The 112,134-nt window shown below is 71.0% G+C and carries 101 protein-coding genes and 4 pseudogenes (1 of these 105 only partly in view); 60 read left to right on the plus strand and 45 right to left on the minus strand.

All coding sequences use genetic code 11. The annotated features are described in order from the left end of the window. The first annotated feature begins 259 nt into the window (after nucleotides 1-259). Both ACIREO_RS31655 and ACIREO_RS31660 read left to right on the plus strand, forming a co-directional pair. Nucleotides 260-1,216, plus strand: coding sequence for a pirin family protein (locus ACIREO_RS31655; RefSeq protein WP_404116416.1), 957 nt, complete (start codon nucleotides 260-262; stop codon nucleotides 1,214-1,216). A 99-nt stretch (nucleotides 1,217-1,315) separates the two neighbouring features. Further along, nucleotides 1,316-2,392: an AI-2E family transporter gene (locus tag ACIREO_RS31660; RefSeq protein ID WP_404116418.1), complete on the plus strand. Its 1,077-nt coding sequence runs from the start codon at nucleotides 1,316-1,318 to the stop codon at nucleotides 2,390-2,392. Here the strand turns inward: ACIREO_RS31660 and ACIREO_RS31665 are convergent. Then, nucleotides 2,387-4,510, minus strand: coding sequence for a SpoIIE family protein phosphatase (locus tag ACIREO_RS31665; RefSeq protein WP_404116420.1), 2,124 nt, complete (start codon nucleotides 4,508-4,510; stop codon nucleotides 2,387-2,389). The genes ACIREO_RS31660 and ACIREO_RS31665 overlap by 6 nt on opposite strands. Nucleotides 4,511-4,684: 174 nt before the next feature. Here ACIREO_RS31665 and aspS point away from each other — a divergent pair, with 174 nt between their 5' ends. From aspS to ACIREO_RS31680, 3 genes are all read left to right on the plus strand, one after another. Then, nucleotides 4,685-6,502: an aspartate--tRNA ligase gene (gene aspS / locus ACIREO_RS31670; protein ID WP_404116421.1), complete on the plus strand. Its 1,818-nt coding sequence runs from the start codon at nucleotides 4,685-4,687 to the stop codon at nucleotides 6,500-6,502. A gap of 463 nt (nucleotides 6,503-6,965) precedes the next feature. Continuing rightward, nucleotides 6,966-7,727 carry a hypothetical protein gene (locus ACIREO_RS31675; protein WP_404116423.1) on the plus strand — a complete coding sequence of 254 codons (762 nt, stop codon included), beginning with the start codon at nucleotides 6,966-6,968 and terminating at the stop codon, nucleotides 7,725-7,727. A gap of 67 nt (nucleotides 7,728-7,794) precedes the next feature. Further along, nucleotides 7,795-8,376 carry a Uma2 family endonuclease gene (locus tag ACIREO_RS31680; RefSeq protein ID WP_404116425.1) on the plus strand — a complete coding sequence of 194 codons (582 nt, stop codon included), beginning with the start codon at nucleotides 7,795-7,797 and terminating at the stop codon, nucleotides 8,374-8,376. Nucleotides 8,377-8,442: 66 nt separating this feature from the next. On the opposite strand, the gene metG is transcribed toward ACIREO_RS31680, so the two are convergent. Then, on the minus strand, nucleotides 8,443-10,056 hold the full coding sequence (gene metG / locus ACIREO_RS31685) for a methionine--tRNA ligase (protein WP_404116427.1): 1,614 nt from the start codon (nucleotides 10,054-10,056) through the stop codon (nucleotides 8,443-8,445). Between the two features lie 147 nt (nucleotides 10,057-10,203). On the opposite strand from metG, the pseudogene ACIREO_RS31690 reads away from it, so the two are divergent. Continuing rightward, nucleotides 10,204-10,589, plus strand: a pseudogene (locus ACIREO_RS31690) (response regulator transcription factor); the annotation flags it as partial. 110 nt (nucleotides 10,590-10,699) lie between these two features. Here ACIREO_RS31690 and ACIREO_RS31695 read toward each other — a convergent pair. Then, nucleotides 10,700-12,244: a VWA domain-containing protein gene (locus tag ACIREO_RS31695; protein WP_404116429.1), complete on the minus strand. Its 1,545-nt coding sequence runs from the start codon at nucleotides 12,242-12,244 to the stop codon at nucleotides 10,700-10,702. A gap of 310 nt (nucleotides 12,245-12,554) precedes the next feature. On the opposite strand from ACIREO_RS31695, the gene ACIREO_RS31700 reads away from it, so the two are divergent. The 3 genes from ACIREO_RS31700 (at nucleotide 12,555) to ACIREO_RS31710 (ending at nucleotide 16,949) form a co-directional block, all read left to right on the plus strand. Then, nucleotides 12,555-14,615 (plus strand): PhoX family protein, encoded by a 2,061-nt coding sequence (locus tag ACIREO_RS31700; protein ID WP_404116431.1) that lies wholly within the window; start codon nucleotides 12,555-12,557, stop codon nucleotides 14,613-14,615. 224 nt (nucleotides 14,616-14,839) lie between these two features. Beyond that, entirely contained in the window at nucleotides 14,840-16,486 is a 1,647-nt protein-coding gene (locus tag ACIREO_RS31705) for a hypothetical protein (protein ID WP_404116433.1), read from the plus strand. Nucleotides 16,487-16,526: 40 nt separating this feature from the next. After that, nucleotides 16,527-16,949, plus strand: coding sequence for an RNA-binding S4 domain-containing protein (locus tag ACIREO_RS31710; protein ID WP_404116435.1), 423 nt, complete (start codon nucleotides 16,527-16,529; stop codon nucleotides 16,947-16,949). A 333-nt stretch (nucleotides 16,950-17,282) separates the two neighbouring features. On the opposite strand, the gene ACIREO_RS31715 is transcribed toward ACIREO_RS31710, so the two are convergent. Further along, the gene (locus ACIREO_RS31715; RefSeq protein WP_404116731.1) at nucleotides 17,283-18,140 is read right to left on the minus strand and encodes a hypothetical protein; all 858 of its coding nucleotides are present in this window, start codon (nucleotides 18,138-18,140) and stop codon (nucleotides 17,283-17,285) included. A 126-nt stretch (nucleotides 18,141-18,266) separates the two neighbouring features. On the opposite strand from ACIREO_RS31715, the gene ACIREO_RS31720 reads away from it, so the two are divergent. Then, nucleotides 18,267-18,689, plus strand: coding sequence for a hypothetical protein (locus ACIREO_RS31720; protein WP_404116437.1), 423 nt, complete (start codon nucleotides 18,267-18,269; stop codon nucleotides 18,687-18,689). A gap of 294 nt (nucleotides 18,690-18,983) precedes the next feature. Further along, complete coding sequence (locus tag ACIREO_RS31725; RefSeq protein WP_404116732.1) at nucleotides 18,984-20,117, plus strand: MerR family transcriptional regulator; 1,134 nt, start codon at nucleotides 18,984-18,986, stop codon at nucleotides 20,115-20,117. Nucleotides 20,118-20,204: 87 nt separating this feature from the next. On the opposite strand, the gene ACIREO_RS31730 is transcribed toward ACIREO_RS31725, so the two are convergent. The 3 genes from ACIREO_RS31730 to ACIREO_RS31740 form a co-directional block, all read right to left on the minus strand. Continuing rightward, complete coding sequence (locus tag ACIREO_RS31730; RefSeq protein ID WP_404116439.1) at nucleotides 20,205-20,627, minus strand: universal stress protein; 423 nt, start codon at nucleotides 20,625-20,627, stop codon at nucleotides 20,205-20,207. Nucleotides 20,628-20,719: 92 nt separating this feature from the next. Continuing rightward, on the minus strand, nucleotides 20,720-21,385 hold the full coding sequence (locus tag ACIREO_RS31735) for an FMN reductase (protein WP_404116441.1): 666 nt from the start codon (nucleotides 21,383-21,385) through the stop codon (nucleotides 20,720-20,722). Then, on the minus strand, nucleotides 21,382-22,482 hold the full coding sequence (locus tag ACIREO_RS31740) for an LLM class flavin-dependent oxidoreductase (protein ID WP_404116443.1): 1,101 nt from the start codon (nucleotides 22,480-22,482) through the stop codon (nucleotides 21,382-21,384). Before ACIREO_RS31740 ends, ACIREO_RS31735 begins: the two co-directional genes overlap by 4 nt. 175 nt (nucleotides 22,483-22,657) lie before the next feature. Here ACIREO_RS31740 and ACIREO_RS31745 point away from each other — a divergent pair, with 175 nt between their 5' ends. The 3 genes from ACIREO_RS31745 (at nucleotide 22,658) to ACIREO_RS31755 (ending at nucleotide 24,483) form a co-directional block, all read left to right on the plus strand. Then, nucleotides 22,658-22,783 carry a DUF6126 family protein gene (locus ACIREO_RS31745; RefSeq protein ID WP_404116445.1) on the plus strand — a complete coding sequence of 42 codons (126 nt, stop codon included), beginning with the start codon at nucleotides 22,658-22,660 and terminating at the stop codon, nucleotides 22,781-22,783. Between the two features lie 241 nt (nucleotides 22,784-23,024). Further along, on the plus strand, nucleotides 23,025-24,077 hold the full coding sequence (gene trpS / locus ACIREO_RS31750; RefSeq protein ID WP_404116734.1) for a tryptophan--tRNA ligase: 1,053 nt from the start codon (nucleotides 23,025-23,027) through the stop codon (nucleotides 24,075-24,077). Nucleotides 24,078-24,111: 34 nt separating this feature from the next. Continuing rightward, on the plus strand, nucleotides 24,112-24,483 hold the full coding sequence (locus tag ACIREO_RS31755) for a VOC family protein (protein ID WP_404116447.1): 372 nt from the start codon (nucleotides 24,112-24,114) through the stop codon (nucleotides 24,481-24,483). Between the two features lie 29 nt (nucleotides 24,484-24,512). Here the strand turns inward: ACIREO_RS31755 and ACIREO_RS31760 are convergent, their stop codons facing one another. From ACIREO_RS31760 to ACIREO_RS31775, 4 genes are all read right to left on the minus strand, one after another. Then, nucleotides 24,513-26,519, minus strand: a complete 2,007-nt coding sequence (locus ACIREO_RS31760; RefSeq protein WP_404116449.1) for an NAD-binding protein — start codon at nucleotides 26,517-26,519, stop codon at nucleotides 24,513-24,515. Between the two features lie 17 nt (nucleotides 26,520-26,536). Next, nucleotides 26,537-31,423, minus strand: coding sequence for a DNA repair ATPase (locus ACIREO_RS31765; RefSeq protein ID WP_404116451.1), 4,887 nt, complete (start codon nucleotides 31,421-31,423; stop codon nucleotides 26,537-26,539). A gap of 424 nt (nucleotides 31,424-31,847) precedes the next feature. Next, a complete protein-coding gene (locus ACIREO_RS31770) occupies nucleotides 31,848-33,980 on the minus strand; it encodes a flotillin family protein (RefSeq protein WP_404116453.1) in 2,133 nt (710 codons plus the stop codon). Between the two features lie 109 nt (nucleotides 33,981-34,089). After that, a complete protein-coding gene (locus tag ACIREO_RS31775; RefSeq protein ID WP_404116455.1) occupies nucleotides 34,090-34,719 on the minus strand; it encodes a hypothetical protein in 630 nt (209 codons plus the stop codon). Between the two features lie 287 nt (nucleotides 34,720-35,006). On the opposite strand from ACIREO_RS31775, the gene ACIREO_RS31780 reads away from it, so the two are divergent. Next, complete coding sequence (locus ACIREO_RS31780) at nucleotides 35,007-36,074, plus strand: PucR family transcriptional regulator (protein ID WP_404116457.1); 1,068 nt, start codon at nucleotides 35,007-35,009, stop codon at nucleotides 36,072-36,074. Between the two features lie 129 nt (nucleotides 36,075-36,203). Here the strand turns inward: ACIREO_RS31780 and ACIREO_RS31785 are convergent, their stop codons facing one another. After that, nucleotides 36,204-36,659, minus strand: coding sequence for a tellurite resistance TerB family protein (locus tag ACIREO_RS31785; RefSeq protein ID WP_404116459.1), 456 nt, complete (start codon nucleotides 36,657-36,659; stop codon nucleotides 36,204-36,206). A 135-nt stretch (nucleotides 36,660-36,794) separates the two neighbouring features. Between ACIREO_RS31785 and ACIREO_RS31790 the strand changes: the two genes are divergently transcribed. Together ACIREO_RS31790 and ACIREO_RS31795 are read left to right on the plus strand one after the other, a co-directional pair. Beyond that, a complete protein-coding gene (locus ACIREO_RS31790) occupies nucleotides 36,795-37,253 on the plus strand; it encodes a BlaI/MecI/CopY family transcriptional regulator (RefSeq protein ID WP_404116461.1) in 459 nt (152 codons plus the stop codon). Between the two features lie 8 nt (nucleotides 37,254-37,261). Further along, nucleotides 37,262-38,209 (plus strand): M56 family metallopeptidase, encoded by a 948-nt coding sequence (locus tag ACIREO_RS31795; protein ID WP_404116463.1) that lies wholly within the window; start codon nucleotides 37,262-37,264, stop codon nucleotides 38,207-38,209. Between the two features lie 18 nt (nucleotides 38,210-38,227). Here the strand turns inward: ACIREO_RS31795 and ACIREO_RS31800 are convergent, their stop codons facing one another. After that, a complete protein-coding gene (locus ACIREO_RS31800) occupies nucleotides 38,228-39,475 on the minus strand; it encodes a cation:proton antiporter (protein ID WP_404116465.1) in 1,248 nt (415 codons plus the stop codon). Nucleotides 39,476-39,477: 2 nt separating this feature from the next. Then, on the minus strand, nucleotides 39,478-39,948 hold the full coding sequence (locus ACIREO_RS31805) for a cation:proton antiporter regulatory subunit (protein WP_404116467.1): 471 nt from the start codon (nucleotides 39,946-39,948) through the stop codon (nucleotides 39,478-39,480). Between the two features lie 336 nt (nucleotides 39,949-40,284). On the opposite strand from ACIREO_RS31805, the gene ACIREO_RS31810 reads away from it, so the two are divergent. Both ACIREO_RS31810 and ACIREO_RS31815 read left to right on the plus strand, forming a co-directional pair. Next, complete coding sequence (locus ACIREO_RS31810; protein ID WP_404116468.1) at nucleotides 40,285-40,848, plus strand: Uma2 family endonuclease; 564 nt, start codon at nucleotides 40,285-40,287, stop codon at nucleotides 40,846-40,848. A gap of 95 nt (nucleotides 40,849-40,943) precedes the next feature. Then, nucleotides 40,944-42,461: an ATP-binding protein gene (locus ACIREO_RS31815; protein WP_404116470.1), complete on the plus strand. Its 1,518-nt coding sequence runs from the start codon at nucleotides 40,944-40,946 to the stop codon at nucleotides 42,459-42,461. 103 nt (nucleotides 42,462-42,564) lie between these two features. Here the strand turns inward: ACIREO_RS31815 and ACIREO_RS31820 are convergent, their stop codons facing one another. Then, nucleotides 42,565-43,299: a 5-formyltetrahydrofolate cyclo-ligase gene (locus tag ACIREO_RS31820; protein ID WP_404116472.1), complete on the minus strand. Its 735-nt coding sequence runs from the start codon at nucleotides 43,297-43,299 to the stop codon at nucleotides 42,565-42,567. A gap of 19 nt (nucleotides 43,300-43,318) precedes the next feature. Beyond that, nucleotides 43,319-43,816: a hypothetical protein gene (locus ACIREO_RS31825; protein WP_404116474.1), complete on the minus strand. Its 498-nt coding sequence runs from the start codon at nucleotides 43,814-43,816 to the stop codon at nucleotides 43,319-43,321. Between the two features lie 161 nt (nucleotides 43,817-43,977). Here ACIREO_RS31825 and ACIREO_RS31830 point away from each other — a divergent pair, with 161 nt between their 5' ends. Beyond that, a complete protein-coding gene (locus ACIREO_RS31830; RefSeq protein ID WP_404116476.1) occupies nucleotides 43,978-45,006 on the plus strand; it encodes a hypothetical protein in 1,029 nt (342 codons plus the stop codon). A gap of 32 nt (nucleotides 45,007-45,038) precedes the next feature. Here the strand turns inward: ACIREO_RS31830 and ACIREO_RS31835 are convergent, their stop codons facing one another. The 3 genes from ACIREO_RS31835 to ACIREO_RS31845 all read right to left on the minus strand — a co-directional run bounded on the left by ACIREO_RS31835 (nucleotide 45,039) and on the right by ACIREO_RS31845 (nucleotide 47,687). After that, nucleotides 45,039-46,484 carry a flotillin family protein gene (locus ACIREO_RS31835; RefSeq protein ID WP_404116477.1) on the minus strand — a complete coding sequence of 482 codons (1,446 nt, stop codon included), beginning with the start codon at nucleotides 46,482-46,484 and terminating at the stop codon, nucleotides 45,039-45,041. 92 nt (nucleotides 46,485-46,576) lie between these two features. Continuing rightward, nucleotides 46,577-47,098: a hypothetical protein gene (locus ACIREO_RS31840; protein ID WP_404116478.1), complete on the minus strand. Its 522-nt coding sequence runs from the start codon at nucleotides 47,096-47,098 to the stop codon at nucleotides 46,577-46,579. 103 nt (nucleotides 47,099-47,201) lie between these two features. Next, entirely contained in the window at nucleotides 47,202-47,687 is a 486-nt protein-coding gene (locus ACIREO_RS31845; RefSeq protein WP_404116479.1) for a peroxiredoxin, read from the minus strand. A 157-nt stretch (nucleotides 47,688-47,844) separates the two neighbouring features. Here ACIREO_RS31845 and ACIREO_RS31850 point away from each other — a divergent pair, with 157 nt between their 5' ends. The 3 genes from ACIREO_RS31850 (at nucleotide 47,845) to ACIREO_RS31860 (ending at nucleotide 50,837) form a co-directional block, all read left to right on the plus strand. Further along, on the plus strand, nucleotides 47,845-48,588 hold the full coding sequence (locus ACIREO_RS31850) for an alpha/beta hydrolase (RefSeq protein WP_404116481.1): 744 nt from the start codon (nucleotides 47,845-47,847) through the stop codon (nucleotides 48,586-48,588). 68 nt (nucleotides 48,589-48,656) lie between these two features. Then, nucleotides 48,657-50,372 (plus strand): SpoIIE family protein phosphatase, encoded by a 1,716-nt coding sequence (locus tag ACIREO_RS31855; protein ID WP_404116483.1) that lies wholly within the window; start codon nucleotides 48,657-48,659, stop codon nucleotides 50,370-50,372. A gap of 51 nt (nucleotides 50,373-50,423) precedes the next feature. After that, entirely contained in the window at nucleotides 50,424-50,837 is a 414-nt protein-coding gene (locus ACIREO_RS31860) for a hypothetical protein (RefSeq protein WP_404116485.1), read from the plus strand. Nucleotides 50,838-50,861: 24 nt separating this feature from the next. On the opposite strand, the gene ACIREO_RS31865 is transcribed toward ACIREO_RS31860, so the two are convergent. Together ACIREO_RS31865 and ACIREO_RS31870 are read right to left on the minus strand one after the other, a co-directional pair. After that, on the minus strand, nucleotides 50,862-51,080 hold the full coding sequence (locus ACIREO_RS31865; RefSeq protein WP_404116487.1) for a hypothetical protein: 219 nt from the start codon (nucleotides 51,078-51,080) through the stop codon (nucleotides 50,862-50,864). Between the two features lie 79 nt (nucleotides 51,081-51,159). Further along, nucleotides 51,160-51,771 carry a hypothetical protein gene (locus ACIREO_RS31870; RefSeq protein ID WP_404116489.1) on the minus strand — a complete coding sequence of 204 codons (612 nt, stop codon included), beginning with the start codon at nucleotides 51,769-51,771 and terminating at the stop codon, nucleotides 51,160-51,162. 333 nt (nucleotides 51,772-52,104) lie between these two features. Between ACIREO_RS31870 and ACIREO_RS31875 the strand changes: the two genes are divergently transcribed. From ACIREO_RS31875 to ACIREO_RS31895, 5 genes are all read left to right on the plus strand, one after another. Then, a complete protein-coding gene (locus tag ACIREO_RS31875) occupies nucleotides 52,105-52,449 on the plus strand; it encodes a MerR family transcriptional regulator (protein ID WP_404116491.1) in 345 nt (114 codons plus the stop codon). A 305-nt stretch (nucleotides 52,450-52,754) separates the two neighbouring features. Next, nucleotides 52,755-52,958 carry a cold-shock protein gene (locus ACIREO_RS31880; RefSeq protein WP_031090619.1) on the plus strand — a complete coding sequence of 68 codons (204 nt, stop codon included), beginning with the start codon at nucleotides 52,755-52,757 and terminating at the stop codon, nucleotides 52,956-52,958. A gap of 299 nt (nucleotides 52,959-53,257) precedes the next feature. After that, entirely contained in the window at nucleotides 53,258-54,826 is a 1,569-nt protein-coding gene (locus ACIREO_RS31885) for a DEAD/DEAH box helicase (protein ID WP_404116493.1), read from the plus strand. Nucleotides 54,827-54,890: 64 nt separating this feature from the next. Further along, on the plus strand, nucleotides 54,891-55,199 hold the full coding sequence (locus ACIREO_RS31890) for an SCO5918 family protein (protein WP_404116495.1): 309 nt from the start codon (nucleotides 54,891-54,893) through the stop codon (nucleotides 55,197-55,199). Between the two features lie 207 nt (nucleotides 55,200-55,406). Then, entirely contained in the window at nucleotides 55,407-55,607 is a 201-nt protein-coding gene (locus ACIREO_RS31895) for a hypothetical protein (protein WP_404116497.1), read from the plus strand. Between the two features lie 50 nt (nucleotides 55,608-55,657). Here the strand turns inward: ACIREO_RS31895 and ACIREO_RS31900 are convergent, their stop codons facing one another. Beyond that, nucleotides 55,658-56,566, minus strand: coding sequence for a zinc-binding alcohol dehydrogenase family protein (locus ACIREO_RS31900; protein ID WP_404116499.1), 909 nt, complete (start codon nucleotides 56,564-56,566; stop codon nucleotides 55,658-55,660). Between the two features lie 178 nt (nucleotides 56,567-56,744). Here ACIREO_RS31900 and ACIREO_RS31905 point away from each other — a divergent pair, with 178 nt between their 5' ends. Then, complete coding sequence (locus tag ACIREO_RS31905) at nucleotides 56,745-57,509, plus strand: SDR family oxidoreductase (protein WP_404116501.1); 765 nt, start codon at nucleotides 56,745-56,747, stop codon at nucleotides 57,507-57,509. A gap of 6 nt (nucleotides 57,510-57,515) precedes the next feature. Here the strand turns inward: ACIREO_RS31905 and ACIREO_RS31910 are convergent, their stop codons facing one another. Further along, the gene (locus ACIREO_RS31910) at nucleotides 57,516-58,427 is read right to left on the minus strand and encodes a ScbA/BarX family gamma-butyrolactone biosynthesis protein (protein ID WP_404116503.1); all 912 of its coding nucleotides are present in this window, start codon (nucleotides 58,425-58,427) and stop codon (nucleotides 57,516-57,518) included. A gap of 106 nt (nucleotides 58,428-58,533) precedes the next feature. Between ACIREO_RS31910 and ACIREO_RS31915 the strand changes: the two genes are divergently transcribed. After that, entirely contained in the window at nucleotides 58,534-59,181 is a 648-nt protein-coding gene (locus ACIREO_RS31915) for a ScbR family autoregulator-binding transcription factor (RefSeq protein ID WP_404116504.1), read from the plus strand. A gap of 92 nt (nucleotides 59,182-59,273) precedes the next feature. Beyond that, complete coding sequence (locus ACIREO_RS31920; RefSeq protein WP_404116505.1) at nucleotides 59,274-60,008, plus strand: peptidoglycan recognition protein; 735 nt, start codon at nucleotides 59,274-59,276, stop codon at nucleotides 60,006-60,008. 3 nt (nucleotides 60,009-60,011) lie between these two features. On the opposite strand, the gene ACIREO_RS31925 is transcribed toward ACIREO_RS31920, so the two are convergent. Beyond that, a complete protein-coding gene (locus tag ACIREO_RS31925) occupies nucleotides 60,012-60,377 on the minus strand; it encodes a PH domain-containing protein (protein ID WP_404116507.1) in 366 nt (121 codons plus the stop codon). A gap of 124 nt (nucleotides 60,378-60,501) precedes the next feature. Here ACIREO_RS31925 and ACIREO_RS31930 point away from each other — a divergent pair, with 124 nt between their 5' ends. Beyond that, complete coding sequence (locus ACIREO_RS31930; RefSeq protein WP_404116509.1) at nucleotides 60,502-61,350, plus strand: transglycosylase family protein; 849 nt, start codon at nucleotides 60,502-60,504, stop codon at nucleotides 61,348-61,350. Nucleotides 61,351-61,685: 335 nt separating this feature from the next. On the opposite strand, the gene ACIREO_RS31935 is transcribed toward ACIREO_RS31930, so the two are convergent. Then, the gene (locus ACIREO_RS31935) at nucleotides 61,686-61,904 is read right to left on the minus strand and encodes a hypothetical protein (RefSeq protein ID WP_404116511.1); all 219 of its coding nucleotides are present in this window, start codon (nucleotides 61,902-61,904) and stop codon (nucleotides 61,686-61,688) included. A 181-nt stretch (nucleotides 61,905-62,085) separates the two neighbouring features. On the opposite strand from ACIREO_RS31935, the gene ACIREO_RS31940 reads away from it, so the two are divergent. Beyond that, a complete protein-coding gene (locus ACIREO_RS31940) occupies nucleotides 62,086-62,847 on the plus strand; it encodes an HAD family hydrolase (protein ID WP_404116513.1) in 762 nt (253 codons plus the stop codon). Beyond that, nucleotides 62,847-65,276 (plus strand): glycoside hydrolase family 65 protein, encoded by a 2,430-nt coding sequence (locus tag ACIREO_RS31945; protein WP_404116515.1) that lies wholly within the window; start codon nucleotides 62,847-62,849, stop codon nucleotides 65,274-65,276. Before ACIREO_RS31940 ends, ACIREO_RS31945 begins: the two co-directional genes overlap by 1 nt. Nucleotides 65,277-65,315: 39 nt before the next feature. On the opposite strand, the gene ACIREO_RS31950 is transcribed toward ACIREO_RS31945, so the two are convergent. Together ACIREO_RS31950 and ACIREO_RS31955 are read right to left on the minus strand one after the other, a co-directional pair. Next, entirely contained in the window at nucleotides 65,316-66,023 is a 708-nt protein-coding gene (locus ACIREO_RS31950; protein ID WP_404116517.1) for a class E sortase, read from the minus strand. A gap of 79 nt (nucleotides 66,024-66,102) precedes the next feature. Continuing rightward, nucleotides 66,103-67,767 carry an ABC-F family ATP-binding cassette domain-containing protein gene (locus ACIREO_RS31955; RefSeq protein WP_404116519.1) on the minus strand — a complete coding sequence of 555 codons (1,665 nt, stop codon included), beginning with the start codon at nucleotides 67,765-67,767 and terminating at the stop codon, nucleotides 66,103-66,105. Between the two features lie 505 nt (nucleotides 67,768-68,272). On the opposite strand from ACIREO_RS31955, the gene ACIREO_RS31960 reads away from it, so the two are divergent. The 3 genes from ACIREO_RS31960 to ACIREO_RS31970 all read left to right on the plus strand — a co-directional run bounded on the left by ACIREO_RS31960 (nucleotide 68,273) and on the right by ACIREO_RS31970 (nucleotide 70,351). Further along, nucleotides 68,273-69,553: an SGNH/GDSL hydrolase family protein gene (locus ACIREO_RS31960; RefSeq protein WP_404116521.1), complete on the plus strand. Its 1,281-nt coding sequence runs from the start codon at nucleotides 68,273-68,275 to the stop codon at nucleotides 69,551-69,553. A gap of 97 nt (nucleotides 69,554-69,650) precedes the next feature. After that, entirely contained in the window at nucleotides 69,651-69,911 is a 261-nt protein-coding gene (locus ACIREO_RS31965; protein WP_404116523.1) for a CopG family transcriptional regulator, read from the plus strand. Continuing rightward, a complete protein-coding gene (locus tag ACIREO_RS31970) occupies nucleotides 69,908-70,351 on the plus strand; it encodes a PIN domain-containing protein (protein WP_404116525.1) in 444 nt (147 codons plus the stop codon). The genes ACIREO_RS31965 and ACIREO_RS31970 overlap by 4 nt, the downstream gene beginning before the upstream one ends. 31 nt (nucleotides 70,352-70,382) lie before the next feature. On the opposite strand, the gene ACIREO_RS31975 is transcribed toward ACIREO_RS31970, so the two are convergent. The 3 genes and pseudogenes from ACIREO_RS31975 to ACIREO_RS31985 form a co-directional block, all read right to left on the minus strand. Continuing rightward, nucleotides 70,383-71,501 (minus strand): NADH:flavin oxidoreductase, encoded by a 1,119-nt coding sequence (locus ACIREO_RS31975; RefSeq protein ID WP_404116527.1) that lies wholly within the window; start codon nucleotides 71,499-71,501, stop codon nucleotides 70,383-70,385. A 132-nt stretch (nucleotides 71,502-71,633) separates the two neighbouring features. After that, a pseudogene (locus tag ACIREO_RS31980) lies at nucleotides 71,634-71,979 on the minus strand (DNA glycosylase AlkZ-like family protein); the annotation flags it as partial. Nucleotides 71,980-71,989: 10 nt separating this feature from the next. Then, nucleotides 71,990-72,412, minus strand: coding sequence for a VOC family protein (locus tag ACIREO_RS31985; protein ID WP_404116528.1), 423 nt, complete (start codon nucleotides 72,410-72,412; stop codon nucleotides 71,990-71,992). Nucleotides 72,413-72,517: 105 nt separating this feature from the next. On the opposite strand from ACIREO_RS31985, the gene ACIREO_RS31990 reads away from it, so the two are divergent. Further along, complete coding sequence (locus ACIREO_RS31990) at nucleotides 72,518-73,510, plus strand: helix-turn-helix transcriptional regulator (protein WP_404116529.1); 993 nt, start codon at nucleotides 72,518-72,520, stop codon at nucleotides 73,508-73,510. On the opposite strand, the gene ACIREO_RS31995 is transcribed toward ACIREO_RS31990, so the two are convergent. Then, nucleotides 73,494-74,240 carry a DUF1838 family protein gene (locus tag ACIREO_RS31995; RefSeq protein WP_404116531.1) on the minus strand — a complete coding sequence of 249 codons (747 nt, stop codon included), beginning with the start codon at nucleotides 74,238-74,240 and terminating at the stop codon, nucleotides 73,494-73,496. The two genes, ACIREO_RS31990 and ACIREO_RS31995, sit on opposite strands and share 17 nt — an antisense overlap. Before the next feature lie 290 nt (nucleotides 74,241-74,530). Here ACIREO_RS31995 and ACIREO_RS32000 point away from each other — a divergent pair, with 290 nt between their 5' ends. Then, nucleotides 74,531-76,657, plus strand: a complete 2,127-nt coding sequence (locus tag ACIREO_RS32000) for an ATP-binding protein (protein WP_404116532.1) — start codon at nucleotides 74,531-74,533, stop codon at nucleotides 76,655-76,657. Here ACIREO_RS32000 and ACIREO_RS32005 read toward each other — a convergent pair. Both ACIREO_RS32005 and ACIREO_RS32010 read right to left on the minus strand, forming a co-directional pair. Next, complete coding sequence (locus ACIREO_RS32005; RefSeq protein ID WP_404116534.1) at nucleotides 76,628-78,403, minus strand: hypothetical protein; 1,776 nt, start codon at nucleotides 78,401-78,403, stop codon at nucleotides 76,628-76,630. The two genes, ACIREO_RS32000 and ACIREO_RS32005, sit on opposite strands and share 30 nt — an antisense overlap. A gap of 42 nt (nucleotides 78,404-78,445) precedes the next feature. Further along, nucleotides 78,446-79,366 (minus strand): LysR family transcriptional regulator, encoded by a 921-nt coding sequence (locus ACIREO_RS32010; protein ID WP_404116536.1) that lies wholly within the window; start codon nucleotides 79,364-79,366, stop codon nucleotides 78,446-78,448. A gap of 190 nt (nucleotides 79,367-79,556) precedes the next feature. Between ACIREO_RS32010 and ACIREO_RS32015 the strand changes: the two genes are divergently transcribed. The 12 genes and pseudogenes from ACIREO_RS32015 (at nucleotide 79,557) to ACIREO_RS32070 (ending at nucleotide 89,072) form a co-directional block, all read left to right on the plus strand. After that, nucleotides 79,557-80,180 (plus strand): LysE family transporter, encoded by a 624-nt coding sequence (locus ACIREO_RS32015; protein WP_404116538.1) that lies wholly within the window; start codon nucleotides 79,557-79,559, stop codon nucleotides 80,178-80,180. A gap of 80 nt (nucleotides 80,181-80,260) precedes the next feature. After that, the gene (locus tag ACIREO_RS32020; RefSeq protein WP_404116540.1) at nucleotides 80,261-80,644 is read left to right on the plus strand and encodes an MFS transporter; all 384 of its coding nucleotides are present in this window, start codon (nucleotides 80,261-80,263) and stop codon (nucleotides 80,642-80,644) included. Beyond that, entirely contained in the window at nucleotides 80,644-81,021 is a 378-nt protein-coding gene (locus tag ACIREO_RS32025; protein ID WP_404116542.1) for a hypothetical protein, read from the plus strand. The genes ACIREO_RS32020 and ACIREO_RS32025 overlap by 1 nt, the downstream gene beginning before the upstream one ends. Nucleotides 81,022-81,391: 370 nt before the next feature. After that, the gene (locus ACIREO_RS32030) at nucleotides 81,392-81,991 is read left to right on the plus strand and encodes a hypothetical protein (RefSeq protein ID WP_404116544.1); all 600 of its coding nucleotides are present in this window, start codon (nucleotides 81,392-81,394) and stop codon (nucleotides 81,989-81,991) included. 246 nt (nucleotides 81,992-82,237) lie between these two features. Beyond that, the gene (locus ACIREO_RS32035) at nucleotides 82,238-82,996 is read left to right on the plus strand and encodes a polysaccharide deacetylase family protein (RefSeq protein ID WP_404116546.1); all 759 of its coding nucleotides are present in this window, start codon (nucleotides 82,238-82,240) and stop codon (nucleotides 82,994-82,996) included. 46 nt (nucleotides 82,997-83,042) lie between these two features. Continuing rightward, the gene (locus ACIREO_RS32040) at nucleotides 83,043-83,507 is read left to right on the plus strand and encodes a hypothetical protein (protein WP_404116548.1); all 465 of its coding nucleotides are present in this window, start codon (nucleotides 83,043-83,045) and stop codon (nucleotides 83,505-83,507) included. Nucleotides 83,508-83,762: 255 nt separating this feature from the next. Further along, a complete protein-coding gene (locus ACIREO_RS32045; protein WP_404116550.1) occupies nucleotides 83,763-84,347 on the plus strand; it encodes a ricin-type beta-trefoil lectin domain protein in 585 nt (194 codons plus the stop codon). Between the two features lie 320 nt (nucleotides 84,348-84,667). Continuing rightward, nucleotides 84,668-84,802: pseudogene (locus ACIREO_RS32050) on the plus strand (IS5/IS1182 family transposase); the annotation flags it as partial. Between the two features lie 195 nt (nucleotides 84,803-84,997). Continuing rightward, nucleotides 84,998-85,933, plus strand: coding sequence for an alpha/beta fold hydrolase (locus ACIREO_RS32055; RefSeq protein WP_404116552.1), 936 nt, complete (start codon nucleotides 84,998-85,000; stop codon nucleotides 85,931-85,933). 207 nt (nucleotides 85,934-86,140) lie between these two features. Next, nucleotides 86,141-87,364 (plus strand): Clp protease N-terminal domain-containing protein, encoded by a 1,224-nt coding sequence (locus ACIREO_RS32060; RefSeq protein ID WP_404116554.1) that lies wholly within the window; start codon nucleotides 86,141-86,143, stop codon nucleotides 87,362-87,364. A gap of 69 nt (nucleotides 87,365-87,433) precedes the next feature. Then, a complete protein-coding gene (locus tag ACIREO_RS32065; RefSeq protein ID WP_404116556.1) occupies nucleotides 87,434-88,423 on the plus strand; it encodes a sensor histidine kinase in 990 nt (329 codons plus the stop codon). Nucleotides 88,424-88,427: 4 nt separating this feature from the next. Continuing rightward, the gene (locus tag ACIREO_RS32070; RefSeq protein ID WP_404116558.1) at nucleotides 88,428-89,072 is read left to right on the plus strand and encodes a response regulator; all 645 of its coding nucleotides are present in this window, start codon (nucleotides 88,428-88,430) and stop codon (nucleotides 89,070-89,072) included. A gap of 50 nt (nucleotides 89,073-89,122) precedes the next feature. Here ACIREO_RS32070 and ACIREO_RS32075 read toward each other — a convergent pair whose 3' ends face one another. The 3 genes from ACIREO_RS32075 to ACIREO_RS32085 form a co-directional block, all read right to left on the minus strand. Continuing rightward, on the minus strand, nucleotides 89,123-89,881 hold the full coding sequence (locus ACIREO_RS32075) for an SDR family NAD(P)-dependent oxidoreductase (RefSeq protein WP_404116560.1): 759 nt from the start codon (nucleotides 89,879-89,881) through the stop codon (nucleotides 89,123-89,125). 86 nt (nucleotides 89,882-89,967) lie between these two features. After that, complete coding sequence (locus ACIREO_RS32080; protein WP_404116562.1) at nucleotides 89,968-90,552, minus strand: TetR/AcrR family transcriptional regulator; 585 nt, start codon at nucleotides 90,550-90,552, stop codon at nucleotides 89,968-89,970. A gap of 85 nt (nucleotides 90,553-90,637) precedes the next feature. After that, nucleotides 90,638-91,204, minus strand: coding sequence for a TetR/AcrR family transcriptional regulator (locus ACIREO_RS32085; RefSeq protein WP_404116564.1), 567 nt, complete (start codon nucleotides 91,202-91,204; stop codon nucleotides 90,638-90,640). A 146-nt stretch (nucleotides 91,205-91,350) separates the two neighbouring features. On the opposite strand from ACIREO_RS32085, the gene ACIREO_RS32090 reads away from it, so the two are divergent. Further along, on the plus strand, nucleotides 91,351-92,244 hold the full coding sequence (locus tag ACIREO_RS32090) for an SDR family oxidoreductase (RefSeq protein WP_404116566.1): 894 nt from the start codon (nucleotides 91,351-91,353) through the stop codon (nucleotides 92,242-92,244). A 97-nt stretch (nucleotides 92,245-92,341) separates the two neighbouring features. Next, nucleotides 92,342-92,995: an O-methyltransferase gene (locus tag ACIREO_RS32095; protein ID WP_404116568.1), complete on the plus strand. Its 654-nt coding sequence runs from the start codon at nucleotides 92,342-92,344 to the stop codon at nucleotides 92,993-92,995. A gap of 58 nt (nucleotides 92,996-93,053) precedes the next feature. Here ACIREO_RS32095 and ACIREO_RS32100 read toward each other — a convergent pair whose 3' ends face one another. Beyond that, the gene (locus ACIREO_RS32100) at nucleotides 93,054-93,650 is read right to left on the minus strand and encodes a response regulator (protein WP_404116736.1); all 597 of its coding nucleotides are present in this window, start codon (nucleotides 93,648-93,650) and stop codon (nucleotides 93,054-93,056) included. On the opposite strand from ACIREO_RS32100, the gene ACIREO_RS32105 reads away from it, so the two are divergent. Next, nucleotides 93,597-93,896, plus strand: a complete 300-nt coding sequence (locus tag ACIREO_RS32105) for a hypothetical protein (RefSeq protein ID WP_404116752.1) — start codon at nucleotides 93,597-93,599, stop codon at nucleotides 93,894-93,896. The genes ACIREO_RS32100 and ACIREO_RS32105 overlap by 54 nt on opposite strands. A 50-nt stretch (nucleotides 93,897-93,946) precedes the next feature. On the opposite strand, the gene ACIREO_RS32110 is transcribed toward ACIREO_RS32105, so the two are convergent. Beyond that, on the minus strand, nucleotides 93,947-94,516 hold the full coding sequence (locus tag ACIREO_RS32110; protein ID WP_404116570.1) for an AAA family ATPase: 570 nt from the start codon (nucleotides 94,514-94,516) through the stop codon (nucleotides 93,947-93,949). A 281-nt stretch (nucleotides 94,517-94,797) separates the two neighbouring features. On the opposite strand from ACIREO_RS32110, the pseudogene ACIREO_RS32115 reads away from it, so the two are divergent. The 3 genes and pseudogenes from ACIREO_RS32115 to ACIREO_RS32125 all read left to right on the plus strand — a co-directional run. Beyond that, nucleotides 94,798-95,013, plus strand: a pseudogene (locus ACIREO_RS32115) (cupin domain-containing protein); the annotation flags it as partial. A gap of 59 nt (nucleotides 95,014-95,072) precedes the next feature. Beyond that, nucleotides 95,073-96,341 carry an MFS transporter gene (locus ACIREO_RS32120; protein ID WP_404116572.1) on the plus strand — a complete coding sequence of 423 codons (1,269 nt, stop codon included), beginning with the start codon at nucleotides 95,073-95,075 and terminating at the stop codon, nucleotides 96,339-96,341. Nucleotides 96,342-96,451: 110 nt separating this feature from the next. Then, entirely contained in the window at nucleotides 96,452-98,734 is a 2,283-nt protein-coding gene (locus ACIREO_RS32125) for an ATP-binding protein (protein WP_404116574.1), read from the plus strand. On the opposite strand, the gene ACIREO_RS32130 is transcribed toward ACIREO_RS32125, so the two are convergent. From ACIREO_RS32130 to ACIREO_RS32145, 4 genes are all read right to left on the minus strand, one after another. After that, complete coding sequence (locus ACIREO_RS32130) at nucleotides 98,719-99,183, minus strand: response regulator (protein WP_404116576.1); 465 nt, start codon at nucleotides 99,181-99,183, stop codon at nucleotides 98,719-98,721. The two genes, ACIREO_RS32125 and ACIREO_RS32130, sit on opposite strands and share 16 nt — an antisense overlap. After that, complete coding sequence (locus ACIREO_RS32135) at nucleotides 99,180-100,952, minus strand: PP2C family protein-serine/threonine phosphatase (RefSeq protein ID WP_404116578.1); 1,773 nt, start codon at nucleotides 100,950-100,952, stop codon at nucleotides 99,180-99,182. Before ACIREO_RS32135 ends, ACIREO_RS32130 begins: the two co-directional genes overlap by 4 nt. Before the next feature lie 326 nt (nucleotides 100,953-101,278). Continuing rightward, the gene (locus ACIREO_RS32140) at nucleotides 101,279-102,175 is read right to left on the minus strand and encodes an SGNH/GDSL hydrolase family protein (protein ID WP_404116580.1); all 897 of its coding nucleotides are present in this window, start codon (nucleotides 102,173-102,175) and stop codon (nucleotides 101,279-101,281) included. A 192-nt stretch (nucleotides 102,176-102,367) separates the two neighbouring features. Continuing rightward, nucleotides 102,368-102,616, minus strand: a complete 249-nt coding sequence (locus ACIREO_RS32145) for a hypothetical protein (protein WP_404116582.1) — start codon at nucleotides 102,614-102,616, stop codon at nucleotides 102,368-102,370. Nucleotides 102,617-103,194: 578 nt separating this feature from the next. Here ACIREO_RS32145 and ACIREO_RS32150 point away from each other — a divergent pair. Together ACIREO_RS32150 and ACIREO_RS32155 are read left to right on the plus strand one after the other, a co-directional pair. Next, the gene (locus tag ACIREO_RS32150) at nucleotides 103,195-104,145 is read left to right on the plus strand and encodes a hypothetical protein (RefSeq protein WP_404116584.1); all 951 of its coding nucleotides are present in this window, start codon (nucleotides 103,195-103,197) and stop codon (nucleotides 104,143-104,145) included. 311 nt (nucleotides 104,146-104,456) lie between these two features. Continuing rightward, entirely contained in the window at nucleotides 104,457-106,412 is a 1,956-nt protein-coding gene (locus ACIREO_RS32155; protein ID WP_404116586.1) for a serine/threonine-protein kinase, read from the plus strand. Between the two features lie 180 nt (nucleotides 106,413-106,592). Here the strand turns inward: ACIREO_RS32155 and ACIREO_RS32160 are convergent, their stop codons facing one another. Beyond that, entirely contained in the window at nucleotides 106,593-107,270 is a 678-nt protein-coding gene (locus ACIREO_RS32160) for a hypothetical protein (protein WP_404116738.1), read from the minus strand. Nucleotides 107,271-107,966: 696 nt separating this feature from the next. On the opposite strand from ACIREO_RS32160, the gene ACIREO_RS32165 reads away from it, so the two are divergent. Further along, nucleotides 107,967-110,237, plus strand: coding sequence for a glycoside hydrolase family 3 N-terminal domain-containing protein (locus ACIREO_RS32165; protein ID WP_404116740.1), 2,271 nt, complete (start codon nucleotides 107,967-107,969; stop codon nucleotides 110,235-110,237). On the opposite strand, the gene ACIREO_RS32170 is transcribed toward ACIREO_RS32165, so the two are convergent. Continuing rightward, on the minus strand, nucleotides 110,232-111,449 hold the full coding sequence (locus tag ACIREO_RS32170) for an MFS transporter (RefSeq protein WP_404116588.1): 1,218 nt from the start codon (nucleotides 111,447-111,449) through the stop codon (nucleotides 110,232-110,234). The two genes, ACIREO_RS32165 and ACIREO_RS32170, sit on opposite strands and share 6 nt — an antisense overlap. Then, nucleotides 111,450-112,134 carry the 3' portion of a Gfo/Idh/MocA family protein gene (locus tag ACIREO_RS32175; RefSeq protein ID WP_404116590.1) on the minus strand. It continues 509 nt past the right edge of the window, so only the last 685 of its 1,194 coding nucleotides appear in the window; its start codon lies beyond the right edge, outside the window — the gene reads right to left on this strand; its stop codon occupies nucleotides 111,450-111,452.

The raw sequence follows: 112,134 nt of genomic DNA on the forward strand, positions 1-112,134 counted from the left end.
TCACCGGCCCCTGAGCCGTGGTCCGCACCTTGCGGATCTCGAAGTCCATCGCACCCCTTGAGCTGGGGTGTTGCGACAACCACTAGAACCTAAGGTTCCGGTGTGGGCCCTCCGTGCTGTCCGGGCCCTCCGTGCTGTCCGGGCCCTCCGTGCTGTCCGGGCCCTCCGTGGTGTCCGGGCCCGCGGGAATGGATGTCGCCTTGCTAGATGTTCACCGTTCAACTAAATTGGGTGCAGAAGACTCCCGGAGGTGGCTCCCATGCCCGCAGTGACCGTCGAAAACCCGCTGACCCTGCCGAAGGTCGCGGCCCAGGCCGAGGCCGTGGCACGCCCCGTGCTGACCGTCACGACCGCGCCGAGCGGCTTCGAGGGTGAGGGGTTCCCGGTGCGGCGCGCCTTCGCCGGGATCAACTACCGGCACCTCGACCCGTTCATCATGATGGACCAGATGGGTGAGGTGGAGTACGCCGCGGGAGAGCCGAAGGGGACCCCGTGGCACCCGCACCGCGGCTTCGAGACCGTCACGTACATCATCGACGGGAGCTTCATCCACCAGGACAGCCACGGCGGCGGCGGTGCCATCGAGAACGGCGACACCCAGTGGATGACCGCCGGCAGCGGCCTCCTGCACATCGAGACGCCGCCCGAGGCGCTCGTCATGTCCGGCGGTCTCTTCCACGGCCTCCAGCTCTGGGTGAACCTGCCCAAGGCCGACAAGATGATGGCGCCGCGCTACCAGGACATCCGTGGTGGCCAGGTCCAGCTGCTCGCCTCCCCGGACGGCGGCGCGCTGCTCCGCGTCATCGCCGGCGAACTCGACGGTCACGAGGGCCCGGGCATCACGCACACCCCGATCACCATGGTCCACGCGACCATCCGGCCGGGCGCCGAGGTGACGCTGCCGTGGCGCGAGGAGTTCAACGGCCTCGCGTACGTCCTCGCCGGGCGCGGGAGCGCCGGTGCGGAGCGCCGGCCCGTCCGCACCGGGCAGACCGCGGTCTTCGGCAAGGGGTCCTCGCTGACCGTCCGCGCCGACGGGACGCAGGACGGAAACACGCCGGACCTGGAGGTCGTGCTGCTGGGCGGGCGCCCGATCCGTGAGCCGATGGCGCACTACGGGCCGTTCGTGATGAACACCCAGGACGAGCTCAAGCAGGCCTTCGAGGACTTCCAGGCCGGCCGCCTCGGCACGGTCCCGTCGGTCCACGGCATGTGACCTGCTCCGAACGGGCCCGCCGGGCGTGCGGGTGACGGGCCGTCACCCGTACGCCCGTGCGGAAGGGACACCGCTCCCGGCCCGTGATCGGGTGGGGTGGTGCCTACCCGGAAGCCCCTCCTGCCCGACGTCGCGCGGCGGACGGCCGCCTGGTGCGGCGTCCTGCTCCTGGCCGCCGGCGTCGCGGCCGTGGCCATCTGGGTGTGCGTGGCGCTCAAGACGGCGGTCACCCCGGTCCTGCTGGCACTGCTCGGCACGGCACTGCTCGGCCCCGTACACCGCTGGCTGACCGCCCACAAGGTGAACAGATCGGTGGCCGCCGGACTCACCTGCGCCGCGCTCGTCGCGGTGCTCGGCGGCGCCGGATACATCGTCGTCATGGCACTCGTGGACACCGGTGGCCAGATCGTGGCCTCGCTCAAGGAAGCCGCGCAGTGGGTCATCGACCACTTCGACATCGCGGGCGTCGCCGACGTGGACGACCTGGCGGACAACGCCAAGACGCTCGTCGAGAAGTTCGGCGCGAGTGCGGCGGGCGGACTGCTCACCGGGATCAGCCTCATCGGATCGCTCCTGACCACCGCGGTCCTGGCCCTGCTGCTGACCTTCTTCTTCCTGCGTGACTCCGACCGTGCCGTCCACCTCGCCCACACGATCGCCCCGCGCGGAACCGGCGACCTCGTGGAGGCAATGGGGCGCAGGGCCTTCGAAGCCGTCGAGGGGTTCATGCGCGGCACCACCTTCATCGCCCTGATCGACGCGCTGTGCATCACGGTGGGGCTGCTGATCCTGGGGGTGCCGGGGGCGGTGGGGCTGGGGGCGCTGGTCTTCGTCGGCGCCTACATCCCGTATCTCGGGGCCTTCATCTCCGGTGCTGTCGCCGTGCTGGTCGCGCTGGCCGACCGGGGCTTCGTGATCGCGCTCTGGGCGCTGGGAGTGGTGCTCGCCGTCCAGGTGCTGGAGGGGCACGTGCTCCAGCCCGTCATCCAGAGCCGCACGGTCCAGATGCACCCCGCCACGGTCATGATCGCGCTGACCGCGGGTGCGAGCGTCGCGGGGCTGCTGGGCATGCTGCTGGCGGTGCCGGTGTGCGCCGCGGTGTTCGGGGTGATCGGCGAGCTGCGCAAGGGGTATGAGGCCGAAGGCCGGGGAGACGCGGTTCCCGGGAGTTCATGAGCCGACGGTGGCGCCCAGCTCCGCCGGCTCCGACGACTCGTACAGCTCGAACCAGATCGACTTCCCCTCGCCCCTGGGGTCCACCCCCCAGACATCGGCCAGCATCTCCATCAGCACCAGCCCGCGGCCGCTGGACGCCATCTCCCCCGGGCGCCGCTTGTGCGGCAGCTCGTCGCTGGAGTCGGCCACCTCGACACGCAGCCGCCGCTCGCCGCGCTCACCTGTCACCTCCGCCACGAGCAGTGCGTCCCCGTCGGTGTGGACGAGCACGTTCGTCGACATCTCGGAGATCATCAGCTCCGCGGAGTCGACCTGCTCCATGTCCGCCCAGTCGTGCAGCAGCTCCCGCAGCTGCTGCCGGGCGGCCGCGACCCGCTCGGGCTCCGCCTGGGCGATGGTCATGGCCGAGCGCCGGCCCAGGGCCCTGCGAGACCGTGCGGCCTCCCGGCGCAGCACCATGACCGCGATGTCGTCCTCACGGCGGTCCACCAGCGGCCCCGTCGTGTAGTGGGAGCCGGGGCCGTGCACCGTCTGCACGAGAGCGTCCGCGAGCTCCTCCAGGTCCTCGACGGGCTTCTCCAGGACCGGTCTGAGCCTGGTCCATCCGGTGGCCATGTCGTGGCCGCCGGTCTCGATGAGCCCGTCCGTGCACAGCATGATCGTCTCGCCGGGGCCCAGGACGACGCGGGTCGTCGGGTAGTCGGCGTCCTTCTCGACGCCCAGGGGCAGCCCACCGGCGGTCTGCCGGATCACCGCAGTGCCGTCGACGCTGATCACCACCGGGTCCGGGTGGCCCGCGCGGGCGACGTCGAGGGTCCCGTTCTCGGGGTCGGCCTCCGCGTACAGGCAGGTCGCGAAGCGTGTCGCGTCGGACCGGTCCTCGCCGTCGTCGAGGTCGTACGTCTCGGTAAGTCCCGACAGGAAGCGCGAGGCACGGGAGAGCACGGCGTCGGGGCGGTGCCCCTCGGATGCGTACGCGCGCAGGGCGATCCGCAGCTGGCCCATCAGGCCCGCCGCCCGCACGTCATGGCCCTGGACGTCACCGATGACGAGGGCGATACGGCCGTTGGGGAGCGGGATCACGTCGTACCAGTCGCCGCCGACCTGGAGCCCTCCTCCTGTCGGGATGTAACGCGCCGCCACCGCCAGGCCGGGCACACCGGGGCCGAGGGACGGCCTCATCGCCCGCTGGAGGCCCAGCGAGAGCTCCCGCTCGGTCTCGGCGGCGCCCGCGCGGGTCAGCGCCTGCGCGAGCATCCTGGCCACCGTCGACAGTACGGAGCGCTCGTCCGGCGAGAAGGCCACGTTGTGGCGGAATCCCGCCATCCAGGCGCCCATGGTGTGCCCCGACGAGATCAGCGGCAGGAAGGCCCAGGACTGGCGCCCGAACTCCTGGGCGAGGGGCCAGGTGGCCGGGAAGCGATGCCGGTACTCCTCGGGGGACGCGAGGTAGATCGCCTGGCCGGTCCGCACCACCTCGGCGGCCGGGTAGTCCGTCTGCAGGGGCATGTCGGTGAACGGTTTCTCGTCGCCGACGTTGTGCCCGTGGTGCCCGATGACCGTCAGCCGCTCGCCCGAGACCCCGAACACGGCGAGTCCGTCGGGCGAGAAGCCGGGCATGGAGAGCGAGCCCGCGACCCGCAGGACCTCCTCGGTGGACACCGCCTCGGCCAGCGCCCGTCCCGCGTCCAGCAGGAACGCCTCCCGCGACCGCCGCCAGTCGCCCGTGAGCGGGGTCTTCGCCGCGGCGTCCTCCGGCGGCGGGGTGACCTCCTGGAGGATGCCCTGCAGTACGTACGTGTGGCGGCCCGGGGTGTCCAGCGGGACCGGTTTCGACCGGGTGCGCACCGTGCGTACGACCGAGCCGCTCTCGTCCACGATCCGCATCCTGGCCTCGGCCACCGTGCCCTCGGCGATCGCGAAGTTCACGATGCCGTCGATCTCGTTCCAGTCGGCCGGGTGGAACCGGGGGCGCACCTCTTCGCCGGGGCGGGTCGTGGCCTCGGCGGGCAGTCCCACCAGCCGCGCCGCCTCGGCGTCGAGCGTGACCGTGCCCGATGAGCTGTCCCAGCTCCACAGCCCGGTCCCGATCGCAGCCAGGATCTCCTCGGTGCGCATTGCCCCACTTTAGGAAGATGTTCTCCACGGTCGCCACCGAGGGAGAGCGCCCGCCGGGGGCCGTCGGGTGCGTCCCGGACAGCCGTGCGGCAACAATGGCAATGAAGCGGTGCGTCCACGGGCGGTAGCCTGGGGTGTCAATCCACCCCGACCGCGAAGACTGGATGAACGACGATGCATCGGTACAGGTCCCACACCTGCGGCGAGCTCCGCGCCTCTGACGTCGGCACCGACGTCCGGCTGAGCGGCTGGCTGCACAATCGCCGAGACCTGGGTGGCATCCTCTTCATCGATCTGCGCGACCACTACGGTCTGGTGCAGCTCGTCGCCCGCCCCGGCACCCCCGGCAACGAGGCCCTGGCGAAGCTGACCAAGGAGACCGTCGTCCGGATCGACGGCAAGGTCTCCGCGCGTGGCGCCGACAACGTCAACCCGGAGCTCCCGACCGGTGAGATCGAGATCGAGGTCACCGAGGTCGAGGTGCTGGGCGAGGCCGGCCCCCTGCCCTTCACGATCAACACCGAGGACGGGGTCAACGAGGAGCGGCGCCTGGAGTACCGCTTCCTCGACCTGCGCCGCGAGCGCATGCACCGCAACATCATGCTGCGCTCGTCCGTCATCGCCTCCATCCGCTCCAAGATGGTGGCCCTCGGCTTCAACGAGATGGCGACCCCGATCCTCACCGCGACCTCCCCCGAGGGCGCCCGTGACTTCGTGGTCCCGTCCCGGCTGAACCCGGGCAAGTTCTACGCGCTCCCGCAGGCACCGCAGCAGTTCAAGCAGCTGCTGATGATCTCCGGCTTCGACCGCTACTTCCAGATCGCGCCGTGCTTCCGCGACGAGGACGCCCGCGCCGACCGCTCGCCCGGCGAGTTCTACCAGCTCGACGTCGAGATGTCGTTCGTCGAGCAGGAGGACGTCTTCCGGCCGATCGAGAAGCTCATGACCGAGCTCTTCGAGGAGTTCGGCAACGGCCGCCACGTCACCTCGCCGTTCCCGCGCATCCCGTTCCGCGAGTCGATGCTGAAGTACGGCAACGACAAGCCGGACCTGCGGGCCAAGCTGGAGCTCGTCGACATCTCCGACGTCTTCGCGGGCTCGGAGTTCAAGGCCTTCGCCGGCAAGCACGTCCGCGCCCTCCCGGTGCCGGACACCGCGGGCCAGTCCCGGAAGTTCTTCGACGGCCTCGGCGACTACGCCGTCGAGCACGGCGCCAAGGGCCTCGCCTGGGTGCGCGTCGGTGAGGACGGCAAGCTGGCCGGCCCGATCGCCAAGTTCCTCACCGAGACGGACGTCAAGACCCTCACCGAGCGTCTGTCCCTCGTTCCCGGCCACGCCGTCTTCTTCGGCGCGGGCGAGTTCGACGAGGTCTCCAAGATCATGTCCGTCGTCCGCGTCGAGGCCGCCAAGCGCGCCGGCCACTTCGAGGAGGGCGTGTTCCGGTTCTGCTGGATCGTCGACTTCCCGATGTACGAGAAGGACGAGGACACCGGGAAGATCGACTTCTCGCACAACCCGTTCTCCATGCCCCAGGGCGGCATGAAGGACCTGGAGGAGAAGGACCCGCTCGACATCCTGGCGTGGCAGTACGACATCGTCTGCAACGGCATCGAGCTGTCCTCCGGCGCCATCCGTAACCACGAGCCCGAGGTCATGCTGAAGGCCTTCGCGATCGCCGGTTACGAGGCGGAGACCGTCGAGAGGGAGTTCGCGGGCATGCTGCGCGCGTTCCGTCTCGGTGCCCCGCCGCACGGTGGCATCGCCCCGGGCGTCGACCGCATCGTGATGCTGCTCGCCGACGAGCCCAACATCCGCGAGACGATCGCCTTCCCGCTCAACGGCAACGCCCAGGACCTGATGATGGGCGCCCCGACCGTGCTGGACGAGGTCCGGCTGCGCGAGCTGAACATCCAGCTCCGTAAGCCCGTCGCTGCTGCGAAGGACAAGGCGGACGTCACGGACGCGGTGGCGCGGGACACCGGCGCGAAGTAGGCGTCAGAGGTTCCGCTTCGGTTCCACGTGAAACAGTCCCCGGCCGCCCGGCCGGGGACTGTTTTGCGTCTTTCCGGTGGTCACGGCACGCACACAGGCACGCACAGCTGACGCCCATGTCCCTGCCGGCCGGACTGCCTGGTCTCACCGCTCATGACAGAGAAAGCGGGCACACGTGGCACGTGGCGTGACCGGCTCGATCTCGATGGGCGTCGACCCCGAGACGAGACCCATGACGGGACCGGCCTCCAGAACCTCACAGGCCCCGCTGGCGGAGGGCCCGGAACCATGACGGTTCCGGGTCCTCCGCCTGCGTACGGGTGGACCGTGCGGGACTTTCCGGATCTCGGGTACACGGAGCGGGTACATCCGGATGGCCCCGGTTCCGGTTCGGCGCCGTCGGGCCCGGCAAAGACTGGCACGGGAAGTGCTCGTCCGCCCCCCCACCGAGGAGTTCCGCACCGTGTCCGTCCCGCGTCGCCCGTACGTCCTGATCGTCGCCCTGTTTCTGCTGGTCATCGGCTGCTCCGCCGGTGCGGTGCAGACCACCGACCCCTCCGCGCCCCGCGGCGCACCCGGCCCCGGGGCCTCGGCCGCCCCGCCCCGCCCCGTGGAGAGCCTCCGCCCCCCTGCGGAGATCCCGGAGCTGGGCCCGCAGACCCGGGCGCAGATCCCGGCCACGGCCCGGCAGGCCGTCGTGGTGACCGGGCAGGGCCCCGACTCCAACCGTTCCTCGGTCGTGCTCCACAGCCTCGACGACCCCGCGCTCGGCTGGAGACCCGGGGCGGGCCCCTGGCCCGCCCACAACGGCATGGAGGGCTGGACGGACCACCATCTCGCGGATGATCTCCGGTCCCCCGTCGGGGTCTTCGGCCTCACCGACGCCGGCGGCCGGCTGCCCGACCCGGGCGCGCTGCTCCCGTACGACGAACAGCACCGTTTCAAGGTGAGCGGCGAGGGCTTCCTCGGGGAGCCTCTCGAAGGCTCCTTCGACTACGTCGTCGCCATCAACTACAACCGGACCCCGGGCACCAGCCCCCTGGACCGCACCCGGCCGCTCGGCGCGGAGCGGGGCGGTGGGATCTGGATCCACGTGGACCACGGCGGCCCGACCCAGGGCTGTGTCTCGCTGACCGAGGACCGGATGCGGGAGCTGCTGCTCACCCTGGACCCTGCCAAGCACCCGGTGATCGTGATGGGGGACGCTGCGTCGCTGGCCCGGTGAAACGCGAAACACGCGTGGATACATGCCCGTAGGCTGGATCCGTCGCCCAGTTCCCGAGGAGGCTGCCATGACCGTTGTTGAGGACTCCGTGCTGACCCAGGACGTGTTCGAGGATCTGGCCCGTCATGCCATACGCGCCGAGGAAGCGTTGCGGCTGGAGTTCGTGAACGGGAAACTGGGGGTCAAGGCTGTGCCGGACGGGGATCACGGGCGGATCATCGAGTGGTTGACGCGCCTGTGCATTCAGGCTGATCCGTCCCGGTGGCTGTATCCGGAGCAGGGGCTGCGGATCGAGACGTACCGCAAGGGCAACGCCCGCCCGGATGGGACTTTCGCACGCAGTGGCGCTTTTGCCGGCCAGGGTGAATGGGCCGACCCCGACGGCGTACTCATGGTTGTCGAGGTGACGTCGTACGACGAGGACACCGACCGTCGCGACCGCGTCGAGAAGCCACGTGCGTACGCGGAGAGCGGCATCCCTGTCTATCTGCTGATCGACCGGGACACCTGCGAGGTGAAGGTCCACTCGCAGCCCGACGGCGTGCGGTACGAGCAGGTGGTCACCGTCCCGTACGGCAAGACCGTGGCGCTTCCCGACCCGGTGGGGATCGAGCTGGACACCGAGCCGCTCAAGAACTGGACGCGCTGACGGGCACACGCAGGAGCCCGGGACCCGATGTGTTCGGGTCCCGGGCTCCTCCGCCGTGTACGCCGCTTACGCGGGCTTCTCCTCCAGGCGCGGGAACAGCACCGCGCCCTTCGTCACCGTCGCACCCACGGTCAGCTGACCCCAGCGGCCCGCGTCCTGGACCGGCTGGTCGGCGAGGGCGCCCAGGGAAGCCTCGGCGCCCAGGGACTCCCACAGCTTCTGCGAGGTCTCCGGCATGACGGCGTTCAGCAGGACCGCGACCCCGCGCAGTGCGTCGGCCGCCGTGTACAGGATCGTCGCGAGCCGTGCCTGGCCCTCCGGCGACGTGTCCTTGGCGACCTTCCAGGGCTCCTGCTCCGTGATGTAGCCGTTGACCTGCTTCACGAAGTCGAAGATCGCCAGGATGCCGCCCTGGAAGTCCAGCTCCTCGCCGATCTTCTGATCGGCGGAGGCGACGGCCTTGGCCAGGCCCTCCTGGACCGCCCGCTCCGCGTCACCGGCGGCCGTGGCCTCCGGGAGCGCACCGCCGAAGTACTTGCCGACCATGGCCGCGACGCGCGAGGCGAGGTTGCCGTAGTCGTTGGCCAGCTCGGAGGTGTATCGGGCGCTGAAGTCCTCCCAGGAGAACGATCCGTCGCTGCCGTACGCGATCGCCCGGAGGAAGTACCAGCGGTACGCGTCCACGCCGAAGTGCGAGGTCAGGTCCTGCGGCTTGATGCCCGTCAGGTTCGACTTGGACATCTTCTCGCCGCCGACCATCAGCCAGCCGTTGGCGACGACCTTGCCGGGCAGCGGCAGACCCTGCGCCATCAGCAAGGCCGGCCAGATGACCGAGTGGAAGCGCAGGATGTCCTTGCCGATCAGGTGCACGTCCGCCGGGAAGGTGCTGTCGAACTTCTCCTGGTTGGCGCCGTAGCCGACGGCCGTCGCGTAGTTGAGCAGCGCGTCGATCCAGACGTAGATGACGTGCTTCGGGTCCCACGGCACCGGGACGCCCCAGTCGAACGTGGAGCGCGAGATCGACAGGTCCTGGAGGCCCTGCTTGACGAAGTTGACGATCTCGTTGCGGGCGGACTCGGGCTGGATGAAGCCCGGGTTGGCCGCGTAGAACTCCAGGAGCTTCGGGCCGTACTCGCTGAGCTTGAAGAAGTAGTTCTCCTCCTTGAGGAGCTCCACCGGCTTCTTGTGGATCGGGCAGAGCTTCGTGCCGTCCTCGGCCTCGATCAGGTCGCCGGGGAGCTTGTACTCCTCGCAGCCGACGCAGTACGGGCCTTCGTACCCGCCCTTGTAGATCTGGTCCTTCTCGTACAGGTCCTGCACGAACTCCTGCACACGGTCGGTGTGCCGCTTCTCCGTCGTACGGATGAAGTCGTCGTTTCTGATGTTGAGGTGCTCCCAGAGGGGCTTCCAGGCCTCCTCGACGAGCTTGTCGCACCAGGCCTGGGGCGTGACGTCGTTCGCCTCGGCCGTGCGCATGATCTTCTGACCGTGCTCGTCCGTGCCGGTGAGGTACCACACCTTCTCGCCGCGCTGGCGGTGCCAGCGGGTGAGCACGTCGCCTGCGACGGTCGTATAGGCGTGCCCCAGGTGAGGAGCGTCGTTGACGTAGTAAATGGGGGTCGATACGTAGAAACTCTTCACGCCGTCGCCCCCTTGCTTCTCGGATCCAGTGGCCGCCATGGTCGAAATCCTAACGGTCCGTGGGAGATCCACTCACATCGATTACGGCCGCCCCGGCTGCGGAGAGCTGTGCGAAACATCCTTTCCCGTACCAAGGACGCACCCTGGGAGGAGCGGGCACACGTGCACGAGGCAGGGGACAACACGATGCGGGTACTGGTCGCCGAGGACGAGGAGATCCTTGCGGAGCTGGTGGCGACCGGGCTGCGGCGGGCGGGGTTCGCCGTCGACACCGTGTACAGCGGGGACGCCGCGCTCGCCTACCTCGGCTGCACGACTACGACGTCGTCGTCCTGGACCGTGATCTCCCCCGGGTGCACGGCGACGACGTGGCCCGCAGGCTCGTCTCCGCAGGCTCACGGACCAGGATCCTGATGCTCACCGTCTCCGGGACCATGGAAGACCGGCGGCGCAGCGCCCGGCCAGTGCCGCCTCAGCTGGAGAGACACGGCACCCGGCTCGACAGTGTGCGCCGTGCGGCCACCCGCGACGGGCGCGATCCGGATCTGTCACCGAAGGAGTTCACAGTGCTACTGCTGGGGTTGTCGATCGTGTGTTCTGTCGCGTTGGCCCATGGCGGTACGGTCACGGCGGTGCCCGGCCCGGAGGGCGGGCTCGCCGTGACCGTACCGCTGCCGGTGGATCAGTCCTCCGTGAGGACCCCGCGGGCGGCTGCCCAGGCGGGCAGTCCGGCGAGTACCTCCTGGTAGAACGTCGCGTCGGGCACGTCGCGCGGGGCGGGGCCCGCGTGGAAGAACCCGGCGTTCTCGACGTCCAGCCTGCGCAGGAAGTCGAAGCCCTTCGCGTCCTCGTCGCCGAACGCGACGAACTGGAAGAACAGCGGCAGCCGTGCCGCGTCCGCCAGGGCCTGCTTGGCCGCCACCTTGGCGTCCGGAGCGCCGTCCGTCTGGAAGATCACCAGGGCCGGGCCGGTGGCGCCGGACTTCTCGTAGTGTGAGACGACCTCCTCGACGGCGCGGTGGTAGTTCGTACGGCCCAGGCGCCCGAGGCCCGCGTTCAGTTCGTCGATCCGGCCCTCGTGGGCGGTGAGGCCGACCGCCCCGGTGCCGTCGATGTCGGTCGAGAAGAAGACGACGGGCACGGTGGCGTTCGCGTCCAGGTGCGCGGCGAGCGCCAGGGTGCGGTCGCCGAGGTGCTGGGCGCTGCCGTCCTTGTAGAACGGCCGCATGGAACCGGACCGGTCGAGCACCAGATACACGGTGGCCCGCAGCCCGGTCAGCCCGTGCGTCTTGAGCCCGGCCTGCGCGGCCTTGTACGGGGCGACGAGCGCGGGCGCCGCCGCCTTGACCCGGGCGAGGGTGACGGCGGGCTTGCCTGCGGGGGCGGCGGACTTGGGCTCGGCGGCGAGAGGCTCGGGCGCGGTGTCCGGGGCGGTTGCGGCGACGGGCGGGGCGTCGGCGACCTCTTCGGCGGCGGGCTCGACGGCCGCTTCGGCAGCCTTCGGCGCCTCAGGTGCGGCTTCCGGATCGGCCACAGCTTCGGCCTTCAGCGCGGGGGCGGGCACCTCGGCCTCCGCCTTGGCGGACTTTGCCTTGGCCTCCGCTTCCTTGGCCTCGGCTCCGTCATCCGGAGCGGCCTTCAACCTCGCCCCCGTCGTCCTCGCCCCGGCGGCGCGGGCACGCGCCTCAGCAGGGGAGGGCTCCTCAGCTGCCGGTGCGTCAGCAGCAGGCGCCTCAGCGGCGGAAGGCACCTCGGCCTCGGCCTCCGCCTCCGGCTCCGGGTCCATGTCGATCGTGATCGGCTCGGCGGCGGCGGCGGCCGGCTCGGTCTCGGCGGCGGCCTCCACAGCCGTGCCCTCACCGGCGTCCTTACCGGCGTCCTTACCGGCGTCCGCAGCCGGCTTCGCCTCCGGGTCCGACCCCTGGGCCGGAACCCTCGGCGAGGACGTGGAGGCAGGCGTGCCCGCCGAGCTCGCGGCCGCCTTGTCGAAGGCCGCAGCGACGAGGTCCGACGCCCGTTCGTTGTCTTTCTCGGCACCGGCGGACCGGTCCGAGGAGGAGGCCGGGGCCGGTACCGAGGCCTTCGCGGGCTCGGCCGCCGAAGTGGCGTTCTCCGGCTCCGGCTCCGTGGGCTGGGTGCGCTCGGCCTGGGGCGGGACGGTGGCCGTGGTCGGCTCGTCCTGCTCCGTGCGGCCGAACACCTTGCGCAGCAAGCTCCGAATGCCCATGGGCGAGGCCTTTCACATGAGTTGGGTGAGTTGGGTGCGATAAATGTCCGTACTGCGGGAATTGATCCCTGGCCAGGGCGGATACGTAAGGTTAGCGGCCGGATCCGGCCGTTCGACGGCGCGGCCCGCCCCTGCGTCAACCGAGCTCCAACCGAGTCGTCACCGAGTCCTGAACCAGGGGCCGGACAGCCCGGACAGCCCGGACAGCAGCAGTGTCCCGGACTTCACCCTCCGTTCACCGGCAGTCCCACGAACGGCGTGGATGCGCACCTACCGTCACGCGTGACACACAGACGGAGGGACGAAAAACGTGCGCACAATGCTGCCGCTCATCGGCTCGCACCAGGGCGGGCGCTCTGCGCTGACCTGCCGCTACCGCTGCGGTGACGCCTGCTTCCAGGAGGTCCCGAACACCAGCGACAACGAGTACGCCGGCGACATCATCGCCGGTGCCCTGTCCCGCCGGTCGATGATGCGCGCCGCCGCCGCCGTCGTGACCGTGGCCGCCGCCGGAACCACCGCTCTCGCGGGCCCGGCGGCCCCGAACGCCGAGGCCGCGCCGCTCGCCGGCCGCCCCGGCAGCAAGCCGAAGCCCACCGCGACGGGCGCCCGTGGCCTGCGCTTCGCGGCCGTCGCGCCCAACACGGACGACCAGGTGACGATCCCCGAGGGCTACGGCCAGAACGTGGTGATCCGCTGGGGAGAACCGATCCTGCGCGGCGCTCCCCGCTTCGACCCGGACGAGCAGACCGCGAAGGCACAGGCGGGCCAGTTCGGTTACAACAACGACTTCCTCTCCCTGCTCCCGCTGCACGGTGAGCGCGGCCGTCAGGTCCTCGTCGCCAACCACGAGTACACCGACGAGATCCTGATGTTCCGAGGCTACGATCCGGCCGGTCCGACCCGTGAGCAGGTCGAGATCGCCTGGGCGGCGCACGGGCTCTCCGTGGTCGTCGTCCAGGAGGAGAACCGGACCGGCAAGCTCGCGCCGGTCAACCGCCACCCGCTGAACCGCCGTCTCACCGCCACCAGCGAGTTCCGGGTCACAGGCCCGGCCGCCGGCAGCCCGCTGCTGCGCACCTCCGCCGACCGCACCGGCCGCAAGGTGCTGGGCACCCTCAACAACTGCGCGGGCGGCACCACTCCGTGGGGCACCACGCTGCACGGCGAGGAGAACTTCAACCAGTACTTCGCCAACGGTTCCAGCGACACCGACCAGCGCTACGGCATCGGGACGGCCGCCACCGAGCGCAAGTGGGAGCGGTTCGACAAGCGCTTCGACCTGGCGCAGGAGCCCAACGAGGCACACCGCTTCGGCTGGGTCGTCGAGCTCGACCCGTACGACCCCGACTCCACGCCCCGTAAGCGGACCGCGCTCGGCCGGTTCAAGCACGAGGCGGCCCAGCCCCGGCTGACGGCCGACGGCCGCCCCGTGGTCTACATGGGCGACGACGAACGGTTCGACTACTTCTACAAGTTCGTCTCCAGCAAACGGATGAAGAAGGGGAACTCGCGGGCGGCCCGGGAGCACAACCTCACCCTGCTGGACGAGGGCACCCTGTACGTCGCCAAACTGACCGGGGACTCCCCGGCCGCGGAGTTCGACGGCACGGGCAAGCTCCCCTCCGACGGCGAGTTCGACGGCAGCGGCGTCTGGATCCCGCTCGCCACTGGCACCACCTCGCACGTCCCCGGAATGACGGCCGACGAGGTGTACGTCTTCACCCGTCTGGCCGGTGACAAGGCCGACGCGACGAAGATGGACCGCCCCGAGGACGTCGAGCCCTCGCCTCGCACCGGCCGGGTCTACATCGCCCTCACCAACAACACCGACCGCGGCAAGGCCGGCAAGGCGGGCGCCGACGAGGCCAACCCGCGCAACGCCAACAAGCACGGTCAGGTCCTGGAGCTCGCGGAGAACCGGGACGACCCGGCGGGCGACGGCTTCGCCTGGCGGCTCTTCCTCGTCGCGGGCGACCCGGAGGATCCGTCGACCTACTTCGCCGGATTCCCCAAGGAGAAGGTCAGCCCCATCTCCTGCCCGGACAACGTGGCCTTCGACGACCACGGCAACCTCTGGATCTCGACGGACGGTGCCCAGCTCGGTTCGCACGACGGGCTCTTCGGCGTCGCGACCCAGGGCGAGCGGCGCGGCGAGCTCAAGCAGTTCCTGACCGTGCCGACCGGCGCGGAGACCTGCGGCCCGGTGATCCAGGACCGCCGCGTCCTCGTCGCCGTCCAGCACCCGGGCGAGGTCGACGGTGCGTCCGTCGAGAGGCCCGCGAGCACCTGGCCTGACGGCCGGGGCCGGATCGTGCGCCCCGCGGTGGTCGCCGTCTGGCGCAAGGACGGCAGCGACATCGGCGTCTGAGCGCCTCGGTGGGAGGTTACGGACAGGGGATTCGGGCATATCGACCGGATTCCCGTCCGTAACCTCCCACCAAATGTGTAGACGCGGAACAGAGTTGCGTTGCTAGCGTGACCGGGCGGTGCGGCTGATGACAGGTCAGGCACACCGGACGATCACCACGCGCACTCACGAAGGGCCCCCACATGGGACGACCATCCCGACGAACACGCCTTGCGGCCTGTGCCGTGGCAGCAGGCGCGCTGCTGACCGCGCTGGTGCCGGCGACGGGTGCCACGGCCGCCCCCGGCCCGCACGCCGCCCCCGGCCCGCACGTCGTCGCCGCGGACGATCCCGTCCCGGGCCATGAGGGCATGCCGGACGACGGCTTCGAGGAGGCCCCCGAGGGGGAGCAGGACGACCTGGCGGGAGCGGGCACCGCGCCGTCCGCGTCGGCCGGGGCCGACGCGCAGGCCGTGGTCCCCGGCCGCCCCGGCGACTTCACGCTGGAGGCCGGATCCGGGCTGACCGGGCTGGTCGACAAGCTCGACGCCGCCCTGCCCAAGCAGGGCCTCACCGAAGTCATGACACTGGCCAACCGGGACGCGGGCTGGAACGCCGCCTGCGGTGACGCGGCCATCTACGGCCCCGACCTGACCGCCGCCCCCCGGGTCTGCTGGAAGGACGACGACGCCACCTCCTCCGAGTGGATCCCGCAGGCCATCACCGGCGTCTCGGACGCCCAGCAGGACGAGGACTGGGGAACGTCGGACTCCGAGCCCATCGCGGTGGCCGGCTACGACGACCAGAACCCCGGCCGAAGCAACTACGCCTCGGGCCGGGACAACTGCGTGCAGGCGTCCGCGTCGGACGCCTGCAACGAGAAGGGCATCCGGGTCAGCTTCTTCAACCAGGCCACCAAGAAGTACCGCCATGTGCTGCTGGCCTGGCCCTACATGAACTCCAAGGACCACATCTCCTTCGACGCGCTGCACGCGAGCGAGGGCAAGTGCACCGCGGAGTCCGGTGAGACGGCCTCGTGCAAGGCACAGAACGGCATCCACGCGGGCGGCATGGTCTGGTACGGCAACTACCTGTACGTCGCCGACACGGCCAACGGCATGCGGGTCTTCGACCTGCGCAGGATCATGGACCTCAACCCGGACAACGACTCCTCGGTCCACGACCCGACGCCGGACGGCCTGGTCAGCAACGTCGTCGACAAGAAGCGGGCCGGCCGCCAGAACAACGTCTGGTACTCCTACGGCTACCGGTACGTGATGCCCCAGGTCGCCACGCTGAAGTTCAGCACGGCGAAGAACAGCGGGACCACCAGCGGTAACCAGTGCTACGCGACTGGGCGCCCGAAGGCCTCGTACATCTCGCTGGACCGGACCGACAACGACCACATGGTCCTCGGCGAGTACTGCAACACGAACAACGGCGGCACCAGCAACGGCCGCGTCGGCACCTACCCGATGACCGCGCTGACCGCCGCGGTCGAGGGCGCGTCGGGCACCACGGCCAAGGCTGACCTGGCGTACGGGCTGCCGGACACCGGCACCTTCGGGGGCGAGGACCTCTGGCACAAGATCCAGGGCGCCACGCGCTACGAGGGCAAGTGGTACTTCCACCGCAGCAACGCCTTCGACAACGGCCGGCTGTTGCAGGCCACTCCGGGGACCGTGGACGGCGCGACGCAGCTCGTCGGCAACCCGAAGATCCTGGAGAGCTCGTTCGGCCCCGAGGATCTGTATCTCGCGCACGGCCGGGGCGACGGATTCACCCCGAAGCTCTGGTCTCTGAGCGAGCACGCGCCCAGCGAGTGCGGGGTCTGCAAGCGTGAGCTGTACAGCTACGAGATGAGCGACGTCATCGGCGGCTTCGGCTCCTGACCCTCACACCGGGGCGCCTCACCGGACTACAGTCGGAGCCATGGTTTCCGGTGAGGCGCCGCAGGCGGAGGGAAGCGTCCGGATCGATGCCTGGATCTGGGCGGTCCGGCTGACGAAGACCCGGTCGCAGGCGGCTGCCGCATGCCGCGCGGGACATGTGCGGGTCAACGGCGAGCGCGCGAAGCCCGCCCAGGCCCTGCGTACGGGCGACGAGGTGCGGCTGCGGCACTCCGGCCGGGACCGGATCGTGGTCGTCTCGAAGATCGTGAAGAAGCGGGTGGGCCCGCCGGTCGCGGCGGAGTGCTTCGTCGACAACAGCCCGCCCCCGCCGCCGCGCGAGATGGCGATCCAGGTCCCGGTCCGCGACCGGGGCACGGGGCGCCCGACCAAGCGGGACCGCCGTGAGATGGAACGTCTCCAGGGCATCCAGGGCCCCCAGGACAGGGGGCCGGCCCCCGGTTAGTCAGCTCCGACAGCCCTCCACGTCGCCGGCGGGGTGTACGAGACCGCGCCCGGGACGGGCCTCTCGCCGACTGTCCCACGCATCCCACTCTCGCCCGGCGGCGTCGCCGAACTCCACGTGGGAGGTCAGGACACGCAGCTCGGCGAGGACGGGCCCGTGCGCCACCGGGCGATGCCCGAGAGCGCGAGGGCGGCGCCACCAGCACAAGGGCGGCGCCACCAGCACAAGGGTGGCGCAGGACAGGGCGAGCGCGGCGCACCCGCCGGCGGCGGTGCTTCCCCGCCCGCGCGGCCGGACCCCGCCCCTCGCGGCGCTGCTGCACACGCGGAGTCCCTACCCCCGTCGGCCCGCCACGACCCGTCCCACCACGCCCCCGACGGCCAGGACCGCCCCCACGAGCAGCACGACCCACACCGTCGTCCGCAGGGACGCGGTCAGCGCGTCGTACACCGCGGCGGCCCCGTCCCGGTCGGTGCCGGGCACCTGGTCGAGCACCCGGTCGCGGCCGACGGCGACGGCGATCCGCAGCAGGGCCGCGCCGAGGGCCAGCCCGCCGCCGGCCACGGCCGCGGTCGTGAGACCGGCCCGCCGCCCGCCGCGTACGAGCGTGAGACCCAGCACCAGGACGAGCAGCACCACCGTCGCCACGGCCGGCCAGACGCTGCAGTATCTGAGCCACTGGAACGAGGACCGCAGATCGTCGGCGCGGTCGGCGGACAGCACGGTGATGGAGGTCTCCTGCACCGGGATCCGGTCGGCGAACGGCACGCCGCTGTCGACCAGTTCCTTCTTGACATCCTCGATCATGGGCGCCAGGTCGATGGTCACCGCCTGCCCGTCGTCTCCGTGCAGCGAGGCGGTCACCGCCTGGTGCGCCGTTCGGTTCGCGCTGTCCCAGATCCGCTGGAAGGCCTCGGTCGTGGTGAAGGACAGGGCTGCCTCGTGGAGGAACTGCTCCGCGGTCTCCTGGAGCGATCCGACGTCGATCTTCTTCATCGTCTCGTCCGTGACCACCGTGGCCACGGTGTCGCGTACGTCGGTGTCGGAGGCCAGCGGGGAGACGGCGGCGAGATACCGGTCGGTGTCGTCGAGTTCGAGATCGACCCATGCCGAGAGCGCGCTCACCGGGACCAGCACGGCAAGCAGGACGAGCAGTACCGCCGACAGAGCCGCTGAGAGATAGGTCCGCACAGGCACCAGCCAATCCCGTGCGGCGGCGGGGCGCTCCGGGCCGTGGGCCATTCGAGTTGCCGGGCGGCCCCGCCGGGTGTGCGCTGGAGGAACACAGGACGGGGGCGACGGAAGGAGCTGTGCGCCATGGCCACACACGCGACGATGCCGACGCGCCGCCGTACGCAGGCCCGCGCCCCGGCCCCCGCCCGGCAGGAGCACAGACACACCGTGCTCGGCTGGGCGGTGCCCCTGGTGCTGGGCGTGATCCTCGGCTTCTGGGCGTTCTTCATCAACCGGGACGGCGGAGCGACCACCGGTGGGCAGATCTGGCTCGGAGTGGTCTCCGGCGTGGCCTTCGCCGCGCTCTGCTTCGCACTCGCACGGGTCAGGTGGGCCCTGCCGCGCGAACTGCGGGCGGCGGCCTTCGGCGTGCTGACCGGGGGCGCGGTCGGCTTCCTGTCCAGCCTGAACGGCAAAAGCGTGCTGATGTCGGGCTTCATCGGACTGGTGGTCGGCGCCGGAATGTTCTTCACGATGTTCTACGCCTACTACACGCGCGAGGAGTGACCCGGCACGTCCTGACGCGAAAGCAGGGCTCCAGGGGCGCGGTGGCCGGAGTGCCGCGCCCACCAGGGCCGACCGCGACGACCCCGAGCTCACCGCCCCGGACGCGGAGAGGCCGGCCGCCCTGCTGGGCGGCGCTGTTCGTGGTGGTCTTCGGTTCGGTGACGATGCGCCTCTGCAACCGGAAGTGACAGCGACGGGAACCGACGGCGGCGCCCTGCGGTTGACCTTCCCGGCGGGGGAAGCCCCAGCATCGGCGGGGCCGGGCGCACCCGCCCGGCACGAGGAGGGGCCGTGGTGGAACGCGAAGGCGGGGCGTGGGGGCGCGCGGGGCTGGTGACGATCGGGGAGTTCGCCCGGCTGTCCCGGCTCTCCGCGAAGGCCCTGCGCCGCTACGACGAGCTGGGGCTGCTCCGCCCCGCCCTGGTCGACCCGGTGAACGGCTACCGGTACTACGACCGTACGCAGGCGGAGACGGCACGGCTGGTGGCGTGGCTGCGCCGGATCGGGATGCCGCTGGCCCGGATCGCCGAGGTGGTGGCGCTCGACGACGGCGCGGCCGCGGCGGAGATCCGTGCCTACTGGGCGAGGGTGGAGGCCGAGACGGCCGCCCGCCGGGAGCTCGCGTCCTTCCTCGTCGGCCATCTGTCAGCGAAGGAGAACGCCGGAATGTCGAACGGCAACGGAACCGGCCACGGGCCGGCCACCTTGGGAATCCGCTACGCGGCACTGGCCCACCCGGGTGCGGTGCGCACCTCCCAGCAGAACACGGCGTACGCCGGGGCGCGGCTGCTCGCCGTGGCCGACGGATTCGGGGCGAGCGGCGCCGGGGCGAGCGCGGCGGCCGTGGACGCGCTGAAACCGGCCGCGCGCGGTGCGGTGGACGCGGCGGATCTGCTGAGTGCCCTGCACGAGGCGGCGGAGTCCTCCGCGCGGGCGGTACACGGAGCGGTGGGCGGTGACGGCGCACCGGCCGAGTCCGGGACCACGCTCACGGCCCTGGTGTGGACCGGCGGGCGGCTTGGCCTGGTGCACATCGGGGACTCCCGGGCCTATGTGCTCCGAGGGGGCGAGCTGTTCCGGATCACGCACGACCACACCCTGGTGCAGTCGATGATCGACGAGGGCTCGCTGACCGAGGAGGAGGCGGCCTCGCATCCACAGCGCGCGATGCTCCTCAGGGCCCTGACCGGCGGTCCGGGGGAGCCGTCGGCCCGCCCGGAGATCCGGCTGCACGACACGTTGCCGGGCGACCGCTATCTGCTGTGCTCGGACGGGCTGTCGGCGGTCGTCGACGAGGCGGACGTGACCCGCGTGGTCATCGCGGCGGACGGCCCGGACGCGGCGGTACGCGCCCTGGTCGGCCTGGCCGGTGACGCGGGCGCCCCGGACAACGTGTCCTGTGTCGTGGCCGACGTCGTCGCACTCTGAGGACCGGAGACGAACGGGCGGGCCTTCCCGGTGTGTCCGGGGAGGCCCGCCCGTTCGCGTGCTCTGGGCAGGGGGACGCCGGCCGGCTCAGTCCCGGACGACGGTGACCGGGCAGGTGGCGTGCTGGGTGACATGGAGGCTGACCGAGCCGAGCAGCGTCGCCCTGAAGCCGCTGTAGCCACGGGCGCCCACGACCAGCAGGTTCGCGCCCTTGGAGCGCTCCAGCAGGGACTGGGCGGGATTGCCGATCACGACGATCTTCTCGACCGCCGCCGCCCCCTCGGCGCCGAGGGCCTCCTCCAGCGCCTCGTTGAGCGCCACGGTCGCCACCGCCTGCGGGTCGAAGTCCTCCGGCATGCCCGGCGTCATGGACGCCCAGGTGGTCGCCGGGTACTCCCAGCTGTTGACCGCCTCGACGGTGTCGCCGGTCAGCTCTGCCTGGCGTACGGCCCAGTGCAGTGCCTTGATCGACGGGTCCGACCCGTCCACGCCCACGACGATCCTGCCCATGTCTGCCTCCAGTGTGTTCAACATTTACGGCATACGGGGAGCAACTGTAATCAAGCCGGGCATCGGGGGCCGGGGAGGCTCCCGATGCCGGTTCAGCCGGCCCGCAGCCCTGCGAGCTGTTCCGCGAACGGCACGACCGCGTCCTCGCCGTCGTCGAGGGTGAGGGCCCGGGAGGCGCCGGAGACGGTCCGCCCCGTGACGGCGGAGGCGAGCTCGCCTCCCGCGCGCCGGATCCGGGACGGCAGCCCCTCGGTGTACCCGTCCCCGTGGCTGCCCCAGTCCTCCGACGCCGCGTACACGGAGGTCGGCAGGGTGACGGCCCGCAGGTAGGCGAAGAGCGGGCGCATCGCGTGCTCCAGGACCAGCGAGTGCCGGGGGGTTCCGCCGGTCGCCGCGATGACGACGGGCTTCCCGGTCAGCGCGGTGTTGTCGATCAGGTCGAAGAAGGACTTGAACAGCCCGCTGTACGAGGCGGTGAAGACGGGCGTCACCGTGATCAGCCCGTCCGCCCCGGTGACCGCGTCGATCGCCGTCTTCAGGCCGGCCGGCGGGAAGCCGGTGACCAGGTGGTTGGCGATGTCGACGGCCAGATCACGCAGCTCGACGACCTGGACCTCGACGCGGCGGTCCTGCTCGTCAGCCAGCCTCTCGCGGGTGGCCTCGGCGATCCGGTCGGCCAGCAGCCGGGTGGAGGAGGGGCTGCTGAGCCCGGCCGCGACGGCGACGATCCTCAGGGGTGCGGTGGCGGGCACGGTCATCGGAGCTCCTTCGGGTCCGTGGCGGCGGCGCGGGCGGCGGTGACCGCGGGGTGGACGGGGGCGTCCGGCACGCCGGCCGGGCGCAGGCGGGCGAACTCCTCGCGCAGTACGGGCACGACCTCCTCACCCAGGATGTCGAGCTGCTCCAGGACCGTCTTCAGCGGCAGTCCCGCGTGGTCCATCAGGAACAGCTGGCGCTGGTAGTCACCGACGTCCTCGCGGAAGGACAGGGTCCGCTCGATGACCTCCTGCGGGGAGCCGACGGTCAGCGGCGTCTGCTGGGTGAAGTCCTCCAGGGAGGGCCCGTGCCCGTAGACCGGCGCGTTGTCGAAGTACGGGCGGAACTCCCGTACCGCGTCCTGCGAGTTCTTCCGCATGAACACCTGGCCGCCGAGTCCCACGATCGCCTGCTCGGCGGTGCCGTGCCCGTAGTGGGCGTAGCGCTTGCGGTAGAGGGCGACCATCTTCCTGGTGTGCTCCATGGGCCAGAAGATGTTGTTGTGGAAGAAGCCGTCGCCGTAGTAGGCGGCCTGCTCGGCGATCTCCGGCGAGCGGATGGACCCGTGCCAGACGAACGGCGGGACGCCGTCCAGCGGGCGCGGGGTCGCGGTGAAGGACTGCAACGGGGTGCGGAACTTCCCCTCCCAGTCGACGACGTCCTCGCGCCACAGCTTGTGGAGCAGCGCGTAGTTCTCGATCGCGAGCGGGATGCCCTGGCGGATGTCCTTGCCGAACCAGGGATAGACCGGCCCGGTGTTGCCGCGGCCCATCATCAGGTCGACACGGCCGTCGGCGAGGTGCTGGAGCGTGGCGTAGTCCTCGGCGATCTTCACCGGGTCGTTGGTGGTGATCAGCGTGGTGGAGGTGGAGAGGATCAGCTTCTCGGTGCGGGCGGCGATGTAGCCGAGCGTGGTCGTGGGGGAGGACGGGACGAACGGCGGATTGTGGTGCTCGCCGGTCGCGAAGACGTCCAGGCCCACTTCCTCGGCCTTCCGCGCGATCGCGATGGTCGCCTTGATCCGCTCGTTCTCGCTCGGTGTCGTACCGGTCGTGGGATCGGTGGTGACGTCCCCGACGGTGAAGATCCCGAACTGCATGGCGCCCGCCTCCAATAGTGTTGAGCGAGAGTGGTTGAACGTTGAACTATGTGAACACACCCTACAACGGGGCACCCCCTCTCTCTATTCCACCCGCTCCGGAACGCCCCGCCACCCGGCTCCGCATACCCTGGACACGGCGCCGCGAGGGCCGCCGGACCCGGAGGAGTGCCTGATGAGCGACAGCGAGGGCTGGAAGGAACGCAGCGTCGCCCTGCGCGTCTTCGTCTACATCTTCGCGACCCACCTGTTCGCCGGATTCGTCATGCTGCTGTTCCACGTGGGCGGCGGCGCCGAGTAGTCGGAGTGGGCGGCGGCGCCGAGTAGTCGGAACGAACCGGGCCCGAGGCCCGGTGCCCGCTACACTCGGGCCATGACCTCCGTACCGTGCCGGAAGTGGTGGCGCTCCTCCTAGGAGCGGCCACCTTCTCTGCGCGGAACCAGGGCCGTTCGATCTTCGGACGGCCCTCATCTCTGCCCCGGTGCCCCCTGACGGGCCGTCCTCCACGCGTACACCACCGGCGAGGAGAACCCCCGTGACCATGACCACCGACCTGTCCGTCAGCCCCTCCGTGCGCCGCAGCGCCGAACTGGAACAGCAGCTCGCGCGGGACCCCAGCGGCTTCCGGGTCCTCACCGGGGACCGGCCCACCGGCGCCCTGCACCTGGGCCACTACTTCGGCACCCTCCACAACCGTGTGCGCCTCCAGGACCTCGGCGTGGACGTCCTCGTGCTCATCGCCGACTACCAGGTCCTCACCGACCGTGACGTGGCCGAACGGCTCACCGAGCATGTGGAGGGGCTGCTCCTGGACTATCTCGCCATCGGGATCGACCCCGCCCGCACGACGGTCTTCAACCACAGCGCGGTCCCCGCCCTCAACCAGCTGCTGCTGCCGTTCCTGTCCCTGGTCTCCGTCGCCGAACTCGGCCGCAACCCCACCGTGAAGGACGAGATCGCGCACTCCCGGCAGTCCGCCGTCAGCGGCCTCATGTACACCTACCCGGTGCACCAGGCCGCCGACATCCTGTTCTGCAAGGGCAACCTCGTGCCCGTCGGCCAGGACCAGCTGCCGCACCTGGAGATCACCCGCACCGTCGCCCGGCGCTTCAACGAGCGGTACGGCGACGTCTTCCCCGAGCCCGACGCGCTCCTCTCCGCCGCGCCCCTGCTGCTCGGTACCGATGCCACCAAGATGAGCAAGAGCCGTGGTAACTCCATCGCTCTGAGCGCCGACGCCGACGAGACCGCCCGGCTGATCAGAGGCGCCACCACCGACGCCGACCGGCACATCACCTACGACCCCGGGCTGCGGCCCGGGGTGTCGAGCCTGGTGCTGCTGGCCGCGCTCTGTCTCGGCCGTGAGCCGCACGAGGTCGCCGAGGAGATCGGCAACAGCGGTGCGGCCGGTCTCAAGCGGACCGTGACAGAGGCCGTCAACTCCCGCATGGCCCCGATCCGGGCCCGGCGGGCGGAGTACGCCCAGGACCTGGGATACGTACGCGACGTGCTGCGCGCCGGAAACGAGCGGGCGAACGCCGTGGCCGAGGCGACACTCCAGGAAGTGCGGGACGCGATGGGAACAATTCGTTAGCGTCTCCCGGCGGCCGCTCGGCACACTGGCCGGCATGCCTGTCTCACTGCATCACATCGTCATCGACACCCACGACCTGCCCGCCCTCTCCCGCTTCTGGGCCGGGGTGCTGCGCTGGCGCATCCTGTCCGAGCGGGAGAGGGAGGTCGTGATCGGGCCCGACGAGAACTCCCCGGTGGGAATCTGCTTCATGCCGGTGACGGACCGCAAGGCCGTCAAGAACCGCCTGCACCTCGATCTGACGTCCGCCGCGGAGGACCGGGAGGCCGAGATCGAGCGCATCCTCGCTCTCGGCGCCCGTCACGCGGACGTCGGGCAGACCGGCGAGGAGTCCTGGACCGTGCTGGCCGATCCGGAGGGGAACGAGTTCTGCGTGGTCCGCCCGAAGGAGACCCTCATCGGCTGAGGGCTCCTCCGGGCGGCCCGTGGCTCAGCTCAGCGACGGGCCACGGAGCGCCGCCCGCGCAGCAGTTCGGCCAGACCGCGCCGGGTCGCGGCGATGACCACCCGGTCCTGGGGCTGGAGCACATAGCCCGGGTGCAGATCCCAGACCAGACCCGAGGGCCGGTCCGGGGAGCTCTGGCCGGCGGGGTCGAGGGGGTCGTACGGCGGTACGGCGGCCAGGTCCGGAAGCCGGTCGGCCGGCGGGGTGGCGTCCAGGGCCAGGACCCGCCAGGCGCCCGCCTGGAACGCCTGGTCGACGGTCCGGCCCTCCAGGTGGGGGTGGCCCGCCACCTCCAGGGCGGCGAAGAGCATCACCTTGCGCTCCACCGGGACCGCGCCCAGGATCTGACGGCCCATCATGGCGACGGCGAACGACGGCGCGGCCAGATGGGACACGGAGCGGGAGCGGGTCAGAGCCCCCGGGTGCGCGGTACGCAGGGTGCGGTAGACGGCGGTGGCGAACTCGTCGTCGTACAGGCGCAGCGCCACCCGCAGGCCCGGCTTCACCGACCGGGCGTAGAGCGCGGCCTCGAGGTTCGTGGTGTCGACGCTGGTCAGGGCGAGCAGCGCGCGGGCCCGGCGGATCTTGGCCGCCTCCAGGACGCCCTCCTGGGTCACGTCGCCGAGGACCGTCGGCACATGCAGGCTGCGGGCCAGCGGGATGCCCCGCGCGTCCGGGTCCTCCTCGACGACCACCACGGGGATGTCCAGCTCGCGGAGCCGCACCAGGACCCGCGTACCGATCTTGCCGAGGCCCAGCAGGACCACATGGCCGGAGAGGCCGCGCGGCGGCCGGCGCAGGGAGGACGCGGTGCGCAGCGAGCCGAACGCCTCCAGGACGGCGGCGACCAGCAGGGGCAGCAGCAGGAGTCCGGCCACGCCGGAGAGCAGCTGGATGGCCTGGCGGGACGTCGTGTCGGTGTCCTCGACCGCCGGGTCCCCCATCGCCAGCAGGTCGAGCATGGTCAGATATGCGGCGTGCAGGGGGCTGTCACCTGTGGTGATCACCGAGGCGACGGCCAGGGCGACGACCGCCGCCGCGACTCCCAGCGCCGACCAGCGCAACCGCCGTGAGAAGAGCTGGCCGAGCGGCGCCCCCCTGCCTCCCATGCGGGCGGGCCCCCGGTCGGGCCCGGCCTGGCTGATGGCCTCCAGGACGATCGTGCCCCGCCCCGTGGCGGCGTTCACCGTCGCCAGGTCGGGCAGGAGCTGCGGGCCCTCGTCGCCGCTGCTGTCGGACCCCTCGCTGCCGGCCGGGTCCTGGCTGGTGGAGGAGAGGAGGGCCAGGGTGCAAAGACCGGGGTCGGCGAGTTCGCCGGGGCGGGGCGGGGTGCGTTCGACGGCACGCAGGAGCAGGCCCTCGGCCTGGATGACCTTGCTGCTGCCGGTCAGTGCGGTGGCGGCCAGGGCGGGGGCCGCGGTGTCGGCGTCGGACAGGACGGTGGTGGAGGCGTCCAGCGCGGCCGGGTCGAGTCCGGGCATGGAGACGGCGGCCGCCTGGTCGAGCAGGGTCTCCAGGTGCTGGCCCAGCTTGCGGTTGTAGAGCCGGATGACGAGGCGCAGGCGCGGGTTGAGCCGACGGGCCGTCAGGGCGGCGCGTATGTTGAGCTCGTCGTCGTCGTAGACGAGCGCGAGCGCGGCGGCCCGGTCGACGCCCGCCTCCTCCAGCACGTCGTCGGAGGGCTCGTGCGCCTCCATGATGCGGACGGCCTCGACCCCGGCGTTCGTGTCGCCGTTTCCGTTCCCGCCTCCGTTGCGGTTCATGGCCGCCGACATCCGCCCGAACAGGGCGCCCGCGCGGGCCCGTTGGGTCAGCGGCTGGTCCGGTCTGCTGGGTTCCCTGCCCGGCGGTACGAGGAGCGTGACCCGCTCCCCGTACACATAGCGCAGCTCCACGGCGAGCCGGCGGGCGAGGGTGTCGTCGCCGCAGACCACCATGTGGCCGCTGCTCGGGGTGCGTTGGGGCTGTTGTGGAAGTGAGGACACATGACCCAGCATGCCTTGCTCCCTCCGGATCAGTCGGGCGTGTCGGTGATCATCGCGTGACGGGGGCGTGGGCCGGTGTCCGCGAGGCGGGGGCCGGCGGCCCGCTCGATGGCTGCCTCGACCGCCTCGATCCGGTCCGCGAGCAGTCCCAGCGCACCGACCGCCCGGGAGGCGGGGTCGCCGTCGGGGCCGCCGAGGGCCTGCGTGCGTACGTAGGCGGAGGTGACCGCCGCCCAGCGCTCGGCCTGTGCCGGGGTGAGGGTGCCCCGGAGGGCGGCCAGCTTCAGCAGGTTCGACTCGGCGCCCGTCGTGAGGGTCTGGGCCTCGCCCGCGTAGTGGTCGTCGACGACGGCCGACAGCTCGGCCTCGTTCATGACCGGCACGATCCGCTCGGCGATCTTGTTCATGTTGCGGTAGGAGCCCTGCAGCTGGAACGGCGGCTCGGTGCGCGTCGCGTCGGTCCGCGCCGCCGAGGCGATGTACGCCGCGTTCACCGCGAGGACGGTGGACCGGGCGGTGAGCAGATGGCGCAGGACGGAGACGATCCGGTCCAGCTCGGCCGGCGCGTACGCGTGCTCCAGCCGGTCGGCACGCACGGTGGCGCCGGAACCGGAAGCCATGCGCACGAGCAGGGCGAGATCGGCGCGGGAGCGGCCCGCGAGCGGGGCGAGGACCGGGTTGGCGGTGAGGGCGTTCTCCACGAAGCTCAGCGCGAAGACGTCCTCCCGGCCGCTCAGCACCTCGCCGAGATTCCATACGTCGGCCCGGTTGGCGAGCATGTCCGGAATCCTGAACCGGTCGCCGGACTCGGTGTACGGGTTGCCCGCCATGACCACCGCGAACCGCTTGCCCCGCAGGTCATAGCTGCGCGGCTCGCCGTCCCGCACCCCCTCGACACGGCGCGTGGCGTCGCAGAGCGGAATGAACTTCTGGAGCAGCTCCGGCGAGGTGTGCTGGATGTCGTCCAGGTACAGCAGCGTGTTGTTGCCCGACTCCAGCGCGAAGTTGATCTTCTCGATCTCGCGGCGTGCCGTCGCCCCGCGCGCCTGCGCGGGGTCGAGGGAGGTCACGTCGTGGCCGAGGTTCGGCCCGCTGACCTTCACCAGGACCATGCCGAGCCGGTCGGCGACGTACTCCATGAGCGTCGTCTTGCCGTAACCGGGCGGGGAGACGAGCAGCAGCAGGCCCTGCGAGTCGGTGCGGCGGTCCGCGTCGGCGGTGCCGAGCTGCTTGGCGAGGCTGTCCCCGATCAGCGGCAGATACACCTCGTCCAGCAGCTGGTTGCGGACGAACGCGGACATGACGCGCGGCCGGTGGTCGTCCAGCCGCAGCCGGGCGCGCTCGGAGTCGACCAGCGTGGTGCGCAGCCGCTGGTAGGCGCGGAACCCGGGCACGTCCTCGGCCCGGAACCCCGCGGTGCGGGCGAGGAGTTCGTCCAGCCGGACCGGCAGCGCCCCCCGGTCGACGCGGGGATGGTCGCCGAGCAGCCCGTCCACCGTCGCGGTGAGCGGGGCGCCGCAGTCGTACCGCTCCAGATCCGGGCAGAGCTCGACGGCAGCGGCCTCCGCCAGGTCCCCGGCGTCAGGCTCGGCTCCGCTCGCGGCGGCGTACGGTCCGAGCCAGCCCTCGACCAGCTGGCGCCGGGCCGGCAGGTCGTCGTGGAGCGCGGCCAGGTCGTCGTCGTACGCCGAGGTCCCGGTGGCCCGGCGGAACTTCTCCAGGAACGTGCGGGTGGCGGCGCTCGTGACGAACCCGGCCGGGCCGCTCGTCAGCTCCTCGAAGAGATACACGGCGGCGGCGTCACCCGCGCCCATGACCGTCGCCCACTCCTCCTGGAGGACGGCGATCGCCGGTGCGAGCCCGAAGGTGTCGCGGGCCCGTGCCAGCGACACGGCCCGGCGTGACCAGGACGCGCGCAGGGCGTCGTCCGCCCCGTGTGCCCAGAACAGCTGGGTGGCCGCGCGCACGGCGGGTTCGTACCGCAGCAGCCCGGCCCCGGCGTGCAGCTCCAGCAGGGCGGTCAGGATCGCGGTGGCGTCCGCGTCGTGGACGCCCCGCTGGTGGCCCTCGTCGTACGCCGCTGCTGCCGCCTCCCGGACGAAGGCGGCCAGGTCCTCCGTGCCGGCCAGGGCGTCGGCGCCGTGCTCGTCCAGCAGCCGGGCGGCCAGGTGCTCGGCGCGGTAGACGTCCCGCGACTCCGAGGGCAGCAGCCGTTCCCAGTAGGGGCGGGTCGCCGCGAACTCCGGGTCGGTGACCGGGGCCCGGTAGTCGGTGCCGGTCAGCGCGAAAGCGAGCCGGTCCCCCTGCGGGACCAGGGTCAGATCGAAGGGCTGGGTGTTCACCGCGAACCGGTGCCTGCCCAGCTTGAGCACCGTGCCGCCGTCGGCGTACAGCTCGCCCCGGTCCCGCAGCGCCCGGCCGGCCTCCTGGCGGGCCGCCTTCAGCCGCCCGTCGAGCTCCTCGGCGCGCACCGGGTCGCCGAGATCACGCAGCTCGTCGGCGGTGCGCCTGACCTTTGCGACCATCGGGTCGGAGGCGAAGTAGGTGTGGACGGCGTCCAGGTCCTCCAGCGTGGCCAGACGCCGGGTGACCGTCTCCAGCACCCGGGCGGCCGAGTCGGCGAGCCGCTCGGTCCGCCGGGCGCGGGCGTCCTGGAGGGCCTGCCGACGGGCCGAGAACGCCTCGTGGACCTCGGTCCTGCGCTCGGCCAGCCGGCCGAGGAAGTCGTCGGACTCCGCGAACCTGGACTCCAGGTTCTCCAGCTGGAGCAGCAGCCGCGCCAGCTGCTCGTCACACGCCTCGGGGGAGCCGGCGGCGGCCAGCGCCCCCGTGACGGCCTGCCCGAGCAGCGCGAACTCGGCGGCGAACTCGGCCCGGCCCTCCTTCGACAGCAGCTCACGGCGGCGGGCGTCGAGGGTGGCGCGGGCCCGGTTGGCGTCGCCCAGCACCCCGGCGATCCGCTCCAGGATCGACGTACGGACGGTGGCGTCCCCGATGTCCAGCCCGGCCACGACGTCCGTGACGGTCGCGAGACCCTCGGTGATCTCCGTCAGCCGGTCGCCGGTCTCCGAGGCGTCCGCGACGGCGGTCAGCGCCTCGGCGGCCTCGGTGAGGGAGGCGAGTTCCTCGTGATAGCCGGTGAAGGCGTCGTCGCGGGCGAGGAAGGAGACGGCCCGCCGGGCCGCCGACGCCAGGTCGTCCTCGGCCTCGGCGGACAGCGCGGCGATCCGCTCGGTGTCCGCGTACCGCATCTCGGCGAGCGTCGCGAAATGCCCGTGGACGCGCCGGAGTTCGGTGAGCTGTTCGACCCAGGCGGCGGCCGGGCGCGGGGCCTCGCCCCGGATGCGGCGGACCAGGGCGGTGAGCCGGACGGCCGTCCCTTCCAGGGCGTCGGCGGCCTGCCGGGTCAGCTCCTGCACCGTCTCGAATTCGGCGAGGACCTGGCCCGCGGTGGTCCCGATCTCCGCCAGGGGCTCGGCGAGTGCGCCCAGGCCGGGGTCGGTGAGCCAGTGGTAGCGGTCGCCGGCGCGGGCGCAGTCGGCGACGAGCCGGGCGTACACGGCGGCGGTCGGCGTCATGTCGTGGACACCGTGCGCCAGGGCGAGGCAGTCGGAGATCCCGCGCACCAGGTCGGCGTTGCCGGTCCGGGCGAGCGGGCCCGTTCCTGCCGGGCGCGAGGCGGCGTAGGTGTCGGAGACGTACGGGGTCTGCCAGCGCTGCAAGGGGTGGACGCGGGCGGGCCCGTCCTCGCCGCCCTTCAGCAGGATGAGGGTGCCGTCGTCCAGGAGCGCGTGGCCCCGGCCGAGCAGCGGGGTGGCGACCTCCTGGCGGATCAGGTTGTACGGCAGGAGCAGGGTGCGGCTCTCGTCGCGGGACCGGAAGACGTACAGCACGTCCTCGCCGTTGGGTGAGCGTACGGCGCCCTCGAAGACGGGGTCGGTGAGCTCCTCGGCGGTGTCGAAGGTCTTGGCCGCGCCGGTGGTGAGGTAGTAGCCGCCGGGGAAGATGATCCCCTGGTCCTCGGGGAGCCGGTGGCACGACGGCCCGATCGCGTCCAGCCGCTGGACCCGGCCGAGCAGCGTGTTGAAGACGAGGTGGCGCCAGGTTTCCTCCTTGTACGGGCGCACCCGCAGCAGCACCAGGGGGCCGGCCTGCGCGTACTCGACGTCGGCGTCCGCCAGGGACTGCAGGGGCTCGTCGACGGGCTCCTCGTAGATCCCGTCGGGCGTCTCGGTGTCGTCCTCGGCCTTGACGGTGAGCGTCCCGCCCAGGGTGTCGACGAACAGCGCGCCGTCGGCGACCGCGATGTGCGGGTGCCGGCCCGGCCGGTGGGCGTCCCGGCCCGCCGGGGTCCAGTCGAAGTCGTGCGAGGGCGGGAAGACGTGGTCCCGGTCGCCGCGTCCGTCCAGGAACTCCCCGGGCGTCCCGTCCGGGCCCAGCGCCCAGCGCAGGACACGGACGTCCTCGGTGCTGTCGCCGGTACGGAACACGGCGATCAGCCGGCCGTTGACCCTCCGCAGGCGCAGCAGCCGGGCGTCGCGGAAGTAGCGGTGGAGGCCCGCGAACTCCCGTACGAACGCCTCGTCGGCCAGCGGCCCTTCGCCCGTCACCTCGTCGAGGCCGGCCTCCCTCAGGACGAGGACGTCGCCGACCCCGGCCTCCCCTCCGCCCCCGGGCCCGCGCTCGAAGCCGAACAGCAGCCGGCCGCCGACCGCCACGAGGTCCCGGGCGAGCGAGGCACGCTCGGTGTGCACCTGCTCGGTGGCCAGCAGCCGCAGCCCGGCCGACCCGAACTCCTCGGTCCGCCGCGCGTTGAGCGCCTCGGCCCGCCGGACGAGTTCGTCGGCCTGCGCCCCGAGCCGCCGCCGGAGCACGTCGTAGGCACCGCCATCGGTGAGTGTGGTGTCACGGTCCATGCGTACGGCTCCCTACGGAATAACACTCGCTGACAACGCCCCGGGGCACCGGAACCCTCCCGCCATCGGGCTGGAACCCCATGGCCCGGGGCGCCAATATCAAGCCCGTCCGGCGTTTGAGGACGGAACCCTCCCGCCCGGAGGGGCTGGAGCCCCATGGACCGGGGCGCCAATATCAAGCCCGTCCGGCGTTTGAGGACGGAACTTTCCCGCCATCGGGCTGGAGCCCCATGGTTCGGGGCGCCAATATCAAGCCCGTCCGGCGTTTGAGGACGGAACTTTCCCGCCATCGGGCTGGAGCCCCACGGTCCGGGGCGCCAATATCAAGCCCGTCCGGCGATTGAGGACGGAACCCTCACGCCCGGAGGGGCGGAACCCCACAGCCCGGCCCGCCCCCCCCGGCAGCGGGACCCGCCCCCGGTGGCTACGCCACCCCCGCAGGCGCGGCCCCGTTCCGCGACGGCTCCGCCGCAACCGCCCCGCCGCCACCACCCGCGAGCGACGACACCGTCATCCCCGCGAGACCCAGCTCCTCCGCCGCGGCCAGCAACTGCCGTACCTGCCCCGTGGCCGCCCCCGACGTACCCCGCATCAGCTGCATCAGCAACGCGGACACCGTCAGGTTCTGCACGTCCCCCGAGGAGACGGACCCGAGCACCCGGGTCAGGTCGTCCGTGAACGACCCGCTGCCGTCCAGCCACGGCCCGGCCAGGGCCTGCGCGGTCTTCGAGTTCTCCACGAACCCGTCCACACTCCGCCCCAGCGAGATCGACGAGACGAGCCGGTCGAAGAAGACCGAGTCCCCGCCGACGATGTCGATGTCCGCGTTCTCAAGACCCGTCGCCAGGATCGTCGCCTGCGCCTCGGCCACCGTCCGCTGTACGTCGAACTCCGCGAGCCGGATCTCCTTCTCCGCGGCCAGCCGCAGCCGGTACTCCTCGTGCCCGCGCGACGCATCGTCCAGCGCGGCCATCGCCGCGGCCTTCTCCGTGAGCCCCGCCGCCTCGGCCTTCAGCTTCTCGCCGATCACCGCCGCGTCGGCGGACGCCTGCGCCTGCGTGCCCTCCGCGGTCGCCAGCGCCTTGAGCCGCGCGCCCTCCGCCTCTGCCCTGAGCCTGGCGCCGGTCGCCTCGGCCTCCGCGCGGCCGGCCTTCTCGGTGACCTCGGCCTCGGCGTCCCGGACCTGGACCTCCGCAAGACCCGCCGCGGCGGACTCGGCCTGGATCCCCTCCGCCAGCCGCAGCTTCGCCTGCGCGTCGAGGTCGGCCGTCTTCAGCCGGGCGTCCGCGAGCGTCAGCTGCTCGGCGGCCAGGTGGACCGCCGCAGCCTCCGCGGCCTCGGCCGCCTTGATGTCCTTGACCAGCTTCTCCTGCGCCTCCGCCTCGGCCGCGATGATCACGGACCTGCGGGTGCGCTCCGACTCCTCGACGGACCGCAGGGTCAGGATCGACTCCTCCTGCTCGGCGACCGTGCGGTCCACCGCGATCCGCTCCCGGATCACGTCCGCGACCTCACGGCGCTCGGCCTCGACCTCCTTCGTCGCGGCCATCCGGTTCAGCTCGGTCTCCCGCTCGCGCCCGATGACCTCCAGCAGCCGGTCCTTCTCGATGCGCTCGTTCTCCACCGCGATGACCCGCTCACGGTTCTTCTGCGCGACGGCGACCTCACGCGCCTGGTTCTCCCGCTGGATTCCGAGCTGCTCCTCGGTGCGGATGAACGCGCTCTGCGAACCGAGCCGCTCCTCCTCCTGCACCCGGGCCGTGGCCGACTCCTCGCGGGCCCGCAGGGTCTCGACCTCGCGGCGCTGCTTGATCTCCGCCTCCGACTGCCGGCGCTCCAGCTCCAGGATGGTCTCGCGGGCGTCGACGTCCTGCCGGGTGATCTCCTTCTGCTCGGTGCGCTGGAACTCGTTGGTCCGTACGTGCTCGATCGCCGTCAGCTCGGTGATCTTCCGGATGCCCTGCGCGTCCAGGATGTTGGCGCCGTCGAGCTGCGCCATCGGCGTCTGCTCGAGGAAGTCGATCGCGGCGTCGTCGAGGTGGTAGCCGTTGAGGTCGGTCCCGATGACCCGGATGATCCGGTCCCGGAACTCCTCACGCTTGGTGTACAGGTCGACGAAGTCGAGCTGCTTGCCGACGGTCTTGAGCGCCTCGGAGAACTTCGCGGCGAAGAACTCCTGGATGGCGGCCTTGTCGCTGGCCCGCTCCGTGCCGATGGCCTGCGCGACCTTGATGACGTCCTCGATGGTCTTGTTGACCCGGACGAAGAACGTGATGTGGATGTCGGCCCGGATGTTGTCCTGGCAGATCAGGCCCTCGCGCCCGGTGCGGCGGATCTCGATGGTCTTCACCGAGATGTCCATGGTCTCGGCCTTGTGCAGCACGGGGAGTACCACCGCACCGGTGAAGGTGACGTCGACCTTCTTGGTCTTGGAGATGATCAGCGCCTTCCCCTGCTCGACCTTGCGGAAGAGCCGGGTGATGACGAAGAGCAGAGCGACTGTGATGAGCAGGACAACGGCGACGATCACGCCGATGCCCCAGGAGATGGCATCCATGTCAGTCCTTGCGGCTGGTGGGGCGTACGAAGAAGAAGAGGGAGGGCCGGTGCCCGTGTGACGGCGCGCGGAACCACGGGCCCGGGGGCCCGGAGGACGGAAGGGCGGTTCAGCCGGCCTTGCGCGGCAGTGGGCGCGGGGCGAGCGACGCGTCGTAGGGCGAGACCCAGAAGAACTCGCCGTCGGCGTCGTAGGCGTAGAGGAGGCCCGTGCTGCCGGAGGCGAACACATCACCGGGCACGGACGGCTGCCGTACCTGCACGATCGCGGTCGACCCGTCGGCGGCGGCGACCTCGGCCTGCCCGAAGTCGGCGCTGACGGATCCCGTACGGATCGTGCAGACCTCGCCCACGAAGTCCTCACGGGACGGGGGAGGTTCCGCGGGGAAGTACCGGCGGAAGCGGCGTACGAGCATGCGGACCACCCCCCAGGCGATCAGAAGTGCACCCGCCAGTACGGCGAGGTGCAGAGTGGCCCGCAGGGTGCCGGTGGCTCCGCTTCGGAGCACCAGGACCGAGCCGGCCAGGCCGGTGAACCAGGCAACGACGACGAACAGCGACATCGACACGGAGACGGGCACCCCGCCGAAGCCGACCGCCTCGGTGTCGAGGTCGGTGTCGAAGGAGTCGGGTCCGGCCGCTCCGGCCAGCACCAGAAGCCAGAAGCAGACGACGACCACCAGGGCGCCGCCGAAGACGACGGCCGGGAACGCGATTGCCGCGGAAAGGAATTCGCTCATCCGGTCCACCCCCTGTGATGCCGTTCGGTCCGGGGACCGGGCGGCGTCGGGAGGGACCGGTGCTGCGACACCGCGAACGGCCCCGCAGCAACCGGTTTTCTTCCCCCGTGATCCCCCGTAACCCCCGTGCTTCCCCCGTGTGTTGCTGAACAGATCGTGTCAGTCGGGGCGGTCCTGGCGCATTGCCGGAATCCGGCAGCCTTCACCCAGGCTGCCTGCCGGGCACCGGCACCGGGTCCCGTGCGTTGAGGAGATGACGATGCCGGTGATGTGTGGAGGAGCGTGCGGTGGCGGAGCCCGAGATTTCCGAACGGTTCCTGGAGGGCTATGCCCAGATCCTGGCCGAGGTCGCGGACACCGGCCGCCGTCTCACCCGGGACGAGCTGGAGACGCGGCGCACGCTCGGCCGCGAGGCCGCGGAGGCCGGGCACCAGCTGCGGGCCTTGGTGCGGCTCCATCTCTCGGAGACCCGTGGAGCCTGGCCGTTCACCACGGGGGGCGCGGGCGCCACCGACGCGGTGCTGGGCGCCGTGGAGCAGGCGGTCGACGCCTTCGCGGAGGGCTTCGAGCGGGCGCAGCGCATCACGGTGCGGCGTGAGGAGGCGGCGCGGCGGGAGTTCATCGACGACCTGCTGTACGGGCGGAGCGACCTGGGCCGCCTCGCGGAGCGCGCCACCCGGTTCGGGCTGCGGCTCTCGCGGGCCCACGCCGTCGCGGTGGCGGCGGGCCCGGAGGCGTACACCGAGTCCGACGCGGTGCCCCGCAGCGTGGAGGCGGCCCTGCTCGCGCGCTTCAGCGGCCGGAAGATCCTGCTCACCACGAAGGACGGGCGCCTCGTCTGCATAGCCCCCGGCAGCCAGCCGGACGTCCTGCGGTATTTCGCGAAGCAGGCGCACGCCGCGACGGACGGTGGCCAGGTCGCCGTCGGCCGCCCGCACCGCGGCCCCGGCGGGGTGGTCCACTCCTACGACGAGGCGCTCGACGCCCTCGATCTGGCTGGGCGGATGGCCCTCGACGACCCCGTGCTGTACGCCGCGGACCTGCTGGTCTATCCGGTGCTGACCAGGGACCGGCAGGCGATGGCCGATCTGGTGCGCAGCGAGCTCGGCCCGCTCAAGGAGGCGCGGGGCGGCGCGGAACCCCTGCTGCGGACGCTGTCCGTGTATTTCGAAGCGGGCTGTGTCGCCGCGGAGACGGCGCGCCGGCTGTCGCTGAGCGTGCGCGCGCTGACGTACCGGCTGGAGCGGATACACCAGCTGACCGGCTCCGACCCGTCCGACCCGACGCACCGCTACACGCTGCAGACCGCGGTGATCGGCGCCCGGCTGCTGGACTGGCCCGCGAAGGAGCTCTGACGCCCCCGGGCGGGGCGGGCCGCGAGGCGTACGGTCCGGAGGGCCCCGGGCCGTACGCCGCGGGAGCAGGGAGTGTTCTGCAAGTCCCGCCCGCCCTCCGGGCGGACGGCGCTACTTGCAGGACTCGCCCTACAGGTCGAACTCGTGCGGCGGCAGGTCCAGCGCGAAGCACGCCTCGCGCACGACGGCCTGCTCCGACTTGTCGAAGTCGCCGTCGGCGCCGCCGATCACGATGCCGATCTGGATGACGGCACGCGCCTCGGCGGGCTTCTTCTTCGCCTTGGCGATCTCCTGGAGCACGCTGACCTTGCCGAGGGCGAAGTCCGCCGTCAGCTTGTTCACGTAGTCGTTGAACCGGCGCTGGAGGTCGTCCGCCGGGAAGTTCTGCAGCACGTCGTTGGTGGCGATCAGCGAGGCCACGCGCTGCCGCTCGGACGGGTCGATGGAACCGTCCGCCGCGGAGACCAGGGCGCACATGGCCATGCTCGCGTCCCGGAACGCCCCGCTCTTGAGGTCGTTCTTCTTCGCCTCCAGCTGCGTCTGCATCGTCGACGCGGATTCCTTGATCCGATCCCAAAGGGCCATGACGTCTCCATACGTTGCGTTGCCTGTGGTGCGGGAACCAGTGAAACTCTACAACTGTGTAGAAGAACCTCGGGTGGCCGACGGCAGCACGGCGGCCCACAAGCCGGTACCCGGTCACTCAGTAGGATGCGGCGGATGAACAGGCCCACAGGCGCGGACGAAGACTCCACCCGGGACGGCCCCCGGCTGCCCAGGCGCGGCCAGGGACAGCTGGAGTCCCAGGTGCTGACCGTGCTGCGCTCCGCGGGCGGTCCCGCTACGGCCGGCTGGGTGCAGGAGCACCTCGACGGCGACCTCGCCTACACCACGGTCATCACGATCCTCTCCCGCCTCTACGCGAAGAAGGCCGTGACCCGCACCCGCCAGGGCCGTTCCTACGTCTGGACCCCGGCATCCGACGAGGCGGGTCTCGCCGCCCTGCGGATGCGACGCGTCCTGGACGGCGAACGCGACAGGGAGGCCGTCCTCGCCCGGTTCGTCTCGGCACTGTCCCCAGGCGACGAGGCGAGGCTCCGCGCGCTGCTCTCCCGCGCGGCGGATGACCCCGACGACCCCACCGGCCCCGACGACCCCGCCGGCCCGGAAGGCCGATAGCCACCACGATGGGCGTCTTCGTCTACCTTCCACTCGTCCTGCCGCTGTCCGCCCTGCCCATGGCGCGTCTCGCCGAACAGCATCTGCATCCCCGGAGCGCCACCCTGCTGCTGGCCGTCGTGGGCTCCACGCTGGCCCTGTGCAGCACCCTCTGCCTGGCCCTGCTCATGGTGGTGGGCACCGCCCAGCTACCCGGCAATCCGCTGCCCGACGGCTGGTCGGACCCCGAGGTGCGCGCCGCCGTGCCGTACGAGGAGAAGGCGGGCCTGATCGCGATCGGCGTCCTGGGGGCGGTGCTGGCGGCCTGCTGCTCCACCCTGCTTCGGCACACCAGGATCCGGCTCCGCGCCGCCCGCGCGCTGCCGGAGTCCGGTGGCGGCTCGGCCGGGGACCTCGCGCTGGTCCCGTCCCCCGAGCCGTACGCGTACGCCCTCCCGGGACGGCGCGGGCAGGGCGGCCGGGTGGTCGTCTCCACGGCGATGATGGACTGCCTGGACGCCCGGGAACGCGCCGCGCTCGTCGCCCATGAACGCGCGCACCTGACCGGCCGCCACCACCGCTATCTGCTGGCGACGCAGCTGGCGGCCCGGGCCAACCCGTTCCTCCTGCCCCTGCGTACGGCGGTGGCGTACAGCACCGAGCGCTGGGCGGACGAGGACGCGGCGTACGCGGTCGGCAGTCGCAGGGCCGTCGCCACGGCGGTCGGCAGGGCGGCCCTGTTATCGCACCGTCCGGGGCCCGGGATGCTTCCCGCGTTCGCGGCGGCGGGCCCCGTGCCGCGCCGGGTGGCGGCGCTGCTCGACCCCGAACCCTCGGTGGGACTCTGGCCCCCGGCCTCCGCGCATCTGGCCCTTGCGGCAGTGACCGCGACGACGGGGACGGTCGCCTCGGCGCTGTCGTCGCTCAACGCGACGGTGACGCTCGTCGGCATACTCCACGCGGCCACCCCGCTCTGAACCGCCTCCGACGGGTCGTCAGTCCGAGTCGCGCCCGGCGTGCTCCGGCGTGAGGTCGTCGTGCGACGGCATCGGCTGCTCGGCCGCCACGGCCGGCTTCTTCCGCTTGCCGGCCAGCGCGGCCTGGAGCTTCGAGGCGACCGGCTCCGTCCACCGGGCGGTGAGCGGCCCGACGATCACCAGGATCAGCACGTACGCGGTCGCGATCGGCCCGATCCGGGGCTCCGTCGCCACGGCCAGACCGGCGATGACGATCGAGAACTCCCCGCGCGCGACCAGTGTGCCGCCCGCACGCCAGCGGCCCCGAGGACCGATCCCGGCCCGCCGGGACGCGTACCAGCCGGTGCCGATCTTCGTGAAGACCGTGACGATGGCCAGCAGCGCGGCCGGAAGCAGCACGGGCGGGATCTCCGCCGGGTCGGTGGACAGCCCGAAGAACACGAAGAAGACGGCGGCGAAGAGGTCCCGCAGCGGCGTCAGCAGCTTGCGCGCACCCTCGGCGACCTCGCCGGAGAGGGCGATGCCCACGAGGAAGGCACCGACGGCCGCGGACACCTGGAGCTGCTGTGCCACACCGGCCACCAGGACGGTGAGCCCGAGGACGACGAGCAGCAGCATCTCCGGGTTGTCGGAGGACACCGCACGGCTGATGAGCCGGCCGTGGCGCAGCGCGAGATAGAGCACGAACCCGACGGTCCCGAGCGCGATCAGCAGGGCGATGCTGCCGCCGGCCAGACCGACGCCGGCCAGCATCGCGGTGAGAAGCGGAAGATAGACGGCCATCGCGAGGTCCTCGATGACGAGGAGACCGAGGATGACGGGCGTCTCGCGGTTACCGAGCCGGCCCATGTCGGTCATCACCTTGGCGATCACGCCCGACGACGAGATCCAGGTGACCCCGGCGAGCGCGACGGCCCCCACGGGCCCCCACCCGAGCATCAGACCGGCGATCGCGCCGGGTGTCGCGTTGAGCACGAAGTCGACGGCCCCGGACGGGTACTGCGTCTTGAGGCTGGTGACGAGTTCCGATGCGCTGTACTCGAGCCCGAGCAGGAGCAGGAGCAGGATGACGCCGATCTCCGCCCCGATGGCGGTGAACTCCTCGCTGGCGCCGAGCGGCAGCAGGCCGCCGTCCCCGAACGCGAGTCCGGCGAGCAGATACAGCGGGATCGGCGAGAGCCCTATCCGGCCGGCGAATCTTCCGATGATGCCGAGCCCCAGAATGACGGCGCCCAGCTCCACCAGCAGTGCAGTCGTGTCGTGCATGGTCAGCCCTCCGCGATGATCTCGGAGAGCGCGTCGACGCCCTCACGCGTTCCTACGACGACGATCGTGTCCCCGATGGCCAGCCGGAAGTCCGGCCCCGGCGACGGATGCGCACTGTGCGTACGCAGCACGGCCACGATCGAGGCTCCCGTCCGCGTCCGCGCCCGGGTGTCCCCGAGCAGCCGCCCGCCGTACGGAGAACGGGTCCCGAGCGGGATGTGCTCGGTGACCAGATCGATCCCGTCGGTCCGCACGGCGTCGATCGGCGCCGCGTCGATGAGATGCGCGAGCCCGGTGGCCTCGGTGGTCGTCAGGGGCACGGAGAGCACGCACGAATCTGGGTCGTCCTTCTCGTAGAACCCCAGGAACCGCCGGCCGTCGTGATGCACGACGACGGAGATGTGCTGCCCCGACTCCGTGGTGTAGTCGTACTGGACGCCGACTCCTGGCAGCGATGTGCGGTGGGTTCCCATGGCTTCCTCCCGAGGAGCACGCGGCGGCACGGCGCGTTTTTGATCAGTTCTTTATCTGCCTATTACCCTAACCGGACCCCGCATCCGGGTGTCGGGACGCCCGAGAGGCGGGCTCCGATGCGGGGTTGTGCCGCTCGCCTGTGACTGACGAGCCGCTGGGGCGGAGGGCGGGACGGGATCGTTCATCGCACCTTCCGAGGAAGCGTAGAGATGGTGCGCAGTTTGATCACGAATGAGGGATTTTTGGCGTCTCGCTGTCGATCGCACCGGGGCGGGCGACGGCCCGGCATGATGCTGGGTAGCCATAGTCGTGGACATGGATGGAAGCGGGACCCTATGACGAGCGCGCCTGACTACAGCCAGGGTGTCGATGCCGAGCGGGCCCTCAAGTTCGCTGTTCAGCACATTCGCGGGGACCGCGTCCAGATCATCGAGGGGATCATCGAGCCGGTGTCACCGACCTGGGACCACGAGCGTGCCGCGAAGCTCGTCCGCCGGCAGATCGAGGGTCGGGTCGATGAGCTGGGCTGCGTCGAAGGCTCGGGAAACCTGGACCTGCCGGGCTCCTCCAACTGGTACGTGCCTGACATCGCGGTGGTGCCCGAAGAGCTCGCCAAGGGCGGGGGTGCGCTTCTTCCGGACCAGACTTTGCTGATCGTGGAGGTCACCTCGGAGTCGAACGCCGAGACCGACCGGGTGGTCAAGCGGCGCCGCTACGCGGAGTACCGGGCGCCTCTGTATCTCCTCGTGGACCGCATGGAGGGCAGCGTGACCCTGTTCTCGGAGCCGGGACGGCTCGGGTACACGTGCGTGGACGGACCGCATCCGTTCGGGACGGTGCTGCGCCTGCCGGAGCCGTTCGACGTGGACATCGACACGGGCGATCTGTCGGCGGTCTGATCCGGCACCTGGCGGTTTCTCACGGGCTGCTGCGATGAGCCACCGCACTTGTTAGGAGTACGCTTCTATGGGGTGTACTCCTAAGGAGCTGCCAGGTGCGACGTCACAGCCGTCCGGACAAACCGTCCCATGTCTTCGACCGAGGAGCCGAGTGGGAGAGGCTCTCGGCCTTCGCCGACCGGCCTTTGCCACACGCCATGCTCGGCATCGTCAGTGGCAGGCGACGCATGGGCAAGACGTATCTGCTGCGCGCGCTGGTCGAGCGGCATGGAGGCTTCTACTTCGGAGCCACGGCGGGAACAGAAGCCGAGTCGCTGCGTCAGTTCGCTGCGGCACTCGCCGATCACGTGGGGTCCCCGGTTCCGTTCTCGTTCGCCACATGGGACGACGCGATCTCCTACCTGTTCGGGCTGGCCGCGCCCCGGGACGGCGAAGGGCCGCTGCTCGTGGTCATCGACGAGTTTCCGTACCTGGCCAGGACCGCCCCTGAGCTCCCGTCCGTCATTCAGCGGGAGATCGACCGCTTCCAGGTCGACGAGAGCCGGATGCGGCTCCTGCTGTGCGGATCGGCGATGTCCGTCATGGGTGGGCTGCTCGCCAGCACGGCGCCCTTGCGGGGGCGTGCGCAGCTGGAACTTGTCGTGCGCCCCTTCGGCTACCGGGCGGCGGCCGATTTCTGGGGCGTCGCGGACAGTCCGGCCCTTGCGGCTCGGCTCCATGCCGTGGTCGGTGGCACACCGGCGTACCGGCGACAGTTCCTGGCCGACGACGTTCCCGGAAGCCTGGAGGAATTCGACGACTGGCTCTGTCGTACGGTCCTGTCTCCTTTCAGTCCGCTCTTCCGGGAGGCGAGGTATCTCCTTGCCGAGGAGGCGGACATCCGGGACACCGCTCTGTACCACTCGGTCCTTGCCGCTGTGGCTCAGGGCAACACCACGAGGGGTGGGATCGCGGGGTACATCGGCCGCAAGGCGGTGGACATCTCGCACCCCCTCAACGTGTTGGAGGACAGTCATCTGCTGGCGCGGGAAGCGGACATCTTCAGGGCAGGGAAGTCGCAGTACCGCATCACTGAGCCGCTGATCAATTTCTACGAGGCCGTGATGCGGCCCTCATGGGCCCGCCTGGAGGCCGGCCAGGCGTCGGACGTATGGGCGCAGTCGGCGGAGCGCTTCGCCGCCCAGGTCGCCGGGCCGCACTTCGAGGCGATGTGCCGGGAGTACGTCCTGGGGCCGGGGCGGGCCCTGCTCGGTTCCGCGGTGGGGCAGGTCGGCGGAGGTGTGGTGGCCGACCGGGCCGCACGCAGGCAGATAGAAGTAGATGTCGCAGCGGTCGAGCCCGGGTCCGGCGGCCAGAAGCCCGCGGTGCACCTGCTCGGCGAGGCGAAGTGGGGCACGGTCATGGGAATGAGCCACCTGGAGCGGCTCACCCGGGCGAGGGAACTCCTCACCGCACGATCCATGGACACCAAGCAATGCGCGCTCGCCTGCTTCAGTGCGGCAGGCTTCAGTGACGCCCTGCGAACCGAAGCGGCACGCGGCGGCGACCGGGTCCTGCTCATCGGCCTGGACGAGCTCTACGGCGGGACGGCTCCGGCCCCACGCCGCCGATGAACCGGCCTTCCCTCATGGCCTTGCCCCCACCCACGGTCAGGTGGCCTGAGTCGGGCAGAGAGGCCGCACCCCCTGGGCAACTACTGAGATCGGGCGCTCACCGCTACGGCCGACAAGCAGCGTGTCGTGCCGCCAGCGCCGGGATTGCGGCGATCTTCTCGGCTGTGAGGCTGGACCAGTGGACGCCGGTGGGCCGGTGAGGGTTCGGGCAGACGACTGTCTCGTCGGGCGTCACGATCAGGTCGACACTGACGTCGTGCTCGGCGGTGGGGATCGGGGTGTCGGTCACCTGGAGGGTGTGGACGGTTGTGACGATGACAGTCTCCGGGCTCACCAGGCCGGCCTCGGTGAGGAGGGCGAACTCGATGTCGGAGTAGCCGGCGCCCTTGCCGATGCGGGCGCCGTCGCGGTTGACGGCGACGCTGCCGAGGATGATCAGGTCCAGCGGTCGGAGGGCGTCGACCTCGACAGCAGGGGCGATCGTGCCAGCGGTACGGCTCGCGGCAGCCTCGGCGGGCGGGACAGTGAGGCTGGCCGGGTCGAGGAGGTAGAAGGGCTTGAGGGCGGCCAACTTAGGGACCGCCATGTAGACGGTTTTGCCCTCCTCCAGAGCTCTCGCCCTCACCGGGAGTTGGGCCTTGTCCGGGACGGCTTTGACGACACTCGCGCGTCGCCAGGCCGGGAGTGCCGCGAGTCGGGCCGCAGCTTCCTCTGCCCCCTTGAAATTGGGGATGCGGCCGTGAACGGAGGCGTCGTGGGCGGCGTCCGCAGTGGTCAGGGCGTCCCAGACCTGGGTGCGTACCGCGTGCTTGGCGTGGTCCAGGGAGTTGGCTGCCACCGGTGTCTCCTTCTCTCTCCTACGCTGCCGTCATCAAGCCGAACAGTCTGTCGTGGACCTCGGCGACGAGGGGCTCCTGTCGCCAGGGGCGCAGCTCACGGGCGGCTCCGAAGACGATGTTCATGCCCCCGCCCCCGCGTGTGGTCTCCAGCTCGGCGATGGCTTCGGTGAGACTGGCCACCGCCGCTTCGACATCGCGTTGACGGATACGGGCGAGCGTAAGGTTTCCCAGCACGATTGCGCGTGACTTCCGCCTGTCCCGTAGCTTCTCCGCCGTGTCGGTCAACAGGATTTCGGCCCTGCGGTGGTCGCCCAGCGAGAGGTAGCAGAAGCCTGCGAGGCGGCCGAACTGGGTGGGCGACACGAGGTCGGCGGCGTCGTCGCTGCCGTCCGCATGGCCGAGTTGGCGTTCTGCGTGGAAGAGGGCTCGTTCGCAGTCTGAGCAGCTCGCGGCCCGGTGTGCGGCCACCTCCTGGCGCCTGGTTCCGTTGACCGCGAAACAACCACTGAGCAGCACAGTCGGGAATTTCCGGTCGTGGCGCGGTAGCGGTTTCAACTGCGGTACGGTAAGCGCGTCATCACGCTCCGTGTGCACGCGCGCATGGGGCGGCGGTCCCCGGGGGTGTAACCAGCACCCGCCGAGGACCTTCACCGCCAGTGGAAAGAGAGTCCACCGGGATGCTTTGGCATGCTATCGCGCCGTCCCGCGGCTATACGAAGGCCGCGAACGAATTGGTCCGTCATCAGCGTCTGAGCAGCGACGCGAAGATCCTCCTCCTGTATGTGCAGGGGCTCCCCGCCGACCGGCGCGGTGTGGCCCTCAGCGAGCATGCGCGGGCCCTCGGGATCACCGGGCGGGCCTACCAGAAGGCCAAGAAGCTGCTGGTCATGCACGGGTTCCTGCACGAGTGGCGGGAGCAGGGCGGGCGTGGGTTCTGGACCACCGAGCAGCTCCTCGCGAATGTGACCCTTCACCCGGAAGAGGCGATGGCGGCCCGGGGCGGAAGTCCCGTGCCTTCGGCAGTGTCTCCGAGTGAGCGGAATCCGACGGTCGGACAGCCGGGGACTCGGGTTGTCGGTGGCTACACACCGGTAGACGAAGAACGGGAGAAGAACTCATCCCACCCACCCTCCGAACCGGAGCCACAGGACGCGGCGTCGGCCGGACCCGCACCGGAAGCGGCCGAGGCCGAGCGGGTCTTGCTGTCCCTGCGGCATGCGCACCGCTCGCTGCACCTGGGCGTGGCGGAGGCCCGGAAGCTGGTGAAACTCGCCGTGACGTGGCTGCGGCGCGGGGTCACCGCCGACGACATGCGGCGGGTGCTGGTCAGCGATCTGCCGGTGGGTGGGGTGCGGTCGGCCGTGGGATTCCTGCGTCACAGGCTCGTACACAAGCTGCCCGAGGAGCCCGCGCCCGTGCCACAGCCCGAACCGGCCGCGCCTGTAGCGCCGTTGGTGGCCTGCGTCGGGCCGGGGGACGAGCATCTCTTCCGGCCGGTGCCCGATGAGGACGGCGAGACGCGGTGCGGCCCGTGCCGCCGGGAGGCCGCCTGGGCGGCATGGGAGGAGGCGCGGTCGGCGCAGTTCGCCTCGGAGACCGAGGCGCAGGCGCACGACGATCCGTACGCCCATACGCCCTGGCGGGAGAAGTTCGCCGCCGTCCAGGGCGCAGGGGCGGGCCCGGTCATGGAGGCGCCCGGCCGGTAGCAGTCACCGGCCGGGCGCAGGGAGAGTGCGGATCAGTCCTTGATCTCGATCTTCTCGCCGTCGGCGGAGGCTGCGGGGGCGGGCACCGCCGGTGCGGACTCCGTGGAGCCCGCCTTGCCCTGGAGGTTGCGGAGCAGGGCTGCCAGGTCGACGCCCGTGGTGGAGTTGAGCAGCTCCACGCCCTGGGCCACGTTGTCGGCCACCGTGCGGGACAGCTGACTGGCGCCGTCCGTCGAGATGACCGTCAGCTTGTCGATGGCGCTCAGCGGCTCGGACGCCTTGGCGACGACCTGCGGCAGCACCTCGACCAGCATCTGGAGGACGGCCGCGTCGCCGTACTGCTTGAAGGCGTCGGCCTTCTTCTGCATGGCCTCGGCCTCGGCGGAGCCCCTCGCGGCGATGGCGGCCGCCTCGGACTCACCCTCGATGCGTACGGCGTCGGCGAGGGCGGAGCGGTGGAGCTTCTCGCCCTGACCGGTGAGGCGGGAGCGCTCCGCGTCTGCCTCGGCCTCCTTGACCTGGGCGATGCGGCGGGCCTCGGCCTCCTGCTCCGCCTGGTAGCGGGCGGCGTCGGCGGGCTTACGGACCTTGGTGTCGAGCTCACGGTCCGTGAGAGCGGCCTGGCGCTCGGCCACCTTCTCCTGCTCGCTGAGGACCTCCTGCTGACGGGCGGCATCGGCGAGCGGACCCGCGGCGTCGGCCTTGGCCGTGGCGGCTGCCGTCTCCGCCTTGATCTCGGCCTGCTTGAGGTAGAACGTCCGCTCGGCGATGGCGATCTCCTCGGCCGCCTTCAGCCGTGCCTGCTCCGAGGCGCGCCGGGCGATGGCCTCGGCGATGTCGGCCTCCTGCTTGGCGCGGGCGGCCTCGGGGCGGCCGAGGTCCTCCAGATAGGAGCCCTCGGTGGTGATGTCCTGGATCTGGAAGGCGTCCAGGATGAGGCCCTGGCCCGAGAGGCTGGCCTCGGCCTCCTCGGCGACCTGCCCGGCGAACGCGGCGCGGTCGCGGATGATGTCCTCGACGGACATGCGGCCGACGATGGCGCGGAGAGCTCCGGAGAGCACCTCCTGGGTGAAGCCGACGATGCCGTTCTGCTGCTGGAGGAAGCGCTGGGCCGCGGCGCGGATCGCGTCCTCGCTGCCGCCGACCTTGACGATCGCGACGCCTTCGAGGTTGGACTTCACACCGCGCAGGGTGACGGCGCCCCGTACGGCGATGGGGATGTGCCGGCTGGAGAGGTCCAGGGTGAACTTCTGCTGGACGAACGGCACGACGAAGACGCCGCCGCCGACGACGACCTTCTGGCCGCTGTTGTCGATGCTGGTGCGGCCGGTCACCGGATCGGTGGACTTCTTGCCGCGGCGGCCCGTGATGATGAAGGCCTGGCTGGGACCCGCGACCTTGTACCGGGTGATCACGGCGAGGGCCAGAAGTACGACAAGTACGACAACGCCGATGATGGCGATCAAAACTGGACTCATGAGAGGTGTCCCCCTTGCCCTCCCCACGGAGTGTCCGGTGGGACGGCGGTCTGTTCGGCTTACGAGTTTCGGACAGGCGTATGGGTCGTTGGTCAGCGTTCGACGGGGCGGACCGTGACCGAGGTGGTCGAGAGCGTGGCCTCCACCCAGATCTCGGCGCCGCGTTCGACCGGGGCGGCGCTCTTCGCGGAGAACTTCACGGTCTGGCCCGCAAGTCGCAGCAGGACCTCGCCGTATCCGTCGGCCGGGATCGGCGTGACCACGGAGCCCGAGGTGCCGATGAGGTCGTCGCCGGTGGGCGTGGCCGTGGTCTGGTCCGCCATCAGGGCCTTGCTGAACTTCCAGGTCAGCCAGGCCGCGACGACGCCCGCCGCCGCACCCCCCGCAACCGCCAGAGGAACGCCGGCCCCGGTGGTGCCGAGGACGATCGCTCCGCCGAAGCCGAGCATCGACAGGAAGCCGGCGATGACGGGCAGGGAGAGCAGGCCGTCGAAGAGGCCGTCCAGCAGCCCGCCCAGGGCGTCACCGAAAAGCCCTTCGAGGATTCCGTCGAAGATCAGGGAAAGCGTGAGAAGCACGATTCCCGCAATGCCGAGACCGAGGAAAACGGTCACATGATCACTCCCCCGCTGTTCGCTGTCCCCCGAAAGCTCCGTCGAACTGCCTGAATGATCCCATGCAGGGCCCCGCGGTCGCACTGCCGGAACCCGGCAGTTTTCACGGAGTTCCGATGCCGGAAAGCTGCTGGGCAAGCGTGTCGAGCGACTGGAACGTGGCGCCGAGCAGGGCGACGTGCTTCCACCGCAGCACGCCGTCCGGGCCGATCAGGAAGACGGAGCGGCGTACGCCGATGCCGGGCGCGGCGACCCCGTAGGCCCGCGCTGTCTCCCGCCCCGTGTCGGCCAGCAGGGGCATGCGCAGGCCGTGGCCACGGGCGAAGGACTCATGACTGTCCACACCCTGTGGACTGATTCCCCATACCTCGGCGTCGAGGCCCTCGAAGGTTTCGAGCCCCGAGGAGTAGGAGCAGAGCTGCTTGGTGCAGACCGCCGTGTTGTCGCCCGGGTAGAAGGCGAGGACGACGGACCGGCCGCGCGCGGCGGAGAGCGTGTGGTCGCGCCGTGTGAAGGTGTCGTCGGCGAGCACCCCTCCGGGGAGGGTGAAGTCCGGTGCGGGACTGCCGATTCGAGGTCCTGACGCCATGTCGGCGGCTCCTTGGGTCGCGTAGGGGAAACGGTCTGTGCGTCCCCCAGTGAACGGCACTTTCCACGCATCGACACGTTCCACCCATCCGTACGCCGCCCGGCACCGAATATGGGGTGTGCGCGGGCGCCGGCCCCGCACCGATCTGGAGGTACGTGTGGCCGAAAGACCCCCGTCGGCAGCGGTGCTCATCCTCCACGGCGGCTACGAGACGGGCATGGCGGCGCCGGCTCCGGGCGCCCTGAACCTGCCCGGCATGCGGATGCTGCCGGTCTCGCGTGTGGTGGCCCGCGCGGTGAGCGGTGACCCCGGGGTGCGCGTGCGCCGGGTCCGCTACACACACCGTGGCTGGAACGGCTCCCGCGAGGACCCGCTGCACGACGCCCTACGGGTGCTGGACGCGCTGCGCCGCGAGGCGGGCGACATCCCCGTGGTCCTTCTCGGCCACTCCATGGGAGCCCGTGCCGCCCTCCACGCCGCAGGGCACCCGCTGGTCCGCGCGGTGGTGGGCCTCGCCCCGTGGTGTCCGCCCGGCGACCCGGTGACGCAGCTCGCGGGGCGCGACGTCGTCCTGCTGCACAGCACACGGGACCGGGTGACGAGCCCCCTCGCGTCCCAGTCGCTCACGGCAAGAGCACGCAGGGCGGGTGCCCGGACCTGCCTGGTGACGATCCCGGGCAGCGACCACGCGATGATCCGCCGGGCTCCCGCCTGGCACCACCTGGCGGGCCTGCTGGTGACCGGGCTGCTGGGGCTGGCACCGGTGCCGAGCCGGGTCGAGGCGGCCTTCGGACTGCCGCGGGGGGCCGCGGCCTCGGAGGGGACCCTGTCGCTGGACGGACTCGACGCCGGTGCGCCGGGCCTGCGGAGATGCGGGACGGTGCGGGGCGGCAGACGATGAGGGACCGGGTGCTCGGGCCGAAGGCCCTGGGCGGCCCGTGAGGGCCGACCGCTCCGCATCCGCCAGGCATGATCCCTCCGGAGGCTCCGTTGCAGGCCGAAGAGCACGCCCGTACGTCGCGCTTCGACGCGACAGCGTTGGCCGCGCTGATCGGCAACAGCCCGGCAGGGGTGGCGGTCTTCGACACCGGGCTGCGTTATGTGTACGTGAACCCGTCACTCGAACGGCTCAACGGTGTGCCGGCCGCAGCGCATCTGGGCAGGTCCGTCTCCGAGGTGCTGCCGGACATGGACGTCAGGACGGACGTCATGCGCCAGGTGCTGGCCGACGGCCGGCCCCGTGAGATCACCACCAGCGGGCAGACCTGGGTGGACTCCGTCATCGAGCGGCGGTACTGGCGGGTGGCCCTCCACCGCTTCGAGGAGAACGGACGGGTGCGCGGGCTGATCGGGATCGCCCAGGAGGTCACCGCCACCCGGGACCAGCGGGAGGAGCTGCGGCGGGCCAGGAGCTATCTGACGCTCCTGGACAACGCGGCAGCCCGCATCGGTACGACGCTGGATGTGGAGACCACCTGCCAGGAACTCGCAGAGTTCGTGGTGCCCGAGATGGCCGACGTCGCCGTCGTCGAGATGATTCCGCAGGAGAGCGGGCACCCCCGGCGTGAGCTGCCGGCCGGAGTGCTGCGGCTGCGGCGGGCCGGCGTCGCCACGACCCCGGAACTCGCCGACGCCCTCGCCCAGTTCGGCGGGACGGGTGCGGACATCGACTACCAGGAGGACGCGGCCGTGGCGCGCTGCCTGGCCGCCGACCGGCCGGTGGTCGAGAACCTCGTCGGCGGCGAAGGCCTCGGCCGCGTGGGACCCACGTCCGAACGGGTCGCCGCCTACCGCGCCGTCGGTCTGCACTCGGCCGTCGTCGTGCCGCTCACCGCACGCGGGCGTCCCCTGGGAGCGCTCAGCCTGGTGCGCGCCGGGGACTCGCCTCCCTTCACGGAGGGGGTGGACGTGGTCGTCGCCCGTACGCTCGCGGGCCGCGCGGCCGTCGATGTGGACCACGCCTACCGCTACACGCGCGAGCACCGTGTCGCCCGGGAGCTCCAGCGCTCCCTGCTCTCCGAGCCCCGGGGCCCGAACCCGGGTATCGAGATCGCGTCCCTCTACCTCCCCGCGGGCGCGGGTGCGCTGGTGGGCGGGGACTGGTTCGACGCCATTCCGCTCAAGGGGGGACGGCATCTCAAGGTGATGGGCGATGTGATGGGGCACGGGGTGGAGGCCGCCGTCGCCATGAGTAACTACCGCTCGATGCTGCGCATCATGGCCGAGGACGACCAGCCGCCGCACCGCGTCCTCGAACGGCTCGACAAGGCCGTGGAGCAGTCCGGCCTCGACCGGGCGGCGACCTGCCTGATCGCGGTCGTCGACCGGAAGGAGGGGGTCTGCGAGGTGGCCAGCGCGGGACACCCGCCGCCGGTCTTCATCGACCCGGGAGCGGCCGGGGCGCGGGTGGCGCGCATCCCCGTGGGACCACCGCTGGGTACGGGCTTCGGCGGATACCGGACATCGGTGCTGCCGTGCGGTCCCGGGACGGTGCTGTTCATGTACACCGACGGCCTGGTGGAGCGCCGGGGCGAGGACATCGACGTGTCGATCGAGCGGCTCACCCGGCTGAGGGTCCCGGTGAGCGGACGGCTCGAGGACCTGCTGTCCGAGGTCGTGGACCGGTACGCGGACACGGCAGAGGACGACATCGCGGTGCTCGTCTCGCGGAGCCGGGGCTACTGAACGCTCCGCGTGGGCGGGGCGTTGTCAGTGGCGGGTGCGAGGATCCAGGGCATGGGACCTCTGCTCCTCACCGACATCGAAGCCGCCATCCGCAGCAGCTGGGACGCGGCCACGACCACACCCGTGCACCGGGCGCACTGGAATCCGGGGAATCCGGCCCGGGACCAGTGCGGGGTCACCGCTCTCGTGGTCAACGACCTGCTGGGCGGCGAGTTGATCCGGGGCGAGGTGCGGGTCGACGGCGAGCGCGTCGACTACCACTGGTGGAACAGGCTGGGCATGGGCGTGGAGATCGATCTGACGCGGGAGCAGTTCGCCCCGCACGAGATCGTGTCCGGGGGCGTGGCCGTCGAGCGTCCTGCGGAGATCGTCCGGCTCCGCGAGGAGTACGAGCTGCTGAGCGCCCGGGTGCTGGAGAGGCTGCGGGGCCGGATACGCACGGGTGCGCGGACCGGGGCGGCCTGAGCGGAGGGCGCGGGCCGGGTTCGCTCACCCGGCGTGCTGCCGGGAGCGCCCGCGCAGCCGGCGCAGGATGAGCAGGGCGGACGTGACCATGGGCAGAAGTCCCGCCACGGTGTTCGCGGTGGCCAGCTTGGACCGGGTGCCTCTAGCCCGGCGCAGCTGCTTGACGGTGCGGACGACGGCGATGGCGCTGCTGCCCAGGCTCAGAAGCAGGCCGACCTTGGAGTTCGCGGGTTTCCTGGGCATCTGCGTGCCTCCTGGTGACATCGCTGCGCGGCCCCTCCGTCCACGTAACCGGCTTCCGGGCAGGTCCGCAATCGGGGCCTCAGGCGAAGAGGAAGGCGGCCGCCGTCGCCGCGCCGGCAGCCGCCCCCGCCACCGTCTGGGCCACCGAGTGGTAGCGCAGTGCCACCCGCGACCAGCACACGGCGAGGGCCGGAACGCCCGCGCACAGCCACCACAGGGAGTGCGTGACGCTGAGAAGCGCCACCACGGCCGACGCGACAGCCGAGTCGACCGAGATCTTCCAGACCGTGTTGACCGCCAGGAGCACCGTCGTCATGACCCACAGGGAGATCATCGCGATCAGGATGCCTTGAGGGGCATGGCCCAGAACCATGATCAGTGCGCCGGTGCCGACGGAACCCAGGATCACCAGGAAGATGGGCGCCCGCTGGGTCCTGTCCACTACATGGCGGTCGCCCCAGGTGCCGCGCCCGCGCTCCCACTCGATGTAGCCGGCGGGGACGAGACCGGCACAGAGAGCGCCGAGGAAGCCCCAGAGGAGTCCGGTCCAGTCACCGGCAGTGGCCAGTCCGACGGCGAGCATGCCGGCGAGCAGTACGTTGCGGGGCTGCAGGACGTCCGTCACCGTGCGGGCGACCCTGGTGATCATGTTCCTGCGGGCCGCCGTCGCGTCCGTGTCCGTGCCGCTCATGCCGTGTCTGCTCCGGATCGCGCGGGTCGCGCGGATACCGGCCGCCGCGCGTGAAGTAGCCCTTCACGACGGGGGATGCGTGAAGGGCTACCCGTGCAGTATGACCGTTCACCGGGCTGCCGACAACTGACCGGTCGGTCAGCCTCGTTGGGGTGTTCGGACGGCTACGGAGGGCTCCCGCCGGCCGCCCTTCCGGACCGTGGTCACGCGCGAGGGCGCCGAGGAAGGAGGAAACCTGTTCCAGCCACAATAGACATGGCCTACCCCGACGCCTAGGCTTTCTTGTGCAGCCAGGTCACATCGGTGGACCGGCGCGCAGCAGAAGAGGTGCAGATGCCCCCGGAGTCCCCGTCGCACACCACGGACCGTCTCGACGACGACGACTACCCCGCGTACACGATGGGGCGCGCCGCCGAGATGATCGGTGCGACGCCCGGCTTCCTCAGGGCCATCGGCGAAGCCCGTTTGATCACGCCGCTGCGCTCCGAGGGCGGGCACCGCCGCTACTCGCGCTATCAGCTGCGTATCGCGGCCCGGGCCCGTGAGCTGGTGGACGGCGGCACGCCGGTCGAGGCTGCCTGCCGCATCGTCATCCTGGAGGACCAGCTCGAGGAGGCCCTGCGCCTCAACGAGCAACTGCGGCGGCCCGCGGCCGGCCGGGGCGGCGTCGATTCCTGACCGGCACGCGGGTGTATATCTGGTTCGGTCGGCACAGAAATACGCGCAATGAGCGGTGAGAGTTTATACCCTGCTCGGTGGAGCGACGCCGTAGTGATATGGCGTACAGCTCGCTTGTGACCGAATCGTGCTACTGTTGATCTCAGTTGCAGTTGTGGTTCCCAAAACTTCAAGTGCACTCACCGTTTTCACTCCGGTGGGCGCACTTTTGTATTTCCGGTTTTTTCCGGTCGGGGCAATCATTTGCGGCGACGTAGGACTCACACAGTGTGAGTCCACGGGCAACGCCCCGAAGGAGATATGACATGGCTACTGGCACCGTGAAGTGGTTCAACGCGGAAAAGGGTTTCGGTTTCATCGAGCAGGAGGGTGGCGGCGCTGACGTCTTCGCCCACTACTCGAACATCGCCGCCCAGGGCTTCCGCGAGCTGCAGGAAGGCCAGAAGGTGAACTTCGACGTCACGCAGGGCCAGAAGGGCCCGCAGGCGGAGAACATCACCCCCGCCTGATCACTCAGGCGTACGGCGCAGCTGGGGCCCGCACCTTGGGGTGCGGGCCCCAGCTCGTTGCGTTTTCCCGGCCGTCGCCGAGACCGGCGCACCGATGGAGTGATTCCCGGTGGGCGCGAGTCAGGCGCGGCGATTATCTGCAGTCATATGGAGTGCTGAATCCGGCTGGTTCATCCGCCGGACGGACTTCGTTTTTCGTTATTTCACCGGCTCGTTCTTGCGATTCTTGGCGCCGTACATGGCTGCAGCCGCCCGGAAAGAATCCCTCGATACGTGCCATTCGAGGGAAGGGTTCTCCATTGAACCGCGATCGCACAGCTCGCACGAACGACCGATTTTCCAGGACACGTTCCGGTGGATCCGCCGGCAGCCGCACCGCCAACGGGTTCCGCTCGGCGGGATCCGGCCGGCAGGGAGCCCCGGGAGCAGGGGGCCGCTCCGGCGGACCGAAGCGCTCCGGTGGCTACGGCCGCCGCTCCTCCTCCGTCTCGGGTGAGTTCGCCCTGCCGGTGACCATCACCCCCGCCCTCCCCGCCGCCGAGTCCTTCGGGGACCTGGACATGCCCGCGCCCCTTCTGGCGGCGCTGGTGTCCGAGGGCATGTCCGTGCCGTTCCCCATCCAGGCGGCCACCCTGCCGAACTCGCTCGCCGGACGTGACGTCCTGGGCCGAGGCCGCACCGGATCGGGCAAGACGCTCGCCTTCGGGCTGGCCCTGCTCGCCCGCACCGCGGGCAACCGTGCCGACGCGCGCCGTCCGCTGGCCCTGGTGCTCGTCCCCACCCGGGAACTGGCCCAGCAGGTCACCGACGCGCTCACCCCGTACGCCCGGTCCCTCAAGCTCAGGCTGGCCACGGTCGTCGGCGGTATGTCGATCGGCCGCCAGGCCAGCGCGCTGCGCGGCGGCGCCGAAGTCGTGGTCGCCACCCCGGGCCGTCTCAAGGACCTCATCGAGCGCGGCGACTGCCGGCTGGACCGTGTCGCCATCACCGTCCTCGACGAGGCCGACCAGATGGCCGACATGGGCTTCATGCCCCAGGTCACGGAGCTGCTGGACCAGGTGAACGCCGAAGGCCAGCGGATGCTGTTCTCGGCCACGCTGGACCGCAACGTGGACCTGCTGGTCCGCCGCTACCTGCACGACCCGGTCGTCCACTCGGTGGACCCCGCGGCCGGCGCCGTGACGACGATGGAACACCATGTGCTCTACGTCCAGGGCGCCGACAAGTACGCGACGACCACCGAGATCGCCGCACGTGAGGGCCGGGTGCTCATGTTCCTGGACACCAAGCACGCGGTGGACAAGCTCACCGACCACCTGCTGCACAGCGGTGTGCGGGCGGCCGCGCTGCACGGCGGCAAGTCGCAGCCACAGCGCACCCGCACCCTGGACCGGTTCAAGACCGGCCATGTCACGGTGCTGGTCGCCACGAACGTCGCCGCCCGCGGCATCCACGTCGACAACCTCGACCTGGTCGTCAACGTGGACCCGCCGAGCGACCACAAGGACTACCTGCACCGTGGCGGGCGTACCGCGCGCGCCGGGGAGTCCGGCAGCGTCGTCACCCTCGTGCTGCCCAACCAGCGCCGCGAGATGACCCGCCTGATGGCCGACGCCGGCATCACGCCGCAGGTCGCCCAGGTCCGCTCCGGTGAGGCCGAGCTCAACCGCATCACCGGGGCCCAGGCACCGTCGGGTGTGCCCGTGACGATCACCTCGCCGATGTCGGAGCGCGGCAAGGGCAACAGCTCGGGTCCCCGCGGCCGGCGCGGTGCGCGTCCCGGCCAGGGGCGCCGCTCCAACGCCAACACGGCGACGCCGCAGGCGCGTGCCGCAGCGTCGCAGCGCCGGTCCAACAAGGCCGCGTAGTCATCCGGCCGGAAGCCCGGCCGACCCTGTCCGGCTTTCCCACGACCACCCCTGTTGAGGCAACATGCGCTGCGTCATCGCCCGTTTCCCCTTCGACTTCTTCAAGAACGAGGTGGAGGACTTGATGAAGGGCGTCAAGCCCGAGCCCGTCACGGGTGACGCGGTGGTCATCAGCCGCCGGGTCTACCCCGTCAAGCAGGTCGGCGAGATCATCACCCGGCAGGACCGCCGGGACTTCAGTGCCGGCGAGGTGACCAGGGCGCTGTCGCGTCTCGGCTTCACCTGCCGCCCGGCGGAGGTGCCCGCGCCCGCGGCGCCCCTCACCCCGCTGGAGAACGCGTCCGCCATGCTCGGCACGCCCGGCGAGGTCTGAGCCGCCGCTCCTCCGTCCCGCCACCGCACCCCCGAGGCCCCCGGGCCCGGGGGTGCGGTGCGTCCTGGCGCCCGCCGGCCGTCCGCCGATGCCGGGAACGTCTGTAACAGTCCTCCGCCCACGGCTCGTGTCCGTGTCCGCGTCCCCGCTCCCGCCTGGAAGATCGTTGCGGTGGTGCCCGGAATGCAGGTGAGGGGACGAGACGACATGAAGAGCACACTGACGGGGCTCGGGGCGGCCGTACTGGCGTCCTTGCTTCCGGCCGGAGCGGCCCAGGCCGACGAGACCCACACCGATTCGCACAACGCGCCGCAGGTGGCGCTGATCGTGACGGGCCAGATCGACGATCCGCTGGAGGACGTCCTGGAGCACGCCACGGTCCTGGGCACGACGCACGTCACCGGCTGAGCGGCAGTCCCGGGGAGCGTGGGACCCGGCATCGCCCCGGGTCCGTCCGCTCAGGTGGTGAGGATCAGCTTTCCGGTGGTCCGGCGGGCGAGCAGGTCCTCATGGGCGCGCCGGGCGTCGGCCAGCGGATAGCTGGGGCCGGTCACGGGCCTGAGGCGGCCCTCTGCGACCAGGGCGAAGAGCTCCTTGAGCGGGCCGCTGACCCCGCCCGGAGCCGCGAGCGCTGGACGCAGCCAGAATCCGACGACGGAGGCGTTGAGGCGGCCCAGCCGGGCCGGGTCGACGGGGGTGAAGCCGCCACGGGCGGCGTTGCCGTAGGTCACCAGCCGGCCGAAGGACGCCAGGGAGTCCAGCGCCTGGTCGAAGAGCTGCCCTCCCACGGCGTCCAGGACGATGTCCGCCTTCTCCGCGAGGGGGTAGGAGACCACCGCGTCGGCCCCGAGGTCCAGGGCGAGCCGCTCCTTGTCCGGGGTGGAGGCCTGGGCGAGCACCCGGCCGGCTCCGAACTCCCTGGCCAGCTGGACGGCGAGGCTGCCGACGCCGCCCGCGGCGGAGTGCACGACGACGCTCTCGCCGCTGCGCAGCCGGGCCGCGGACCGCAACAGGTGCCAGGCCGTCAGGCCCTGCATCATGAGGGCGAGGGCCTGGGCCGCGCCCAGGTCCTCGGGGATCTCCACGACGCCCGACTCCTTGGCGGTCACCTGCTCCGCGTACCCGTGCGAGACCCGTGCCAGCACCCGCCGGCCGTCCGGGGTGCGGCCCACGACCTCACTGCCGGGGACGTACGGCAGGGCATCGGCGCCGAGGTAGGAGCCGTCCACCTGGTGGGTGTCCGCGAAGTTCACCCCGGCGGCCTCGACGGTGAGGAGCAGCTCTCCCGGACCGGGCACGGGAGAGGCCAGCTCCACGGGACGGAGCACCTCGGGACCGCCGAAGCGGTCGAACTGGATGGCGAGCATGCCGCAGAGTACCGCGAGGCCCGCCGGGCGGGCCGGAGTTCCCCTGGACCGCTGTCGGAATACGGTGGGAGGCGGGGCGAAAACGGGATAATCAGTCGGTTATGGTCGTTCCCCTGCGGGGCGAGGTCCGCGGGTACGGCCATGGCTGTGGCCCGGGGCGCCTGCCAGACTTCGGCCCATGAGCGATCTTCTTCACGACAGAGTCGTCCTGATCACCGGGGCGAGCAGCGGTATCGGTGCGGCGGCGGCACGCGTGTTCGCCGCGGAAGGCGCGACGGTCGTCCTGGCCGCGCGCAGGGAGGACCGACTGGCCTCTCTGACAGCCGAATTGAAGGACAAGGGAGCCCGAGCCTCGTACGTGGTCTGTGATGTGACGGTGGCGGAGGACGTCGCGCGTGCCGTCGGCTTCACGGTCGACACCTACGGCCGTCTGGACTCGGCCTTCAACAACGCGGGCCTCGGCGGCGACCGAACTCCCCTGCACCTCATGGGTGATGACGTCTACGACGCGGTCATGGACGCCAATGTGCGGGGCGTGTGGAACTGTCTGCGCCATGAGATCGCGGCCATGCTCCCGAACACCAGGGGCTGTTCCATCGTGAACAACAGCAGCGTGGGCGGCCTGGTGGCCATACCGACGGCCGCGCCCTACATAGCGGCCAAGCACGCCGTCGTCGGCCTCACCAGGGCAGCCGCGGACGAGTACGCCCAACAGGGCATCAGGGTCAACGCGGTGGCGCCCGGAACCACCCGGAGCGAGATCACGGCCGACTGGTTCGGACGTAACCCGGGCCTGGAGGAGATGGTCAACGGCCGTACGCCGCAAGGGCGTACGGCCGACCCTGAAGAGATCGCCAACGCGGCCGCCTGGCTGCTCAGCGACCGCTGTCCCTTCCTCACGGGCACGGTGCTGCCGGTGGACGGCGGCTTCGTCAACCAGTGAGCCGCGTCAGCCGCAGGGGCCGGTCAGCCGGCTCCGAAAGACGGTTTCTCCGTCCTGTGCCGCCGTGACCAGTACCGAGGTCTCTCCGGGGGCGGCGGGCAGAATCTCGGCGGCGATCCAGCAGGGGCGGTCGAACTCGGCGTACCGCTCGAACGTGCTGGTGACGGCGGTCGGTTCGAAGCGCGCAGGGTGAAGGGCCCCGCGTGCGGCCTGGTCGGCAGCCTCCATCAGGGCAAGCCCCGGGACGTGGTCGACGGGGTGGTCGTACAGCACGACGTTGTCCACGTCGTTGCGCAACTGCCAGCGCCCGGGGCGGTCTCCGGCTGCCAGGACCACGTCGGCCGGGGCGTCCCGGCCCACGGTGCGGGGATCGACCGGAGCGGGCAGCGGCCATGTGTTCCAGTCGACGGTGAAGTGTTCGCCGCGAAGCCGTCGGTACACGCGCGTGGAGAGCCAGCCGAACTCGGAGTCCGCGCGGACCACCACGCTGCCACCCTGGAGGACGCGGAACTCCATGTCGAGTGAAGTGACCTTTCTTCCCCGCTCCTTGGTTCCCTTGACTGTGACCTCGACAGCGAGGTCGCAGGGCCCACCGGACGGCACCTCGAACCCGGGAGCGACGGTGAAGTCGAAGTAGTTCAGCAAGGTGTGATCGGAGAGGGGTGCGCCGTACGCGGCGTGCGCGATGGTCAGGCCGCTCTGCCGGACGGTCTGTGTGAGCATCCGCGGGTCGTAAGCAAGGCCGGCAGGCGGGGCCGGCCATGTCGCGGACAGCGAGAATTCGCCATCTTCCCTGCGCCGCCAGGACGTGAGGAGGACCATGTCGGAACGTCCGAGGTGGACGAACTCGTCGCGGATGCCGTCCCGCCCCTCAGCCGCGGGGAGCGGCGGGCACTGAACAGTGGGTATGTCGGGCACGGTCCTCCCGGACATGGCGCAAAATGGGTCTTACGGCGCTGATATGATACCGGCTCACCGGTACTTTTTGAAGTAGCATCTTGCAACGTTCAAAGGGGAGTGCGAGTTGGCACGACAGCAACGGGCGATCCGCACGCGCCGAATCTTCCTGGAGGCGGCCGCCGAGGTCTTCGACGAGCACGGCTACGACGCCGCCACCATCGCCGCGATCCTCGACCGGGCAGGTCTCACGCGGGGCGCCCTCTACTTCCACTTCACGTCGAAGGAGGAGCTGGCCCGTGGCGTCCTCCTGGAGGCCGTGACGGCGGAGGGGGTCACCCCGCAGACCTTCAAGCTGCAGGAGTGGGTGGACATGGCGCTCCTGCTCGCCTACCGGCTGCCCCGGGAACCCTTGCTCAGCGCCTCGATCCGGCTGTCCGTGGACCCGCGTGCGCGTGGGCTCTTCGGCACCCGATGGCCGGACTGGATCGTTCTCGGGACAGAGATGCTGACCGAGGCCAAGGAGCGCGGCGAGCTTCTTCCGCACGTCGATCCGGAGGCCACATCCCGGCTGGTCGTCGGGGCATGGACCGGGGTGCAGCTGGTGACGGAGTCCATGGCCGAGCCCCCGGACCTGGTCGCCGAGATATCTGCGCTTTTCGAGCTCATCCTGCCCAACAACGCGGTCCCGGGTGTGCTGGCCAGGCTCGACACCTCCCCGCACCGCGCGGCACGCATCATCGAGCAGCAGCAGCAGGCGGTCCCCGTTTCCTGACCGCCCGGGCGGTGCCGCGGACCGCGTCCCAGAGCTCACCCGATCGGGTGTGGGCACCTGCGACGTGGCTGGTCAGCCCGCATGGTGGCTCTATGTGGCTTCGCCGAACCGCCGTGTGCGCCATGGTCGTGCCGCTGGCGTTCCTGGTGCTCCGGGACGCGCCGGTACGGCTCGCCGCGCCTGAGCGGACCACCGCGAAGCCGGCGACGCCGCCCGCCGCCCCGCGGCCCAGGATCGTCAGCCGGGCCGAGTGGCACGCGGACGAGAGCATGGTGAAGGAGGACGCGGTGTACACGGGGACGGTGAAGGCCGTCTTCGTCCACCACACCGGGCACACCAACAACTACGACTGTGCCGACGCCCCCAGGATGCTGCGGGCGATGGAGGAGATGCACGTCCGGGGCGAGGGCTGGGACGACATCGGCTACAACTTCGTGGTCGACCGCTGCGGGACCGTCTACGAGGGCAGGGCGGGCGGTGTCGGACGCTCCGTGCGCGGTGCCCACGCCACCGGATTCAACGCCCACAGCGTGGGGATCGCGGCTCTCGGCACCTTCGACCCCGGCGTTCCGGTGCCGAAGGCGCTCATCGAGGGGATCGCGAAGGTGGGCGCGTGGAAGCTGGACCGGGCCGTCGACCCGCGGGGCATCGTGCGGATGGTCTCGACGAACGGCGACAGCCTGTACCGGCGCGGTGAGGTGGTCTACCTCCACGCGGTGGCCGGTCACCGCGACACCTACCAGACGTACTGCCCCGGCGAGGCGCTCTATGCCCAACTGCCCGCCATCCGCGCCGAGATGGCCCGGCTCCGGAACCGTAAGCAGTAGGGCCTACCGCGCGACGTACTGGGTGAGGACCGCCTGCACCTCGTAGATGTCGACGCCCTTGGTGAACGTCTTCTGGATGGGCGTGGCGGAGCCGGAGAGCCAGATCTTGAGCTCGGCGTCCATGTCGAAGTGTCCCGCCGTTTCCACCGAGAAGTGCGTGATGCTCCGGTACGGGACGGAGTGGTACTCCACCTTCTTGCCGGTGATCCCCTGCTTGTCGATGAGGACGAGCCTGCGGTCGGTGAACAGGATCGTGTCGCGGATCAGCAGATACGCGGCGTGCACCTGCTCGCCCTGCCCGAGAAGTCGTGCGTAGTCACGCTGTGCGGCCGCCGGGTCGACGGTGTGCGCATTGCCGAACAGTGCCATGAGAGACCCCCACCTGAGTGAATGTGCGGACGTTGAACGCGTCAAAGCCCACTGAAAAGAATATCGGCGGCTTATCTGTTCGTGCCCTTGCACACCTTCCGGAGCACAGCGGAGGAATACCGTCATGCCGGCATCACCCCTCGCCAAGCGGCCCGTCGAATCGGTGCTCGCCCTTCTGCTCGTCCTCCTGAGCGTGCTCGGCCTCGCCGGCCGCAGCGTCGCGGACGCCCCCGCCAAGGTCCTGGCCCCGGCTCCCGCCCAGGCCGTTCCGGCCCAGGCCCCCGCCCGCGCCGTCATCGCGCCGACCGTCACGGCGGGTACGGACTGGGACCGCATCGCCGAGTGCGAGAGCAGCGGTCGCTGGGACACCAACACCGGAAACGGCTACCACGGCGGCCTCCAGTTCGCCCCCTCCACCTGGCGGGCCTACGGCGGCGGGCAGTACGCACCTCGCGCCGACCTCGCCAGCAGGCCCGAGCAGATCGCCGTCGGTGAACGCGTCGCCCGGTCGCAGGGAATGGGCGCCTGGCCCACGTGTGGGCGCCTCGGTGCGAGCGGTACGTCGAGTTCCTCGTCCAGCGGTGGAAGCAGCGCCGGCGGTGTCGACGGGAGTGACACGGCGCAGGCGGCCCCCGAGCGTCAGTCGACCGGCAGTTCGAACAGCGGCTCGGCGGACAACGGCAGCACGTCGTCCGGGAACACGTCGTCCGGGAACACGTCGTCCGGCAGCTCGAACGACAGCGACGACAGCGACGACAGCACCGCCGGCAGCGACAGCGGAGCGACGCACTACTCGGAGGACCTTGCCGACGCGGAGACGTACGTCGTCGAGGCCGGCGACTGCCTCTCGGTGATCGCCGAGCGTGCGGACGTGTCCGGTGGCTGGACCGCGCTGTACGAGCTGAACCGCGAGGTCCTCGACCAGGGACCGCACCTGATCTTCCCCGGTCAGCGCCTCCGGCTGAACGCCTGACCCGTGACGGCCACGATGATTCAGCTCTCGGGAGTGAGGATGCAGGCCTTGCCGATGAACAGCACACAGCACCCCCGGAAAGTGCAGGAGCCCGGCGGCCGTGCTGCTGAGGCGGAAGGCCTGGCGGGCGGCACGGCCGGAGGAGGCGTCATGGGTCATGGACGTGAAGTGCGCGGCGAGGGCGTCGAGCGTGCGCGGGTCCAGCTCGTAGCGGTGGGTCTCACACATGGAGCCGGTGACAGTGACGGTGAACGGGTTCGGCGGTGCCGACACGGATGCCGCCCCCTACGTGCCCGTCGGCCGGGCAGTCGTGTCCAGGGCCTGAGGGGCGTCCCTCACCGGCGTGCGGAGCCCGTGCCCCGGGCGGAGCCGGACGTCTCGTCCGCCTCTGCCTCGTGCCGGTGGCACTCGGAGTTCTGACACGGCCCGGCGCCCCAGTGCGGGACGAAGATGCCGAGGGTCTTGTGCCGCGCCAGCACGGTCGCGACGGGCTTCTTACAGGCCGGACACACGTACTCCGCCTGCCGGTCGGTCTGACGCTCGGTTCTGGCCATGCTTTTACGGTAGCCCCGGAGGGGACATTTAGAAACTTTTCCGACTTTTTACCACTGCTTGTGCCGGCCCTTGCCTCCGCGGCTGCCTCCGGAGCGGTCTGTCCGGATGCCACGGGGAGCGGTCCCGGCCGGAACCTGGTGCCATGGAGCGGGGGACGCCTCGACGAAGGGACCACCGGTCATGGCACGTGCACCGTCACCGGCCGCAGTCCTGCTCTCCGTGCACGCCGTCGTCTTCGACACGGACGGCGTGATCACGGACTCCGCCCCGGCGCACGCCGCGGCCTGGAAGGAGGCGTTCGACGCCTGCCTGGCCTCACACGAAGGGCAGCGGCCCTTCGACGAGGCGGACGACTACCGGCGCTACGTCGACGGCAAGGCGCGCAAGGACGGTGCTGCCGCGTTCCTCGTGTCCAGGGGCATCGACCTTCCCGAGGGCAGTCCCGACGACCCCCCGGGCACCGGGACGGTGTGGGCCGTCGCAGCCGTCAAGGACGAGGCGTTCACCCGGCGCCTGCGGTCCCGTCCGATCGCGGTCTGGCCGGGGACGGTCCGCCTCCTGCACGTGCTGCACGACGCCCGCGTCCCGTTCGCCGCCGCGTCCGCGTCCCGGCACGCGACCGAGCTGCTGGCCGGGGCCGGTCTCCTGGACCTCTTCACGGCGGTGGTCGACGGCAACGAGGCGCGCCGCCTGGAGCTGCCCGGCAAACCGGACCCCGCCCTGTTCACCGAGACAGCACGGCGCCTCGGGGTCCCGCCCGGCGAAGCCGCCGTCGTGGAGGACGCGCTGGCCGGAGTGGAGGCGGGCAGGCGGGGCGGCTTCGGGCTCGTCGTCGGGGTGGACCGGACGGACAGCCCCGAGGGCGCCGGCGACCTGCGCCGTCACGGCGCGGACCTCGTGGTGGCCGATCCGGGGGACCTGCTGATCAACGGGGAGGACTGATGGCGCGCGGCTGGACCTGGGCGTACGAGGGATACGACCCGGAGAAGGAGCGCCTGCGCGAAGCGCTCTGCACACTGGGCAACGGCTACTTCGCCACCCGGGGAGCCGCGCCCGAGACGCCGGCGGGCGAGACGCACTACCCGGGCACGTATGTGGCGGGCTGCTACAACCGGCTGACCTCCTCCGTCCAGGGGCGCCAGGTCGAGAACGAGGACATGGTCAACCTCCCCAACTGGCTGCCGCTGCGCTACCGCATCCGCCCCGCCGGCTCCCGCCCCGGCCCGTGGCTGACCCCCGACCACGCGCACCTCGCCGAGCACCGGCAGTCGCTCGACCTGCGCGGCGGGACGCTGACCCGCCACTCGGTGTACGAGGACGGGGCCGGCCGCCGCCTGACGGTGGCGCAGGAGCGCCTGGTGCACATGGGCGACCCCCATCTGGCCGCCCTGCACACGCAGTTCACCGCCGAGGGCTGGTCGGGCGAGCTGGAGGTGGAGGCCGGGATCGACGGCGACATCCGCAACAACGGTGTAGCGCGCTACCGCGAACTGGCCGACCGCCACCTCACCGGCTGGGAGACCGGCACGGAACCCGGCTCCATGGTGTGGCTGCGCTGCCGCACGGTGGAGTCGGACATCGGCATCGCCCTGGCAGCCCGCACCGTGGCCTCCTGCGGCCCGGAGAGGAACGGCGACCACCGGGCCGAACCGGAGCAGCAGCCCCGGGCGGTCCACCAGAGGCTGCTGCTGCCGCTCGCCCCGGGCTCCGGGGCCGTCGTCGACAAGACGGTCGGCCTCTACACCTCCCGCGACCCGGCCATCGGCAGTCCGTTGCGGGCCGCCGTGTCCGCGGTGGGCGACGCCCCGGCGTACGCCCGGCTGCGGGCCTCGCACCGCCGGGCCTGGGCCGACCTGTGGCAGCAGGTGAAACTGGAGGTGCCGGGCGAACCCGGACGCATCCTGCGGCTGCACCTCTTCCATGTGCTCCAGACCCTTTCCCCGCACACCGCGGAACTCGATGTCGGGGTACCGGCCAGGGGGCTCCACGGCGAGGCGTACCGGGGGCACGTCTTCTGGGACGAGCTGTTCGTGCTGCCCTTCCTGAACCTGCATCTCCCCGAGGTCTCCCGCGGGTTGCTCGACTACCGCCACCGGCGGCTCCCCGCGGCCTGCGCCGCCGCGCGTGCGGTGGGCAGAGCAGGGGCGATGTACCCGTGGCAGAGCGCCGACGAGGGGCGCGAGGAGACCCAGGAGGTCCACCTCAACCCCCGCTCGGGCCGCTGGCTGCCCGACCGCTCACGGCTGCAGCACCATGTCGGCTCGGCGGTGGCGTACAACGTGTGGCAGTACTGCCAGGCCACCGGCGACACGGAGTACCTCTACTCCAAGGGCGCCGAGATGGTGATGCAGATCGCCCGTTTCTGGGCGGACAGCGCCGAGTGGGACGACGCCGTCGGGCGGTACCGCATCAAGGGAGTCGTCGGGCCCGACGAGTACCACGACGCCTATCCGGATTCCGACGCCGCGGGGCTCGACGACAACACGTACACGAACGTGACGGCGGCCTGGGTGCTGGCACGGGCCGGCGAGCTCTGCGCCTCCCTGCCCCGGAGCCGGCGCCGGCAGCTCCTCGAACAGATCCGGCTGGACCCGGCGGAACTGGACCGCTGGGACGACATCTCCCGGCGGCTGTACGTGCCCCACCACCGGGGTGTTATCAGCCAGTTCGCGGGTTACGGAGACCTGGACGAGCTGGACTGGGACGGCTACCGGCAGCGGTACGGGGACATCCGGCGCCTCGACCGGATCCTGGAGGCGGAGGGCGACACCGTCAACCGCTACCAGGCGTCCAAGCAGGCCGATGTGCTGATGCTCGGCTACCTCTTCCAGCCCAAGGAGCTCGTCGCGCTGTTCCGGCGGCTCGGCCACACACTCGACGACGAGACCTGGCGGTCCACCGTCGACTACTACGTGGGCCGTACGAGCCATGGCTCCACCCTGAGTTCCCTCGTCCACGCCTGGGTGCTGGCCAGGGTCCACCGCGACGACGCCTGGGCGTACTGCGAGGAGGCGCTGATCGGCGACGTGGCCGACATCCAGGGCGGTACGACGGAGGAGGGCATCCACCTGGGCGCGATGGCCGGGACCCTCGACTTCGTCCAGCGCGGCATGACGGGCCTGGACACCCGCGACGACGCCCTGTGGCTCGCGCCGGCCACGCTGCCCCAGCTCTCCAAGTTCCGTATGCGGCTGCGCTTCCGCCGGCACTGGGACGTGGACCTGCGCATCCGCGCCGAGCGTCTCAGGATCGCCGTACCGGACTCGGAACGGCCGGGGGTCCGGGTGAAGGTGGACGGCAGCGCCTACATCATCGAGCCGGGCACGGCGCGCTGGCTGGAGCTGCCCGAGGACATGCCCGGCGGCTGGTGAAGGCCGCCCGGGGCACGCGCCGGTTCACAGGGGCGGGTCTCATGCGGGCCGGGAGGAGACCAGTACGCCGATCTTGTCGATGCGGTGCTCCGGATTGTGGTGGGCGTCGCGCCAGAAGTTCCCGGCCGCGTCGTCCTCCGGGGTCGCGCAGGTCGAGAGGGTGATCATCGCCCGGGTCGGCTTCTCACCCGGCTCGCCCGGCACCTCGGCCCGCTGGGCGGCGAGCGAGCGCTCGGACCGGAAGGACGTCTCCCGGGTCCCGGTGATCCGGTACTCGTAGACCGTGGAGCCCTCCGTGACCTGCACCTTGTCGCCCGTGTCCAGCGACGGCAGGTCGCGGAACGGGCCCCCGGCGGAGAGCCGGTGGGCCGTCACGAGATAGTTCCCCGTCTCGCCGGGCCCGACGCCGCCCTCCTCGCCGTACGGGCCGGCGGCCACACCACGGTCCTGGACACGGGTGCCCGGCCCGTCGTCCGTCGTCCCCTCGTACGGGACCACGCGCAGGTCCGTCACCCCGATCGCCGGGACGGTGAGCTCCGCGGTCGCCGTACGCGGGTCGGTCCGGTCGGACGGGGGCCCGGCGGACGGGTCCGCGGCGGCCGGTGCGGTGGCGCCGGCGGGTGCGGTCGCGGCGGCCGGGGGAGGCGCGGCGGCGGCCACTGCGGCAGGCCCTCCGGCCGCCAGCAGGGCCACGGCCGCGCCCGCGAGGGCCCGGGACACGCCTCGGAATCCATGGGGTCGGTGCATGACGGGATCCGGATCAGTAGCCGGTGATGCCTGGGGCGGGCCCGCGAGCACGGCCCGCACCCTTCCAGTACACCACCGGTCAGACGATCGTGTCGGGCCTGCCGAGCAGCTCGCCCACCTCCTCGGCGCTCAGCTCCGTGAGCTCCTCGCCCACGAGCAGCCAGCGGGTGATCCCGACCGACTCCAGGAACGCCAGATCGTGGCCCGCGATCATCAGCGCGCCCTCGTAGGACTCCAGGGCGCTCGTCAGCTGGCGCACGCTCGCCAGGTCCAGATTGTTGGTCGGCTCGTCCAGCATCAGCAGCTGCGGGGCAGGTGTGGCGAGCATCGTCGCCGCGAGAGCGGCACGGAAGCGTTCGCCGCCCGAGAGGGTGCCCGCCGGCTGCTCGGCGCGTGCCCCCTTGAACAGGAAGCGGGCGAGCTGGGAGCGGATCTCGTTGTCGGTGGTCCCGGGCGCCGCGCGGGCCACGTTCGCGGCGACGCTCAGCCCGTCGTCCAGGACATCGAGCCGCTGCGGCAGGAAGCGCAGCGGCACATGGGCCCTGGCCTCGCCCTCTTCCGGCGCCAGCTCCCCGGTGAGGGTGCGCAGCAGCGTCGTCTTGCCCGCGCCGTTGCGCCCGATCAGCGCGATGCGCTCGGGCCCCCGGACATGGAGCTCACCGTCGCGCAGGGTGCCGAAGCGGGGGCGGAGCCCGTGCGCGCTCAGTACCGTGCGGCCCGCCGGGACTGCGGTGTGAGGGAGCCGCACCCGGATCTCGGCGTCGTCGCGGATCGCCTCCGCCGCCGTGTCGAGCCGCTCCCGCGCGTCCTGGAGCCGGTCCTCGTGCAGACCGCGGAGCTTGCCCGCCGCCTCCTGGGAGGACCTCTTGTGCGCGCCCGCGACGATCCGCGGCGCACGCCGCTCGGCGTCCATCTTCTTGTTGTGCCGCTGACGGCGGGCCACCTTGGTCCGGGCCTCCTCCAGCTCGCGTTTCTGCCGGCGTACGTCGGACTCGGCGGCCCGCACCATTCGGCCGGCCGCCTCCTGCTGGGTGGCCAGTGCCTCCTCGTAGGCGGACCAGCCGCCGCCGTACCAACTCACCGCACCGGCACGGAGATCGGCGATGCGGTCCACCCGCTCCAGCAGGTCACGGTCGTGGCTGACCACGACGAGCACGCCGGAGCGCCAGGACTCGACGGCCTCGTACAGCCGGCGGCGCGCGAACACGTCGAGGTTGTTGGTCGGCTCGTCGAGCAACAGGACGTCGGGGCGCTCCAGCAGCAGTGCGGCCAGCCGCAGCAGCACGGTCTCGCCGCCGGACAGCTGTCCCACGGTGCGGTCGAGTCCGATGTCGCCGAGGCCGAGCGACCCCAGGGTCGCCAGGGCCCGTTCCTCGACGTCCCAGTCGTCGCCGACGGTCTCGAAGTGCTCCACGGCGACATCGCCGGCCTCGATCGCGCGCAGCGCCGTACGCCGCGCGGTGATGCCCAGGGCGTCCTCGACGCCGATGTCCGTGTCGAGGGTGAGGTTCTGCGGCAGGTAGGCGAGGTGCCCGCCGACGGTCACCGAGCCGGCGGAGGGCTTCAACCGGCCCGCCAGCAGCCGCAGCAGGGTGGACTTCCCGGAGCCGTTGGTACCGACGAGCCCGGTGCGGCCCCGCCCGAAGCCGACGGACAGCCCGTCGAGGACCTCCGTGCCGTCCGGCCACCGGAAGGAGAGGGCGGAGCAGCTGAGAGAGGCGGCGGGCGTGGTGGGATGGGACATGTGGTCCTCGCAGTCGCAAGCGTGTGAACAGGGGCTTCGTATGCGAGCACCACGCGGCGACCGGCCGGGAGAGGGAGGGTGCGGTCCTCCGGACATACGGGGGACGGATCCTGCACCGAGGTCGCATCCACGCGGTGGGTCACGGGGCGGCAGAAGAGCCGACAAGGCGTGACGGGCTACGGCAGGGGCCGTACCGCGCGATGATCGCGGACCTCAGATGCGCAACGTCCACCTCTATCGGAGACGACAGGACTCGAAAACTGTACACCGGACCCGGCTCCGGCGGGGGTGAAGACGTGCGGAGGCCGTCTTGACGCGGGACCGCGGGCATCCATACCGTCTGCTCGCCCGATCGCAAGGAGATTCGCAACTTTCGGCCCCGAGCGTGTCCGGCCCCGCAGGTCCGTCCCGCAGCCCAGGAGGCACCCCGATGAGACCGCGCTCCACAGGATCCCCGACTACCTCGGGCCCCCGCTTACGCGTACGAAGGGCAGCCCGCCACCTCGTGGCCGTAGCCACCGGGGGCCTGCTCCTGGCGACGGCGGCCACGCCCGCCGTGTCCGCCGAGCCCTCCGAGCCCGCGTCCCGTGGCCACAACACCGGTTCCTGGACCGGGACATGGGCCGCCGGTCCCACGACGGCCCCGGCCTCGGACACCACCGCGTTCGAGGACGAGACGATCCGTCAGACCGTCCGCATCAGCATCGGCGGCGACCGGGTCCGCGTCCGGCTGTCGAACGAGTTCGGCAGCGGCCCCCTGGTCATCGGCGAGGCCCGCGTCGCCCGCCCTGCCGCGGACGGGCCCTCCTCCCGGATCGACCCGCGCACCGACCGGCCGCTCACCTTCGGCGGGCGCACCTCGGTGACCGTCCCCGCGGGAGCCCCGCTCCTCAGCGACCCGGTCTCCCTGCGGGTGCCCGCGGGCACGGACCTCGTGGTGAGCATCCACCTGCCCGGGCCCACCCCGGGCTCGACGCTCCACGCGTCCGCCTTCCAGCACAACCACGTGGCCGCAGGCAACGTCACCGGCCGTGCGGACATCGAGCCGACCGCGACCATCGAGCGCTGGTACTTCCTGACCGGCGTGAGTGTGACCACGTCCCGGCCCTCCTCGGCCGTCGTCGCCCTCGGCGACTCCATCACCGACGGCTCCGTCACCGAGGCCGACGCCAACCACCGCTGGCCCGACTTCCTCGCCGGGCGGCTGCGCGCCTCCGCAGGACCTGACGCCGTGGGCGTCCTCAACGAGGGCATCGGCGGCAACCGCCTCCTGCACGACCCCAATCCGCCCGCCGGATCCGACGCCGAGGACTTCGCGGCGTACTTCGGCCAGAGCGCCCTGCGCCGCTTCGACCGCGACGTCGCCGCCCGGCCGGGCGCCGAGCACCTGATCGTGCTCCTCGGGGTGAACGACCTCGGTCACCCCGGCACCGTCGCCCCCGAGTCGGAACGGGTCACGGCGGCCGACCTCATCGAGGCCCACCGCCAGATCATCGCCCGCGCCCACGACCGGGGCCTGAAGGCCTACGGCGGCACGGTCCTGCCCTTCAAGGGCGACACCCTGGGCTTCTACACCCCGGAGAACGAGGCCGCCCGTCAGGCCCTCAACCGCTGGATCCGCACCGGCGGCGAGTACGACGGGGTGGTCGACTTCGACAGGGCGCTCCGCGACCCGTCCGACCCGCAGCGCCTCCTCGCACGCTACGACAGCGGCGACGGCCTCCACCCCAATGACGCCGGAGCCGAGGCGATGGCCCGGGCCGTGCCCCTGCGCCTCCTGCGCTGAGCCCCGCAGGCCCCCGCCCCGGACGCCCCCGCCGCGCAGGCGGCGGGGGCGTACCGGGCGACATACACCGAACTGGTACATGGGCTGCCGTTGGTACATGTCGATGAAGCGCACCAATGTCTACGCGGACCCCGAAGACCTCGCGATCATCAAGGAGGCCGCCAGGCGGCGCGGCATAAGCGAGGCCGAGATCATCAGGCAGGGAATCCATCTGGCCGCCATGGCCAACCGGGTCTGGGACGAACCGCTGTTCTCCCGTACGTTCACCGGTCCAGGGCGCACGCTCGCCAAGGACGAGGCCCGCGATGCCGTGGCCGACGCGGTCCGGCGCGAGTCCGTTCCCGGGAGCACCGGGTGATCATCGTCATCGCGGACACCTCCGGCCTGCTCGCGGCCCTCGACTCCGCTCATCCCGATCACCGGGGGGCCACGGAAGCGATCATGGGCGCGGGGCTGCTCGTCATGTCGCCTCTCCTGCTCGCCGAGCTCGATCACGTGGCCACGAGGGAACTGGGACGCACGGCCGCGGTGAGCGCGATCGACGACATCCGGGGCTGGATGCGCCGCGGCCGGGTCTCGGTGCCGGAGATCACCGAGGACCACCTCGGCGTCGCCCAGTCGGTGCGCGCCCGTTACGAGGCGCTCGACCTCGACCTCGCCGACGCGGTGAACGTGACCCTGGCCGCCGACTACGACACCGACGCGATCCTTACCCTGGACCGCCGCGGCTTCCGCGCCGTACGTCCGCTGGGCCGGCACAAGGCGTTCCGTATCGTGCCGGACGATCTGCCGCTCTGATCGGCCGGCGCCCGTCCCCGGCCCGGCCTGGTCAGCGCAGCGTCTTCAGCATCTCCGCCCCGAACGGCGTGATGTCCTCCGTGCGCCCCCGCAGTGTCTTCGCGGCCCACTCGGGGTCGGCGATCAGCGCGCGGCCGACGGCGACCATGTCGAACTCGTCGCGCTCCAGCCGGTCCAGCAGCTGGTCGATGCCGGTGACCGAGGAGCTGTTGCCCTGGAAGGCGCTGAAGAAGTCACCGTCCAGGCCCACCGAGCCGACGGTGACCGTCGGCCTGCCGCTGATCTTCTTCACCCATCCGGCGAGGTTCAGGTCGGAGTCGTCGAACTCCGGCAGCCAGTAGCGGCGGGTGGAGGCGTGGAAGACGTCGACGCCGGCCTCGGCCAGCGGCGTGAGGAGGGAGTCCAGCTCCTCGGGCGTCCGGGCGAGCTTCGCCTCGTAAGCGTTCATCTTCCACTGGGACATGCGGAAGAAGAGGGGGAAGGCGTCGGACACGGCCGCGCGGCACGCCGCCACGATCTCCGCCGCGAAACGGGTGCGCGCGACGATGTCGCCGCCGTACGCGTCGGTGCGGCGGTTGCTGCCCTCCCAGAGGAACTGGTCGATCAGGTAGCCGTGCGCTCCGTGCAGTTCGATGCCGTCGAAGCCGAGACGCTCCGCGTTCGCCGCGGCGTCGGCGAACGCGGCGATGACGTCGTCGAGGTCCTTCTGCGTCATGGCGCGCCCCTTGGGCTCGCCCGCCAGGGAGACGCCCGACGGGCCGACCGGCTCCGCCTCCGCCACGGGCGGGGTGCCCTCGGCGCGCGTGACACCCACGTGCCACAGCTGCGGGATGATCGCGCCGCCCTCACGGTGCACGGAGTCCACGACCCCCGCCCAGCCCGCGAACGCGTCCTCGCCGTGGAACAGCGGGACGCGCCCGCTGGTGCCGGCGGAGGCGTGGTCGACGTAGGTGCCCTCGGTGATGATCAGCCCCACGCCACCGGCGGTCCGGCGGGCGTAGTAGTCCGCCACGTCCTGGCCGGGAACGCCGTTCGGGGAGAAGTCCCGGGTCATCGGCGCCATGGCGATCCGGTTGGGCGATGTCAGTCCGCGGACCGAGAAGGGGCGGGAGAGGGCGGCTGCTGCACGGCGGGCGTTCTCGTCTGTCACTGCGTGTCCTGTTCGGAGGGTGGGGGCAGGTCCATCCGTCGCCAACATCCGGCCGGCGCCCCCGCATCCCCGGACCGGGCCGATGTGGCGGACGTCTCCTCTCGGTCTTCCGTCCGCGCGTCCAGCAGTCCGGATCGATACCGGCGAGTTCACGCCGGTAGGTGGCCATCACCCGCCGGCGCAGCATGGTGTCGTGGCGTGCCCGCCAGGCGAGTGCGTCGTCATCGGTCACCAGGTGGACGGTGCGGCGCATCAGGTGGGTGCGTACGACATGCCGGTCCGTGAGCGCCCGGTCGAGCCGGCCGGGCGTGAAGGCGTGCAGCCTCGACCACAGGCCGGTGAAGGGCTCCTGGGGTTCCTGGGCCTGGAGGCCGGACAGATGCGCCACGGCCTCCCGGACCGGTGCGGTGGTGCGTTCGAGCAGATACTGGCGGGCGAGGGTGGCGCGGTTGCGAGCGCGTGCGCCGAGGACGGTCATGGGGCGGGGGTCAGCCGGCGTACGGAGCCGCGACATCCAGGACCCAGGTCACGCCGAAGCGGTCGGTGAGCATGCCGTACAACGGGGCCCACTGCGACGGCTCCAGGGGCTCCACCACCGTCGAGCCCTCGGCCAGCTTCTGCCAGAGGGCGCTGATCTCGTCCGTGCCGTCGCCCCGCACGGAGACGAAGAACGGGCTGCTGCCCCGGTCCCAGGGCAGGTGCGAGGGCACGTCGTAGGCCATGACGTGGAAGCCGTTGTCGCCCACCACCTCGCCCCACACGACATGGTCCGCCTCCTTCTCGTCCTGCGCCTTGCCCATGTCCCCGTACGTGATCGCGGTGACGCGCCCGCCGAAGACGGACCGGTAGTGGTCCAGTGCCGCCCTCGCGTCGCCCCGGAAGTTCAGGTGGGTGGTGGTCGTGACGGACATGGCCTTCTCCTTGTTCGAGCCGCAGCCGCTCCGGCTGATCTCGATACCGACCCTTCCACCGGTAGCGGACAGGTCGGGTCCTGTACTGCGGGCAGAATCAGGAACATGCAGAAGACGTCCTCCCGGCTGCTCGCACTGCTCTCGCTGCTCCAGGCGCATCGCGACCGGTCCGGTGATGAACTCGCCGAGCGGCTCGGCATCACCCCGCGCACGGTGCGCCGAGACATCGGCCGCCTGCGGGAACTGGGCTACCCGGTCCGCGCCTTCAAGGGGCCCTCCGGCGGCTACCGCCTGGACGCCGGCTCGCAGCTGCCCCCGCTGCTGTTCGACGACGGCCAGGCCGTCGCCCTGGCCGTCGCCCTGCAGTCCGCGGCCACCAGCGGCACGATCGGCGAAGACGCCGCTCGGGCGCTGTCCACCGTCCGCCAGGTGATGCCGCCCCGTCTGCGTCAGCGCATCGACATGCTGCGGGTCACCGCCGTCGAGCCGCCCGGGACCGGCGACGCCTCCCCGGTCGGCACCCAGCTCCTCGTGGAGCTCGGCCGTGTCATCCACGCCCGGGAGGAACTGCGCTTCGACTACGGGGACGTCGCCACCGGTCCGGCCGGCCGGGCCCGCCGGACACAGCCCCACCACCTCGTCACCTGGCGCGGCCACTGGTACCTGATCGCCTGGGATCTCGACCGCGACGACTGGCGCACCTTCCGGGCCGACCGCATACGCCCCCGCACCCCCACCGGCCCGCGTTTCACCCCGCGCGACCTCCCCGGCGGTGACGTCGCCGCGTTCGTCACCGGCCGGTTCCGGGGGACCGACGGCTCCACCACCGACTGGCCCTGCCGTGGCGAAGTCGTCCTCGGCCTCCCCGCGCGGGATGTGGCCCCCTTCGCGCAGGACGGAATCGTCGAGGAACTCGGCCCAGGCCGCTGCCGCCTCACCCTCGGCTCATGGTCGTGGACGGGTCTCGCCACCGCCGTCGGCCACTTCGACACCGACATCCACGTCATCGGTCCACCACAACTGACCCACGCCTTCGCCGAACTCGCGGTGCGTTACGCCGACGCCGCGGGGGGCCCGGCCACTACCCAGGCGGGTTGAGCTTGCGGAAGTACGTCCAGCTGGTCTCGTTCGGCTCGCTCCACTTCTCCGGGGCGTGGGCGAACTCCGGGTGGTGCCCGGCCACATAGGCACGGGTCCGCTCGGGGACCTCGGCGTACGAACCGAGCTTGCGGCCCCGGCAGTGGAAGGTGAGGCCGCCGGGAGCCTGGCCGCGCGCCATCCACGGCAGCCACGGGGACATCCGGGTCCACGACATGGTGGCCGGTACGCCGGGGGCCGGGCCGGCCAGGTCGGCGCGGTCGGCGAAGAACTGGAAGAGCTCCAGGGCCTTGTACGTGTCGCCGGCCGAGTGGACGGGGTACTGCGCCACCGGCAGTGGCGAGGGGTAGGCGAGCGGGATCTCCAGGCTGAAGCAGACCTGTCCGCCGAGCTCGGTCGTCGGGACCGGGAAGGGACGCCACTTCTGGTTCGCCGGGTCGTTCCAGATGTGCGTCACCGGCAGGTCCTGCCAGGTCTCCAGGATCTCTCGGGTGACGGGGTCCAGATAGAAGGCGGCCTCGCGGGTGAGCAGTTGGTAGGCGTCCGGACCGGCCTCGGCGTCCTGGACCAGGCGGGCGACGTTGAGCCCCTCGAAGCCGAAGACACGCTGGTAGGGCTCGTCCGGGGCCCAGGAGTACACGTCCCCGGACCACCAGTAGGTGACCTCCTCGCCGTCGAGTGAGGCACGGGTGCGGGCGAAGGAGCGGAGCAGCTCCGCGGGTGTCGTCATACGCACCACTCTGCGCGGCCCGCGCCCCGGCCGGGCGGGAAACGCCCATGCCGGATGCGGAAGGGCTGGAAGAAGACGCTCCCGCGACCCGCGACCCGCGACCCGCGACCCGCGACCCGGGACACGCGGCCACGGGCCGACGGCCGGTGATCGCGGCACCAGCCGGTTTTCCTGAGGCGTATCGGACAAGCCACGGAGCGGAGTTGATGTGATCCAAACGTTCCCGCGAGCCGCTGTCGCGGGGATACAGTCCGGCCAGTGGGGGATCGGGGACCAGGGGAGGGGCCGACATGCTGGATGTCGTGGCGCTCAGCGCGCTGACCGCATTCCTCACGGCGGTGGGCAACGGCGCGGCAGGCGAGATGGGCAAGCAGCTGCTGTTGTCGACCGGTGTGCTGGCGAGAAGGGCCACGGGGCGCGAGACGCCGCTGCCGGCCAGCCGTGAGGGCTGGGAAGCACTCGCCGGTCAAGTGCACGCCCGGCTGGGCGACGACCGGAGGCAGGCCGCTGAATGGGCGCTGCTTCTCCGGAGCCTTCCGGGGGACGCGGCGGCCCTGGCCACCGGGGGCGGACTTCCCCCCGCCTCACGCCACTTCACCGACCGCAAGGACGTCGTCAGGCAGCTGAGGCGGGAAGTGACCCGCCCCGCCGCGGGCCGGCCGCGCGTCGCGCAGCTGTACGGCCCTCCGGGGATCGGCACCACCGCGGTGGCGCTGCACCTGGGTGCCGCCTGCCACGACCGGTTCCCCGACGGACAGTTCTACGTCGACCTCCGCGACGACGCCGGGGAGCTCGGGCCGGCCCCGGCAGCCGTGTTGCTGCGCCTGCTCCGGCAGATGGGCGTCGAAGCCGACCGGATTCCGCCCACCGAGGCAGCCCGGGAACAGCTCTACCGGCGGCTCGTCAGCGGCCGTCGGGCGATGGTGGTGATCGACCACGCGTCCTCGGTGGCACAGGTCCGCCGCCTCATCCCCTCCACACCCGAGGTCTTCCTGCTGGTCGTCGTGTCCGGCCGGCCCTTCCTGCTGGAATCCGAACCCGTAGCGGTGCACCCACTGACCGGGCGGTACTCGCTGGAGATGATGAGGAAGGTCGCGGGCCGGGACAGGATCACGCGTGCCAGGGCGCAGATCCCGCACGTGCTGGCCCACTGCGCGGGCAACGCCTTCGCCCTGAAGGCCACGGCGATGCGCCTGCTGGCCGGGGACGAGGAGCTGGACCTCCCGGACCCGGCAGCGGATGCGCCGGAGAGCCATCCGGTGCGCGACACGGCCCGGGCCGGCTGCCGCCGGGTCCGGCCCGGGACGGCCCGTCTGTGCCGGCTGACCGCACTGGGCGGCTGGCCGTCCGTATCCGCCCGGCTCGCCGCGGCTGCCGCAGGCGTCTCCGAGGAGGAGGCCGCCCACATGCTTGCCGAGGCGGCGGACGCCCAGCTGCTGGAGTCCCTGCCCGACGACCGCTACCGGTTCCGGCCCGAGGTGGGCCGCTATCTCGCGGACACGGCCGGGCCGGAGCACGGGATCGCCGAGTGTTCCGCGGCGGTCGCGCGGACGCTCGACGCCCTGTTGAACCGGGCGCTGCACGCCGCCCACGCCGCACTGCCCCAGAGCTGGCGGACCGAGCCGGCACCGGCCCAGGGAGAGGCGTACGCCGATGAGGCGGCAGGGGTGGCCGTGCTGGCCGCCGAGGCCGGCAACCTGGTCCGTGCCGTGTCCGTCGCCCGGGAGTACGAGCACATCGACACCGCGCTGCGCCTGGGACGCGCCCTCTGGCCCCTTCAGCTGAAGGCGGGCCACTGGGACGAGGTGCTGCCCGCGCTCCGTATCGCCGCCCGCTGCGCCGACGAGCATCAGCCGGGGTCCCGGACCGCGGGAGCGCTGCACTTCCAGCTCGGGCACTGCCTGGGCGAGCTCGGCCGGCCGGAAGAGGCGGACCGGGAGGCGGACTCCGCGGTGCGGGCCGAGCGTGAGGCGGGCCATCTGCGGGGCGAGGCCTCCTCCGTGGAGCTGCGGGGGCTGCTGAGTCTCCACCGCTGGCTGTACGGATCGGCGTACGAGCGGTTCGTCGAGGCGGAACACATCTACGGCCGGATCCCCGCGGGCCAGGAAGGCGCGGACGATCTGCCGCGCGCCTACGCCCTGGCCCGCCGCCACCAGGGCAGGGCCCTGCGCGGCATGGGGCGGCTCGACGAGTCACGCCGCCTGCTGGAGGGCGCGACCGAATTCTTCGCGGGGCGGGGCGAGGCGTACAACCAGGCCCGGGCACTCACGGACCTGGCCGAGACCCTTCACGACGCGGGTGAGAACCCCGAGGCGCTGACGAGGATCTCGGAGGCCGAACGCCTGCTCACACCGGCTGCGGCTCCGCACCTGGGGTACCTCGCCGCCCTACGCCTGCGCTGCGGGATCCCCGCGTAGCGCAGGCGCCACCGTCACCGGATGCACACCACCGGCCGTGCGCATCCGGAGCGTGACACCTCCGGCAGGGACCCGGCCTCCGGCGCCCAGCCACGCCGCCAGAGAGGAGGCGTACGCCGCCGGGTCGGCGTCCGCTCCCGGGCCGGCCGACAGCAGGAACCCGCCGTGCTCCCGCGTCCGGACGGTGCACGTGCCGGGACCGGTCACATAGGCGGCGGCGGAACAGTGCGGATACCGGTCCAGCACCTCCGCGGTCCACAGCCCGGGCCCGCCCAGGCGGGGGTCGTCGGCCGGGCCCTCGCGCATGATCACGTCGGCCGACTCCAGGCCGCCGGGGTCCAAGGTGTCCTCGTGCACGGCGAGGTGGGTGGGGCCGTCGGCCTCGTACGGCTGCCCCGTGGAGCGTTCGACGACGACCTCCGTCCCCCGGACACGCGTCCGCACGTGCAGCGGGGCCGTATGCCGCGGCGGATCGTACGCGGGCAGGGGCAGCGGCTCCAGCAGCGCGGGTGACCCGGGCTCCGGGAGATCCATCAACGCGTAGAAACGCTGCCGCAGCAGGGCCGCGGAGGCGCCGGGAGCGGAGGTGGTGAACTCGGCCGGCCCGGCGAGCGGACGGTGCTCCGCCAGCGTCCGCTCCACCTGCGCCCGCAGCGGGCCGTGCGGGTCGAGCCGAGGCGCGTCCCGCACGAACGAGGCAAGCGGTGCCTCGGGATCCAGCCGGTCCTGTACGGCGGATCCCAGCATCACGGGGATGCCCAGGGCCGCCGCGTAGTAGGAGACCGCGCCGAAGTCCCCCAGAACGAGATCCGCGGCCAGGAGGGCCTGCCGCCAGGCGTGCACGGGATCGATCAGGATCAGGCCGCTGCGACGAGCACGGCCCGTCCACGCGCGGATCTGACCCGGGCCGTGCCCGAACCAGATGTTCGGATGCAGGACGGCCGCCAGCCGGTAGTCGTCGGCCGGCAACTCGGCGGGGAGACGGGGAAGCAGGCTCGGCAGGACGTCCTCCTGGCTGCCCCCGTTCCCGAAGAGACCCTCCGGGTTCCAGGTGGAGTTCAGCACGACGAGCCGCTGGCCACGGCGTACGCCCAGGGCGCGACGGAACCGTTCACGGTGCGGGCGGGCGGCCAGCATGCGGTCGAAGCAGGGATCCCCGGCGAGCACCGCGGACGCCTCGGCCTCGGGGCACGAGCGGCGCAACCGCTCGAGCTGTTCCGGGTGGGACAGGACGAGCGCGTCCACGAACGTCTCGCCGCCGGCCAGCAGCCATTCCGGCGAGAGGCCGAACGTCGGCTCCCGGCTCCCGGCTCCCGGCTCCCGGCTCCCGGCTCCCGGCTCCCGGCTCCCGGCTCCCGGCTCCCGGCCGGCCAGCTTCTTAGTATATCCGACGCCATGGGACAGTACAGCCAATTTGCCCTGTATTGCGCTGAGTTGACCTCCGAAGCTGGCGGACACCGCGAGGTCGACCGGTATCGACCGTGCCTGCCGCCACGGGAGAACGGGCAGCCCCAGCTCGGCGAACAGCTCGGTGAGGCCCGCGCTGAAGGCCGACGACCCGGTCGAGGTCACCAGCAGCTGTATCCGGAAGTCGTCGTGGAACAGCGGCAGTACGTCCAGAAGGCGCCCGGCGGAGGTGACGTTGTGCGCCACCAGAAGCACCCTGCGGGCGGCCGACCGGCTGGTCCACAGATGGGAGTCCTCCCCGACCGGCACCCGTACCGCCGGGGGATCAGCTGGCCCCACGTGTCACCTCCTGCCGCACACCCGGCGTCCTCGCGGGTCACCCTAGCCGTGGGGCCCCTCGCCCGATTCGGCTGCCGCCTCCCGCAAGGCCCGCAGACCGTCCCTGATCAGCGGGGTATGCCCCCCGCCCCGTCGTACGAACCCGACCAGCCGCCGTGTGGGCACGACGTCGCCGGCCAGTGGCACGCGTACAAGTGCGTAGCCCTGCGGGAACGTCGCGAGGCGCGGCACCATGCAGATTCCGTGACCGCCGGCGACCAGAGCGGCGATCGCGGACCAGTCGACGGCGTTGTGGGTGACACGGGGCGAGAAGCCCGCTGCGGCGCAGGCCGAGGTGAGCAGCAGATGCTGGTCGCGAGGGTCGCCGGCGCGGAGCCACGTCTCCGTGTCGGCCTCGTGCAGCTCGACCGAGGCGCGGTCGGAGAACCGGTGTCCGCGCGGCACCAGGAGGTCCTGCGGCTCCTGGAGGAGCAGGTGCTGCTCGAAGCGTTCGTCGTCGGAGGGCGGTGTGCCCGGGGCCGGGATGGTGACGGCGATGTCGCGTTCGCGGGTCAGCAGCATCCGGAAGCGGTCGGCCTCCGGATCCTCGCCGAGGTAGTACGTCATCCCCGGATGCCAGGAGAGCAGCCGGTTCATGGCCGGCACCACCAGCGCGCCGAGCGCCGTCGCCACCGAGGTGATCCGCAGCTCGCCCGGCCCGTTGTTCCGGTGGGCGGCGAGGTCGGCGACCGCGCGCTCCCACTGCGCGTGCAAGGCGTCCGCATGTCCGATGAGCGTCCGGGCGGCAGCGGTGAGCCGGACCCGGCGGCCCTGTGGTTCGAGCAGACGCACGTTCAACTCGTCCGAGAGGCGGCGCAGTTGCTGAGAGACGGTGGACGGGGTGAGGTGCAGGGACTCGGCCGCGGCGGTGACGGTGCCGGTCTCGGCGAGGACGCGGAGAGTCTGGAGTCGAGGGTCAATCATGTAATTCCCTCACACAGTTCCGTACGTAAATCTTCGATGGACGCACACGATCGTAGTGCCGCAGTCTGAACGGCGGACGGGCCCGACAGGGGGCCGCACCGGAGTCCGAATCCGCTGGATCGGAGATCACGCACATGACCGCAACCCGCTCCGCATACTTTTCCGCATACGTCCACGACCGGGGCGTGTCATGACGGAAGCGGTCGTCGCCGGCCTGGTCGCCGGATACGGTCTCGCGATCCCTGTCGGGGCTGTCGCGGTGCTGATGGTGAACATGACCGCAGCGACATCCTTCCGGACCGGCGCCGCGGCGGCCCTCGGCGCAGCCACCGCCGACGCCGGTTACGCGGTGGCGGCGGTGCTCGGCGGCAGCGCTCTGGCGCCGGCCGTACGGCCGGTGCTCGGGCCACTGCGCTGGGTGGCTTTCGCGATCCTGGCCGCCATGGCCGCACGCATCCTCGTGAGGGGCCTGCGACGCGGACCCGATACGGCCGGGGACACCATGGCCCACCGCCGGATCACCCCGCTGCGGGCGTACGTCACCTATCTGTCGCTGACCGCGCTCAACCCCTGGCCCGTCCTCTACTTCGTCACGCTGCTCGTCGGCCAGCAGGCCCAACGGCCCATGGGCGGTGGCGAGTCGCTGGTCTACCTGTCCGCCATCACCTTCGCCTCGGTGAGCTGGCAGCTGCTGCTGGCCGTCGGCGGACGGCTGCTCGGTGGCACCCTCACGAGCCGCCGCGGCCGTACGGGTACGGCCGCGGTCTCCAGCTGCCTGATCTTCGGCCTCGGTCTGCGTATGGCGGTCGGCTGAACCTCGTTCGCCGCGTCGCCGCCCGCGCGTGCTGAAACGCGTCCCTGAACCGTCACCGTGACCAGGAGGTCGTGGTCACCGTGTCCGCCACCGCATCCGCACCGCCCTGCACCGCCGGAGTGCCGTCCACCCGAGCACCGGCCCTGTGGCTGGCGCTGCTCGCCGCGCCCGTGGCCATGGGGTCGAACGCCCCTGTCCTGATCCTCCCCGACGTCGCCCGCTCCCTGGGCGTCCCGGCCGGCCAGGCGACCTGGCTGGTCACCGCCTTCGCCTGGGCCATGACCGTCGGAACGCCCTTGTGTGCGGCTCTCGTCCGGCACCGGGGGCTGCGTCCCGCCCTCCTGACGAGCGTGGCGGCCGTGATGGCAGGCACCGCTCTCGGACGACGTTCCTCCATTCCGCCCTGCTCGCCTGTGCCTTCTCCACCTCCTACTTCACTCTCCTCTTCGCTCTGCCCCACCTGATGCGGCAACGGACGGGGTGGGGCGACGAGGCCATCGGAGCGGGTCAGCTGGGAGCACTGCTCACCGGCTCCGCGCTCTCCTGGCTCCTCGCGGCGGCCGCGGGTTCCGCGAGGCATCGCACGGTCCTCATCTGCCTCACCACGTTCGCCCTGGCCGCGCCGCTGACAGCAGCGCTCGCACCCTGGGGCGTGGCACTGCTCGGGGCCGCTGCGGCGGCGGTGTCCGTCGCCACGGGCAGCAACGCCGTCCTGTCCGTGCGCGCCGCCGGAGGTGTCCCGGACCGCCACAGGCCGACCGCCCTCGGGCTCTTCCTCCTCTGCTACCAGCTGGGCGGAGCGCTCGGCCCGGCCCTGGCCGTCCACCTCGTCCCGGCCTGACCGGACCACGCCTTCAGGGCCGGTGCGCGATGATCGAGCCGGTCCGGACAACACGGAAGCCCCGGGCACCTGGCCTGGGGCTTCCGTGTGGAGCGGGGGAAGGCGGCGGTGCTCAGCTGGTCCGGACGACCGGAGCGGCACCGTGTTCGATTGCGTCAAGAATTGACCGGCAACACAGCCGGACATGCCGGGGCGGCTTGCCGAGGGAATTCCGTCTCGAACAGCGCGTGCCCGCCCTACGGGGCTCGAATTGTCCGGAGGGCTGAATTTACTTTCTTAAGCGGGAAGGCGCGCATAAGGGAACTGGCTGTTCGCTTTCGTGATATAGTTCTAATGAATTCACAGGACGCCACGAAAAAAGGGGAATGGCGTGAATACCGAGAAGGTCACGGCTCGACGTCTTACGGCCGCAGAGGTTTCGGAACTGGGCCTCCAGGACGGCATCTTCGTCTCGGCAGAGATGGATGGGCTTCCTCTCGACTGCTACGCCCCGGCTTTCCTTGCGGAGCCGGGTAAGAATTTCGAGGGAGGGTCCTTCGTCGCGAGGACGATCTTCGGAAATGAAATTCATGTCCTCCCGGACAACGCCGAAGAGCACGGAATCTGGATCGCGGACAAGGCAGGAGAAGAGATCGAGGTTCTCCAGAGTGCCGGAGTTCTCCTGAACCTCGCCCTTTTCGTGCCCGCCGGGAACAAGGAATCCCTGGACGCGCTCTACGCCGCCGCTCGGGACGCGTTCGGCGCGGGGATCGTCCAGCGCTGGAGCGAGGAAACCGCCGCCGTTCCGGACGTCAAGGTCGACCTGTACGAGGAGCCGGCCCGGGGACGGAAGAGCACCAACAACCAGAACCGCGACCGCCGTGCCCTGGACATCTACCCGACCCGAGTGCGGTTCCTGGAGCCCAGCGACGGCTGGAGGTTCATCGTCGAGCCGCACAAGGAGATCGTCGACGAGACACCGACGATCTGACCTGATGGCAGATTGAGTCCAGGTCTTCCGCGAGGGCCCGTCAGTTTGCTGACGGGCCCTTCCGCGTCTTCGGCGAGCCCGGCGCTCCGGAGGCCGGTGCACTCCTCGTCTGTCGCGGAACTCCGTCGTTTGTCGCCGGCCCCCTCCGGGTTCGTCCGCAGTCGGTAACAGCGGTGCACTGGAGGGGCGTTCGTGTGGCTTGATGAGGGCACGGCATCGGCGGAAGCAACAAAGGGGCGGGCAGACATGGCAAGGCGTAAGGGAAGGGGATGGCACGGCCGGCTTCTCGCGGCGGGGCTCACGGTGACGGCGGTGGCCGCTGCCACCTCGGTGTGGACGGCGCAGGCCGACCCCGCTGGAGCGCGGCCGCAAGCGAATGCCTCAGCCCCCGAGGTGGCCGAGGTGGCGGCGGACATCGCTCACGCCTCGGACCGCGGCCCCCGGGGGGTCAACATCACCATCGACGACGGGCCGGACCCCGTCTGGACGCCGCAGGTCCTCCAACTGCTGGAGGACAACGGTGTGAAGGCCACGTTCTGCATGGTGGGCACGCAGGCACAGGCGCACCCGGACCTGGTCAAGGCGGTCGTGGCGGCAGGGCACCGGCTGTGCGACCACACGGTCTCGCACGACACCGCCATGGACGGCAAGTCCGAGGCATACCAGTCCCAGCAGATCCTGGATGCCGAACGCATGATCACCGAGGCTTCCGGAGGCGTCCGGCCGCAGTACTACCGGGCCCCGGGCGGCGCTTTCACCCCGTACAGCCGGAAGCTCGCCGCGTCCCGGGGGATGCGGCCGCTGGGCTGGAACGTCGACACCAAGGACTTCGAGCGTCCCGGCGCGGACACGATGGTCGCCACCGTCAAGAGCGAGATCTCCAACGGCCCGACCGTCCTCTTCCACGACGCGGGAGGGGAACGCTCCCAGACCTTGGCCGCGATGCGCGAGGTACTGCCCTGGCTGAAGCAGCAGGGGTACTCCTTCGGCTTCCCCGTTCGGTGAACGACGCCCGCCCACATGTCGGAGTCGGCCAGTAGCCTCTGGCGCCATGGGCATTCAGATCGATGTGGTGGCGGAGTATCCGGTCGACGACGAGGTGGAGAGGGTGCTCGGGCTGGCCGAGGCGGTCGACGAGCCCGTCACTGTCACGTTCAGGTGGGACGGCGGAAGAGCGTCGGAACGCGCGGTGCTGGTACCCGCGGCCACACTGGCGCTCTGGGAGCACTGGGCCCCCTCTGCCTACCCGGCGGACGACGCCGGGGACGAGGAGCCGGAGCTGGCCCACCCAGAGGAGTTCGGCGCGTTCACGCTCTTCCGCCGTCGCGTGGGAGGGCGCACGGCGGTAGCCCGCAAGGGCGTGGTGGTCGCCGAGCTGCTGGACCCCCGCGAGGCCCACTGGCTCCGGGAGAAGGCCCGCACTGTCCGCCAGGGCTTCATGGATCCGAAGCAGAAGGCTGCGTTCGAGGAGTTCCTCGCCCGGCAGCCACCGTTCCTGCCCAGTGTGCATGAGTGAGTCCAGGACCCACTCGTGTGTTCCGGGCGCATCCCGAACGGGTGCTGGATGCGCCGGGTTCTCGCTTTCGCGTCCCGTTCGGCGGCACGTCCACAGGGGCGTGGCCGGACGGTCCGATGCCCCACACGATCTTTCCGGTCGTCCGGTGACGGAGCGAACCAGACCGCTGGACCTCTCGTCCTACTGGGCGACACCCGACCGGCGTCTTTGCCGCATCGAAGGCGGCACACACCCGTTCCGAAAGGCTTGGCTCAGATGACCAACTCACTTGCACGATCAGGCAACGCATCCTCGTGGCGGCGAGGCAGCCGGTCCAGGCTGGCGCTGGCGGCGGTGTCGGTCGGAGCACTCGCGCTCACCATGGGCAGCGCCGGAGCCGCAAGCGCGGACCAGGCGGGCCAGCCCCATTCCATCTACGTATTTCCCCAGGGCACGAGCGGCCCCATAGCGTGCCTGGACATCCTGGGCGGCTCCGCCGCGAACGGCACCCCGGTCCAGGTCTACAAGTGTGACTTCAAATCTGGGACGACCGCCTCCCAGACGTGGACCGAAGTCACGGGCGGCAGCACCGTCCGGTCCGTTGTCTCCGGCAAGTGCCTGGACGTCGTGGGCGGCGGGAAAGCTGCCGGCACCAAGGTGGACATGTACACCTGCAACGGCACCGGCGCCCAGGTCTGGGAACGCAACGCCGCCACTGCCACGTCCGCCGGTACGTTGTACAACCCCCAGTCCGGCAAGTGCCTCGACGTCCCGAACGCCGCTACTTCAGGGGTCCAGCTACAGATCTGGAACTGCACCCGCTCCTCCAACCAGATCTGGGAGCAGCGTTTTGGTAAGTGACCTGGGCTGATACGCAGAACACGCCGTGCTCGGTACCCGCGAGGGGCGGCCTGACCGCCGAACGCCGGGGGTTCCGGACGCTGTTGTGGCTGGAGGCGACCGAGCGGTTCGGGCGGGATGAAACCGATGCAGACGAACACGGACGAACACAGTGAGCTCCTTCCCACCTGATCGCATGGGCGGGTAGTCGGGGCCGGTGACCGGACGTGAAGAAGCTCCTGGTGGACGGGTTCACGACCGAGATCGCCTGTCCCACCAGGAGCTTCCTTCGTACCGGCACATTGCCGACGCCGTCGAGCTCCCGGCCGCCCTCGCCGACGCAAACCCGCGCACTCGTCCAGCGGGCCGTCGCCACCCTCAAGACCTGGCGATTCCTGCGCAAGCGCTGCTCGACCACCCGCATCGCAGGCCTCGTTCAGGCGACCCCCACCCTGCACCTGGCCTGCTCAGACTGAGGCCGGAAAAGACACGGGCGCCTGCTGAACGCGACGCAGTCGCCCTCAGCGGTCGCCGGGGGGTGTCCCCCGGCCGCTCACTGGTTCCAGTGACACCGTCGATGGGCGTGCCAGACGGATTCTTCGGTCGGCCGGGTTCCCGAATGATTGGGCTCGCAGGCGCACCAGCAGCCTCAGTCACCTAAGGAACCAGTCATGTCACGCACCTCCCTGAAGCACCGGTCCACATACCGTGTTCTGCCGGCCTTCGTCTTGCTGACCTTGACTGCCGGCGGGCTCACGTCCTGCGGCGACGGCTCCGCCGCTGAGCCCGCCGCCGCCTCGAAACCGGCCACGTCGTCGGCCTCCCCGGATGCCGCCCGCTCGGACGCATCGAAGCTGCACATGATCACCAATGACGGTCACCGGCTGGCCTTCCATGTCACGCAGGGCCAGGGCCGCACGATCGTCCTGGACTCGGGCGGCGGCGAGGACTCCTCCTACTGGAAGGACCTCGTCCCCAAGCTCCACGCGGGCACCGGCGCCACCGTCATCACCTACGACCGGGCCGGTCTCGGCAGAAGTGACGTGGTGACGGGCCCGTGGAAGGCCGAGAGCGCTGCCGGCGACCTGGAGGCGGGGCTCGAGCAGCTGGGCGTCACCAAGAACGTGACCCTGGTGTCCCACTCGCAGGCCGGCGAGATCGCGAACTACTTCGCGAAGGACAACCCGGAGATGCTCTCCGGTGCGGTCCTGGTCGACGCCAACCTGCCCCAGTTCTTCACGGACGAGGAGATTCCCCGTCTCGTGGCCGCGAACCAGCCGCAGGTCGACGCGGCGAAGAAGGACCCCCAAAAGCCGGAGAACCGCCAGCTCCTCTCCACCGCGGAGGGCTTCGCCGCGGCGCACAAGGCGTTCCACGAGATCACCTGGCCGGACGCGGTGCCGGCAACGGTCATAGTCTCGGAGAGGACCCCGCTCGACGGGTCCCCCGTGGACGCCCAGCGCTGGCGCGACGCCGCAGCCTCGTTCGCCGAGGAGGCGACCAACCGGACGCTCGTCACCGCCGAGGGCAGTTCCCACGATGTGGCGAACGACCGTCCCGACCTCGTGCTCAAGGAGATCGAAGCCATGGTCGCCGGACAGCGCTGACCCCCGAGACGCGGTTCTGCCGCCCGGGCCGGGACACGGCCGGGCCGCCCGGACGGAAGAACCCGGCCGCCCGGACGGAAGAACCCGGCCGGTCGGCCCGGAAGCATGGCCGGTCGGCCCGGAAGCGTGGCCGGTCGGCCGACGCGGCGCCGGAGAACGCGGACTAGCGTCCTTCTCATCAGGTAACACGACAGAGAGGACGACCCGATGAATCAGCGAGCTTCCGACCGCGATGCCGGCAAGACCACCGAGTTCGAGAGGGACGTCGTCACGCTGTTGCTGGAGACGATGAAGACGGTGGCCAAGCAGGAACGCGACGACGTCGGTACGGAAAGCGTGCTGAGCGCGCTCGTGTCGGGGGACTCGGCCGCGGGTTCCGCGATCGCCCCCGGGATGAGGGCCTCCGGATCGCTCGGCGGTTCGATCGGGTGCCGGGGGACATCCGTGTGGGTCAGTGCCGACGCGGATGACGGCGCAGCGGGAACCCCGGACGACGAGCGGGAGATCGACGCCCTCTGGCAGGAGGTCCGGCAGGACCACGTCAAGAGGCTGCGCTGGAAGAACCGGAAGAAGACGGAGGAGGAGCAGCAGAGCATCGAACTCCCCCCGATGACCGGTGCGGTGCGGTCCTGCCTGCGCAAGGCACTGGAGGCCGCCCGGGAGGAGGGCACCGTGTCGGTGCGCGTCCGCCATGTGGCGCGCGCACTGGTCGAACTGCCCGATACGCGCGCCCGCGAGGCCCTGGTGCTGGAGAAGCTGGACCTCTCCGCCGCCGCGGCCGCGCTCGACGCGTTGCGGGGGAGCGACGAAGCACCGGAGCCCGGCTCGGTGTTGATGCTGCGTACGGCGGGGACGTTCGGGAAGAGCGGCAATCCGCTGTCCCGGAAAATCAGCGCCTGGGTGTTCGGAGGCGGTGCGGGGTTCGGCTCCGCGGTCGTGAGTGCGGTGCGCGCGGAGGCGCTACGGGGTGCAGTGCGGCGCGGGTCGCCGGAGCAGGAGCCCGTCGACGTACTGCTGGGAATCCTGGCGCTGGAACGGTCGCTGACCGTCGCGGAACGTGAGCTGCCCGAGAAACTGACGGGAGTGAACCAGGGGGCGGAGCTGCTTCGCCGGCACGGCGCACGGCAGGACGTTGTCGCCCGAGTGCTGTTCCCTGCCACCGTGGTCGTGGAGGGCTACCCCCCGGTGGTCGACGCCACCAACGAGCGTGACCGACGGCTCCTGCACGTCACCCAGCTCACCGCCTCCGCCCAGGACTCGCCCACGGTCGGCACGACCCACCTGCTGGCCGCCCTGCTGGACGAGAGCGGGACGGACGCGGAGTCAGTGGCGGAGATCGAGCGTGTGCTGACCGAGAGCGGGGTGGACGTCCCCGGGCTGCGGGCGGAGCCGGAGCTCCGGGTCCCAGGAGGAGCGGCACGAGCTGCCTGAGGCTGCGGCGATCCGCCGACGTGTGTGACGAGGGGCGCCGTCGAGCACGGCACCTACATGGAGGAAACCATGAACCCGGCAGTGCGACCGTGGAGGCGAGTACGCCGCGAGGCCGCCGTGCGCCGCATCGCCCCTGCCCGGCGCGCCCGGGGAGTGCTGTCCGCCCTGATGCTGTGGTGTCGCCGTCCGCTGACCGGGCTGGGCCGGGAGCGTGACGCCCACCTCCGACAGGGCCGCCTCCTCGCCGACGAGGCGGTCCGCACGGCGGAACGGGCGCGCATCGCAGCGGAGATGAACGATCTGCTCGGCCACCGCATCGGCCTGATCTCGATGCATGCCGGAGCCCTCCAGCTCGCCGCCGAACGGCAGGCGCCCCCGTTGGCCACCCAGGCCGAACTCCTGCACACCACCGCCGGGACCGCCATGGAGGAACTGCGCGGCATCCTGGGCGTACTCCGTCACCGGTCCGGTGAGGAGACCCACGAGCGGGGGACCCGCGAGGACCTCTCGGTCCTGGTCGCGGAATCGCGGAGCGCGGGGGCCGACGCCGCACTGCACTGGAACGCGACCGGGCCGACGGACATGGACGCCCGCACCCGGCAGGCCGTCCACCGTGTCACCCACGAAGGACTCGCCAACGCGCTGAGGCACGCGCCCGGCGCACCTGTCCGGGTGATGTTCCACGACGAAGGGGCCACCGTGGTGGTCGCCGTCGTCAACGGTGCCCCGCCGGTGACCCGTTCACCCGGGGGCGGGAACCGCAGCGGACTCGTCGGCCTCCAGGAGAGGATCAGCCTGCTCGGCGGCGTCCTGGACGCCGGACCGCGTCCGGAGGGCGGCTTCGTCCTCTCGGCCCGCATACCCGTCCGGCCCGAGGCGCTGCCCGCGTACGTCACTTCGGCCGAGCTGCTGTCCGACGGGGCGGGCTCGCGGCGCCCGCCGTCCCCGGAGGCCCTGGCGTGGCCCCGCCTCCGGGGCGGGATCTGCGCGGCGATGCTGGTGCTGCTGCCGACGGCCGGCGCCGCCCTCGCCCTGCTGATCACGGAGGTCCTACACTGAACCGATGATCCGAGTGCTGATCGCCGACGACGAGGCACTGATGCGTGCCGGGATCCGGCTGATCCTGGAGAACGACGACGAGATCCGTATCGTGGCCGAGGCTCAGAACGCCCGTGAGGCGGTCGAAGCCTGCCGCGCCCACCCCGTCGACGTAGCCCTTCTCGACATCCGTATGCCCGGTGACGGCATCACAGGCGCCGCCGAGATCGCCCGCCACTCACCCCGCACCCGGGTGGTGATGCTGACGGCCTTCGGCGAGGAGCCGAGCGTCACCCGGGCCCTGCGCGCCGGAGCCCATGGCTACCTCCTCAAGGACACCGGCCCCCGCGACCTCATCGACGCCGTACGCCGCGCCGCCGCCGGAGATCCTGTCTTCGCCCCGCAGGTCACCCGCCAACTCGTCGACTTCCGGACCCGGTCGGGCCACAACAGCGACGCCGCGTCACGTCGGATCGCGGCCCTGACGCCGGCCGAACGGGACGTCCTCCGGCTGCTGGGCACCGGCCTCTCGAACGCGGCGATCGCCGCACAGCTCCACCTGAGCTCCGGCACGGTCAAGGCCCACATCAGCAGCATCCTCACCCGCACCGACTGCACCAACCGGGTCCAGGCGGCGGTGCTGGCGCAGGAGGCGGGCCTGCACGGCTGACACCCGGCCGGCCGGCCGTGCCAGGGCCCGCGAGCCCAGCATGATCCGGGTCAGGCTGACGCGCCACTGTCGATGACCAGGTCGGTGCCGACCGCTGCCCCGGCCGCCGGCGAGGCGAGATAGAGCACCGCGGCCGCCACCTCTTCGGCCTCCGCGACCCGGCCGAGTGGGTTCTGCGACTTCACCCGCTCGGCACGGTCGGCCTCGGTCTCGCCGGGCCGTAGCGACATGGGGGCGTCCGAGGCGCCCGGGCTGACCGCGTTGATGCGGATGCCCTGGTGGATGTGGTCGAGAGCGGCGGCGCGGGTCAGCGCGGAGACCGCCGCCTTCGAGGTGATGTATGCGGCGGCGTTCGGGATACGCAGATGTGCGCCGAGGTTGGAGGAGATATTGACGATGACCCCACCGCCGTTCTCCTTCATATGTGCGATCTCGTGCTTCATGGACAGCCAGACGCCGGTGACATTGGTCCGCAGTACCGCGTCCCAGTCCTCCTCGCTCATCTCTCCGACAGGTCCGGAGCCACGGAGTATCCCGGCGTTGTTGACCGCGATGTCCAGCCCGCCGAAGCGGGCGACACTCTCGCGTACGAGGTCCCGGAGCCGCTCGGAATCGGTGACGTCGACCGTGATGGCGGCGGCCGTGCCGCCGGCCGCCTCGATGAGGCCGACCGTCTCGTCCAGCGACGTCGCGGTGCGTCCCGCGGCGATCACGGATGCGCCCTCGGCGGCGAAGGCCAGGGCGATCGCGCGGCCGAGACCGGAGCCCGCACCCGTGACGAGCACGTTTCTGCTGGTGAAGCGGTTCATTTCGGTAACTCCTTCGAAACATGCTTGAACGATCGGTCAATTATTCGGGCATGAGGGAAGGGGTGGACGGTTCTCGCGCGTGTGATTCAGTCCAGCAGGGTCAGTGCCTGCTCGGCCGCGTCCCGCACCCGGGCAGGATCGCTGGACACCTTGCCGACGATCCGTACGCCCTGTAGCAGGACGAGCAGCATGCGGGCCAGGGATCGCGGATCGCGGTCCTCCGGCAGCTCGCTCCGGGCCTGGGCCCGTACGAGCGCGGAGTGCAGCAGGATCTCCAGGTGCTCCCAGCTGAGTTCGACCCGGCGAGCCGCCGCGGGGTCGTGCGGGGCCAGCTCGGCCGCCGTGTTGGTGATGAGGCAGCCGTTCAGCCGGCCCGTGGGGGACGCGGCCTCCGACGCGAAGCGGCGTACCAGCGCCCGTACCGCGGGCAGTGCGGCTCCCGGCTGGGAGAGTTCGGCCAGGAGGAGTGGATCGCGAGCGTCGGAGTATCGGTCCATGGCCTTCAGGAACAGGTCGTGCTTGTTGCCGAAGGTGGCGTAGATGCTGGCGCGGCCGATGCCGAGATGCTCGACGAGGTCGGCGATCGACGTCGCTTCGTAGCCGCGCCGCCAGAACAGTTCGAGGGCCGACTGCAGTGCGGTGTCCGGATCGAATTCCTTGGTCCTGGCCACGTCGCAGAGCATAAGATGAAGAAGAACGATCGGTCAATAACTCCCCGCCGCAGACGCGTTGTTGCCGGGCGCCTCAGGGTCCCGGTCAGTTCAGGACGCGCACGAACTGCTCCGCGAGCTGCTCGGTGTCGATGCCCTCCGCGTTGCGCCCGGACAGGATGTGGAAGAAGGGCGGGCCGATCAGGAGTGCTGTCGCCTGTTCGAGCGAGAGTGAGGTTTTGCTCGACTTCCGCGCTGCCTCCACGATCCCTGCGGCGCTCTCTCCGAGGATGTCGCGGGAGGTGAGCAGCGCGGCCACGTCTGTGTCGTGCTGGGCTTCCCCCATGAGGGCGCGGTAGGCCGCGCCTGCGTCGGAGCGGGACAGGAAAGTGACGAGGGCGTCGAGATACGCCTTGAGGTCCTTGCGGAGGTCGCCGCTGCCGGGCACGGACAGTTCGTGCTGGGCGTCGACGGCGCTGGCCTCGTAGAGGACCTCCGCCTTGTTCGACCACCAGCGGTACACGGTCTGGCGGCCCACGCCCGCCCGCTCGGCGATGCCCTTCATGGTCAGGGCCGCGTACCCGACTTCGACCAGAAGGTCGTCGACGGCGTGCAGCACGGCGGCGCGTGCGCTTTCGCTGCGGGGCCGCCCCCGGCCACTTCCATCCACCATGCCGCAACTGTATACGAGGCATGGCGTCTCGTATGTGTTACCTTTTCGGTGCACGGTGCCTCGTAAATGGGTGTCCGGCCTTCCGTGCCACCGGGCCGCCCCGTCATCGTCCACATGCCCCTCTCAGGGCGAAGGAGGATAAGCTCATGCGTGCATTCGTCACTGGAGCGACCGGCTGGATCGGATCCGCCGTCGTCGACGAACTCGTCTCGGCGGGCCACCAGGTCATCGGCCTGGCCCGGTCCGGCCAGGCCGAGCAGGCTCTCGCGGCCAAGGGCGTCCGCGTCGTCCGCGGTGACCTGGACGATCCCGCCTCGCTGCGGCGAGGCGCCGCCCAGGCGGACGCGGTCATCCACATGGCCAACAAGCACGACTGGGGCAACCCCGCCGAGTCCGACCGTTCCGAACGCGCGGCGGTCCGGACCCTCGGCGACGCCCTGGCAGGATCCGGCCGCCCTTTCGTTGTCGCCGCGCCTCTCTCCGGCCTCGTCGAGGGCCGGCCCGCCACGGAGGACGACGTCTCTCCGGCCGTCGGCCCGGACTCCGACCGGGGCGGCAGCGAGAACCTCGCCCTGGACTACGTGGCCCAGGGCGTGAGGACCGTGATCACCCGGTTCGCACCGAGCGTTCACGGCCGCGGGGACTGGGGATTCGTCAACTTCCTCACTGCGGCCGCCCGTAAGCAGGGCGTCTCCGGCTACGTCGGCGACGGCTCCACCGCATGGTCGGCGGTGCACCGCGACGATGCCGCCCGCATCGTCCGCCTCGGCATGGAGCACGCCGCCGCAGGGGCGCGCCTGCACGTCGTCGCTGAAGAGGCGGTCACCACAAAGGCCATCGCCGAGGCGATCGGCCGCAGTCTCGGCCTGCCGGTCGACTCCGTCCCCCCGCAGGACAGCGGAGCCCATTTCGGGTTCGTCGGCGGCTTCTTCGCCTCCACGATGACCGCGTCCAGCGACGCGACCAGGCAGCTTCTCTCGTGGGAGCCCACCGGTCCGTCCCTGCTCGCGGACATCGAGGCAGGCGCCTACACGACCTGACGAGACGCCCGGACGAGCGGGGGAGGACGCCCCGTCAGGAGCGCTCTCGCACACCTCGCCCCACTTCCAGCACCCACCTCCCGAAGGAGTCGGCACTGTGCCCACGCATACCAACACCCTCGCAGAACCACGTGTCTCCGCCGCCCTGGCCCGCATGTTCGAAGCCTCCGCCCGCGACGACGAGACGCGGGGCATCCAGCCCTACGACCCGGAGTCGCTGACGGCGCAGGAGTACGCCGACGCGGCGCAGGAGATCTACATGCCGGTCTCCGCCGACGGCGGCAGACTCCTCTACAACCTGATCCGCGCCACCAAGCCGGCCAACGTCGTCGAGTTCGGCACCTCGTACGGAATCTCCACCCTGCACCTGGCCGCCGCCGTTCGCGACAACGGCACGGGCCGGGTCATCACCACGGAGCTGAACCGGACCAAGGCGGCCGCCGCCCGCGACACCTTCGCGGCCACCGGCCTCGACGACGTGATCACCGTGCTGGAGGGAAACGCCCTGCAGACGCTCGCCGCACTGGGGCAGCCGGTCGGCTTCCTGTTCCTGGACGGGTGGAAGGACCTCTGCCTGCCCGTCCTGCGGCTCCTCGAGCCCCACATCGCGCCCGGCACCCTTGTCGTCGCCGACGACGTGGACCTCTCCGACCTCGCCCCCTACCTCGACTACGTACGCGACACCGCCAACGGCTACCACAGCGTCACGTTCCCCGTTGAGGACGGCCTCGAGATCAGCTGCCGCCTCTGATCAGTCCCCCTCCGGACAGCTTCGGCTGCCGGAGGGACCGCAGCTGTGTGACACCGGGTCAGCGGGGGAGCGGCGGGACCAGTCCGGCCTCATACGCGGAGATGGCCGCCTCCACCCGGTTGCGTACGCCCAGCTTCGTGAGCACCGAGCTGACGTGCGCCTTCACCGTCCCCTCGACCAGGTGCAGCCGCCTTGCGATCTCCGCGTCGGCCAGCCCCGCCCCGAGTCCGGCCAGCACCTCGCGCTCCCGTTCCGTGAGCCTCTCCAGCGAGCGGTGGGGGTGTGCCACCCGGTGCGCGCGCAGCCCGGCGATGACCTGACCGGCGACCCGCGGGGACAGGTAGGCCCCGCCGGCTCCCACCGCTCGTGCTCCGTTGAGCAGTTCCCTCGGGTCGTCCGCCTTCAGAAGGAAACCGTCGGCGCCCTCCTCCAGGGCTCGGGTGACGTACTCGTCCTGGCCGAAGGTCGTCAGCATGATCACGCCGACCGATGTCAGCTCTCGGTGGAGCCGCGCCACCGCCGTCAGACCGTCCATGCCGGGCATCTGGATATCCAGCAGGACCACGTCCGGCCGGTGCAGGCGGGTGAGCGCGATGGCCTCGTGCCCATCGGCCGCCTCGGCGACGACGTCGACGTGCGGGTCCCTGGCCAGGATGGCCCGCCGTCCCGGTTCGACGAGCTGACCACGGGCCGGCCGCGCACCGAACTCGCCCCGCTGCTCCCGGCCCGCCCCTACCCCTACCCGCCCGGCCACGCCCGTTCCCTGCCTCGGCCGCCCGGCACCACGTGTGAGTTCTACCGCTCCGGCCGCGACCTGTTGGACCAGGTCGACTTCTACCGGCTCTGCTGGTCCGACAACACGCTGGTGGCGAAGAACACGGTGCCCGCGAGCCGTCCCTGATCACCCGTCACGACGACGACGAACTGATCCGCAGCTACCCCGAGCAATTCTCAAGAGGTGTGAATCGAGTCGTTCGTGTCGGTGACGCTGCCGCTCGGGTCGAGGAGGTAAGCGCCCGTCGCGACGCCTTGCAGGACGCTGTCGCCCGTTGCCTCAGCGGTCAGGCTGGTGGAATCCAGGACGTGGGCCTCATAGGCGCCGAGGTTGCTGAACTGGCCGTGCAGTGAGCGAATCGGCTCGGGGTCGGTCAGAACATCGCCGGTCCGGCTCGTCGCCCGTTCCAGTGTGGTGTGCTGGTCCGGCCGAAGGATGACGTAGCTCAGCGGCAGAGCCCGCTCCTGGGCGGTCACGCGGAAGAGGTTGATGAACCAGGGCCCGACGATGCCGTCGCAGATCACCTGGTAGCCGCCGTCGGCGTAGCCGAACGCTGCCGAGACCAGTACCTGCAGGACCACCTGGTTCTGTCGATGTGCCTCGGGCAGGTAAGGCGCGATCCAGCCCTGCTTGATGTAGCGCCAGAAGTCGTCGCTGTGCAGGTGGACGCTGGGCATCAGCTGGCCGGCCAGCAGGTGCGCCACGGTGCTCTTGCCGGCTCCGGGCGGCCCGGTCAGGACGATCACCTGACCGCGATGAGGGTGTGTCCGAGGGAGAAGCGGCGGGTTCATGCTGCCACCGTGCCACGTCTTACCGGCGCCCCGCTTTCCGGAACCGTTCCGTGCTCCCTGACGTCATGGGAAGCGATCAGGAGGGGTGAGCATGCAGGGGGATCCGCCCTGGTGGGGCATCATCGTCATCTCCGCGGCAGTGACTGTGATTCTGGGCGCCTTCTTTTTCTCCGCCCTTGCTGCCGTGGTCCTGAGCGCGGGCTGGATTCGGCGAAGGTGGCGTCGCAGGCGGGGCTGAGGAGTATCCCAGCCACTCCCACCAGGCCGGCGTCGTCGAGACCGTCAGCGTCACCACGGGCCGCATGGTCCTGGTGGTCGACGGCGTCGAGCATCCCGTCGAAGCCGGGCAGACCGCCACCTTCGACGGCGACGTCCCTCACGCCTACCGTGGCGACGGTGACGAGACCTGCCATCTGATCATGACCGTCCACCTGCCGCCCGGCCCCGCCTGAGCGTCACCACCTGAGGGCCGGCCCCTGCCCCGCCTCTGAACAAGGACACCCCAAGGACCATGTCTGCACCCCCGAAGGAATCCGTCATACGGGCCCCGGGCATACCGCACCTGCTGGTGGTGGTGCTGTTCTGCTTCTCCGGATTCGCCCTCCTGCTCCCGGTCTCACCGGCCTGGGCCGTCAGTGGAGGGGCCGACGAGTTCGGGGCCGGACTCGTCACCGCCGTCCTGATGGCCGCCACCGTCCTGGCACAGCTGTGCGTCAAAACCATGCTGCGCAAGCTCGGATGGACCCGCACCCTCGTCCTCGGCGCTCTCCTGATGGGCCTGCCCGCCCCCCTGCAAGCCCTCAGCGACCACCTGGTGCCCATCCTGCTGACGACCGCCCTGCGTGGAGCGGGCTTCGGCATCATCACCGTCTACGGCTCGATCGCCGCATCCGCACTGGCGCCTCGCGGCCGCCAGGGAGCAGCCATCGGCCTCTACGGCCTCGCCATCGCCCTTCCTCAGGTCGTCCTCACCCCGGCGGCACCCTGGCTGATGGGCACGTTCGCCGTCCCCGCGGTCATCGCCTGCGGCGTTCTCCCCGTCCTCGCACTGCCCTGGGCCCGGGCCCTCGGCCACGCCGTCGAAGCCCGCGCCGACAGCCCGGCACCCCAGGGCGGCCCCACCCAGGCCCCCGCCCCCGCGACCACGGTGCTCCGGCGCATCCTGCTCCCCCTCACCGCGCTCCTCCTGGTCACGGCAGCGGGCGGAGCCGTACTCACCTTCGCCCCGCAGTTCACCGCCACTCCCACGCTCGCCGCCACGGGACTGCTGGTCCTCACCGCCACCGCTGCCGTGGCCCGCTGGGGCTGCGGAGAGCTGGCCGACCGGATCGCCCTGCGGCCGATCAGCGCCGTCCTCGCCTCGACCGCGTGCGCGGGCCTGGCACTGATCGCGTCGGCCGTCGGCTCGGACAGCGACACCGTCCTCGTCCTGCTGGCCGGACTGCTTCTCCTGGGAGCGGCGTACGGAGGACTGCAGAGCCTCACCCTGGTCCAGGCGTTCAACTACGCAGGCACGGAGAACCGGCACACGACCTCCGTCGCGTGGAACATCGGCTACGACTCCGGCACCGGACTCGGATCCCTCATGCTCGGCCTGGCAGCCCAGGTGGCCACCTTCTCCACCGGCTTCACCACCATGTCCGCGCTGATGGCAGCCGCAGCCCTCACAATTCTCCTCACCGGTGCGCGGCCGGCCGCCAGTCGTTCAGCGGACAGCCGCCCACGCACGCGAAGCAGAACGCACCGCTCACGCACGCGCCAGAAGCTGCCGCGGGGGTGAGTCGTGACACGCGACCGCAGCAGCCCCTCCGTCGCAGGGTGCCGTGGAAGGATCGCGGCGAGCCGGACATCCGGCGGACCGGATCGAGAACTCGGTACGTGGGAGAAGAGATGTCCCTGCCGGAACCGGAGCGGGAGGCCGAAGCAGCGGCGGCCATCGGCTTCGACCTCAGTGAATGCGTCCGGGAGCCCATCCACCGGCTGGGCATGATCCAGTCCCACGGCACGCTGCTCGCGGTGGAGGCCGATACCGGCACCGTGGACACCGCGGCACTGAACACGCGTCGTCTGCTGGGGATTGCCGCCGAGGAGCTGGTCGGAGGGCCCATCACGCGGGTGCTGTCCCCCGAGCACTGGGCCGAGGCGCTCGAGGTCGGCGCTCAGCAGGATGCGGCAAGCCTGGTACTCCCTGTCTCCGTCGACGTGGCGGGCACCCCCCGGATGTTCGACGTGACCGCGCACCGGCAAGGGCCCCTGCTGGTTCTGGAGTGTGAGTCGCGCGCCGTCGCGGCGCCGCACTTCGCGCACTTCTACCAGGGGGTCCGGCGAGCTCTGACGCGTCTGCGGTCCTCGACGACAGCAGCCGAGTGCTGCCAGGCGGCCGCCCGTGAGATCCGGGCGCTGACCGGCTTCGACCGGGTGGTCGCCTACCGCTTCGACGGAGAGAACGGGCCGGGAGAGGTGGTCGCGGAGGACATCACCGAGGGCCGCGAGCCCTGGCTGGGACTCTGGTTCCCCGCCAGCGACATCCCGCCCCAGGCGAGGCGGCTCTACCGCGACAACTGGATCCGGGCGATCGCCGACGTGGACGACACCAGTGTGGGTCTGCACCCTCCGCTCCGAGCCGGTTCGGGCCTGCCACTGGACCTGTCGAACTCCGTGCTGCGCACGGTGTCCGGCTTCCACCTGGAGTATCTGCGGAACATCGGTGTGAAGTCGTCGATGTCGGTGAGCGTCCTCCGGGAAGGCGAACTCTGGGGGCTGATCGCCTGCCATGGCTACGGCGCTGTCACCGTCCCCCCTGAACTGCGGGCGGCGTGTGAGTTCTTCGGTGTGGCCTTCTCCCTCCAGCTCGCGGTCATCGAGGAACGGGAGCAGGCCGAGGCGCTCACCGCGTCCCGCGCGCGCCTCGACCGGATCATCTCCCGGGTCACATCGGACGTGGAGGACTCACTCCTGGCAGGTGACGACGCCCTCAGAGACCTGCTGGACGCCGATGGCGCGGCGCTCTGCCGCGGCGGCCGCGGGACCATCAGCGGGATGAGCGTTCCACCCGCTCTGCTGGAGGCCCTCCAGGCACGCGCGGCAGGGCCGGCACCCGGCACGGTCTGGAGCACGGACCGCCTCTCGGAGGAGCCGGACTGTCCCGACGAGATGACGGAAGACGGCCCGGCAGGGGTCCTGATGGTGACGCTGAGCCGCTCGGGTGACTACCTCGCCTGGTTCCGCAAGGCCCGTCCGACCGCCCGCCAATGGGCCACCGACCCCACCAGGCCCGTCCAGGTCGGCCCGCGAGGCGAACGGCTCACCCCTCGCGGCTCAGGTGCCGTATTCCGCGCGGTGGTGCACGGACAGTGCCTGCCCTGGACGCCGACCGACCGTGCCACCGCGCAGGAGCTCTGGCGCACGCTGACAGGACTCGTACTCCGGCACGAGGCGGAACTCGCGGCGTTGAACGAACAGCTGCGCATCACCAACTCCGACCTCGACTCATTCGCCCACGTGGCAGCTCACGACCTCAAGGAACCGCTGCGAGGCATCTCCAACGCCGCGGCCTTCGTCATCGAGGACGCCGCAGCGGAGCTCGACGCGACCACCGTCCGCCGGATGCACACCATGCAGCGACTGGCCGGCCGGATGGACGACCTGCTCGACTCGCTGCTTCACTTCGCCCGGCTGGGCAGAGGCGGGCTGCACCGCACCCGTGTCCCACTGGACCGGGTGCTGGATTCCGCACTCGAAGTGGCCGGTGACCGCCTGGCCGAGGCCCAGGTGCGGGTCATCAGACATGACCTGCCCGAGGTGTACGCCGACGAGAACCGGCTCTACGAAGTGCTCGTCAACCTCCTGGTGAATGCGGCCAAGTACGCCGCTGACCAGGACGACCGTACGGTCGAGGTCCTGGTGGACAGGCTCCGCCCACCGGCAGGCGGGCCCCCACAGCAGACCGTCGTGGTCCGGGACAACGGCATCGGCATCCCGCCCGACCAGCAGCACGAGGTCTTCGAGCTGTTCCGCAGACTGCACGGGCACGGAGAGCGCGGGGGCGGCACCGGTGTGGGCCTCGCGATCGTCAAGCGGATCGTCGAGCGCCACGGCGGCGAGCTGTGGCTCGACAGCGAACCAGGACGAGGGACCACGTTCTTCTTCACCCTGGGTCAGGAAGGAGGCTGAGCGGCGGGGCCCTCGTCCCCGTCCCTCGCCTTTCTCTGCCAGTAGTCGACAGCCCCCTTCAGCACCGCGCGGAAGAGTTCGAAGTTGACCGGCTTGTAGATGTAACTGTCGGCGCCCGCCGCATAGGTCGTGTCCACCTCGTCCGGTCCGGTGGACGACGTGAAGGCGACTACGGCCACGTCATCCAGTTCGGGCCGGGAGCGGATCGCCCGCAGCACCTCGGCTCCACTGGGACCAGGCAGGTTCAGGTCCAGAAGAACGAGCCCCGGCCGTCGGGCGGCCCCGAGCAACCGCTCGACGAATCCTGTCCCCCGGTCGGTGAATTCCAGTGCCAGACCCGGATGGGTGCGACCGAGCGCCCGTGCGATGGCCTCGGCGTCCTCCGCCGAATCCTCGACCACCCAGACGAGATCGTGGTCGATCCTGTGCTCCCCGGCAGCCCCGCTCATCCGACGCCCTCCGCCCGTGCGACCAGTACGGCGATGTCATCGGCCCCGGTCGCCCGGAACCCCACAACCGCCTCCGCCAGCCGCTCGGCGAACCCCTGGGCATCGCCGGCGCCCTTCTGGGCCACCGCGTCCTGGAGACGTGATTCGAAGAACGTCCCGTCGGCCGCTCTCGCCTCGGTCACTCCGTCGGTGAACATCACCAGCGCGTCCCCCGGCGCCAGGTGCACCGATCCGGATCCGTACTCGATCTCCTCCAGTACGCCCAGCAGATCCCCGTGGGCCGGCAGTTCCTCCACGGTGCCTTCCTCACGCCGCACCAGAGGGGCCGGATGCCCGGCACTCCAATAGCGCACACCGAACCCCTCTCCGTCGGTCACCAGCACCGCTACGAGCGCCGTCACGAAGCGTGATGTGCCCTCCCTGACGAGGGCCTGATTCAGCCGCCCCAGTGCGTGCTCGGGCGTGCTGCCGTCCTCGAGAAGGGTGCGCAGGGTATGGCGGGCCAGCCCCGTGAGTGCCGCTGCCTCCGCCCCGCGACCGCAGACGTCACCGATGAGGAGGGTCACACCCCCCTCCGCACCCGGGACGGCGTCGTAGAAGTCACCGCCCACATCGAGAGAGACGTCACCCACTTCGTACGCGGAACTCAGCGTGAGTCCCGGAATCCGCGGTAGCTCCCTCGGGAGCAGATGCCGCTGGAGGGAGACCACGTGGCGGCGCCGCTGTTCGTACAGGGTGCTGCTGTCGATGGCCAACGCGGCCCGGTCGGCCAGACCGGCGAGGAACCGCGAGGCCCCCTCGGCCACGTCCACCCGGTGGTACAGGAAGGTCAGGGTGCCCAGGGTCCGGCCCCGGGCCTGGAGCGGGTTCACACTGATCGCGCGCACGGCACGGCCCGCCCCGGACGAGGCGGGCCCGAAGGGCCCACCTTCCAGCGCCTCACCCTTCAGTGCCACAGCCTGGCCGCTGTCGAGCACCCGCCGCAGCACATCCGTCAGCCAGGCGTCCTGGGCCGCAACCCTGCCGAGCCACTGCTGCTCACCGGCGTCCATGTGCGCGAAGGACACGGGTGTCAGACCCTCGGGAAGACGCAGATGCAGGACGCACCCCTCGGCGATGGCCGGAACGGCCGTACGAGCCACCCGCCGCACGGTGCTCTCCACATCAAGGCTCGAATCCATCTGCAACGACGCCTCCGCCAGGAAGGCGTCACTCACCTGACGCACCTCGTCGTCGCGCCGCGCCATGATGCGCGTGTCCGAGACCATGGCGACCTCGGCCACCTGCTTCAGCCGGGTCCGCAGCGTCACATCGACTGCGCCCCTGTCCGCGGTGCCGACCATGAACGACGCCCAGCCGCCCTGCCCCAGCGGCACGGCGCACTCGGCCACGCTCCGCGCTCCGGCTGCCGCCAGCACCTGGACATGCGGCATGGCACCGTCGAGCCCCGACACATCGTGAACCGTGACAGTCGGATCACGGTCCGGAGCCCCGGCGGCGCCGGATTCGCCGTACTCCTGTTCGATTTCCACGAGCGTCGGCATCGGCTCCGCCAAGGTGACACCGCGCAGATAGTGCAGCAGCCCCCCGCTCCAGCGGGTACCCACGACGGCCAGAACGCCAGGCATACGGAGCAGCATGTCGTAGAGGGAGCCGGCCAGCCCCGACACGTCCTGCGCCGTTTCGGCGACGCGCCAGAGCTCATGCAGACGGCCGGACCACCATCCGTCATCCGCGTGACGGGAAGCTCTGCCCTCGTGCTGCTCCACCGCTGATCCGCCGTCCCGTATCGCCACTGTCGGCCCCGGCCCGTCATGGGAAACGCTATGCCACCCCACGACTGAGCGCCTCCGGCGCGGTCCCGGTGGCGCCTCGCAAGAGACAAGAGACAAGAGACAAGAGACAGGAGACGCGGGGGCCGGTGCTCGCCTGTGCCTCGCAGGGCGGGCGTCCCGTACGCCGGCATGGCGAAGGGCATGCTCATGGCTCCGTGCCATGAGCATGCCCCCTCAGTCAGTGGAGGTGTGCAGGGAGAAGCCTTGGCATGCTCCTGTGGAGGTGCACCCCGCACTCCGAAGCGTTCGGAGCCCGGGTCCTACTTGCGGAGCTGGTTGTAGGTGCCGTAGGCCATCGCGTACTGGCCCCACCTGTTCGGGTGCGCCGGTGCGAGCTTCGTTTCGATGGGCTCGATCCACCGGTCTGCTTCGTTCTGGCACATGTCATGGCCGATGGTCATCGTGTACGTGTCGGCGTACTCCGCGCCGGCGCTCTTGGCGCTGTCGGCGAGGGCCTGGTTGAGCTTCTTGTTCACATCGCGGAGGTAGGGCACGTCGCCGTCCGCGAACGGGACGCCGGGACGGCAGGCCTTGCCGTCGTCCGGCACGAGCGACGGATAACCGACCACCAGTACCCGGGCCTTGGGCGCAAGGGCGCGTATGTACTCCAGGCTGACCGTGAGCTTTGCCGCCGTGGAGTTGATGCGCGTGGTGATGGCATCGCTGCCGGACGCGTTGTACTGCGTCTTGCAGGGGCTGCCGGTCGGATCACTGAAGCTGCCGACGACGCAGTTGGTGATGATCTCGGTGAACCCGATGTCATTGCCCCCGATGGTCAGCGTGACCAGATCGGTGTCGGCCGACAGGGCGCTGAGCTGGGCCGGGTTGGTGCCCTGAGCCTTGGCCATCTCTGCCGTGGTGGCACCACTGCAGGTGACGTTCTTGAAGGACTTCGCCTTCACTGCCCCGGCAATCACCGCAGGATAACTTTCCTGGGTGCGATCGCAGTCGGCGTCATCCACCAGGCTGAGTCCCGCGCCGGAGCCGTACGAGTCGCCGAGCGCCACGTAGTTGTCGTAGGTCGGCTGGTCCGGCTCGGCAGCAGATGCGGCCGGGGCCATGAAGCCACCGAGCAGCCCGGCAGTGGTGCCGAGCGCCGCCACAGCCAGTGACGCGGTGCGGGCAGTGCTACGGAAAGTGCGTGCGAGTTGAGTCATCGTGCCTTCAGGGAGAGGGAGTTGATGGTCTACGGCATCGACTATGAGGGGTTTCGGATGTCCCAGGTTCCCTGCCTGACGCACCAGTTCCGCTCAGTCTCAGTTCGTCTCGGCCGGTGGACAGTGGGCCGCAGTCAGCCTTCGACGGGCCCGGGTCTGTTCGAGGACGGCGCCGGGACGAATTCCCCGAGCTCAGGTCACGACCCGGGCCGCCCTGTGGAACAGGTGGTACTCCACCGAAGCGGTAGTCAGGCCCTCGCCGCACGGTGCGTCGAGGGCCTGGGACCGGACGAGACGGCCCGCCGGATCGAGGGCGTCCTCGGGGTTCCACCGGGCGCCGAGCAGCCCAGCGCGCCCGTCACCGAGGACCAGCCCGTCGCCCCGGCGGAGAGACGATCCCGGCCGGCCGGCATCTGCCGCCACCGAGACTCGACTTCGCATGGCACACGGCGAACCGGGCGAGATCGGAGCTAGAGTCGGAGCGGGAGCCGGGGCCGCAGGCGGGCCTTGGCCTCGAGCCGCAGGCGGCGCCGTCCCCACCGTCGGACGTACCCCCTGTGCGCCCGACAAGGTCCCGGTCCGCTTCCGCCCAGGCCGCACCGGCCGATGGTGGCGCGCTGATCGCCGGCCTCGACGCCGATCCGAGCGGCACCGACACACTCACCGACGGCCGGCGCAGCGGTTTCCGAACAAGAACGATGCCGAGGAGCACTGACGATGACCAGCACGACAGCACGATCCCGGCGCATACCGGGACGAGTGCCGACAGACGCTTACCCCGGTGAAGAGCGGCTTGTCGTCGGCACCGTCCGTAAGGGTGCGCTGTGACCGCCCGGGGCACGGACGGAGACGACGCGGTGCAACCGGAGACGCCCGGTCGCACCGGCCCTCTCGTGCGCCGGGCCGTCGGCGCGACCGGGGGGCGGAAGCCGGGTTCGTCGCCCCGGCCGCGGCCAGGCAGCGGATTCCGCGCCGACGGGGAACGGCCGGACGGGCGTCGGACGGACGACGAAGCGCCGGTGGCCACGTCCGCCTCCTCCGACCACGCACACACGCGGGCGGGGCACGAGGCTGAGGCGGAGGATTCGGACGAGGCAACCAAAGCGCTGCGCGAACGGCTGAAGAGCCTACGCGAGCAGCGGGACGCCCTGACGCAGACGCAGACCGAGGAGGGGGAGGGGCCGGCCACCGGGGTCGCCGCGATGGCCGGACCGGACCACCCGGAGCACCTGGACGCCCGAGCGTGGCAGGACGGCGAAGTGCCGCGGGAACCGTCGGACGACCGTCGCTCACGCGGCCGCCGGATGAAGGTGCTGTCGGCCGTTGGGGGTGTTGTGGCGGTGATCTTGATCGCCCTTCCGTTCCTGACTCACGGCAAGGGATCGACGGACGGCGCGAGCAAGGTCTCGGCTGCCGACTCGACCACATCGCCGGAGGCGAGGAGCAGCCTGGCCGGCGTGCCAGGAGGGCTGGAAACCGCGTCGCCGGCACCCAAGAAGCCCGCCGACAAGAGCAAGAGCACAAAGGCCACTTCCCCCAGCGCAGGGACCGCGAAGCACACCTCACCGACGGGGCGGGCGACCGCCCAGGCCGAGATCCCGGAACACGTCGAGGACGACGCAGGCACGAAGACCCCGGCGCCCGTCGTCATCAAGCCGGTCGCGAAGCTGCGCGCCGCCACCTCCTGGAAGTCCGAACGGCTGCAGCTGGGCATGCAGGCCGACGGCAACCTCGTGCTCTACGACCGGCAGGAAAAGCGGGTGATGTGGGCGGCCGGCACCTCCGGCAGCAAGAACGTGGCGGCCTTCCAGGATGACGGCAATCTCGTCATCCGCACCGCGGCCGGTCAAGCGATATGGGCCTCGAATCCCGCCGGCTTCACGAATGCCACCCTGGTCATCCAGCCCGACGGCAACGTCGTCATCAGGGCCGGTGGGAAGCAGGTGTGGGCCACGAACACACACATCTGACGGCCGCCTGCGGCCAGGCAGGCCCCGGGCCCCCAGGACGGCGGTCGCCGAGCGGCTCTGCGGTTCGGTCCCGGGGGCGTGCTGCGCGGCCTCGACCTTCACCGGACGACGCAGGTGCGGGCCCCCCGTACCGCCAGTCCGGAGCACTCGGCTGAGCGGTCCGCATGCCCGACTGCATTCGCTCTGTGTGGGGGATCTGGGCGGGTCCGCGCGAGGTTCGGTAAAGAAGATCACCGTCAAGCGCGGGATGGGTACACTCCGTCATCTGTGCCGACGTGGTCGGCTGTGTGGCGAGGGGTGGGGCGGTACTGGTGACGCCGGAGGCCGGGGGCAGGATCGCCGACCGTTATCTCCTGCAGGAGCCCATCGGCAGAGGCGGGATGGGTGTCGTCTGGTTGGCCTGGGACGAGCGGCTCGAACGGTCGGTCGCGGTCAAGTGCGCACGGCTGGACGATGACCGGGCCGCGCGACGGCTCATGAGCGAGGCGCGTAACGCCGGGCGGCTGCACCACCCGAACATCGTGGGCGTCTTCGACTTCGTCGACGAGGGTGGCACCTGCTGGATCATCATGGAGTACGTCCCCTCGCGCAGTCTCGCGCAGATCGTGGCGGAGGGCGGGCTGCTCACGCCGGAGGAGGCCGGGTCGATCGGCTGCCAGATCGCGGCCGCACTGGCGAAGTCGCACAACGAGGGCGTGGTGCACGGGGACGTGACGCCGGAGAACATCCTCGTGACCGACGAAGGCATCGCGAGACTGACCGACTTCGGGATCTCGCGGGCCCTGTGGAGTGACGTCACCCACAGCACCACGGCCGGCGTGCGTGGCAAACCCCGGTATCTGGCACCGGAGGTGGCCAAGGGGCAGTCCGCGTGTGAGAAGTCCGATGTGTTCTCCCTGGGTGCCTCCTTGTTCTGGGCGGTCGAGGGCCAGTCGCCGTACGGGGAGGCCGAACACCTCATGGCGTATCTGGCCCGGGCCGTCGAGGGACACATCGAGCCCATGCACCGGGCCGGTCCGCTGTACGGGCCGCTCACCGCTCTGCTGGAGGTGGAGCCCGGGAGCCGGCCCGACGCCCCCAGGGCTCAGAAGCTGCTGACGCGCGCCGCACCCCCGCCCCCTCACGTTCAGGAGCAGTTGAACGACGGCCGTACGCGGGACCTGGGGCCCCGCACACTCCGCTTGTCGCGACTCCTCAACCACTCGCGGGACTTCACGCCCTTCATGCTTCGGCCGCCACGGCCCGTACGCCGACGACGCCACCCTTTGGCGGTCACGGTGGTGGCGCTGGTCACGGCGGGTGCGATCGCGGCCGGTCTCTTCCTGTTCGGCCCGTGGGGCTCGAAGGACGAGGGCGACAGGAGTGGCCGTAACGACGTGACCGACGCGAAACCGTCGGCCACGGCGCAGGCCGGTGCGATCGGCGACGAGCGTACGGCGGATCCGTGCGGGCTGCTCGGCGCGGCCTCGTTGAGCCGCTTCGGCAGCACAGCACTGGACCCTGACTACGGGGAGGTCGACCGGTGCGACGTCCTGGTGCGCAACAGCAGCGGTGACGACATCGCGGACGTCGAGGTCAATCTCGACTCGGACCGGGACGAATTCGACGAGGTCCTGTCCACCCGCGTGGTGGGCAGCGTGACGGTTGTGACACTCAAACGTGAGGAGGAAGCCTGCGATCGGGCCGTCCTGACCCCTGACGCCAAGCAGATCCGCGTCAGAGGGAAGCAGCTCGGCGAGGCGGCCCCCGACCCGTGCCTGATGGCCGACGCGGCAACCGATCACGTGGTCGGCGTGCTGGCCGACGGCCCGGTGCCCCGGCGTTCGCCGGCGCCGGCCACGAACTCCCTGGCCCGGCTCGACACCTGCACACTGCTCGGCGCCGACGAGCTCAAGCGGCTTCCCGGCGTCGAGATGGACAACCAGGACCGAGGCTTCGGTTCCTGGGACTGCGACTGGTCGAGCGGCGACGGCAACCGCGCGGTGGAGATCCAGATCAGTCGGGACAACTCGCTGGACACCGACGACGGAACACCGGTGAACGTGGCCGGCACGGAGAGCTACTTCATCGCGGACGAGGCCGAGGACGACAGCTGCACCGTACGGACCCCGCACCGCACCTACACGGACTCGGTCGGTGACCGGACGACCGAACTCCTCCAACTGACCGTGTACGCCCCGCAGCCGGCCAAGCAACTGTGCGCCACCGCCGCGGGGATCGCGGCCGACGTCGTACGGAACATCGCGAAGCGACTGCCGGAAGCGTGACGTGACCGTATGAAGAACTTCCCGCTCCGGGCGGGGCCGGCTCGTCGACGAGGATGAAGGCCACCTGCACGGTGGCCTTGAGCGCACGTCGGACAGCAGCTGAGTGGGGGCTTTTCACCGCATTCTACGAGTCGGGCGCCATGGTGCAGAGCCCTACGTCGGCGGTGTCGGTCCGGTTCGTCAGGCGATGGCGGGGACGGCCTCGTCCTGGCTGGTGGCCCAGTTGGTGACGATGGGCTTGTTGACGTTGGCGGTGTCGGGGAGCTTGAGTTCGGCGGGGTCGGGATCGTCGTTGGTGAGGGAGATGATGACGTTCTCGAACTCGATGCCGTCATTGCTGTTGACGCTCTTGGGGCTGATACCGGTGTAGGCGGCGGTCGAGCCGGTGAGCTTGATGGGGTCCTCGCCGCCCTGTCCGACGGGGGAGGCGAGACCGTCGGCCTCGGACCCGAACTGCACGCTCGGGGTGTTCACGTCCAGGTAGCAGGTGATGCCGGACTTGGCCTTGGCGGTGACGAGGTAGTAGCCGCCGGCCTGGGACTCCGAGGTGAGCGTGAAGTCCAGGTCGTTGGTGCCGCAGGACTGCCCGTAGCCACTCTTCTCGCCGTCGCCGGAATCGGCGGCCTTGGCATTGGAGTCGCTGGGGGCGGAGGTGGAACCGCTGGAACCGGAGTCGCTGGAACCGGAGCCGCTGGTGGAGGGGCTGTCGGTCCCGCCGCCGGCGGTGGAGGGAGCCGAGGAGCTGCTGGTGTTCGCGACGTCGTCGGGGCTGCAGGCGGTGGAGGTGGCGGCGAGGGCCGTCACGGCCGCGGCGGCGAGGGCGAGACGGGCGGAACGGGTGGCGAGGCGCGAACGCATCATGATCTCCAGCGGCTTTTGGTTGCGGTGCTTCCTGCTTGCACCGATGACTCTAGGACCGAGGCGATCCTGAAATGATCCTGCGCGTGTCCGGGTTCTGTCTCAGCGACATACCTGCGGAAGAAGGGTTCGGGTTGTGCCGCCCCGGCCAAGGGGCACGTCGTGTCGGGCGCGGGGATGCGGGCGGGGTCGCAGCCGTCGCCGTCATCCGGTGAGGCGCGCGTTCGGCAAGCCGTAGCGTCGCCGGCCTGGAGCTTCTTCCACGGAACGGGTGACAGGAACCGAACTCGCGCTCCGAGCCCGTGAATCACCCGACACCGGGCGGTCGCTCCATGGGCACCGGCGGGCCGCGAGCGGCAGGCGGCCCGCGACCCCGGTTCCGTCACCGCCGGGGCGAGTCGAACGTACTGGGCGCGGGCAACAGCGGCAAGCGCGTCCACGGGGCAGCGCGCCTCGCCGCGACGTTCCCGAAACAGGCTGCGGGGGATACGTTGGCGGCCGTTCCTGGTGAACGTTGCTCTGTCTCCCAATCCCTCGCTCCCCGGTCTCAGGGGGCGAGCCAACGTGCCCCGAACGAGAGGGTGAAGTCGAGTGACCGAACCGTTTGCGCAGGTCGGTGCCGATGGGTCGGCCCGCCGGCCGTGGCGGGATTCGTCCTTGCCGGTGAGCGATCGAGTAGCGGATCTGCTGAGCCGGATGACCCTGGAAGAGAAGGTCGGGCAGCTCGGATCGTACTGGGCGGCGCCGCTGCGCCCCGGTGGGCCGGTGGTGCCGGTGCCGGAGTGGGCCACCGACCCGCTGCCGCCGCAGCTGTCGGAGGCGGCCGCGGTCGGCCTCGGCCAGCTCACGAGGGTGTACGGCACCGAACCCGTGCTCCCGGCGGCGGGACTGGAGCGGTTGCGCCTGCTCCAGCGGACCGTGGTCGCGGCGAACCGGTTCGGGATCCCGGCGCTGGTGCACGAGGAGTGCCTCACCGGTCTTCTGTCCTGGACTGCCACGGTGTTCCCCACCCCGCTGGCCTGGGGTGCGTCCTTCGATCCCGGGTTGGTGGAGGAGATGGCGGCGGCCACCGGGGGCAGCCTGCGCAAGCTCGGCGTCCACCTGGGGCTGGCGCCGGTCCTCGACGTGACACGCGACTACCGGTGGGGCTGCACGGAAGAGACCATCGGCGACGATCCTCACTTGGTCGCGACTCTGGGCGCCGCCTACGTAAGGGGGCTGGAGGGCGCGGGTGTGGTGGCCACGGTCAAGCATTTCGCCGGGTACTCGGCCTCGGCGGCCGGGCGGAACATGGCTCCCGTGGCCTGCGGCCCCCGCGAGTTCACCGATGTCATCCTGGAGCCCTTCGTGGCCGGGCTGCGCGACGGTGGGGCGCGCGCCGTCATGGTCTCGCAGGCCGACGTCGACGGGGTTCCCACCACCGCCGACCGGCACCTGCTCACCGACGTGCTGCGTGGCGAACTAGGCTTCACCGGCCTCGTACTGGCCGACTACTTCGCGGTCTGGAACCTCAAGAACCAACACGGTGTCGCGGATTCGCGCGGCGACGCCGCCGCCCTGGCGCTGCGGGCCGGCATCGACATGGAGCTTCCCACGGTCCACTGCTTCGGACGGCCGCTGATCGAACAGGTGTATGAGGGTCTCGTGCCCGAGGAGCAGGTGGACCTGGCGGCTTCCCACGTGCTGTCTCTCAAGTGCGAGCTGGGGATGCTCGACGATACGTGGGAGACCGAACTCGACGCTCTCCCGGCCCTCGGCCCCGATGACCTGGACCCGCCCGAGCACCGGGCGATGGCGCGCCGGCTCGCCGAGGAGTCGGTGGTCCTCCTGGCCAATGACGGCACGCTGCCGCTCGCAGGGGGGTCCGTCGCGCTGACCGGTCCGCTGGCGGAGGATCCGCTGGCCATGCTCGGCTGCTATGCCTTCATCAACCACAACTCCCTCGACCACTTGGAGGAGATGGCGTCGCGCGTGGGCCTGGAGTCCGGTGTGGTGACCCCCACCCTGCCCGCCGCGCTGGCTGCGGAGCTGCCGGACGCGAAGATCCGGGTCGCGGCCACCGGGCGCGTCGACGGAGTGGAGGACCCGGACATCGCCCTCGCGGTGGCCGCCGCGCGTGATGCCGACGTGTGCGTCCTGGCGATCGGTGACCGGGCCGGGCTGTTCGGCCTGGGCACCTCCGGCGAGGGCAGCGACGCGCAGACGCTGGCGCTCCCCGGCCGGCAGGCCGACCTCGCCCGGGCCGTCCTGGACACCGGCACGCCCACGGTCGTCGTGCTGATCTCAGGCCGCCCCTACGCGCTGGGCGAGGTGGCCGAACGTGCGGCGGCGGTCGTCCAGGCGTTCTTCCCCGGCGAGGAGGGAGCGGCCGCGATCGCCGGGGTGCTGTCCGGCAGAGTCGAGCCGTCAGGACGGCTGCCGGTGAGCATGCCCGGCCATTCGGGCGCCACGCTGGGGACTTACCTGCATCCGCCACTGGCCGGAGCCACCGAGGTGAGCGCCGCGGATCCCACTCCGCTCTTTCCTTTCGGACACGGCCTCACGTGGACCACCTTCGCGTACGAGGACCTCGTGCTGGACGCCGAGACCATTCCCACCGACGGGACCGTGCACATCAGCGCCACCGTACGCAACGAAGGGCTGAGGGCCGGGACGGAGGTGGTCCAGTTGTACCTCGCCGACCCTGTGGCGTCGGTGGTGCGGCCGATCCGCTGGCTCGCCGGCTACGCGCGGGTACGGCTCGAACCGGGGCATGCCGCCAGGGTCGAGTTCACCGTTCACGCCGACCGGGTCTCCTTCACCGGGCAGGATCTGCGGCGCAGGGTGGAACCCGGTCTGATCCACGCCGAGGTCGGGCGGTCGAGTGCCGACCTCCCGCTGCGTGGGTCGTTCGTCCTCGAAGGCTCCGATCGCGTCGTGGGCCTGGACCGGGTTCTCACCGTGCCGGTGCGCGCCACGCGGCTATGAGGGATCGGCTACCGCCTCGCGCGGGCCGTGCGGTGCCCGCCTGATCAGCTGGTCGATCAGTAGCACGGCCAGCGCCACGGCGGGCAGCAGGCCGCCTGCCAACACGACGGCGCGGACGCCGAAGGCGGGCAGGAGCAGGCCGCCGAGCGCGGCCCCGGCGGCCGTCCCCGCGTTGAACACCGCGTTTCCGCCGGCGGAGGCGATGTAGAGGTTGCCGGGGGCGACCGCCAGGAGTTCACTCGTCAGAGTCGTGATCATGGTGAACAGTGCGACACCCGAGGCCGCCATCAGCACGGCGGCGATGAGCGGCACCGTCCCCGCCAGATACATGCCGATCAGCGAGACGGACAGCAGGGCCACCGGCACCGTCGTCGCCAGCTTCGCGTGGCGGTCCGCGAGGTTGCCGGCCAGGGCCACCGAGGCCACACCGGCCACGCCGCGTAACAGCAGCAGAGGGCTGATCGCCTGCGTGGAGAACCCGCTCACGTCCGTGAGGAAGGGCACGGTGTAGGTGAACGCCGTCGACAGACCCGTCATCGCCAGCACGATCGTCACCAGCAGCACGACGTAACGGCGGGTGTCCGGCACTGTGGTGCCGGACACCTGTGTCTTCCCGACCGCCGTGGTCGGCAGGAAGACGATGACGGTGATGAGCGCGATCAGGCCGAGCGCGCTCAGAGCCACGAACGCCGGCCGCCACCCCGCCTGCTGGCCGATCCAGCTTCCGGCGGGGACGCCGAGGATGGTCGCCAGGGAACTGGCCCCGTACACCGCGGCGATGATCCGGCCCCGCATCGACGGCGGGAAGAGCCCGGTGGCGGTGACCGTGACCACCGCCCAGAAGACGGCGTGCACCAGCGCCGTCACGGCACGCGAGGCCAGCAGCAGGGCGAAGTTCGGTGCCGCGGCCGAACCCAGACTGGCCACCACGAACAGCATCATCAGGCCCAGCAGCAGCGGGCGGCGCGGTATCCGGCTGGTGGCGTACGTCAGGGGGATGGTCAGCAGCATCACGGTCAGGGCGTAGCCCGTGACCAGCTGACCCACGGCCGACAGCGACACCCCGAGGCCGGACGAGATCTGCGGGAGCAGTCCGGCCGGCAGGTTCTCCGTGGTCACGACGCAGAAGGTGGCGACCATGAGCGCGCCCAGCGCCGCGATCGCGGCCGGCCTGACCTCGGTGCCGGGGCCGGCCGGCCGGCGCCGCGGCATTCAGCCCCTCCCGTCGGGCGTGGTCTCCCGACCGTGGGCGAGCTTGGCGTCGTCGGCGTGGAGGAGGGGCACGTCCTCGGCAACGCCCCGGCCTTCGGCGAGCCGCAGACTCACATCGAGGATGTGCAGGGAGAAATCAGCCGACAAGAAGGGCTGTCCGCCCGTCAGAACCGCCCGTGCCATGTCGGCGATCCCGGCCCCGACGGTCAGGTCGTGGGTGTCCTCGTAGCGGTGGACGGCGGCAGGGAGGATGAACGGGAGCTGCTCGGCCTCGGCGAGATACCCGTTGGTCTTGCCGCTCGCCTTGATCCGGCGCTGGAGCAGTACCGGTGACGACGCCTGCCATACGTCCTTCACCGACAGGCAACCCTGGTCGCCCACGATGGTGAGGGCCATGTCGGCGGGAGCCACCCACCCGATGCTGATCCGGCAGACGGCGCCGTTCGCGAACTCCAGGAAGCCGAAGGAGACATCGGGCGCCACCTCGGTCAAGGTGGGCCATTCATGGCCCAGGAGCAGCGCGTTGTGCCCAGCCATGCGGACCACGGGGCCGAACATGGCTATGAGCCAGCTCAATTGGTATCCGGCGTGCTCCATGACGCAGCCGTTGGGCACCTCGTCCATGTACGGCCAGGGCACTCCGCGGCGGCTGCGCCACTCGGTGTACGGCATGAATGCCAGGGCT

Source organism: Streptomyces sp. NPDC102441 (assembly GCF_044765585.1).
GTDB lineage: Bacteria > Actinomycetota > Actinomycetes > Streptomycetales > Streptomycetaceae > Streptomyces.

Excerpts from the sequence above, each read along its gene's own strand:
- ACIREO_RS31665 (WP_404116420.1), bottom strand. The coding sequence starts at position 4,510 with ATGCGCACCGAGGAGATCCTGGCTGCGATCGGGACCGGGCTGTGGAGC.
- ACIREO_RS32070 (WP_404116558.1), top strand. The coding sequence starts at position 88,428 with ATGATCCGAGTGCTGATCGCCGACGACGAGGCACTGATGCGTGCCGGG.
- ACIREO_RS31955 (WP_404116519.1), bottom strand. The coding sequence starts at position 67,767 with ATGTCCCATCCCACCACGCCCGCCGCCTCTCTCAGCTGCTCCGCCCTC.
- ACIREO_RS32060 (WP_404116554.1), top strand. The coding sequence starts at position 86,141 with ATGAATCAGCGAGCTTCCGACCGCGATGCCGGCAAGACCACCGAGTTC.
- ACIREO_RS31985 (WP_404116528.1), bottom strand. The coding sequence starts at position 72,412 with ATGTCCGTCACGACCACCACCCACCTGAACTTCCGGGGCGACGCGAGG.
- trpS (WP_404116734.1), top strand. The coding sequence starts at position 23,025 with ATGACCACCGACCTGTCCGTCAGCCCCTCCGTGCGCCGCAGCGCCGAA.
- ACIREO_RS31770 (WP_404116453.1), bottom strand. The coding sequence starts at position 33,980 with ATGGATGCCATCTCCTGGGGCATCGGCGTGATCGTCGCCGTTGTCCTG.
- ACIREO_RS31655 (WP_404116416.1), top strand. The coding sequence starts at position 260 with ATGCCCGCAGTGACCGTCGAAAACCCGCTGACCCTGCCGAAGGTCGCG.
- ACIREO_RS31990 (WP_404116529.1), top strand. The coding sequence starts at position 72,518 with ATGCAGAAGACGTCCTCCCGGCTGCTCGCACTGCTCTCGCTGCTCCAG.
- ACIREO_RS31795 (WP_404116463.1), top strand. The coding sequence starts at position 37,262 with ATGGGCGTCTTCGTCTACCTTCCACTCGTCCTGCCGCTGTCCGCCCTG.
- ACIREO_RS32035 (WP_404116546.1), top strand. The coding sequence starts at position 82,238 with ATGGCAAGGCGTAAGGGAAGGGGATGGCACGGCCGGCTTCTCGCGGCG.
- ACIREO_RS31865 (WP_404116487.1), bottom strand. The coding sequence starts at position 51,080 with ATGCCCAGGAAACCCGCGAACTCCAAGGTCGGCCTGCTTCTGAGCCTG.
- ACIREO_RS32145 (WP_404116582.1), bottom strand. The coding sequence starts at position 102,616 with ATGCGAAGTCGAGTCTCGGTGGCGGCAGATGCCGGCCGGCCGGGATCG.
- ACIREO_RS32025 (WP_404116542.1), top strand. The coding sequence starts at position 80,644 with ATGCGGCAACGGACGGGGTGGGGCGACGAGGCCATCGGAGCGGGTCAG.
- ACIREO_RS31680 (WP_404116425.1), top strand. The coding sequence starts at position 7,795 with ATGACCGTTGTTGAGGACTCCGTGCTGACCCAGGACGTGTTCGAGGAT.
- ACIREO_RS32165 (WP_404116740.1), top strand. The coding sequence starts at position 107,967 with ATGACCCTGGAAGAGAAGGTCGGGCAGCTCGGATCGTACTGGGCGGCG.
- ACIREO_RS31760 (WP_404116449.1), bottom strand. The coding sequence starts at position 26,519 with ATGCTGGGTCATGTGTCCTCACTTCCACAACAGCCCCAACGCACCCCG.
- ACIREO_RS31755 (WP_404116447.1), top strand. The coding sequence starts at position 24,112 with ATGCCTGTCTCACTGCATCACATCGTCATCGACACCCACGACCTGCCC.
- ACIREO_RS32000 (WP_404116532.1), top strand. The coding sequence starts at position 74,531 with ATGCTGGATGTCGTGGCGCTCAGCGCGCTGACCGCATTCCTCACGGCG.
- ACIREO_RS31835 (WP_404116477.1), bottom strand. The coding sequence starts at position 46,484 with ATGAGTCCAGTTTTGATCGCCATCATCGGCGTTGTCGTACTTGTCGTA.
- ACIREO_RS32085 (WP_404116564.1), bottom strand. The coding sequence starts at position 91,204 with ATGGTGGATGGAAGTGGCCGGGGGCGGCCCCGCAGCGAAAGCGCACGC.
- ACIREO_RS31890 (WP_404116495.1), top strand. The coding sequence starts at position 54,891 with ATGCGCTGCGTCATCGCCCGTTTCCCCTTCGACTTCTTCAAGAACGAG.
- ACIREO_RS32090 (WP_404116566.1), top strand. The coding sequence starts at position 91,351 with ATGCGTGCATTCGTCACTGGAGCGACCGGCTGGATCGGATCCGCCGTC.
- ACIREO_RS31810 (WP_404116468.1), top strand. The coding sequence starts at position 40,285 with ATGACGAGCGCGCCTGACTACAGCCAGGGTGTCGATGCCGAGCGGGCC.
- ACIREO_RS31855 (WP_404116483.1), top strand. The coding sequence starts at position 48,657 with ATGATCCCTCCGGAGGCTCCGTTGCAGGCCGAAGAGCACGCCCGTACG.
- ACIREO_RS32015 (WP_404116538.1), top strand. The coding sequence starts at position 79,557 with ATGACGGAAGCGGTCGTCGCCGGCCTGGTCGCCGGATACGGTCTCGCG.
- ACIREO_RS32130 (WP_404116576.1), bottom strand. The coding sequence starts at position 99,183 with ATGAGCGGGGCTGCCGGGGAGCACAGGATCGACCACGATCTCGTCTGG.
- ACIREO_RS31875 (WP_404116491.1), top strand. The coding sequence starts at position 52,105 with ATGCCCCCGGAGTCCCCGTCGCACACCACGGACCGTCTCGACGACGAC.
- ACIREO_RS31895 (WP_404116497.1), top strand. The coding sequence starts at position 55,407 with ATGAAGAGCACACTGACGGGGCTCGGGGCGGCCGTACTGGCGTCCTTG.
- ACIREO_RS32120 (WP_404116572.1), top strand. The coding sequence starts at position 95,073 with ATGTCTGCACCCCCGAAGGAATCCGTCATACGGGCCCCGGGCATACCG.
- ACIREO_RS31900 (WP_404116499.1), bottom strand. The coding sequence starts at position 56,566 with ATGCTCGCCATCCAGTTCGACCGCTTCGGCGGTCCCGAGGTGCTCCGT.
- ACIREO_RS31940 (WP_404116513.1), top strand. The coding sequence starts at position 62,086 with ATGGCACGTGCACCGTCACCGGCCGCAGTCCTGCTCTCCGTGCACGCC.
- ACIREO_RS31920 (WP_404116505.1), top strand. The coding sequence starts at position 59,274 with ATGTGGCTTCGCCGAACCGCCGTGTGCGCCATGGTCGTGCCGCTGGCG.
- ACIREO_RS31710 (WP_404116435.1), top strand. The coding sequence starts at position 16,527 with ATGGTTTCCGGTGAGGCGCCGCAGGCGGAGGGAAGCGTCCGGATCGAT.
- ACIREO_RS31805 (WP_404116467.1), bottom strand. The coding sequence starts at position 39,948 with ATGGGAACCCACCGCACATCGCTGCCAGGAGTCGGCGTCCAGTACGAC.
- ACIREO_RS32040 (WP_404116548.1), top strand. The coding sequence starts at position 83,043 with ATGGGCATTCAGATCGATGTGGTGGCGGAGTATCCGGTCGACGACGAG.
- ACIREO_RS31965 (WP_404116523.1), top strand. The coding sequence starts at position 69,651 with ATGTCGATGAAGCGCACCAATGTCTACGCGGACCCCGAAGACCTCGCG.
- ACIREO_RS32075 (WP_404116560.1), bottom strand. The coding sequence starts at position 89,881 with ATGAACCGCTTCACCAGCAGAAACGTGCTCGTCACGGGTGCGGGCTCC.
- ACIREO_RS31880 (WP_031090619.1), top strand. The coding sequence starts at position 52,755 with ATGGCTACTGGCACCGTGAAGTGGTTCAACGCGGAAAAGGGTTTCGGT.
- ACIREO_RS31765 (WP_404116451.1), bottom strand. The coding sequence starts at position 31,423 with ATGGACCGTGACACCACACTCACCGATGGCGGTGCCTACGACGTGCTC.
- ACIREO_RS31790 (WP_404116461.1), top strand. The coding sequence starts at position 36,795 with ATGAACAGGCCCACAGGCGCGGACGAAGACTCCACCCGGGACGGCCCC.
- ACIREO_RS31830 (WP_404116476.1), top strand. The coding sequence starts at position 43,978 with ATGCTTTGGCATGCTATCGCGCCGTCCCGCGGCTATACGAAGGCCGCG.
- ACIREO_RS31925 (WP_404116507.1), bottom strand. The coding sequence starts at position 60,377 with ATGGCACTGTTCGGCAATGCGCACACCGTCGACCCGGCGGCCGCACAG.
- ACIREO_RS31905 (WP_404116501.1), top strand. The coding sequence starts at position 56,745 with ATGAGCGATCTTCTTCACGACAGAGTCGTCCTGATCACCGGGGCGAGC.
- ACIREO_RS31785 (WP_404116459.1), bottom strand. The coding sequence starts at position 36,659 with ATGGCCCTTTGGGATCGGATCAAGGAATCCGCGTCGACGATGCAGACG.
- ACIREO_RS32170 (WP_404116588.1), bottom strand. The coding sequence starts at position 111,449 with ATGCCGCGGCGCCGGCCGGCCGGCCCCGGCACCGAGGTCAGGCCGGCC.
- ACIREO_RS31995 (WP_404116531.1), bottom strand. The coding sequence starts at position 74,240 with ATGACGACACCCGCGGAGCTGCTCCGCTCCTTCGCCCGCACCCGTGCC.
- ACIREO_RS31930 (WP_404116509.1), top strand. The coding sequence starts at position 60,502 with ATGCCGGCATCACCCCTCGCCAAGCGGCCCGTCGAATCGGTGCTCGCC.
- ACIREO_RS31800 (WP_404116465.1), bottom strand. The coding sequence starts at position 39,475 with ATGCACGACACGACTGCACTGCTGGTGGAGCTGGGCGCCGTCATTCTG.
- ACIREO_RS32010 (WP_404116536.1), bottom strand. The coding sequence starts at position 79,366 with ATGATTGACCCTCGACTCCAGACTCTCCGCGTCCTCGCCGAGACCGGC.
- ACIREO_RS31720 (WP_404116437.1), top strand. The coding sequence starts at position 18,267 with ATGGCCACACACGCGACGATGCCGACGCGCCGCCGTACGCAGGCCCGC.
- ACIREO_RS32125 (WP_404116574.1), top strand. The coding sequence starts at position 96,452 with ATGTCCCTGCCGGAACCGGAGCGGGAGGCCGAAGCAGCGGCGGCCATC.
- ACIREO_RS31730 (WP_404116439.1), bottom strand. The coding sequence starts at position 20,627 with ATGGGCAGGATCGTCGTGGGCGTGGACGGGTCGGACCCGTCGATCAAG.
- ACIREO_RS31845 (WP_404116479.1), bottom strand. The coding sequence starts at position 47,687 with ATGGCGTCAGGACCTCGAATCGGCAGTCCCGCACCGGACTTCACCCTC.
- ACIREO_RS31870 (WP_404116489.1), bottom strand. The coding sequence starts at position 51,771 with ATGAGCGGCACGGACACGGACGCGACGGCGGCCCGCAGGAACATGATC.
- metG (WP_404116427.1), bottom strand. The coding sequence starts at position 10,056 with ATGGCGGCCACTGGATCCGAGAAGCAAGGGGGCGACGGCGTGAAGAGT.
- ACIREO_RS31860 (WP_404116485.1), top strand. The coding sequence starts at position 50,424 with ATGGGACCTCTGCTCCTCACCGACATCGAAGCCGCCATCCGCAGCAGC.
- ACIREO_RS32065 (WP_404116556.1), top strand. The coding sequence starts at position 87,434 with ATGAACCCGGCAGTGCGACCGTGGAGGCGAGTACGCCGCGAGGCCGCC.
- ACIREO_RS31950 (WP_404116517.1), bottom strand. The coding sequence starts at position 66,023 with ATGCACCGACCCCATGGATTCCGAGGCGTGTCCCGGGCCCTCGCGGGC.
- ACIREO_RS31745 (WP_404116445.1), top strand. The coding sequence starts at position 22,658 with ATGAGCGACAGCGAGGGCTGGAAGGAACGCAGCGTCGCCCTGCGCGTC.
- ACIREO_RS32140 (WP_404116580.1), bottom strand. The coding sequence starts at position 102,175 with ATGACTCAACTCGCACGCACTTTCCGTAGCACTGCCCGCACCGCGTCA.
- ACIREO_RS32045 (WP_404116550.1), top strand. The coding sequence starts at position 83,763 with ATGACCAACTCACTTGCACGATCAGGCAACGCATCCTCGTGGCGGCGA.
- ACIREO_RS31740 (WP_404116443.1), bottom strand. The coding sequence starts at position 22,482 with ATGCAGTTCGGGATCTTCACCGTCGGGGACGTCACCACCGATCCCACG.
- ACIREO_RS31935 (WP_404116511.1), bottom strand. The coding sequence starts at position 61,904 with ATGGCCAGAACCGAGCGTCAGACCGACCGGCAGGCGGAGTACGTGTGT.
- ACIREO_RS31735 (WP_404116441.1), bottom strand. The coding sequence starts at position 21,385 with ATGACCGTGCCCGCCACCGCACCCCTGAGGATCGTCGCCGTCGCGGCC.
- aspS (WP_404116421.1), top strand. The coding sequence starts at position 4,685 with ATGCATCGGTACAGGTCCCACACCTGCGGCGAGCTCCGCGCCTCTGAC.
- ACIREO_RS32160 (WP_404116738.1), bottom strand. The coding sequence starts at position 107,270 with ATGCGTTCGCGCCTCGCCACCCGTTCCGCCCGTCTCGCCCTCGCCGCC.
- ACIREO_RS31945 (WP_404116515.1), top strand. The coding sequence starts at position 62,847 with ATGGCGCGCGGCTGGACCTGGGCGTACGAGGGATACGACCCGGAGAAG.
- ACIREO_RS31775 (WP_404116455.1), bottom strand. The coding sequence starts at position 34,719 with ATGAGCGAATTCCTTTCCGCGGCAATCGCGTTCCCGGCCGTCGTCTTC.
- ACIREO_RS32055 (WP_404116552.1), top strand. The coding sequence starts at position 84,998 with ATGTCACGCACCTCCCTGAAGCACCGGTCCACATACCGTGTTCTGCCG.
- ACIREO_RS31695 (WP_404116429.1), bottom strand. The coding sequence starts at position 12,244 with ATGGGCATTCGGAGCTTGCTGCGCAAGGTGTTCGGCCGCACGGAGCAG.